Origin of the sequence: Dactylosporangium sp. NPDC051484 (assembly GCF_040689395.1) — a bacterium.
GTDB lineage: Bacteria > Actinomycetota > Actinomycetes > Mycobacteriales > Micromonosporaceae > Dactylosporangium.
On the sequence record NZ_JBFAZX010000027.1, the window covers coordinates 1 to 101,095 of the forward strand.

The following is a 101,095-nucleotide window of genomic DNA, read 5'->3' on the forward strand; positions in this document are numbered from 1 at the left end:
TCAAGTTGCTCGACACAAGTTGATCTACCAGAAGTCCCGTTCGCATCTGCAGGCCCCCTTGACACCGCCGCCAATCACCAAACGCAACGGCGTTGTCGGCACGTTCACTCCGTGATCATGCAGGACCCCGCGCATCGTGGACGCCAGGCGCATGATCACGGAAACGTTGCTCGCGGGCGGCCGCTACCAGCCATTTGACGGTCGCTCTTGGTCAGGCCGAGGCCTGGCTGCGGCACAAACCCAGGTCAGACCGAGGCCGGGCCGCGGCCACGCACCCAGCTCGGTGGACCGAGACCGGCTTGGGGCGCGAACCCCTGCCAGACCAAGACCAAGGCCGCGACCACGCACCCAGGCCGGCAGACCAAGGCCCGCTAGAGGCACGAACCCCGGACCAGACCGAGGCCACGGCCACGGCCACGGCCACGCACCCAGCTCGGCAGACCAAGGCCCGCCAGGGGCGCGAACCCAGGTCAGACCGAGACCCGAGGCCAGGCCTGGCCGGGGGACACGAGTCCGGGTCAGGAGCGCGGTGGTTCGGGCTGATGTGAAGATGCGGGCGCGACCGGCGGGAAGGACGAGCCGGGCCCCGGCCAGGACGGGGCGTCGGGCCGCGGAGCCTCGGGCGATGGAGGCGCCCCAGGGTCGGCCCAGCTGGCTCCCGGCGGCGGCAACGCGGGCACCGACAGGTCCGGCGAGTCCGCGAGCTGACCGGACGAGGCCGGAGAGGACCCGGGCAAGCCGAACGAGGCCGGCGCGGGTGGACCGAACGAGCCCGGTGAAGGCGAACCCGGATGGGCCGGCCCCGGCTGGTCGCCGACACCCGGCTGAGGCTGATCCGGATGGCTCGCGGTCGGGTAGGGCCCGGCGGGCTGGTCCAGGTATTCGACGGGCATGTTGTCGTAGCGCAGCGTCGGGGAGGCATGGAAGCCGGCCAGGCCCGTATACACCGCGCCGGCCGCCAGGGCCTGGACGAGCAGCGTGCCACGCACCCACGGGATGAAGCCGAACAGCAGGCTCGACGTGCCCGTGCGCAGCTTCACCGGGCGGAACATGTGGGTGCCGACCGGGGCGCTCTCGGCCAGGTCGATGTAGTGCGCCCAGCCGACCTTGTTGCCGAGCCACGCGCCCAGGACCGAGGCGCCGGCCGAGCCCACCACCAGGGCGGCCAGGACGATCGGGCCCCGGTAGCGGCGCAGCAGCAGCCAGGCGACGACGGCGATCAGGGCGCCCATCGCCAGCGACATCAGGATGAACCATCCGTCGTCGGCCCAGTAGCCCTCGGGCTCGCCCTCGACGGGATACGGACCGTATTGGGTCTGCACGAGCTCCACGTTCGGCGCGAGCATCGCCCACAGCAGGCCGAACGGCGCACCCAGGCCGGCGATCACCACGGCGACGACGAGGGCGGACAACACCTCCCGCCCGATCGGCTCGCGCGCCGGCCCGGAGGCCTCCGGCTCTTCGACGGGCGAAATCGGCGCGACGCTCACGATCCCATCCTGCCAGGCGCGAGGCCCGACCCGGCAAGCGAGTCCGCCGCACCCCCAGAACCCGGCGAACCGGTGGAATCGGGCAAACCTGCCGAGCCAGCGGAATATCCAGGATGCCCGGAAGGCTGGGTGTCGCCGACCGGCGGGGGCAGGGTCAGGTCGGGCAGCGTCAGGTCCATGGCCATCAGCCGCGGCGCCTCCTCCCGCCGGTCCACCCGCCCCTTCACCGCCACGACGGCGTCCTCGGCCACCCACTGGTCGACGAGCTCATACGTGTCGGGGAAGAACATCACCTCGACGCTGCCGTCCAGGTCCTCCAGCACCGCCGACGCCCACGGCCGCCCTTGCCGGGTGACCCTGCGCTGCACGCCGGAGAGGATGCCGGCGAGGCGGACGACGGCGCCGTCGGGAACGGCGCCCTCCTCGGCGAGCACGGCGATCGGCCGGTCGGCGGAGCGCCGCAGCACGTGCTCCAGGCCGCGCAGCGGGTGGTCGGAGACGTAGAGGCCGAGCATCTCGCGCTCGAAGGCGAGCCGCTCCGGCTTGTCCCACTCCATGGCCGGGACCGGTGGGGCGCTCATGAACGGGGCGCCGAACAGGTCGAACTGCCCCATGGCCTCGTTGCGCTTGATGTCCATGACCGCGTCGAGGGCGTCGGCGTGGACGCTGAGCAGGCCGCGGCGGGAGTGGCCGAAGGAGTCGAACGCGCCCGCCTTGATGAGCGACTCGATGGTCTTGCGGTTGCAGACCACCTGGTCGACCTTGGCCAGGAAGTCGTAGAAGTCGGCATACGCCCCCTTCTCCCGGCGAGCCCGGATGATCGCCGCGACCGCGGCGGGGCCGACGTTGCGGATCGCGCCGAGGCCGAAGCGGATGTCGGCGCCGTCGGCGGCGAAGCGGCCCTGCGAGGAGTTGACGTCGGGCGGCAGGACCCGGATGCCCATGTGCCGGCACTCGGCGAGGTAGACGGCGGAGCGGTCCTTGTCGCCACCGACCGAGGTGAGCAGGGCGCTCATGTACTCGGCCGGGTAGTTGGCCTTGAGATACGCCGTCCAGTACGCCACCAGCCCATAGGCCACGCTGTGCGCCTTGTTGAACGCGTAGTCGGAGAACGGCACGAGGATGTCCCACAGGGTGCGGATCGCGCCCTCGGAATAGCCCCGCTCGCGCATGGCCGGCGCGAACAGGGTGAACTCCTCGTCCAGGATCTCCTTCTTCTTCTTGCCCATCGCCCGCCGCAGCCGGTCGGCGGCGCCGAGGGTGTAGCCGGCGACCCGCTGGGCGATCGCCATGACCTGCTCCTGGTAGACGATCAGGCCATAGGTGTCGCCGAGGATGTCCGCGAGGGGCTCGGCCAGCTCGGGGTGGATGGGTGTGACCGGGCGGCGGCCGTTCTTGCGGTCGGCATACTCGTTGTGCGCGTTGGCGGCGATCGGCCCGGGCCGGTAGAGCGCGCCGACCGCGGAGATGTCCGCGAAGCTGTCGGGCGCCATCGCGCGCAGCAGCTGGCGGACCGGCGTGGCGTCGAACTGGAAGACGCCGAGCGTGTCGCCGTGCGACAGCAGCGCATACGTCGGCGTGTCGTCCAGCGGCGCGTCCTCGATGACGACGTCGACCCCCCGGTTGTGGCGGATCGCCTCGATCGCGTCGTCGAGGATCGTGAGGTTGCGCAGGCCGAGGAAGTCCATCTTGAGCAGGCCCATCGCCTCGCAGGCGCCCATGTCCCACTGGGTGATGATCGCGCCGTCCTGCTCGCGCCGCTGGATCGGCAGCACGTCGAGGAGCGGCTCGCGGGACAGAATGACCCCGGCGGCGTGCACGCCCCACTGGCGCTTGAGCCCCTCCAGCCCGCGGGCGGTGTCGACGACGGTGCGCACCTCGGGCTCGGACTCGTAGAGCCGGCGCAGCTCGCCGCCCTCCTTGTGCCGCGAGTGGGCCGGATCGAACACCCCGGACAGCGGCATGTCGCGCCCGAGCACCGGCGGCGGCACGGCCTTGCTGATCCGCTCGCCGAGGGAGAACGGGAAGCCCAGCACGCGCGCGGCGTCCTTGACGGCGGCCTTCGCCTTGATCGTGCCGTAGGTGATGATCTGCGAGACGTGGTCGGCGCCATACTGTTCGGTCGCGTAGCGGATCATCTCGCCGCGTCGGCGCTCGTCGAAGTCCATGTCGATGTCGGGCATGCTCGGGCGCTCCGGGTTGAGGAAGCGCTCGAAGAGCAGCCCGTGCGCGATCGGGTCGAGCTCGGTGATGCCCAGCGCGAAGGCGACCAGTGAGCCGGCCGCCGAGCCGCGGCCGGGGCCGACCCGGATGCCCTCGCGGTGGGCGTGCGCCACGAGGTCGGCCACGACGAGGAAATAGCCCGCGAGGCTGGCGCCGGTGATCACGGAGAGCTCATAGTCGGCCTGCCGGGCGTGCGGCTCGGGCACCCCACCCGGGAACCGCCGGGCGAGGCCGCGGCCGACCTCGGCGCGCAGGTGGGAGTCCTCGGTCTCGCCGGGTGGCACCGGGAAGCTCGGCATGAGGCTGCGTGCCGCGAAGACCTCGGCGTAGTCGCCGATCCGCTCGGCGATGGCCAGCGTCGCGTCGCAGGCGCCGGGGACCTCGGCGTCCCAGATCCGGCGCATCTCCTGCGCGGACTTGAGGTAGAAGTCGCGGGCGTCGAACTTGAAGCGCTTCGGGTCGGCGAGCGTGGTCGCCGACTGCACGGCGAGCAGCGCTTCGTGGGCGTCGGCGTCGCCGGCGAAGGTGTAGTGCAGGTCGTTGGTGGCCACGGGGGTGAGCCCGAGCCGCTTGCCGAGGCGCAGCAGGTCGGCGCGGACCCGGGTCTCGATGCCGAGGCCGTGATCCATGAGCTCCAGGTAGAGGTTGCCGGCGCCGAAGATGTCGCGCAGCTCGCCGGCGGCCGCGCAGGCGCGCTCGAAGTCGCCGATGCGCAGCCAGGTCTGAATCTCCCCCGACGGGCAGCCGGTCGTGGCGATCACCCCCGGCGCGTGCCGTTGCAGCAGTTCCCGGTCGGCGCGCGGCTTGTAGAAATACCCCTCGAGGCTGGCCAGCGACGACAGCCGGAACAGGTTGCGCAGCCCGGTGGCGTCGGCGGCCAGGAGTGTCAGGTGGGTGTAGGCGCCGCCGCCTGAGACGTCGTTCTCCCCGCCGTCGGCCCACCGCACCCTGGTCCGGTCGCGCCGATGGGTGCCGGGCGTCAGGTAGGCCTCCACGCCGAGGATCGGCCGGATCCCGGCCCGGACGGCCTGGTGGTAAAAGTCGTGGGCGCCGAACATGTTGCCGTGGTCGGTCATGGCCAGCGCCGGCTGGCCGAGCCGGGCCGCCTCGGCGAACAGCGGGCCTAGGCGCGCCGCACCGTCGAGCATCGAATACTCGGTGTGCACGTGCAGATGTACGAAGGACTCCCCCACGGCCCCGAACCTATCGCCGGGGTACGACATTTTCGAGAAACTCCACGACATGATCCGCCCGGCACGAAGAGGTCTTCGCGCGGGCGATCGGCGAGCTCACCGGGCGTAGGGGTCCATCATGACCGCGGTCGCCCGCAGCCAGGCGCGCTTGGTCGCCGGCGCGAGCATCGGATATTCGATGTTGGAGCCGCTCTCCAGCGCCGGGTCGTAGGGCACCACCACGACGGCCCTGGTCCGGGTGCGGAAGTGCCCGGCCAGGTCGTCGATGAGCGAGGTCGGGTTGGGCGTCGGGCAGGACAGCAGGGTCACCGCGTTGGCGACGAGATCCTCCATGCCCGCCTCGTCGAGCAGGTCGAGCATCCAGTCGGCGGTGAACGCGGCGTCCTCGCGCGGCACGCTCGTGACCACCAGCTGGTCCGCGGCATGCAGCACGGTCTGCCAGTTGGGGCTCTCCACGTTGTTGCCGGTGTCGACGCAGATCACGTCATGGGTGCGGCGCAGCAGCTCGAGCACGCGACGCACCGTGTGCGGGTCGAGACGCTGCGCGAAGCGGGGGTTCTCCTCACCGGCGAGCACGTCGTAGGAGCCGTCGGAGGCGTGCCGCAGGTAGTCGTCGAGCATGTCGTAGAGGTCGTAGCCGGTCGCGTGCTCGACCCGGACCAGGTCGGCGATCAGGTGCCGGATGGTGCGGGCGTGCCGCGCGCTGCCGGCCCGCAGGCCGAGCGTGCCGCGCAGCTCGTTGTCGTCCCACGCGATGACACCCTTGCCGCGGACGCTGCCGATGGTGGCGGCGGTCAGCACCGTCGCGGTCGTCTTGTGCACGCCGCCCTTGGGGTTGGCGAAGGCCAGCACCTTCGGGGTGGGGATCTCCTGGCGGAGCACCTGCACCATCTGCTCGGTCGGGTCGGCCGGGCGGGCTTGATACTCGACCATGGGGCCGCGCCGCACGGGCCCGCCGGGGCGGGGCGCCGCGTCGTAGGGCCGGGTGCCGTTGCTAGTTCGCATTGGCTCGTCATCGTAGGGCCGCGAGGGCGGATACGGGTCCGCGGGTTGTTCGAACCGGCCGTCGTAATCCAGATCACTCGGGCTCGCCCGGCCCAGCAGGGCCCGGTCGAGCAGCGAGCGCCATCGGGGAGCCGGCTCCGCCGACCTGTCCCAACCGGCATCGCGCTCAGCCACGCTTGGCCCTCCCTCACACCCGCGCGCCAAAAAGTCGTACCCCAGGCTACGGACCGAACACTATTCGGACCACACCTGCGCGCCCATCCCCCGCATCAACTGCACGACAGGCCGAAGGGATATCGCCTCAGGACGGACCGGAGGACGCGGCCGCCGGCTCGGCCACCTCGCGCACCGGTTCCGCGATCGTGGTCTGCTCGGGCAACGGGGGCAGGAACACTGTGCGATCGAGGCGTTGCAGATCGGTGATCGGGTCGACGACGCGGGTCTCGGGCCGGGCGGCGACGGCGCGCAGGGCGGCCGGTGGGGCGTACACGACGGCGGCATACACGCATGAGCAGTGCTCGCTGTAGGCGGTGGCCTCCTTGTCGGCGACGCTCGCGCCGGAAACGTACATGTCGCGCGTCTCGCTGGACGCGTCGCCGGCTCGGGCGAGCAGCTCGCGATAGCGGCCCGCTTCCTCGCGCTTGCGCCGGGCCGTCTCGTCCATGGCCGCGATCACGTCGTCGGGCAGCCGGTACGCGCCGAGCCGGACGAGCTCGGTCTGCGTTCTCGGCAGCGGCAGCCGGGCGAAGACGCTCGACACCGCGACGTCCGCGAGCACCGGGGCGAGCCGCTCGGGCGCCAGGTAGGTGGCGAAGGACACGAGCGCGTAGACCGGCGCGTCGCCCGGCAGCGCGGTCAGCTCGTCGCGGCCGGCCTGCACATACGCCGGGATCGACGCGCCCTGCGCGACCCCGACGCGCAGCACGTCGCCCAGCGACGGGTCGCTGCGGGGGCGATCCGACCGGTGCACCGCGAGCAGCGCCACGGTCACCGCGAGTACGCCGATGACGACGGTGAACGCCCGCAGGCGCTGGGCGCCGCGGAAGATCCGGGCGAGGACGTCGCCGACCGGCGAGAGAGCGCGCTGGTCGAGTTGCTGGAGCCGCTTCATCGCCACGTCAGCCTCGCACGCGCTTCCTTAAGGGCGACTCACGGGGTCTTGACATCAAGGCATGGAAGGATTTCTATCAGGAAGGTTTACTAACAGATCCTCCCCCGACCGAAACCCGCCCGAGAAGAGGTCCCATGCGCAGATCGACCACGATCCGTGCGACCACAGCCGCCGCGGTAGCGCTCACCGCTGCCGGGATCGCCCTTGCCGTCACGCCGTCCGCCCAGGCGGCGGCCGCGATCCCCGCCCACGTCTTCGCCCCGTACTTCCAGGCGTACAACGGCGACAGCCTCAACGGCCTGTCCCAGCAGTCCGGCGCCAAGTACCTCACGATGGCGTTCATCCAGACCGCCAGCCAGGGCTCATGCACCGTGTACTGGAACGGCGACACCGGCATGCCGATCGCCAACGCCACGTTCGGCAGCGACATCGCCGCCGTCCGCGCCCGCGGCGGCGACGTGATCCCCTCGTTCGGCGGCTACGCGGCCGACAACGGCGGCACCGAGATCGCCGACAGCTGCACCGACGTCAACCAGATCGCGGCGCAGTTCGAGAAGGTCATCACCACCTACGACGTCACGCGGATCGACCTGGACGTCGAGGACAACTCGCTGACCAACACCGCCGGCATCGACCGGCGGAACAAGGCGATCAAGATCGTCGAGGACTGGGCGGCGGCCAACGGCCGGAGCATCCAGTTCGTGTACACCCTGCCGACCACCACGAGCGGACTCGCCGAGAGCGGCCTCGCGGTGCTGCGCAACGCGGTGGCCAACAACGCCCGGGTCGACATCGTCAACCAGATGACGTTCGACTACTACGACAACCAGCCGCAGCACCAGATGGCCAACGACACCAAGACGGCGTCGAACGGGCTGCGCGCTCAACTGCAGCAGCTGTACCCCGGCAAGACCAACGCGCAGCTGTGGAGCATGATCGGCGTCACCGAGATGATCGGCGTCGACGACTTCGGCCCGGGTGAGACCTTCACCCTCGCCGACGCGGGCGCCGTGTACAGCTGGGCGACCCAGCAGGGCATCGCCGAGCTGTCGTTCTGGGCCCTGCAGCGCGACAACGGCGGCTGCCCGGGCGGTGCGGCCGCGGACAACTGCTCCGGCATCTCCCAGAAAACCTGGGACTTCTCGCACGTCTTCGCCCCGTTCACCAGCGGCGGCGGGGCAACGAGCTCGCCGAGCCCCTCCCGCAGCACCTCGCCGATCCCGAGCCAGAGCGCCCCGCCCGCGGGCGGCCTGGTCAACGGCAACTTCGAGACCGGCGGCCTCGCCCCGTGGTCCGGCAGCCTGTGCGGCATCGTCACCACGCCCGTGCACGGCGGCACGAAGGCCCTCAAGGCCGCCGCGTCGAGCTCGGACACCGCGCAGTGCGGCCAGACGGTCGCCGTCCAGGCCAACCGCACGTACACGCTGAGCGCCTGGGTGCAGGGCAGCTACGCGTTCCTGGGCGCCACCACGGCGTCCGGCGACGTGAGCACCTGGACGCAGGGCGGCTCGTCCTGGACCAAGCTGACCGTCACCGTCAGCACCGGCAGCTCCACCTCGATCAAGGTGTGGGTGCACGGCTGGTACGGCACCGGAACGATCTACGTCGACGACGTGACGCTGGTCTGAACCTGTTACGCGGCGGCGCTCAGCACATCGAGCGCCGCCGCCAGGTCGGCGGGATACTCGCTGACGAACGACACCTGCTCACCGGTGCTCGGATGCTCGAATCCCAGCTGCCGGGCGTGCAGCCACTGCCTGGACAGCCCCAGCCGGCCGGCGAGCGTGGGGTCCGCGCCGTAGGTCAGGTCGCCCACGCAGGGGTGGCGCAGCGCCGAGAAGTGCACCCGGATCTGGTGTGTGCGCCCGGTCTCCAGCCTGATGTCGAGCAGGCTGGCCGCGGGGAACGCCTCGATCGTGTCGTAATGGGTGATGCTCGGCCGCCCGCCGGAGACCACGGCGAACTTGTAGTCGTGGCTCGGGTGCCGGTCGATCGGCGCGTCGATCGTGCCGCGCAGCGGGTCCGGGTGGCCCTGGACGATGGCGTGATACCGCTTCTCCACCTCGCGAGCCTTGAAGGCGCGCTTGAGGACGCTGTATGCGAGCTCGCTCTTGGCCACCACCATGAGCCCGGTCGTGCCGACGTCGAGCCGGTGCACGACCCCCTGTCGCTCCGCCGCGCCGCTGGTGGCGACCGTCTGCCCCATCGCCGCCAGCCCGCCGATCACGGTCGGGCCGGTCCAGCCGGGACTGGGGTGCGCCGCCACGCCGACCGGCTTGTCGACCACCACGATGTCGTCGTCGCTGTAAACGATGACCAGCCCGGCGACCGGCACCGCCTCGATCACTACCGCGCTCGGCGGGGGCGGCAGGGTGACCTCCAGCCAGGCCCCGGCGCGCACCTTGTCCGACTTCGAGCGGACCTCACCGTCGACGCAGACGTCGCCCGCCTCGACCAGGTCTGCCGCCGCGGTGCGGCTGAACCCGAAGAGCCTGGTGAGCGCCTGGTCGAGCCGCGTGCCGTCCAGCCCGTCGGGCACCGGCAGCGAGCGGACCTCACGCATCGCGCCTGGCCCTCGTTCCGTCGCGGCGGCGCCCCGTGAACTCCAGCAGGATCGCCAGGATCACCCCGACCGTCAGCGCCGAGTCCGCGATGTTGAACACCGGGAAGTGCCCCGCGTGGTCGTCCAGGAAGCTGAACATGTCGACCACGTGCCCACGGAACGGCCCGGGCGCCCGGAACAACCGGTCGCCGAGGTTGCCGGCCGCGCCGCCGAGGACGAAGCCCAGCGCCACCGCCCATGCGGCCGACGCGGTGCCCTTGATCATCCAGAACAGCCACGCGATCACGCCGAACGCGATGAGCGGGAAGATCCACGTCTGGTTGGGCAGCATGCTGAACGCCGCCCCGCTGTTACGCGTGTAGATGACGTAGATCAGGCCGCCGAAGAGCTTCACCGGCTCGCCGTGGGCGATGGTCGAGGTGGTCCACTGCTTGACGGCCACGTCGATCGCGATGACCGCGACCGCGATGAAGCCGAAGACGGCCCAGGCTTGGGCTCGCGACCGAGCCTGGCGCTCGGGCTCGGGCTCGGTCCGATCCTGGGTGGGATCCTGGGTGGTCAGCGCCGCTCCTCCAACTGCTTGCAGGTGACGCAGAGCGTAGCGGACGGGAACGCGGCCAGGCGCTCGACCGGGATGGGGTTGCCGCACTTCTCACACCAGCCGTAGCCGCCCTCGTCGAGCCGCTCCAGCGCCCGCTCGACCTGCGAGATGCGCTCGGCCAGGTTGTTGGCGATGGTGATCTCCTGCTCGCGCTCCCCGGTCTTCGTGCCGGTGTCGGCCTGGTCGTCCCCGGCGGAGTCGGTCAGGCGGTGCTGCTGCAACTCGTGGATCTCAAGCAGCGTCTGGTCGTGCTCCGACTTGAGCTCGTCGCGGCGCTCGATCAGCGCGACGCGGATCTTCTCGGTCTCGGCTGCGGTGCGCGTGCCATGGGAGAGCTTCGCCCCAGCGGTCTTGGCCGCGGTGGTCTTCGGTTCTGCGGTCTTGGCCATCGTGGCTCCCTCGGCCGCACGGGCGGCGATTGACGTGGTCGGCGCTTTCCTGGTGCTGGTGGTGCTGTCGTTCGCGGCGTTGCGGCCGGAAGTCCTCTCGGCCGGCGCCGCCGTCCGCTTGGTGGCCTTTCTGGCCGATGTGGCTTTCGTGACGTTGCCGCTCTTGGCCCGGGACGACGTTGCGGTGGTGGTCCCGGCTTGCCGAGCAGCGGCTTTCTGTGTTCTTGTCACAGTGGTAGCTCCCGTCACATCGGTGGCACTGCCCCGCCCGGCACCGCTCGCTGACCGGCCTTTCGGCACGGCATCAGCCCGCTCGGCCATGGCTCCCCCAGATGCAAAATGGGCGCGCGACACGCGTCGCGCACTCCAGTGGCTGGCAAGAATACGGAATGTACACGCGTCCGACAAACGCGACACACGCATTCAGGCCAATTGGGTCAGTTATTGGCGCCGATCCTCGCCATGTTCGGCAAACCAGCGGGCGAGTCTTCCGCGCCTGCTCACGGCCCGCAGCCGTTGCTCCGCAGCGTCGCGCACCTGCTCGGTGGTGACGATCAGGAGGCTGTCGCGGGTCTTCAGACGAGTCTCGGGCGCCGGCACGAACGCACCGCCGTCGCGCAACACGAGCGTCACGACCGCACCGACAGGCAATCGTAACTCGTCCACGTGCACCCCGTTGAGCTTCGAGCCCGCAGGCACCTCGACCTGTAGCAGATCGGCTCGCATGCGCTCCAGCGGTGCCGCCTCGACCTGCAGGTCCGTCGGTTCGGCCGGCGCGGTGACGCCCAGCCGGCGCGCCACCGGGGGCAGCGTCATGCCCTGCGCCGCCGTGTAGATCACCACCAGCACGAACACCACGTTGAACAGGTTCTGCGCCCCGGGCATGCCGGCCGAGAGCGGGATCGTGGCGAGCACGACCGGCACCGCCCCGCGCAGGCCGGCCCAGGACAGGAAGGCCTGGTCGCGCCAGCCGAAACCGGAGCGGGTGAACGCGAACGGAGCAGCGCTCAGCAGTACCGACAGGGGGCGGGCCAGCAGCACCAGCACCAGGCCGACGACCAGCGCGGTGACCACAGCGCCGCCCAGTTCGCTCGGCGAGGCGAGCAGGCCCAGCAGCACGAACAGCCCGATCTGGGCCAGCCAGGCCAGGCCGTCGGCGAAGCCGAGCATGGCCCGCCGGTGCGGGAGGCGGGCGTTGCCGAGCACGACGCCGGTGACGTACACGGCGAGGAACCCCGAGGCGTGCGCGACCGCCCCGGCGGCGTAGGCGAGCACGGTCAGCCCGATCGCGGCGAGCGGATACAGGCCCGCCGAGGGCAGCGCCGCGCGGCGCAGTGCCCAGGCACCGCCGAACCCGGCCAGCAGCCCGATCGCGGCGCCGGCCACGAGCTCGTAGCCGACCAGGGCGAGCTCTTCGTACCAGGGCGCCTGGCTGGCCAGCGGCGTGGACAGCAGCACGACCAGGATGACCACCGGTGCGTCGTTGATCCCGGACTCCGCCTCCAGCAGCGCGGCCAGGCGCGGGCGCACCGGCACCCGGCGCAGCGTGGAGAACACGGCCGCGGCGTCGGTCGAGGACAGCACCGCGCCGTAGAGCAGCGCCTGCTGCCAGCCCACCCCGAGCGCCGCGTGGACGACCGCGCCGACCACCGCGACGCTGACGAGCACGCCGAGCGTGGAGAGCACCAGCGCCGGCCCGAGCACCGGCCGCAGCGTCGACCAGCGGGCCGTCAGCCCGCCCTCGGCGATGATCACGACGAGCGCGCAGATGCCGAGCGTGCGGGTCAGCTCGGCGTCGGCGAACCGGATGCCGAGGCCGGCGTCGCCGATCACGAGGCCGAGCAGCAGGTACACCAGGAGGCTGGGCAGCCCCAGCCGGACCGACAGCCGCACCGCACCGACGCACACCAGCAGGACGGCCGCGCTGACGAGCAGCGCGATGTTGAGCTCGTGACTCAACGGCGTCCCGCCAGCAGCTCGGCGACCCGCTCCGGCAGGTCTTCGGGCGGATCGGCGAGCTCGACCAGCTTGTCACGGCTCGCGGCGCCGGCCTTGAGCCGCAGCGCGGACCGGCGCACCCCGATCGCGCCGGCGAGGGCCCGCAGTGCCGCCTCGGTCGCCTGCCCCTCCACCGGCCGGGCGCCCACCGCGACGATCACCGCCGGCCCGTAGGGCCCGGGGTGGCTGCCGCCGACCGCGGTGCGCGACGCACCCGGCCTGACACGGATCGCGATGGTGGCCATGCCTCATTGTGAGGCTTCAGTCGAACGAGGTCGATCCTCCGCCCGGCGAAATTGGTCCGGCCGGGCCGGTCAGCGGCGGGCGGCGAGCAGGACGTCGTTGGGGGCGCAGGCGCTGCACGGGGTGAAGCCCAGCTCAACCGCCTCGTGCGCCGGCAACGGCTCGTGCTCGCGGCCCAGCAGGTGCGGGCAGGTGGGCACGTGGTAGCGCGGGCGGCCGTCGATCACCAGGACCTCGGCGTCCAGCGTGGCGATCCGGGCCAGGTCTGCCGCCGAGGAGTGCTGGATCGGCGGCTCGTCCGCCGGGTCCTCGTCGTCGAACTCGTCATCGTCACCGTCGTCGTACGCGAGGGCTCCGTTGACACGTCCGTAGCCGGACGGGTACTCCTCGTATCGGCCCTGCTCGTCGTCGCCCGGCGATGCGATGGCGGGCTCCTGTGCCATCGTCGCGGTCTCGTGCGCGGCGGACAGGCCGCCGGCGATGGTGCCGTAGGTGGTCCCCGTGCGGACGCCCGCGCCGACCGCCTGCCGCTCGGCGCGCCGGCCGAACTCGCTGGAGCCCGACAGGTCGAGATCCTCGACGCCCAGGTGGGAGGCGAGCGGGTCGTAGCGCTCCTCGGGCACCTGCCGCCCGGTGCGGGTGGTGCCGGCCGAGCGCTCCGCCGCGGCCTGACGGCCACCGACGATCAGCGCCACCGCGGCCAGCAGGCTCGCGCCGATCGACGCCACCAGCAGTGCGTCCGACCCCTGCACCAATCCCAGCACCAGCAGGCCGACGGCCACCACGATCAGCAGCACGCTTCCGACGATCACGGACCTGTCCCTCCACAAAAGGCGATCCCGGTGCGAGTGCGGAGCCTCCCCGGGCGAGTGTCTCTCAGCCGGTACAACGACCGAGCCCGCCGGAAGTCTCCGGCAAACGACCGGCGCCCCAGTCGAAATTCGACTGGGGCGCCGTGTGTCGCGTCGACCGGCCGCGCGTGCCGGCCGGCCGTATGCTGTGTGTGCCGTGTGCTGTTCGGTTCACTCGTGCGGGTGATGTGCCGCGTCGCCTCGGACCTGGCTCGCGGCGATCAGCGACCGGCGCCCTCGTAGCCGCTGGCGAGGCCGGCCGCGGCCAGGCCGCCGCCGACTGCCGGACGCGCCGCGCTTTCGTTGCGCGCGGCCATCTCGGCCTCGAGGCTCTGCTCACGGCCGGTGAGGTCGCGCAGCTGGCTCTCCAGGTAGGCCTTGAGGCGCGTGCGGTACTCCCGCTCGAACTGCTTGAGCTCCTCGATGTGCTTCTGCAGCGCGGTGCGCTTCGCGTCGAGGCCGCCCATGGCCTCCTGGTGACGCTGGCGGGCGTCGCGCTCGAGCGCGTCGGCCTTCGCCCGCGCGTCGCGGGTGACCTCCTCGGCCTTGGTGCGGGCCTCGGAGAGGAGTTTGTCAGCCTCACGGCGGGCGTCGGACACGTGGTCGTCCGCGGTGCGCTGGGCCATCATGAGGACGCGCAGCGCCTGCTGCTCGCCGTCGCCGCCACTGCCCGTGGCGCCGCCCTGCGCACGGATCTGGTCGAGCTCCTGCTGCATGCCGCGGGCGGCCGCCTCGGCGGACGACTTCTCCCGCTGAACGCGCTCGAACTGCGTCTTGAGATCGGCGAGCTCCGCGGCGAGGCGGGGATCGCCACCGCCACCGGGCGCGACACGCGCCGGGCCGCCACCGCGCTCGAGCTGCGCGCGCAGCTCGTTGTTCTCTTCGATCAGCCGGGCGAGCTCGCGCTCGACCTCGTCGAGGAAGGCGTCGACCTCCTCCTCGTCGTAACCCCGTTTGCCGATGGGGGGCTTCTTGAAGGCGACGTTGTGAACGTCGGCCGGGGTCAGCGGCATCGAAACTCCTCGGGTCAGTTGCGGCCGCGAAGCCGCCGAGCGGTGCGTGTCACGAGAACGCCTCGATCAGCCGCCCTAACACGACGTACATCAGCACGAACAGGATAACCAGCAGCACAAGCGAGGACAGGTCCACGGCCACGGTACCAATACGCAACGGCCGAATCACCCGCCTCAACGCTTTGAGCGGCGGATCGGTGACGCTCCACACCACTTCCAGCGCCGCCGCCGCGCCCCGGCCGGGCTGCCAGCGACGTCCGAACTGGATGACGTAGCCCATCACGAAGCGTGCGAGGAGCACCACCAGGAAGAGGTAAAGCAGCAGATGCAGGATCTGCAAGGTGATGGACACCACGGCCGTTGAAGTCCTCGCATCAGCTCTGGTTGAAGAACCCGCCCTCGGCGATCTTGGCTTTGTCCTCCGCAGTGACCTGGACGTTTGCCGGAGAGAGCAGGAAGACTCGGTTGGTCACCCGCTCGAAGTTACCACGCAGCCCGAACACCAGGCCCGCCGCGAAGTCCACCAAACGTTTGGCGTCCGCCTCGTCCATTTCGGTGAGGTTCATGATCACCGGAACGCCGTCCCGGAAGTGCTCACCGATCGTGCGTGCCTCGTTGTAGGTCGTGGGGTGCAGCGTGGTGATCGCGTAACGGCGGTCGTCGTTGTCTTCCTCCACCGAAGGACGCTCCCGGAGTGAGCTCGACGGGGTGAGCGCGAGATTGTCGCGAGTCGGATAGCTGACCGACGCGCTCGGGCGCGTGATCGAGCGCACGGTGCTCGTCCGGCTCGCGGCGCTCGCCTCGAGCCGCTCCGACGCCGACAGCCGTTCGGACGAGAGGCGCTCGGACGCGCTCAAACGATCAGATGCGCTCAGGCGATCAGATGCGCTCAAGCGCTCGGAGACCGACAGGCGCTCCGAGGCCGCGAGCCGCTCCGACGCCGTCCGGGCGCGCGGCGCGGGCACCTCATCGACCTCCTCGTCGTCGTCGAGGAGGTCGTCGCCGTATCGGTAGTGACGGTCGTCGTAGCCACGATCATCCTCGTCCTCGACGAGGCCGAGCCAGACGCCCGCCCTGCGCAGAGCACCCATACGCGCTCCTCCGTCCACCGCCATGCGGCACTTCCCCCCGGTCGTCCGTGCCACCGATCACGTCGTGCGACATCGCCCCGCCGGCGCAGAACCACACCCGTGTAGTTTTTCCGTTACCGCGGTCAGGCTACCCCAGCGGGGTGCGTTTTCCGAGCAATGCGCTACCGACACGGACATGTGTCGAGCCATGCAGAATCGCGGATTCAAGGTCGTTGCTCATACCCGCGGAAATCCAGTCCGGCACGCCGTCGGGCCCGCAAAAGCGCTGCTGAATCCGGGAGGAGATCGCGGCGAGGCGCGCGAATGCCTCGCCGGGCTCCCAGCCCAGCGGCGCCACCGCCATGACCCCGTGCAGTCGCAGCGCCGGGCTGGCTGCGATCGCCTCGGCCACCTTCTCCACCGCGCCCGTGACCGCGCCGCCGCGCCGCTCGTCGTCGTCCAGGCTGACCTGCACCAGCGCGCCGAGCGGGGTCTCCCGCCCGGCCCGCACGGCGGCGTCGGTCAGCGCGTCGGCCAGGCGCAGGCTGTCCACCGAGTGCACGACGTCGGCGTAGCTCACCACCGACCGCGCCTTGTTGCGCTGCAACTGCCCGACGAAGTGCCAGCGCACCCCGGAAACGGCCGCCGCCTTCGGGGCGGCCTCCTGGTCGCGGTTCTCGCCCACGTCGAGCACGCCCAGGCCGGCAAGGCGCGCCACGTCCTCGGCGGGATAGGTCTTCGTGATCGCCACGAGCGTGACCGAATCCGGCTCACGCCCGGCGGCCCGGCAGGCCGCCGTGATCCGCTCCCGCACCGCCGCGAGATTGGCCGCGATCTCCGACGTGCGCGCGTCCACGGGAACCCTCCGAATATGCCGATTAGGTAGGCCGCCGGGGCGGCCTACCTAATTCAAGCAGAGATCAATCAGGCGCCGTTCTTGAGGAAGTCCGGCACGTCGACGTCGTCGAAGAGCACCCGCCGGGGCGGCGGTGGGGCCTGACGCTCCGGCGCCGGAGCCTCCTTGGGCTGGCCGTGCTGGCCGCCGTGCGTCGGGCGCGGTGCACGCGCCTCGACCGGCCGGTACGCCGGGGCACCCCCGTCGAACCCCGCCGCGATGACCGTGACGCGCACCTCGTCGCCGAGCGCGTCGTCGATGACCGCGCCGAAGATGATGTTCGCGTCCGGGTGTGCGGCGTCGGTGACCAGCTGCGCCGCGTCGTTGATCTCGAACAGGCCCAGGTCGGACCCGCCGGCGATGGACAGCAGCACGCCGCGCGCGCCGTCCATGCTCTGCTCCAGCAGCGGGCTGGAGATCGCCGACTCGGCGGCCTCGACCGCGCGGTTGTCCCCGCGGGCGCTGCCGATGCCCATGAGCGCGCTCCCGGCGCCGCTCATGACGCTCTTGACGTCGGCGAAATCGAGGTTGATCAGGCCCGGCGTGGTGATCAGGTCGGTGATGCCCTGAACACCGGAGAGCAGGACCTGGTCGGCCTGGCGGAAGGCGTCCATCATGCTGATGCCGCGGTCCCCCAGCGCCAGGAGCCGGTCGTTGGGGATCACGATGAGCGTGTCGCACTGATTGCGCAGCTCCTCGATGCCCGCCTCGGCCTGCACCTGCCGGCGCTTGCCCTCGAACGAGAACGGCCGGGTTACCACGCCGATGGTCAGCGCGCCGAGCTTTCGCGCGATGTTGGCCACGACGGGCGCCCCGCCGGTGCCGGTGCCGCCGCCCTCGCCGCAGGTGACGAAGACCATGTCGGCGCCCTTGAGCACCTCTTCGATCTCGTCCCGGTGGTCTTCGGCCGCATTCTTGCCGACATCGGGATTGGCGCCCGCACCCAGCCCGCGGGTCAGTTCCCGGCCGACGTCGAGCTTGACGTCGGCGTCGCTCATCAGCAGGGCCTGGGCGTCGGTGTTGATCGCGATGAACTCGACGCCCTTCAGGCCAACCTCGATCATGCGATTGACGGCGTTGACCCCGCCGCCGCCGATGCCGACGACCTTGATGACCGCGAGATAGTTGTGCGGATGTGTCATCGGACCACCTTTCCTTTCGAGGTTGGCGAGCGCCGTTCCTGTCCGGAGTCGTCGAACTGGTAACCCGGTCCGGCCCCGCGGTGGGACCTGTCCCGAGCCCGACCCCGCGACGGGCGGCGTCCGCCAAATGCGAACGCACCGGATGGGGGTCCCGCAAACCCTCACCCTTTACTAGAGGCTTATAGTTATGTCAACTAATGCCTTATCGCAAGGTAAAGGCATGACTGTCGTGATCCAAGGACCGTGCCTCGGCGTGTCGGCTAATCGCCACGACGCTGTCGACGATTTCCCTAACGGTATCGAGGGGCCCCTTGTGACGGGCAGTCTCCTTGATCATCCGCGGAAGCACCCACGAGACCGGCACGACCTGGTCCTGGCGGCGCCCCCCACGCGAGGGCCTCGAGGGCTCATTTCTCCAGGACCACGCCGGGCGCGCTCACGTCGAGGGTGTGGCCCGGCTCGATCTTCGTGAGCCCCAGCACGCGCACCTTCGCCGCGTTCTGCGTCGCGTCGCCCCACACCACCAGCCGGCCGTCGGTCAGCTCCAGCCGGATCCGGGTCGGCGACTCGGCGACGAGCGCGACCATCTGCTCACGCACCACCGGCGGCAGCGCGGCGAGCACGGTCAGCGCGCCGGCCGTGGTGGCGTCGCCGGGCTCGGGCTGGGCGACGCGGATCACCGGCAGCCCGGGCGGGGACACGTCGACCGGATGGAACGCCACGCCTTCGGCGTCCAGCAGCGTGTACCCGCCGGCCTTGGGCACCACCGCCACCGCCGTGCGCTCCTGCACGGTGATGGCGAGCGTGTGCGGGTAACGGGCCGAGACGGTCGCCGCGCGCACCGGTTTGAGCTGCCGGACCCGCCGCCCCACGGCGCCCAGGTCGAGCCGGGCGAGCGGGGTGCCGTCGGGGACGGCCGCCGCCCGGCGTACGGCATCGGGGTCGAGGACGGACACGCCGGTGACCTCGATCCGCTCGACGCCGAGCGCCGGGGTGAGGTAGACGATCGCCGCCGCCCCGCCGAGCAGCGCGGCCACGCCCAGCGCCACCAGCCAGGGCAGCGCCGCGCGGAGGCGGTGCCGCCTGGCCCGCTTGGCGAAGCGCCGCACCGACTGCGGGGCGTCGCGAGGGGCCAGGACGAGCCGCCATCCGCGCGTCTGGGTCACAGGCGATCAGTCCTCAGTCGTCGACCCGGGAGTGCCGGCCAACGTACCCATCGGGTTCGCCCTCACCCTTGAGCGCGGCGAGCAGTTCGTCGCCCATGAGCGAGATCGGCGGTGCGCCCATCGTGACGACCACGTCGCCCTCGCGGACCCGGGCGACGACCTCACCGGGCACGTCCTCCCAGGAGGGCACGAACACCTTGCGGTCCGCGGGCAGGTCGACGGCGGCGGTGAGCGCCACCCCGCCCTCCCCCGGCTCGCGGACCTCGCCGGGGCCGAAGACCTCCATGATCACGGCCTCGTCGGCGAGCGACAGGCCCGCGGCGATCTCGGCCTGGAAGTCCCGGGTGCGGTACACCCGGTAGGGCTGGAAGACCACGACGAGGCGCCCCTCGCCGGCCACCTCGCGCAGCGTGCGCAGCGCCGCCGCGATCGGCACCGGGTGATACGCGTACTCGTCGTAGACCCGCACCCCCGCCTCGGCGCCCTTGAACTCGAACCGGCGGCGCACGCCCGGGAAGGTCGCGAGCGTCTCGATCGCGGTCTGCGCGGGCACGCCCAGCCGCAGTGCGGTGAGGATCGCGCCGGCCGAGTTGAGCCCGAGGTGGGCGCCCGGCACCGGCAGGAACACCTCGCCGAGCGGCACGCCGTCGTGGTGTGCCACGTAGCGCACGCCGTTGGCCGACGAGTGGACCTCGCTGATGCGCAGGTCGGCGTCGGGCGCGGTGCCGTAGGTGACCACGTCCGCGCCGGCCGCGCGGGCGCGCACCGCCATCCGCATCGCCCCGGCGTCGTCGGCGCAGGTCACCACGAACCCGCCCGGCTCGACCCGGCCGCAGAACTCGACGAACGCATCCTCGAGGCCCTGCAGGTCGCCGTAGGTGTTGAGGTGGTCGGCGTCGATGTTCGTGACGACCGCGACGTGCGGGTCGTACAGCAGGAAGGACCGGTCGCTCTCGTCGGCCTCGGCCACGAAGAGCTCGCCGCTGCCGTGGTGGGCGTTGGAGCCGACCTCGGAGATCTCCCCGCCGATGACGAACGACGGGTCCAGCCCGGCGTGCTGGAGGATCAGCGTGATCATCGACGTGGTGGTGGTCTTGCCGTGCGTGCCGGCCACGGCGACGCTGCGCCGGCCGTTCATCGTCGCGGCGAGCGCCTCCGAGCGGTGCAACAGCCGCAGTCCCCGCTCGCGCGCGGTGACGAGCTCGATGTGGTCCTTCGGGATGGCCGTCGAATACACCACGGTGTCCACGCCGTCGAGGTTGGACGGCTCGTGGACGCGGTAGATCGTGCCGCCGAGCGCCTTGAGGGCGGCCAGATGGGGCCACTCCTTGAGCTCGCTGCCCGACAGCGGGATGCCGCGGGTCAGCAGCAGCCGGGCCAGGCCGCTCATGCCGACCCCACCGACCCCCACGAGGTGGACCTTGCCAAGTTCCTCAGCAGTGAGCTTGCTCATGCCTCCCCGACCACCTTCAGCACGTACCGACGAAGGACCTCATCGCCGTCGCGGCGGCCGTAGCCGGCGGCCGCGCGGCTCATCGCGGCGAGCCGGGCGCCGTCGCGCACCAGCGGCACCACGGTCTCCGAGATGAGCTCGGGCGACAGGTCGCCGTCCTCGACGATCAGGCCTCCCCCGGCCTCGACCACCGGCAACGCATTGCGCCGTTGCTCGCCGTTGCCCCACGGCAGCGGCACGTAAACCGCCGGCATGCCGATCGCCGCGGTCTCCGCGCAGGTCATCGCGCCACCGCGGCACAGCGCCAGGTCGCCGGCGGCGTAGCCGAGCTCCATCTCGGAGAGGAACTTGATCCGCACGTACGGCGCGGCGAGGCCGGCCGGCACCTCGAAGTCCTCGTTGCGAGCGCCGATGATGTGCAGCACCTGCACCCCGGCCGACGTGATCGCCTTCGCGGCGCCGGCCACCGCTTGGTTGATCGAGCGGGCGCCCGAGGAGGCGCCGAACACGAACAGCGTCGGCAGGTTGGGGTCGAGCCCGAAGCGGGCCCGCGCCTCGGCGCGCCGGGCGGCGCGGTCCAGCCTGGTGATGCTCTGCCGCAACGGCACGCCGACGACCTCGGCGTGCGCCACCGCCGGCATCTGCTGCCGCTGGTGCGGGAAGCCGAGCACGATGTGCTTGGTGAAGCGCATGCCCATCTTGTTGGCCACGCCGATGGGCACGTTGACCTCGTGGATCACGCTCGGCGTCTTGCGCCGCCAGGCCGCCAGGTAGGCCGGGACCGACACATAACCGCCGAAGCCGACCACGACGTCGGCGTTGACCTCGTCGAGGATCTCGCGGGTGGCCCGCGCCGCCTTCCACATCCGGTCCGGGGTGCGGACCAGGTTCATGTTGACCGAGCGGGGCAGTTGGTAAGCCGGAACGTGCCGCAGGTCGTAGCCGCGCTGCGGAATGAGGTCGTTCTCCATCCCGCTGGGCGACCCGATGCAGGTGATGCGGACGCCGGGGTCGTGCCTGCGCAGGCAGTCGGCGAAGGCGAGCAGCGGGTAGATGTGCCCGCCCGTGCCTCCACCGGCCAGCACCACCGAGCGCAGCGCTGCCATCAGGTGCTCCTTCCGCGGGGCGACCCGTCCGGCGATTGACTCACCGAAGGCCGGCCCGTCGCGCGTGTCGAGGGGTCCACAACGTCGCCGTCCTCGCGGGGGCGCGGAAGCGGCGGCAACGGCGCCCAGAGTAGTCGCACCCATTTCCGGGGTGGACGGGCATGCATGGCTCGCGCGCAGTCCGGCTCGGCCCGGGCGGCGGAGGTGAGGATACCGGCCGCGGCGAGCACTACCACGAGGGCGCTGCCGCCGTAGGAGATGAACGGCAGCGGCAGGCCGGTGATCGGCATCAGCCCGACCACCCCGCCGATGTTGATGATCGCCTGGCCGACGAACCAGATCGTGATCGACGCGGCGACGAGCCGGCGGAACGGGTCCTCGACCCGCTGGGCGATACGCAGCCCGGTGTACGTAAGCATGCCGAACAGCAGCAGCACGACCATGCAGCCGACCACGCCGAGCTCCTCGGCGACGATGGCGAAGATGAAGTCGTTGTGCGCGTTGGGCAGCCGGCCCCACTTCAGGTGGCCCTGGCCGAGCCCGACGCCGAACCAGCCGCCGTCGGCGACCGCCCACAGGCCACGCAGGTACTGGTAGCGCCCGTGCTCGCCCTTCGGGTCGATGCTCGGGTCGAAGAAGACCTTGAGCCGCTCCAACCGATAGACCTTGTCCGCCGGCAGCAGGATGAGGGCCACCACGCCGGCGGCGAAGAAGCCGCCGAGCCAGCCGAAGAGCGGCAGCCGGGCGCCGGCCGCCCAGAGCAGGCCGGTGAAGAGCACGACCATGCAGATCATCGAGCCGAGGTCGTTGTAGCCGACGAGCAGCAGCAGGGTGAACGTCACCGGGAACAGCGGGATGAGCAGCTGGCGCCAGGACAGGATGGCGCGGCCCTTGCGCACCAGCAGGTCGGCACCCCAGACCACCAGCGCGATCTTGGCCAGCTCGGCCGGCTGCAGCTGCAGGCTGCCGACACCCAGCCAGAGGTCGTAGACCCAGATCGGCCCGAGATGGATCGTCGACACCTCCTCACCGGGCGGCGTATGCCGCGCGGCGAGCCACGCCATCACGTCCACGAAGGACATGAGCAGGAACGACGCGAGCAGCAGCGGGATCGCCAGGGCGCGGAAGGTGCGCACCGGCAGCCGCTGGCAGACCCAGAAGGCGAGCAGTCCGATCACCGCCCAGAGCCCCTGCTTGGCGATCGAGGTGAACGGGCTGCCCGTGGTCGCGTAGTTGTCGACGCTGGTCACCGAGAAGACCATGACCAGGCCGATGAACACGAGCAGCCCGACGCTGGACAGCAGCAGATAGTACGACGCCAGCGGACGGTCGAGCAGTCCGCGCAGCGTGCCGACGAAGTTGCCGGCCCAGCCGCTGTCCGGAACTTCCTCCCCGTCGCTCCTCATACCGCCATCATTCCGTCCGTACCACGCCTAAGCGTGGTACGACGCGCTGTCAGCACCCGGCGCTCGCTTACGACGCGCCGCTCATGACCCTCAGGAAGTCTGCGGCGAAGAGGCCCAGGGCGGCCGCCACGCCGAGGCCGGCGATGATCCAGAACCGGACGACGATGTTGACCTCGCTCCAGCCGGCCAGCTCGAAATGGTGCTGCAGCGGGACCATCCGGAAGATGCGCTTGCCCGTCGTACGGTACGAACCGATCTGCATCACCCAGGTCACCACGATGATGACGAAGAGCAGGCCGAGCAGCGGCAGCAGCAGGATCGTCTTGGTCGCCACGGCCAGGCCGGCGATGAGCGAGCCGAGCGCCATCGAGCCGGTGTCACCCATGAAGATCCGGGCCGGGGAGGTGTTCCACCACAGGAAACCGACCAGCGCGCCGACGGCGGCGCCGGCGATCAGCGCCATCTCCAGCGGGTCACGCACGTCATAGCAGTAGTCGGCGTTGTACGACGGGTCGGCGCACCAGTGGCGATACTGCCAGAACGCGATCGCCATGTAGCTGATGAGCACCAGGATCGAGGTGCCCGTCGCCAGGCCGTCGAGGCCGTCGGTCAGGTTCACCGCGTTGGACATCGACATGACGACGAAGACGAAGAAGATGACCGCGGCGATCTTGCCGATGTTCAGCCAGTCGATGTCGTGCACCCACGACAGGTTCGGGCTGGCCACCGTCGTGACGACCTGGCGGCCGGTCTCGGTGGCCGGCACGTAGAGCGCGATCGCGCCGAAGATGGCGCCGATGAGCGCCTGGCCGATGAGCTTGCCGCGCTTGTTGAGCCCGTCGCTGTTGCGCTTGGCCACCTTGAGGTAGTCGTCGAGGAAGCCCAGCAGACCGGTGAAGACGAACAGGCCGAGCAGCACCACGGCGGTGGCGGTCGGGCCGCTCGGGCGCAGCTGCTTGTCGGGCAGCGTGGTGAGCGCGATGTGGCCGCCCGTGTAGGCGACCAGCGTGGCGAAGATGAACACGACGCCGCCCATCGTGGGCGTGCCCTTCTTGCCGAGGTGCGTCTGCGGGCCCTCGGTGCGGATGGGCTGGTCGGCCTTCAGCCGGGTGAAGTACTTGATCGCTATCGGCGTACCGAACAGCGAGATGAGAAATGCCACGAACGCCGCGACGAATACGGCCCTCACTTGCGGACGCCTTCCGACCGCAGGGCGTCGGCGACGTCCCAGGTCCGGTATCGCGATCCCTTGACCAGGACCACGTCGCGATGAAGCAGCTCGGCGCGCAGCAGCGCCACGGCGGCCTCCTGATCGGTCACGAGCACCGAGTCTCCTCCCCAACTCGCCACGGCGGCCGCCCCGTCCAGGATCGGCGCGGCCTGCTCGCTGACGGCCACGAGACGGTCAACGCCGAGCTCCGCGGCGAGGCGCCCGACCTCCTCGTGCCCGGGTCGCTCATACTCGCCGAGCTCGGCCATGAAGCCGAGCACCGCGATCTTGCGCCGCCCGCCGGCCACCGCGACGAGCGCGCGCAGCGCCGCCGCCATGGACGCCGGGTTGGCGTTGAACGAGTCGTCGATGACCGTGACACCGTCGGCACGGTCGAAGACATCCATCCTTCGGGTCGACAAGCCCTCTAAATCGCCGAGTCCCGCGGCGATCGCGGCCGGCTGCATGCCGGCGTGCGACGCGACGGCGGCGGCGAGCAGCGCGTTGCCGACGGAATGGCGCCCCGCCACGTCGAGGCGCACCGGCACCGCCTCGGCGCCGGGGATGTGCAGGGCGAAACCGAACCGCCCGCGCTCCAGCGCGACGATGTCGGTGGCCCGCACCTCGGCGTCGCTCGCCTCGCCGGTGAGCACGACGCGGCCGCTCGTGCGGGCGGCCATCGCCCGCACCCGCTCGTCGTCGGCGTTGAGCACGGCCACGCCGTCCGGCCCGAGGGCCTCGACCAGCTCACCCTTGGCCCGCGCGATGCCCTCGACGGAGCCGAACTCGGCGATGTGGGCGACGCCCACGTTGAGCACGACGGCGACGTCCGGAGGGGCGATCTCGCACAGATACCGTAGATGCCCGGCCCCCCGCGCGCCCATCTCGAGCACCAGGAAGCGGGTCCGGGCGTCGACCTTGAGCACCGTGTACGGCGTGCCGAGCTCGTTGTTCTCCGACCCGACCGTGGCCACCGTCGGCCCGTGCTGCGCGAGCAGCCGGGCGACGAGGTCCTTCGTGCTGGTCTTGCCCGACGAGCCGGTGAGCGCGATGACGGTCAGCCCGGGCAGCCGGTCGATGACCTCGCGGGCCAGCAGCCCCATCGCGTGCCGCGGGTCCTCGACCACGATCGTGGGCACGCCCGGGACGGGGCGGCTGCCGAGCACCCCGGTGGCGCCGTCGGCCATCGCCTTGGGCGCGAACTCGTGCGCGTCGACCTTGGCGCCGGCGAAGGCGACGAAGAGGCTGCCGGGCCCGACCTTGCGCGAGTCGTACTCCACCGGGCCGTCGACGAGCGCGTCCGCGTCGCCGTCGTGCAGTTCGCCGTCGACGATCCGGGCTATCTCTCCCAGCGACATCTCGATCATGCCGTCACCCCCGCCCAGTCCGGCTCGATGAGGCTTCGCGCTGACCGACCCGGACCAGGCGCCCCAGTGCCGTGGCCAGCTCGACCCGGTCGTCGAACGGCAGCACCTCGCCGTTGATCTCCTGGCCGCGCTCGTGGCCCTTGCCCAGCAGCGCGATCACGTCGCCGGGCTTGGCGTGCTTCACCGCATAGCCGATCGCCGCCCGGCGCCCGTCGACCTCGACCACGCTCGCCGGCCCGCCCGCGGCGCCGGCAAGGACCTCGGCGCGGATCGCGGCCGGGTCCTCGGTGCGCGGGTTGTCGTCGGTGACGATCACCAGATCGGCGCCCTGCGCGGCGGCCCGGCCCATGAGCGGGCGCTTGCCGCGGTCGCGGTCGCCGCCGGCCCCGACCACGCAGATCACCCGGCCGCCGCGGGAGGCCGCGAGCGACCGCAGCGCCTTGAGCACCTCGATCATGGCGTCGGGCTTGTGCGCGTAGTCCACGACACCGACCACGTCGCCGGGGGCCCCGGGGGCCCCGGGGGCGCTGACGCGCTCCATGCGGCCGGGCGAGCCGGGCGCGGCGGCGACGGCCCCGGCCGCGACGTCGAGGTCGACGCCGACCGCGACCAGGGACGCGATGGCCAGCAGGGCGTTGGCGACGTTGTGCCGCCCTGGCAGCTGTACTCCGGAGCGGACGGTCCGGCCGCGCCAGTGCACGTCGAACGCCTGCCCGTAGCCGGCGACGGTCACGTTCGACACGCCGAAGTCCGCGGGGGCGTCGGTGGATGTGCCGGCAGGGGATTCACCCGCTACGGAATAGGTCCACGAGCCAGGCTTGCGCAGTCGCATTACCGACACGTCGTCGAGATTGAGGATCTCGACCGCGGCGCGGCCGTCGAACAGGCGGGCCTTCGCCGCGAAGTACGCCTCGACCGACGGGTGAAAGTCCAGGTGATCCAGGCCGAAGTTGGTGTATCCGGCCGCGGCGAAGCGCACCCCGCCCACCCGGCCGACCTCCAGCGCGTGGCTGGACACCTCCATCGCGACCGACTGCACGCCGCGCTCGAGCGCCGCGGCGAACAGGGCGTGCAGGTCGGTCGCCTCGGGCGTCGTGCGGATGCTGTCCACGCTCAGGTCACCCAGCCTGGTCTCGACGGTGCCGATCAGCCCAGTGACCTGGCCAGCGGCGCGCAGGCCGGCCTCGATGAGGTACGCCGTGGAGGTCTTGCCCGCGGTGCCGGTGATCCCGATCGTGGTCAGCCGGCGGGTGGGCTCGCCGTACACCTTGGAGGCGACGTCACCGAGCACGTCCCGCGGCCGGTCCACCACGATGAACGGCACGCCGGTGTCCGCGCGGACTGCGGCCTCAAACCCGGCACGGTCGGTGAGCACCGCGACCGCGCCGCGCCGCAGCGCCTCGGGGATGAAATCGGCCCCGTGTACCCGGGATCCGGGCAGCGCCGCGTAGAGGTCGCCGGGAAGTACTGAGGAACTACTGTGCGTAACCCCGGTGACCGCAACCTCTCCAGAGCCGCCCAGCTCAGCGATGAGCACGGGTCGGACATTCCGCGGACGGGGATAGCCGGGCACGGGGTCAGACCCTACCCGCACGCTCACGCGGCCCCGGAGCCGGTGTCACGGGTAGATCGTGAGCTTCGGTGGTTCGGTGCCCGTCGGCAGAACACCGTAACTGGACAGCGTCAGCGCCATCATCTCCCTGAATACCGGCGCCGCCACCGAGCCGCCCGCTCCGCTGCCGGGCACGTGCGCGATCACGGCGACCACGTAGCGGGGTGCATCGGCCGGCGCCATGCCGACGAACGACACCACGTCGCCCTCAGCGTACCCACCATTCTGCGGCATCTTCGACGTTCCGGTCTTCCCCGCGATCCGGTACCCCGGGATCGCCGCCTTGTGCCCGGTGGCGTCGTCCAGCGTGGTCACGCCCTCCAGCATGGTCCGCAACTCCTGGGCCACCTGCGGGTCGAGCACCCGCCGGGTCTGCTGCACCGGCAGCTTCTGCGCGGTGCCGTCCGGCGCGATGATCTTGCGGACCAGCGTCGGCTGCACCCACAGGCCGTCGTTGGCGATGGCGCCGTACGCCGCCGCCATCTGCATCGTCGTGGTCGCCACGCCGTTGCCGAGCGGGATCGAGCCCGAGCTGGAGCCGCTCCACTTGTCCGGCGGCAGCAGCTGCCCGGGCGACTCGTTGAACAGCCCGACGCCGGTGCGCTCGCCCAGACCGAACTTCCTCTGGTACTCGTACAGCTTGTCCTTGCCCAGCCGGTCCGCGACCGCGATGGTGCCGACGTTGGACGACAGCGCCAGGATGCCCGGGATGGTCATCTGGGTGCCGTCCTTCTGCGGCCGGCTGTCGGTGTAGGTGGTGTCGCCCCTCTTCACCTTCGAGTTCACCGTGATCGCGCTGCTCGGGGTGATGACCCCCTCCTGCAGTGCGGCACCCATGACGATCGCCTTGTGGATCGAGCCGGGGTCGAACACGGTCGCCGTGCACTGATCCTTCCACTGGCTACTATCCGGCGTCCGGCTGAGGTCGGCGGGGGCGAACGAGGGGTAGCTCGCCATCGCCATGACCTCCATCGTGTGCGCGTCGAGCACAACGGCGGTGGCGAACTTGGCGTTGAGCGGCTTCATCCGCTCGGCGAGGGCGCCCTGCGCGGAGTACTGCAGGTCCGCGTCGATGGTCAGCTCAACGGAGCTGCCCGGGCGGGCCGGCTCCAGCTCCTCGTAGCCGGTAGGCAGCGGCTTGTCGAGCTCGCCCACGCCGTGCTCGTAGACGTGCAGCCCGTCGACGCCGTGCAGCACCGAGTCGTACTGCTTCTCGATGCCCAGCTGCCCGGACAGATCGGGGCGGGAGGTGTACCCGATGACGTTGGACGCCAGGTCGTAGCCGGGGATCTCGCGGCGCTCGTCGCGGGCCACCTTGAGCGCGCCGATGCGCAGCGCCGCGATGCGGTCGCCGTCGGCCACGTCGATCTGGTGCACGAGGTACTCGAAGCGTACGTCGGTCTTGCCGTCCGCGGTCTTGTGCGGCGTCAGCTTGCGGACCAGGTCGGAGCGCAGCACGCCGTACTTGTCCAGGATCGAGAACAGCTTGTCGGCCAGGTCCTCGGGGTCCTTCACGGCCATCGGGTCCGCGGCGACATACCGGGTCTCGATCGAGTGCACGAGAATCCTGCCGTTGCGGTCGAGGATGGCGCCGCGGGAGGCGGGCAGCACGACCCGCGCCAGGCGGTCCTTGAGCCCCGCGGCGGCATACGCGCTGGCGTCGGTGAGCTGCAACTGCACCAGGCGGACCCCGATGGTCGCGAACATGACCAGCGCCAGAACGGTGGCCACCCGCAGCCGGCGACGGGGCTCGGCGAGTTTGCGCGTCCGCGGGCGGCGCGCGAGCCGCGGCAACCTGACCCGGCTCTGCCGCCGCGGCTTGCGGACGGGTGTCGCGGCTTCGCCGCCCCCTTCACGCGCGCCCGTGGCGCGGGCGCCTCCCTTCGGCGGTAGCCCGGCCCTGCTCCTGACGCCCGTGCGGACCGGAGTGCTCCGTTCCCCGCCGCTCGTCCGCCCGCTGACCGAACGGAGCGAGGCGTTGCGTTGCGTGGTGCTCCGGGGATCGCCGCCAGCACGACCCACGCCCGCACGACCGCCATCCGTGCGGACCGAAGGCTTGCGTTGCGTATCGCTCGCACGACCGCCGCCGGCAAGGCCCTCTTCCGGGCGGATCGGGGCGGTCCGTGCCGTACCGTTGCCACGAGCGCCGCCGGCACGCTTGGGATCGGTGCGGCGCGGCTGCTCGCTGCGGCCGCCCTGGATCACTTCCAGGGCCGGACGGAACGGGTCCTTGCGCCCGCCCGCCTCGACCGAGGCGTCGCGGACCGAGCGCCCGCGCGGGGTGTACCGCCTGGCCTCGGACATTGTGCCGCGCACCGGCGACTCCGCGGTACCGTTGCCGCGCTCTTCGGCTTTTCCGCCCCCCGTGCGGGATCGGGCGGAAGCACCGGCACCCCCCGCGCCGGCGCGACCACCCGTCCGCTGCCGGCCGGCGTCACCCCCGCGACCGGCGGTATCCCTGCGCTCGGCGCCCCCACGCCGCTCGGTCCCGCTCCGCCGATCAGAAGTGTCGCCAGCCATCGTTCCGACTTCCGTTCGTTCGTCCGCTATGGACTTCGATGGTTCCCTGCGTTACTTGCTCGGTCCGGGCATCTCCAGCCTGGTGCCGTCGGGCAGCACCAGGAGCATCGGCGTGCGCGAGGGCACGAGGCCCAGCTGCTTCGCCCGCGACGCGAGCGTCACCGGCGACTCCTTGTTGGCCAGGTCGCTGCGCACCCGCTCCTCGTCGCGGTCGAGGGTGCTCTGCTTGCTCTTCAACGCGTCGAGCTTGAACGCGTTCTCGGCGATCCGCGTGTTGAGCACCAGAATGCCGACGACTCCGGTGAGCACCAGCACGAGCACGAGTGCCACGAAGGGCGCCCGCGGCGCACTGACCGGTACCGGCGGCGCCACCCGCAGCCGCGCGGATGTCTGCTTCGTCTCGGGCGCGTGCCGTTGCGGTTCGGCATCCGGATTCGTGGTCTCGTGCTCCGGCTGCAGTGCCGTCGCACCGTTGATCGGGTAGTCCCGTCGCTGCTGCTCGATCTCCTCAGCGGCGCGCGCCGTGGTCCGGCCCCCCGACCGCGGTGCGCCTTGCTGAGCCCTGCTCTGCCGGCTGGCCGGCAGTGTCGTCACGTTCATCACACCTCCCCCAATGTGTCTGTCCGGTCTCCCGTTGGATTCGGACGTTGCTTGCGTTCCACGGCGCGTAGTCGCACGGACGCCGCGCGCGGGTTGGCCGCTGTTTCGGCCGCGCCGGGAAGCTCGGCCCCCCGGGTGAGCGCCCGCAGCTCCGGTTCGCTGCCGGGCGGCTCGAACGGCAGCTCGACCGGCACGGTCGAGCGGGTCCGCTCCGCGATCGCCTGTTTGACCAGGCGGTCCTCGAGCGATTGGTACGACAGCACAACCAGCCGGCCCCCGGGCCGCAGCACGTCCAGCGCCGCGGGGATCGCCCGCTCGAGGACCGCGAGCTCGCGGTTTACCTCGATGCGCAGCGCCTGGAAGGTCCGTTTGGCCGGGTGCCCGCCGGTGCGCCGGGCCGGCGCCGGGATCGCCTCGCGGACCAGTTCGGCTAGGCGGGCCGAGCTGGTCAGCGGGGACTTCGCCCGCTCCCGGACGATCGACGCGGCGATGCGGGAGGCGAACTTCTCCTCCCCGTACACACGCAGGACCCTGGCGAGCTCGCCGTGGCTGTAGGTGTTGAGCACCTCGGCCGCGGTCATGCCACTCGTCTGGTCCATGCGCATGTCCAGCGGTGCGTCCTGGGCATAGGCGAACCCACGCTCGGCGTCGTCGAGCTGCATCGACGACACGCCCAGGTCGAACAGGCCGGCGTCGATCCGCTCCCCGGCGAGCACCTCGGGCAGCTCGTCGTAGACGGCGTGCACGAGGCGGATCCGGTCGGCGAAGGGCGCCAGCCGCCGGCCCGCCAGGCCCAGGGCCTGCGGGTCGCGGTCCAGGCCCAGCAGCCGGGCCTGCGGGTGGGCGCGCAGCACCGCCTCGGCATGACCGCCGAGGCCGAGCGTGGCGTCCAGATACAGCGCTCCGGGGCGGGTCAAGGCCGGGGCGAGCAGCTCGAGGCAGCGCTCGAGCAGCACGGGCACGTGAACGTCCCGCTCCCCCATCGTCGACCCCCCTGCCGACGGCGGGTCCGCGGCCCGCCGTGATGCTGAACCCTGCTGAGTGCGAAAGCGCCGTACCGCCAGCTCCCCATCCGCTCCTCCGCCCTGGCGCCGGGGAAGTGGCGTCAGGACTTCGAGAGACTCTGAGCGGCTGGAGAGCTGCCGATACGGCGGCCTCAAAGTCGGTTACTGCAGTTGGACCTCACAGCCCTCCCGGCAGCACCCCCTCCTCGATGCCCGCGAAGTCCTCCTCGCTTTCGGCGAGGTAGCTGTCCCAGGCCTGGCGATCCCAGATCTCCACCCGGGTGCTCGCCCCGATCACGACGAGTTCGCGCTCCAGCCCGGCATACTCGCGAAGATGCTGCGGGATGGTGACCCGGCCCTGCCGGTCAGGAACCTCGTCGTGAGCGCTGGCGAAGAACACCCGGCTGTAGGCGCGGGCCGCCTTGTTCGTCATCGGCGTGGCGCGAAGCTGTTCGGCGATCCGGGCGAATTCGGGGCCGGGAAACACGTAGAGGCAGCGCTCCTGTCCCTTGGTGATCACGACACCTCCCGCCAGTTCGTCCCGAAACTTGGCCGGCAGGATCAACCGGCCCTTTTCGTCCAGGCGAGGAGTGTGGGTGCCCAAGAACATGCGGCATCCACCCCTTCCCACCGCGAACGGTTCCCCCTGGGGCCGGCCGAGCCCCCCGGCTCCGCCATCGCGCTCCACTGTACTCCACTTCCCTCCACCGTCAACGGAAAACCACCCGGTCCGCCCGGGGCGCGGGTGAAGAATTCCCACGTCAGAAGGGGTGACGCCGGGTGGAGGACCTCGGGCGTGCCCGTTCGGTGGAGGGCGTTGCCAAGGGCCAAAATTCGGGCTAAACGCCCAGGGATTCCACGTTCTCCGCCCGCGGCGGCGTTTCCGCGGCCGCGGTGGAGGAAAGTGGTGGGTCACGGAGAGCCCGTAGTCCCGTTGGGAGTGTCGCGCCGTCCGGGTAGGGTCAGCGCATCGCCGAACACCGTGGAAGCGAGATGACGGACAACAAGCTGCCGATGCGGGCGAAGCTCGCCACCTCACTGTCGCGCGGCGCCGCCGCGCTGTCACGCGCCACCGGCCGGGGCGACGGTTCGGTCATCGGCGGCCGGATCGGCCTCATGATCGATCCGAACCTGCTCGCGGAGCTCGCCGCGGGCCGCCAGATCGCCCTGGTCTCCGGCACCAACGGCAAGACGACCACCACCCGGCTCACCGCTGCGGCCATGGGCGTGCTCGGCCCGGTCGCGACCAACAGCCTCGGCGCCAACATGCCGACCGGGCACACCTCGGCCCTGGCCAAGGCCGGCGCCACGCCGTATGCGGTGCTCGAGGTTGACGAGCACTACCTCAAGCAGGTGCTGGACCAGACCCAGCCGAAGGTCGTCGCGCTGCTCAACCTGAGCCGCGACCAGCTCGACCGGGCCAAGGAGGTCGCGATGATGGCGGCCCTGTGGCGCGACGCGCTGCCCGGCCGCGGCCTGCACATCGTCGCCAACGCCGACGACCCGATGGTGGTCTGGGCGGTGGGCAAGGCGATCGCCGACGGCACCGGGGTCACCTGGGTCGCCGCCGGCCAGCGCTTCCACGACGACTCCTGGGTGTGCCCGGAGTGCGGCGGCTCGATCGAGCGCAACGGCGAGCAGTGGGCGTGCGTGGAGGGCAACCTGAGCCGTCCGGCGCCGCACTGGACGATCAGCGGCGAGGGCGTGGTCGACGACACCGGCACGTATCACCACGTCCTGCTGCAACTGCCCGGCCGGGTGAACCGCGCGAACGCGGCGACCGCGCTCGCCGTGGCGGCACAGTTCGGCGTAGCGCCGGCGAAGGCGGTGCCGGAGCTGGCGAAGGTCGCCTCGGTCGCCGGCCGCTACGCGGTCGTGGTCCGCGACGGGCGCACCATCCGGCTGCTGCTGGCCAAGAACCCAGCCGGCTGGCTGGAGTCCTTCGACATGGCCGAGGACGTGCCGACGCTGCTGTCCATCAACGCCCGGGACCCCGACGGCCTCGACACGTCGTGGCTCTACGACGTCGACTTCTCGCCGCTGCGCGGCCGCCGCGTGCTGATCACCGGCGACCGGGCCATGGACCTGGCCGTGCGCCTCGAGGTCAACGAGGTCCGCTTCGAGCACGTACGCTCGTTCGGCCAGGCCCTTTCGCTGGTACCGCCGGGCCGGCTCGAGGTCATCGCCAACTACACCGCGTTCCAGGACATCCGAGCGGAGCTCGACCGTGTCAACTGAGTCCCATCTGCGCCTGATCTGGCTGTATCCGGACCTGCTGTCCACGTACGGCGACCGTGGCAACCTGCTCATCCTGGCCCGCCGTGCCGACCTTCGTGGCCTGCCGGTCGAGTGCACCGAGGTGCGCGCCGACCAACCGGTCCCGACCAACGGCGACGTGTACCTGATCGGCGGCGGCGAGGACGGCCCGCAGGCCCTCGCGGCACAGCGTCTGGCCAACGACGGCGGCCTGCGCCGCGCGGTCGAGCGCGGCGCGACGGTCTTCGCCGTGTGCGCGGGCTACCAGTTGCTCGGCCGCTCGTTCTTCGCGAAGGGCGCGAAGTATCCGGGCCTGGGCCTGCTCGACATCGACTCGGACCGCGGCGAGACCCGGGCGGTCGGCGAGCTGACCGGCGAGATGCACCCGGCGCTGGGCCTGCCGACGCTGACGGGCTTCGAGAACCACGGCGGGCGCACCCACCTCGGCCCGGGCGTGAAGCCCCTGGCGCGGGTGACGACGGGCATCGGCAACGACGGCCAGTCGGAGGGCGCCTGGAACGGCCGGATCCTGGGCACGTATTCGCACGGCCCGGCGCTGGCCCGCAACCCCGCCATCGCCGACCTGCTGCTGCGCTGGTCGACCGGCCAGACGATGGAGCCGATCGACGACCGCTGGCCCACGGCGCTGCGCAACGAGCGCCTGTCCGCGGCCTCGAAGTAGCCCCGAGCCCGTCCGTTTCGCAGCGCGGAAATCTCGCAGGGAAGCAACACGAAGAAGAAGGCCGGTCCGAAGAGATACGGACCGGCCTTCTCTCGTCAGTGCGTCAGACCACGACCGAGACCATGCGGCCCGCGACCACGATGACCTTCTTCGGGGTCTTGCCGGCCAACTGCTCCGCGACCGCGTCCAGCGCCGCCGCGCGCACCGTGTCCTCGTCCGCGTCGGCGGCGATCTCGATCTTGCCGCGGACCTTGCCGTTGACCTGGACCGGATACGTCACGGACTCGGCGACCAGGTAGGCGGGGTCGGCGGCCGGGAAGCCGGCGTAGGCGATCGAGGACTCGTTGCCCAGCCGCTGCCACAGCTCCTCGGCCAGGTGCGGCGCGAACGGGGCGATCATGCGGATCAGCGGGTCGGCCACCTCGCGCGGAGTCCCGGCCGCGGAGACCTGCGTGACCCGGTTGGTCAGCTCGATCAACTTGGCGATGGCGGTGTTGAAGCGCATCTCCTCGATGTCGACTCGCACGCCGTCGGTGACGCGGTGCAGCAGGCGGCGGGTCTCGTCGTCCAGCGCGTCGTCGGTCACCCGCAGCGCGTCGGTCTGCTCGTCGACGACCAGCCGCCAGACTCGCTGCAGGAAGCGCTGCGCGCCCACGACCGCTCGGGTCTCCCACGGGCGTGAGACGTCCAGCGGGCCCATCGACATCTCGTAGACACGGAAGGTGTCCGCGCCGTAACGCTCGCACATCTCGTCGGGCGTCACCACGTTCTTCAGCGACTTGCCCATCTTGCCGTACTCGCGCTGGACGGGAGCGTTGCCGAAGTAGTACTTGCCGGGCTCGCGCTCCTCCACCTTCTCGGCCTCGACGTACACGCCGCGGGCGTCCTTGTACGCGTACGCCTGGATGTAGCCCTGGTTGAACAGCTTGCGGAACGGCTCCTCCGACGAGACGAAGCCGCGGTCGAACAGCACCTTGTGCCAGAAGCGCGCATACAGCAGGTGCAGCACCGCGTGCTCGACGCCGCCCACATACAGGTCCACGCCGCCGACGTCGCCGGGGCGCTGCGGGCCCATCCAGTAGCCCTCGTTGGCCGGGTCGACCAGCTTCGAGCCGTTGGCGGGGTCCAGATAGCGCAGCTCATACCACGACGAGCCGGCCCACTGCGGCATCACGTTCGTCTCGCGGGTGTACGTCTTCGGCCCGTCGCCCAGGTCCAGCGTGACCTCGACCCAGTCCTTGGCGCGCGACAGCGGCGTCTCCGGCATGCTCTCGGCGTCGTCGACGTCGAACGTGCGCGGCGAGAAGTCGTCCACCTCGGGCAGCACGACCGGCAGCATCGACTCGGGCAGCGCGATCGGCAGGCCGGTCTGGTCGTAGACGATCGGGAACGGCTCGCCCCAGTACCGCTGCCGGCTGAACAGCCAGTCCCGCAGCCGGTACGTGATGGCCCCGACGCCGTGGCCGTTGGCCTCCAGCCACTCGATGATCTTCGCCTTGGCCTCGGCGACGCCCAGCCCGTCCAGGCTCAGTCCATGAGGTGCGGTCGAGTTGATCGCCGGCCCGTCGCCCAGGTAGGCCTTGCCGTCGAAGCCCTCGCTCGGCTGCACCGTGCGGATGATCGGCAGGTGGTGGACCTCGGCGAACTCCCAGTCGCGCTCGTCCTGGCCGGGCACCGCCATGATCGCGCCGGTGCCGTAGCCGGCCAGCACGTAGTCGGCGATGAAGACCGGGATCTTGCGGCCGTCGACGGGGTTGGTCGCATACGCACCGGTGAAGACGCCGGTCTTCTCCTTGGCGTCGGCCTGCCGCTCGACGTCGGTCTTGCTCGCGGCGAAGGCGCGGTAGGCCGCGACCGCCTCGGCGGGGGTGGCGTGCCCGCCCGTCCAGCGCTGCGCGTCGGTGTCGTCGGGCCAGGCCGCCGGCACGATCTCGTCGACCAGCTCGTGCTCCGGGGCCAGCACCATGTATGTCGCGCCGAACACGGTGTCGGGGCGGGTGGTGAAGACCCGGATCGGCGTCTCGGACCCCGTCGTGGTCGTCGCCTGGAAGTCGATGTGCGCGCCGCGGGACCGCCCGATCCAGTTGCGCTGCATCGACTTGACCTTCTCCGGCCAGTCCAGCCGCTCCAGGTCGTCCAGCAGCCGGTCGCCATACGCGGTGATCCGCATCATCCACTGGCGCAGGTTGCGCTTGAAGACCGGGAAGTTGCCCCGCTCGCTGCGCCCGTCCGGGGTGACCTCCTCGTTGGCCAGCACCGTGCCCAGGCCGGGGCACCAGTTCACCGGCGCCTCGGTGATGTATGCCAGCCGGTGCTCGTCGACCAGCCGGCGGCGCTCGACCGCGGACAGCTCACCCCACGGGCGGCCGTCCGGCGCCGGGCGGTCGCCGCTTTCGAACTCCGCGATCAGCTCCTCGATCGGCCGCGCCTTCTGCCGGTCGGCGTCGAACCAGGAGTTGAAGATCTGCCGGAAGATCCACTGGGTCCAGTGGTAGAACTCGGTGTCCGTCGTGGCGACGCTGCGCCGGTCGTCGTAGGCCAGGCCCAGGCGGCGCAGCTGGGTGCGATACCGCTCGACGTTGGCCTCGGTCGTGGTGCGCGGGTGGGTGCCGGTCTGCACCGCGTACTGCTCGGCCGGCAGGCCGAACGCGTCGAAGCCCATCGGGTGCAGCACGTTGTAGCCGGCCATGCGGAAATACCGGGTGTAGCAGTCCGTGCCGATATACCCCAGCGGGTGCCCGACGTGCAGGCCGGCGCCCGACGGGTAGGGGAACATGTCCATCACGTACAGCTTGGGCGCGCCGGCGCGCGGGTGGCCGGGGTCGCTGAGCGGGCCGGTCGGGTTTGGCGCGTAGAAGGTGCCGTTCTCGGACCAGTAGTCCTGCCAGCACGCCTCGATCTCCGCTGCCATCGCCGCGGTGTACCGGTACGGCGGGATGTCGACCGCTCCGTCGGTCACTGCCTCGCTCATGACTGTCCCCACCTCAGGTCTCGGGTTTCCTCGGATTGTCCGGGCATGAAAAAACCCCTCGCGCAGGAGGGGTCGCCGTGCCGTCGCAGCTAGTGCGTCAGCACGGCTCGCTAAGAAGCCGGACCACCCGGGTCATACCCGCAGTGTACCGCAGGCACCGAGGCGTTTTCCCGCCTGTCGATCCCGGCGGTCACACAGCGCTACGCCACCATGACGATCGGCGCCCCGTCCGAACAGGCCACGACGTAGCGCAGCCGCTGCCCGCCCCGGTCGAACTCGACGCGCGCCTTGGCGTGCCGCCCGAGGTCGGCCGAGACGAGCGCGATGCCGTCGGCCGGCACGACCTGCCGCACGCTGACCTTGCCCCCGTTCCGGCCGCACGCCGCGACGATCACCCCGCCCTCGGTCGGCAGGTTGGCGCTCCATCCCGGACTGCCCTGGCTGTCCTGCCCGCCCTGGTCGTTCCGGCCGCCCTCGTCCTCCTGCCGACCGCGGCGCTGCCCGCCCTGGTTTCGCGCCGCGGTCGTCGCGGTGGGTGACACGGCCGGTGCGGGTCCGGTCGCGTCACCGGAGGCCGTCGCGGGGGCCGCCGCCTGCGGTGCGGTGCGCGCGAGACCGGCCTCCAGCCGCGGGTCGCCGCCCGAACGGCTCACCGCGAACGCCACCAGCGACGCCGCGACCGCGACCAGCGCGCCAGCGCCGACCAGCACACGCCCGCGCCCCCTGCGGGGCCCGCCCGGCTCGGCGCCCGACTCGGGCCCGCCCTGCTCGCGCCCGGCCGACCCGGAACCGGCCGACCCGGAACCGACCGGCTCGGAACCGACCGGCTCGAAACGGGTCGGCCCGGAATCGACCGGCTCAGGACCGACCGGCCCGGAACCGACCGGCCCGGAACCGACCGGCCCGGAACCGACCGGCTCAGGACCGACCGAGTCGGAACTGGCCGGCTCGAAACGGGTCGGCCAAGGAGTGACCGGCCCGGGACGGACCGGCTCGGCGTCGGCTGCGGACGTCCTCATCGGCGCGGGCGACGGCGGGAGCGACGCCCCGGATGACGGCGTCAGCGGGTCGGTGGCGAGGTCGAGCGGGACGGGGGCGCCGGGCGCCGGCTCCTGCCGTACCACCGAAAAACGCGGAACGATGCCCGCGGCCCGGGCCAGGCGGGCGGCGACCACGACGGCGGCCGGACGGTCCGCCGGATCCTTGGCGAGGCAGCTCATGCACAGCTCGCGCACCTCGGGCGCCACCCCGGGCAGGTCGGGCAGCGGCTCGGGCGGGACCGACAGGTGGGCCGCCACCATCCGCGTGTTGGACTCGGCGTCCCAGGGCAGCCGGCCGGTAAGGCAGCGGTAGAGCACCAGGCCGAACGCATAGACGTCGCTGGCGGGCGTGACCTCTTCCGAGAGCAGACGCTCGGGCGCCAGATAGGCGGCGGTGCCGAAAACGCGCACCGAGCCGGTCGGCTGGTCGGGGATGCCCACGAAGCCGACGATCCCGAAATCGAGGACTTTCGCCGCATCCGGGGTGAGGATGACATTGGCGGGCTTCACGTCGCGGTGTACGAGATCCTCGGCGTGCGCGGCGGCCAGACCGGCGGCGACCTCGGCGCAGATGCGCACCGCGGCGGAGGGCGGCAGCGGGCCGTCACGGAGGCACTCGGCAAGCGTCGGGCCGCGCAGCAACTCCATGACGACGAACGGGGTGTCGTCCGCCGCCTCGCCGTAGTCGTAGACATTGGTGATGTTTGGATGCGAAAGACACGCGGCCGCGCGGGCCTCCAGCCAGATGCGCCGCCGCCAGTCCGCGTCGGCGGCGAGCCGGGCGGCGAGCACCTTGACCGCGACCTCGCGGCCCAGCACCCGGTCGTGCGCGCGCCACACGACCGACATGCCGCCCTCGCCCAGCCGTTCGGCGAGCAGGTATCGGCCGTTGAGTGATTGCCCGGCTTCCACGCGCCCAGTCTGCCCGCAATCGACGGCGGCCGACACCCTCATGGACCGTTTACCAGTGATTTGGGTGGGTACGACCGGGCGTTCGAGAAAGTCGCCGACGAGCCGGGCGGGATGTCCGCAATGACGGAATCCCGTCCGGCGCCGTGTCAATTCCCCGGCTAGCCTGAGGGGAAACGACGGCTCGGTGCGATCCGATGACAACGTTTTCGCGCAACCGAGCGGTTCACCTGTGGGTCTTACACCTAACGGTGGCCACGGCACGATCATGAGGAGGCCAGTTGACCAGGCACCGCACGTTCGAGGAACTCGGAGCGCCGCTACCCGCTCCCGAGTTCCGCGCCGCGACCGATGCGATCGTCGCCAACATCGAACAGGTCATCGAGGGCAAGACCGCCACCGTGCGGCTGGCCCTGGCCGTCCTGCTCGCCGAGGGTCACCTCCTCATCGAAGACGTTCCCGGCGTGGGCAAGACCAAGCTCGCCAAGGCCCTCGCGCGGTCGATCGACTGCTCGGTGCGGCGCATCCAGTTCACGCCCGACCTGCTGCCCAGCGACGTCACCGGCGTCAGCGTCTACAACCAGGAGACGCGCGACTTCGAGTTCAAGCCGGGCGCGGTGTTCGCCAACGTCGTCGTCGGCGACGAGATCAACCGGGCCTCACCGAAGACCCAGTCGGCGCTGCTGGAGAGCATGGAGGAGCGGCAGGTCACCGTCGACGGCGCGACCTACCCGCTCCAGGTTCCGTTCATCGTCATCGCCACGCAGAACCCGATCGAGATGGAGGGCACCTACCCGCTGCCCGAGGCACAGCGCGACCGGTTCACCGCCCGGATCGCGATGGGCTATCCGGACATGGGTGCGGAACTCGCGATGCTCGACGTGCACGGCCGTCACGACGCCCTCGACGACCTCGCCCCGGTCTCTGACGCGATCACGATCCGCCGGATGATCGCCACGGTCCGCGACGTGCACGTCGCCGACGCGGTGAAGCAGTATGCGGTCAACATCGTCACCGCCACGCGCGAGTCCGGCGAGCTGCGCCTCGGTGCCTCGCCCCGCGCCACGCTGCAGCTGCTTCGCACCGCCCGCGCCGTCGCCGCCATCGAGGGCCGCGAGTTCGTGCTCCCCGACGACCTGCAGGCGCTCGCCGTTCCGGTGCTCGCGCACCGGGTCATCCCCACGGCCGAGGCGCAGCTGTCCCGCCGGACCACCGACGCGATCATCGCCGAGCTCGTGCACCGCCTGCCGCTGCCGGCCGACCGCCAGCAGCGCTCGCCGTTCGACACGCGGCCGCAGCAGTACGGGGGCCGCTGAACATGCGAGAGGCGCTGCGGGGGCTCACCACCCGGGGTCGTAGCTTCCTGGCCGCCGCCGCAGCGGCCCTCCTCGCCGCCCTGATCCTCGGCGAGCGCGACCTGCTCCGCGTGGCGATCCTGCTCGCCGCGCTGCCGTTGCTGTCCGCGGCGTATGTCGGGCGGACCCGCTACCGCCTGTCGTGCAGCCGCACCCTCGACCCGCACCGCGTCCAGGTCGGCGCGAGCGCGCGGGTCATCCTGCGCCTGCAGAACCTGTCCCGGCTGCCCACCGGCACGATGCTGCTGGAGGACCGGCTGCCCTACGCGCTGGGCAGCCGGCCACGCCTGGTGCTGGAGAAGCTGGGCGCTCAGCAGGCCAGCTCGGTCGCCTACACGGTGCGCGCCGACGTGCGCGGCCGCTATGAGGTCGGCCCGCTGGTCGTGCGGCTGACCGACCCGTTCGGCCTGTGCGAGCTGACCCGGGCGTTCCCGTCGGTCGACCGGCTCACCGTCATCCCGCAGGTCGTGCCGCTGCCCTCGGTGCGCCTGGCCGGCGAGTTCGCCGGGTCGGGCGAGAGCCGCGCCCGGTCGGTTGCCGTGCACGGCGAGGACGACGCCGCCACCCGGGAGTATCGCTACGGCGACGACCTGCGCCGGGTGCACTGGCGCTCCACCGCCCGCACCGGCGAGCTGATGGTCCGCCGCGAGGAGCAGCCCTGGGAGAGCAAGGCCACGGTCGTGCTCGACACCCGCGCCGCCGCCCACCGCGGCGAGGGCCCCACGGCGAGCTTCGAGTGGGCCGTCTCCGCGGCCGCGAGCATCGCGGTGCACCTGCGCCACGCCGGATACAAGATGCGCCTCGTGACCGACGCCGGCGTGGACGTCGACGCGACCGAGATCGACGGCGACGGCCCGCTGCTCGACCAGCTCGCCGACGTGCGGCTGGCCCAGCGCGGCGACATCGGCAGGCTCATCGAGCGGGTCCGCCGGCGCAGCGACGGCGGCCTGATCATCGGGATCTTCGGCCTGCTGTCCTCGGCCGAGGCCGAGCTGCTCGCCTCGTTCCGCTCCAACAACGCGACCTGCGTCGCGCTGTTCATCGACTCCTCGACGTGGCTCAATCTGCCGACGGCCGCGCGCGAGGAGGCCGACCGGGCGCACAGCGTCGCCGCGCTCGCGCTGCTGCGCAGCGGGTGGCGGGTCGTGGAGGTGCCGCACGGGGCCAAGCTGTCCGCGCTGTGGCCGCAGACCGGGCGGGGTTCGCAGGGTTTCGCCTGGCGGGCCGCGTCCGCGGAGAGCGTCGCTGGAGGAGTCCGGTGAACCAACGCAAGCACCTGACGCTGATCGCGGCCGGTTCGGCATTCCTGGCGTCGCTGCCGCTGGTCAACGTCTTCGAGCAGTACACGTGGGCGTTTCGGGCGTTGCTGGTCGTCGCCGTCATGTGCGGCGTCGGGCTGCTGGTGCGCAGCCTCCGGGCTCCGGTGTGGGCGCCGACCGCGGCGATGGCCGCGTCCGCGCTGCTCGCCCTGACCTGGCTGTACCGCAGCCACGAGGAGTATCTCGGCATCCTGCCCTCGCCGGGCACGTTCGTGCACTTCGGGCAGCTGCTGCGCACGGCGTCGGCGGAGATGAGCGAATACGCCACCCCGGTCGGCGACCGGGACGGGTTCCTCTTCCTGGCCACGCTCGGCGTCGCCGCCGTCGCGCTGGTCGTCGACCTGTTCGCCGTCGTCGTGCGCAAGCCCGCGCTGGCCGGCCTGCCGATGCTGGCCATCTACTCGGTGCCGGTCACGGTCGACACCGAGAGCACCAGCTGGCTGCCGTTCGCGCTCGGCGCCATCGGCTTCCTGTGGCTGCTCGTCACCGACAACGTCGACCGGGTGCGCCGCTTCGGCCGCCGCTTCACCGGCGACGGGCGCGACGTGGACCAGTGGGAGCCGTCCCCGCTCGCCGCGGCCGGCCAGCGGCTCGGCGCGCTGAGCGTCCTCGCCGCGGTGCTCGTGCCGCTGGTGCCGTTCGCGATGCCGGGCGGGCTCCTCAGCAGCCTCGGCGCGGGCGCGGGCGGCGGCGGCGCCGGGGTCGGCAACGGCCACAACGGCAAGTCGGTGAGCATGTTCGCGCTGCTGTCCGGGCAGCTCAACCGCACCAAGTCCTTCGAGATGCTCAAGGTCACCGACATCGACGACGAGCACCCGTTCTACCTGCGCTTCAACGTGCTCGAGGAGCTCTCCGCCAAGGGCTTCAGCGCCAAGCCGATCGCCGGCGGCGCGCCCGTGGGCAACGGCTTCGGCCGGCCCGAGTGGGACCCGGGTGTGAAGGCTTCCGTGCACCAGGCCCGCATCGAGGTCACCAACGAGCTCGCGATCAACTACCTGCCGATCTACACCTGGCCCACCAAGATCGACAAGGTCAGCAACAGCTGGGCGTTCGACCCCAGGACCGCCGTCGTGTACTCCGGCAAGGAGACGACGGCCAAGAAGTCCTACAACGTCACCTACCTGCGGCCCGAGATCACCCCCGAACAGCTGCGCAACGCCGCCCCGGTCAACGCCAACGACCCGCAGCTCAAGGACCTCGCCATCGCGCCGGCCAACGCCGTGGTCAAGACGAAGGTCGAGGAGCTCATCAAGGGCAAGACGAACCAGTACGACCGGGTCAAGGCGATCTACGACTCCTTCTCGCCGAGCCACGGGTTCACCTACGACACGACCACCGGCGCAGACACCAGCGGCACGAAGATCGCCGACTTCCTGCTGAACAAGCGGGGGTACTGCGCGCAGTACGCCGCGGCCTTCGGCTGGCTGCTGCGGGAGGCGAAGATCCCGGCGCGGGTCGCGTTCGGCTTCGCCCGAGGCGGCAACAGGTCGGGCAAGACGATGACGATGACCAACTTCAACCTGCACGCGTGGACCGAGGTGTACTTCCCAGGCTTCGGCTGGCTGCCGTTCGACGCGACCCCGTCGACGGCGATCGGTGGCTCGGTGCAGACCTCATACCTGCCGACGGCGGACACCGCGGCCGGCAACGACGACCCCGACCGGCCCGGCAACAACCCGCGCGCGCCCTCGTCGTCGGAGTCCGCGGCGCCGGCGACCGCCGACACGCACGACAACCCGGGCGACACCGGCGGCCAGACCGAGGGCGGGGACCTCAGCCTCACGGCGCGCGTGCTCGGCGCCGTGACCAGCCCCCTGGGCATCACCCTCTTCAGCGTCGCCCTGCTGGCCCTGGTCCTGGCCACGCCGGCCGTCGCCCGCGCGCGCACCCGCCGGCGCCGGCTGACGCTCGGCCCGGCCGGCACGCCCGTGCCGGGCGACGGCCCGGCGATGGTCGTCGTGCCGAGCGACGAACGCTCGTCCGTCGCCGCCCGCGCCGACGCACACCGCGCCTGGGACGAGCTCATCGACACGATGATCGACTACCGCGTCCCGATCGTCGACGCCGAGACCCCACGCGCCACGATCGACCGCCTCGTCACGAAGGCGCGTCTGCGCGACAAGGCCGAGGCCGGCGCGCGGCTGCTCGGCACCGTCGAGGAGCACGCCCGGTATGCTCGCGAGCCGCTCACGGGCCGCGAGCTGCGCTCGGCGCTCTCCGCGGTCGAGTCGTCGTTCGCCGCGAGCGCGACCCGCAAGGTCCAGCTCCTGGCGAAGTTCCTGCCGCCGTCGGTCATGCGCCGCTGGCGCACGGGCCTCAGTGCGCGCTCGAACGCCCTGTCGCTGGCCCTGGGCCGTGGCTGGGACTCGCTGATGCGCGCCCTGAGCCTGCGCCGCATCGTGACTCGCCGCGCCGGCCGCTGATTCGCTCCGCCAACACTGGGGGACGCTCCGTGCGGAGCGTCCCCCAGCTTTTACCACTCGCTTTCTCACCACTGCGCCTCCTGCGACGTCCGGGCGAGGCCGCCGGCCGGGCGTCGACCCATGACGGCCGAGACCTGACGGGCCGCCCGGACCTCGATCGCGCCAAGATCGCCGTGCCTCGGATCGGTCGTGTTCCGGGCGATGCGCCGCATGTCAGCCGCGCTCCATCGACCGCGTCGCGAACCCGGCGTTCGGACGCACGGCAGGCCCAGGAACCTGGCCGGGGCAAGACGCTGCGGCACAATGCGAGGACGCCGAAGGACAAGCCACGGCAGAACCCGGCGACGCTACAGAACGAGCCGCGCGGCGGAACGCGGCATGGCCGGGCGGTGAAGCCGCAGAACGAGACACCGCAGAACCAGCGACACGGTGCAGAGCGAGGCGTGCGGCGGGAGCAGCGACGCCGCGGGCGAGGCATGCGGCGGGGCATTCCGGCGAGTGCGCTGCGGGAAGGGTGCCACGGTCAGGGATCAGCGGCGTGCGGCTGGACCCGGGCTCGCGGGCAGGCTGTACCCACTCGTCGGCCACCCCGCACCGGGTGGCCGACGGGATCGGAGGCCTAGAGGTCGCCCTCCGGGCGGCGGCGCCAACGCTCCTCAAGTCGGTCCACCAGGCCGCCGCGGCGCTGGCGGGTGCGGCGCGAGGCCGTGCCGCCGACGGCGTGCAGGTCGACGCTCTGGCCGCGGCGATATGCCTGGACGCCGAACGCGAGGGCGCACAGCATGACCAGGAAACCGCCCACGCCCAGGAGTGGGATGCGAATTGCCACGCCGTAGACGAGCAGCGCCATGCCGGCCAGCAGCAGGATCCCTGCGGCGATCATCCGGCGCTTGGCATGGAACCGCGGGTCGGTGGCGCGCACCGCCGAAGCGAACTTTGGATCCTCGGCTAGCGACCGCTCGATCTGCTCGAACAGCCGCTGCTCGTGTTCCGAGAGCGGCACGGCACTCCTCCCCGGTCGCGAAGGCCGGCCCTGGAGGGACCGGCGGTCCGGCACAGCCGGACGGCTGCGTACTGGCAAGTTTACGAGGGGGTCAACCAGTCGGAAAGCGGGACGTTGGTCCGGCCGTGGCGATTTTCCGACGAGTGTCACTCGTATGTCCTTCCATTGTGTCGCCTCCGAGACTCTCCTGCCCGTTCCCCCGCCGGTGTGGCTCCGTTTCCGTCAGTGCGCATTCCGTCACCGCGCAGCAGGCTGGCGGGCTTGACGAGGCCGGTGCCGAACCGCGCGGCGACGGCGTCGGCGGCCCGCTCGGCATCGCGCCAGCCGTGATCACGCTCACCCAGTGTCATCTGCCGGGGCGTGCCGTCGGCGTGGACGAGGCCCTCGACACGCACGCCGATCAGCCGGATGCGCTCGCCCAGGCGCGCCGCCTGGAACAGCGCCCAGCCGATCTCGAAGATCTCGCGACTGACGTCGGTGGGCACGTCTACGGTGCGTGACCGGCTGAGCGTCTGGAAGTCGGCCAGCCTGATCTTCACCGAGACGGTGCGCCCGGCCTGGCCGGCGGCGCGGAGGCGCCGGGCGACCTTGCCCGACAGCGCCAGCATCGTCCGTCGGATGGTGGACAGGTCGCTCACGTCGACGTCGAACGTCGTCTCGGCGCCGATCGACTTCTCGACGTGGTCGGGAATCACCCGTCGGGGGTCGCGCGCCCAGGACAGCTCGTGCAGGTGGTGGGCGGCGGCGGCGCCCACCGCGGCGCGCAGCATGCCCACCGGCGCGCATGCCAGGTCGCCGATGCTTCTGAGCCCGAGCCGCTGGAGGGTCTCGGCGGTGCGCTCGCCGACGCCCCACAGCGCCTCGACGGGCAGCGGGTGCAGGTATTCCAGCTCGCGCTCGCGCGGGATCACCACCATCCCGTCGGGCTTGGCCCGGGTCGAGCCGAGCTTCGCCAGGAACTTGGTCGTGGCCACCCCGACCGAGCAGGTGAGCCGCTGTTCCCCCGCGACCCGCCGGCGGATCAGCGCGGCGATCTCGGCTGGGCGCCCGAGCAGCCTGCGCGCGCCGGCCACGTCGAGGAACGCCTCGTCGAGCGAGAGCGGCTCGACGAGCGGCGTCACGTCCCGGAAGATCGACATCACGGCGCGGGACGCCTCGGTGTAAGCGGCGAAGTCCGGCGGCAGGAAGACCGCGTGCGGGCACAGCCGCTGCGCACGCGTGCCCGGCATCGCGCTGCGCACGCCATACTCGCGCGCCTCGTAGCTGGCCGCCGACACCACGCCGCGCGGCCCGGCCCCGCCGACGATGACCGGCTTGCCGCGCAGCTCGGGCCGGCGCCGGATCTCCACCGACGCGTAGAACGCGTCCATGTCGACGTGCAGCACCGTGCAGCCGGTGTCGTCGGCGTCGGGCCCGAACTCCCCGGCGCCTCCACGTGGTACAACCTGACTTCGCCCCACACCGCGAACCTTAGCGGGACCCTCTGACAAAAACCGTCGCGATGAGACGGGCGGGCCGATCAGCGGCGGACGATCAGCAGCGGGATCTCCATCTCCGCGGCGGTGTTCGAGCCGTGGTACGCGATCATGTCGCTCAGGATGGGCGGCTCGTGCGCGCTCGCCAGCACCACCCACCGCTCCCGGCACACCACGACCACGTCGCCGATGCGGGAGAGGTGGGAGTCCGGAACCGGGCCGAACCAGCCCGTGGCCACGGCCTCGTCGCGGGTCGCCACCCAGGCGCCGTCGCCCAGGAGCCCGCGCCACGCGGACAGGACGTCCTGCTGCGCGCCGGGGACGGTGTGCAGGTAGCGCACACGCGGCTCGCCGGCGACGATCGCCACACCGTCGGTGAGGCGCGGGTCGCGGTCCAGGTCGATGCGGCGGTCGACGGGGATGTCCAGCTGGCCGTGGTCGGCGGTGACGATGAGGGCCGCATCCGGCGGCAGGCCGCCGATCAGGCGGGCGAGCAGGCGGTCCGCGTCGGCGGCGGCCGTGCTCCACTGCGCGCTGCCGATGCCGAAATAGTGACCGGCGCGGTCCACGTCCGGCAGATAGCCGTAGACCAGACGCGAGTCCGGCAGGGCGGCCAGCATCTCGGCGGCGATGGCGTCGGCGGCCACGCCGGGGCCGAAGCGCGCGCCGCGATAGGCCGAGCGGGTCAGGCCGCTGCCGTTGAAGGCCGGGTTGGTGACCACCATCGGGTCGAGGCCGGCCTCCTGGGCGCGGGTGAACGCGGTCGGCAGCGGCTGCCAGTCGGCCGGGTCGGGCTCGTCGGTCCAGGAGAGGTGGTTGACGACGCGGTCGGTGCCGGGCCGGTTGAGCGTGAAGCCGACGATCCCGTGACGTCCTGGAGCGGCACCGGTGCCGAGGGTGACCAGACTGACCGGGGTGGTCGACGGGAAGCCGGCGGTGATCGCCCGGGCGGTGCCGAGGCGGCCGCCCGCGATGTCGGCGATCGTCGGGGCGTGCGGCGCGGCCGTGGCCAGCTGGTGCCAGCCCAGGCCGTCGATCAGGACGACGGCGATCCTGCGCACGCCGTCGAGGAGCGGCGCGAGGCCGAGCGGGTCGGGCTCGCCGGGCACGCCGAGCGCGTGCAGCACGCTGGGCATGACGTCGGCGAGGCTGCCGCGGCCGTACCGCGGCCGCACGCTCGACAGCGGGTCCATCAGCGGCCCGTCACGAACGGCGGGCCAGCAGGTGCAACTGGGTGGCGATGTCACGGTATGGCGGCGTGCCCGCCAGGACCAGCTCGAACGCGGCCAGCGCCTCCGGCTCGCTCTCGGCCACGGTGCCGGGGACGAGGTCGGCGACGACGCGCACGCCGTGGACCTGCTCGACCGCGAGACCGCACTCGTCGAGCAGCGCGGTGGCGGTCTCGGCGCTGTAGCGCCGGCGGAGCCGGTCGCGGGCGTCGCCCCCGCCGTCGGGGCTGGCCACCAGCAACGCGGCGGCCGCGATGTGGCCGCTGATGGCCCGGGCGAGCACGGCCGCGGCCAGGCTGGCCACGACCACGCTGGCCGCGCCGCCGGGACGCAGGGTCCCGGCGAGCGCGGCGACGACCTTGTGCGGGTCGTCCACGACCTCGAGCAGGCTGTGGCAGAGCACCAGGTCGACGCTCTCCGGCGCGATCAGGTCGGCCAGCCCGTCGCCGTCGCCCTGCACGGCCCGCACCCGCTCGCCCACGCCGGCCTCGGCGGCCCGCCGGATCAGCGCGGCGAGCGCGTCGGGGCTCGCGTCCACGACCGTCACGATGTGGCCGGCCTGCGCCAGCGGTACGGCGAACCCGCCCGTGCCGCCGCCGACGTCGAGGATGTTCAGCGACCGGTCGGCCCGGGCAAGCTCGTGACGCAACACCTGCCAGATCACCGCGGTGCGGGGCGCAGAAGACTCCACGAACTAGACCTTAGACTCCGCCCCGGTCTGCGCCGACTCCACCGTCGCGACGAGTGGCAGGTACACCTGGCTACCCGCCGCCGTGAACTCATCCGATTTCTGGCGCATGCCCAGCTCCGCGTACTCGCGCAGGTCCTGGCTGATCCGCATGGAACAGAACTTCGGGCCGCACATCGAGCAGAAGTGCGCGGTCTTGGCCGGGGCGGCCGGCAGCGTCTCGTCGTGATACGCCCGCGCCGTGTCGGGGTCCATGGCGAGGTTGAACTGGTCCTCCCAGCGGAACTCGAAGCGGGCCTTGGACAGCGCGTCGTCCCACGCCTGCGCGCCCGGATGGCCCTTGGCGAGGTCGGCCGCGTGGGCCGCGATCTTGTACGCGATGACGCCGGCCTTCACGTCGTCGCGGTCGGGCAGGCCGAGGTGCTCCTTCGGGGTGACGTAGCACAGCATCGCGGTGCCGTACATGGCGATCATCGCCGCGCCGATGGCGGACGTGATGTGGTCGTAGGCGGGCGCGACGTCGGTGGTCAGCGGGCCGAGCGTGTAGAAGGGCGCCTCGTGGCACCACTCCTTCTGCAGGTCCACGTTCTCCTTGATCTTGTGCATGGGCACGTGGCCGGGGCCCTCGATCATGACCTGGACGTCGTGCTCCCAGGCGATCCGCGTCAGCTCGCCGAGGGTGCGCAGCTCGGCCAGCTGAGCTTCGTCGTTGGCGTCGGCGATGGAGCCGGGGCGCAGGCCGTCGCCGAGGGAGAAGGCCACGTCGTAGCGGGCGAGGATCTCGCAGAGCTCGGCGAAGTTGGTGTACAGGAAGTTCTCCTCGTGGTGCGCCAGGCACCAGGCGGCCATGATCGATCCGCCGCGCGACACGATGCCGGTGACCCGCTTGACGGTCAGCGGCACGTACTGCAGCAGCACGCCCGCGTGCACCGTCATGTAGTCGACGCCCTGCTCGGCCTGCTCGATGATCGTGTCGCGGTAGGCCTCCCAGGTCAGCCGCACCGGGTCGCCGCCGACCTTCTCCAGCGCCTGGTAGAGCGGCACGGTGCCGATCGGGACCGGGGAGTTGCGGATGATCGCCTCACGGGTGGCGTGGATGTGCTTGCCGGTCGAGAGGTCCATGACGGTGTCGGCGCCCCAGCGGGTCGCCCAGGTGAGCTTGGCGACCTCCTCCGCCACGCTGGAGGACACGGCGCTGGTACCGATGTTGGCGTTGACCTTCACCAGGAACCGCGACCCGATGATCATCGGCTCGCTCTCCGGGTGGTTGACGTTGTTGGGCAGGATGGCCCGGCCGGCCGCGATCTCGTCGCGCACCAGCTCCGGCTCGACGCCCTCGCGGATCGCCACGAACTCCATCTCCGGGGTGACGACGCCCCGGCGGGCGTAGTACAGCTGGGTCCGCTCGGTGGGCCCGCGCTCGGCGATCCACGGCGCGCGCAGCGCCGGCAGCCCGGACGGCGGGTCGTTGAGCGGGCCCGACGTGTCGTAGAGGCGGACCGGCGGGTTGTCCCCGGTCAGCTCGACCTCGGCGAACGGCACGCGAAGGTCGGGGCGGGAACCGGCGACATGCACCTTGCGTTTCATGGGCGCTCCTCCTGGAAAAGGGCACGGCGGGGCGGACCCCTGGGAACGCAGGGGTCCGAAATGCTCGGAATATTAGGAAAATTGGCCCCATGCGAGCGGGCCGTGGCCCGCCCCGAGGGACCAGCCCGCGGAGCGGACCAGCGCGTCGTGGACGTAGGACTTGGCGCCCGCCAGCGCGTCGGCGAGCGAGTCGCCGCGGGAGAGCCGGGCGGCGGTGGCGGCGGCGAAGGTGCAGCCGGTGCCGTGGTTGTTCGTGGTGGCGATCCAGGGCGCGGTCAGCAGCGACACCTGGCCGTCGAGCCACACCGCGTCGACGGCCTCCGCACTACCGCGCAGGTGACCGCCCTTGACCACGACGCAGCGCGGCCCGTAGGCAGCCAGGTCGGCGGCCGCCTTGACCGCGTCGTCGGCGTCGAGCACCTCCCGGCCGAGCAGCACCGACGCCTCGCGCAGGTTGGGCGTGACGACGGCGGCGTGCGGGAAGAGCAGATCGAGGTACGCGCGCTCGGCGTCGGCGGTAAACAGCCGGTCGCCCGAGGACGCCACCAGGACCGGGTCGACGACCAGGGCGGGCAGGCGCGGGGCAAACCGCGCGACGAGGGCGACCGTCTCCGGCGTGGCGAGCATGCCGGTCTTGACGGCCGCGACGGGCAGGTCGTCGAGCACGGCCTCCAGCTGGGCGGCGACGAAGCCGGAGTCCACCGCGGAGATGCCCCGCACCCCGACGGTGTTCTGGGCGGTCAGCGCGGTGATCACGCTGGTGCCGAACACCCCGTGCGCGGCGAACGTCTTGAGATCGGCCTGGATGCCGGCCCCGCCGCCCGAGTCCGAGCCGGCGATGGTCAGCGCGACGGACGGGTTCGTGTCCGGCCGCGTGAACGAATGCTGAGCCACTCCACTCATGCGTACAGCAGCTCCTTCACGAGCCGGGCCGGGTCCTCGGCGCGCATGACCGCGCCCATCACCGCGACGCCCGCCGCGCCCTCGTCGAGGCAGTCACGCACCCGCGCGGGGGTGTCCACGCCGCCCAGCGCGTACACCGGGATCGGCACGGCGAGGGCCATGCGCGCGAGGGCGGCCAGGCCCAGTGGCGGGCCGTATCCAGGCTTGGAGCGGGTCGGGAAGATCGGCGAGAGCGTGGCGTAGGCGACGGTGTCGTCCGCGGCGGCGGCGCAGAGCGAGTCGAGGTCGTGGCACTTGCGCAGGGCCGGGTCCTCCTCCAGCAGCAGCCTTCCGCCGACCGCGTCGAGCGCGGCGCGCAGGTCGGCGGCGAGCTTGAGGCGCCGCCGCCGCGGGAGGTCGTGCTCGCGCAGGACCACGACCCGCGCCCCGCCGTCGGCGGCCATCGCGATCAGCTCCGGCAGCGGGCGCCGGGCCTGCTGGCGGTCGGTGAAGACGATGAGGCCGGGCTCCGCTGCGGCCTCATCGGGCGCTACCACGGCATACCTCCGGTCGGGCTGGACGCGGTCGCGTGCAGGCGGCGGGGGATCCGGCCGGCGAGATGCGCCAGCCGCCCGGCCCGCACCGCCAGGCGCATCGCCTCGGCCATGCGCGCCGGGTGCTCGGCCCGGGTGACCGCGGTGGCGAGCAGCACGCCGTCGCAGCCGAGCTCCATGGCCAGCGCGGCGTCGGAGGCGGTGCCGATGCCGGCGTCGAGGATCACCGGGACGGTGACCTTCTGCCGGATCAGCGCGATGTTGTGCGGGTTGCGGATGCCCATCCCGGAGCCGATCGGCGCGCCGAGGGGCATGACCACGGCGCACCCGGCGTCGGCCAGGCGCTGGGCCAGGATCGGGTCGTCCGAGGTGTACGGCAGGACGACGAACCCGTCGGCGACCAGCTCCGCGGCCGCGGCGACCAGCTCGACCCCGTCCGGCAGCAGGGTGTCCTCGTCGCCGATGACCTCGAGTTTGACCCACGCGGTGCCGAACGCCTCCCGCGCCAGGTGGGCGAGCTTCACCGCCTCGGTCGCCGTGTAGCACCCGGCGGTGTTGGGCAGGACCCGCACGCCGCAGCGCTCGATGACGCCGAGCAGCGACGGCGCGGCCGGGTCGAGCCGGCGCAGGGCGACGGTGACCATGGCGGTGCCGCTGGCGCGGATCGCGGCCTCGAGCGCGGCGTGGCTGGTGGCTCCCCCGGTGCCGAGGACCAGCCGCGAGGGCAGCTCGATGCCGTCGATGACTAGGACGTCGAGGTCGTCAGCCACCCTGCACCGCCGTCAGCACCTCGATGTGGTCGCCGTCGGCGGGGCGGGTGTCCGCCCAGCGCGACCTCGGCACCACGTCACCGTTGAGGGCGACGGCGATCCCGCGCGGATCGTCTCCGGCGAGCGCACGCACGACGTCGGCGACAGTGGTGTCGTCGTCGACGGTCGATGCGACGGCATTGACCACAAGATGCATAAGGCTCACTCCTGCCTCCCTGCGCCGGCATGATCCGGATCAGGTTCGACGGTCGGGGGCTGACAGCCCCCCTCTCAGCCCGGTCGCACCGGACTCCCGTGGGGTACGCCTCGACCATAACGCCGACGCCGGGTCAGGTAAAGCGCGCCACCCCGAACGCGTCGACATCAACAGTGGTAGAGCCGTCGAGGACCAGGTCGGCGAGCACCGCGGCGGTGACCGGCGCCAGGAGCACGCCGTGGCGGTAGTGCCCGGTGGCCACCAGGGTCCGCGCGCCGGGCGGGCCGCCGGGGAGTGGGCCAAGGACCGGGGCGTTGTCCGGCGTGCCGGGACGCAGTCCGGCCAGGGTCTCGGCCAGGGCCAGCTCGGCCACGCCGGGCAGCAGGTCGGCGGCCGGGCGGAGCAGGTCGAGCACGCCGCCGGCAGTGACCGTGGTGTCCGTGCCGCGCTCCTCCTCGGTCGCGCCGACGACCAGTTCACCGTCGGCGCGCGGCACGAGATACACGTGCCGGCCCGCCGCCACGCCGCGAATCACGTGCCGGACCAGGGGCTCCGCGCCGCGCAGCCGCAGCATCTGACCCTTCACCGGGCGCACGGGCAGGCCGGTCAGCGACGCCGACCCGACGCCGTTCGCGACGATGATCACATCGTCCCGTACTGTGGAAAGGTCATCGATCTTCTGCGATGCGAACCGCAGCGGCAGGCCCCGCAGGGCGCCCAGCAGCAACCGCGGGTCGGCCTGGTGGTCGCCGGGAGCGAACGCGCCGCCGCGCACCCGCGGGGACAGCAGCGGCTCCCGCTCGCGCAGCTGGCGGCCGGTGAGCGGCTCGATCGGCGTCCCGGCGCGCCGGTAGTAGCCGACGAGCCGGTCGATCTCGGCCTGGTCGTCCGCGGTGAGCGCGACCAGCAGCGTGCCCTCCGTGCGGTAGCCGATCGGCCGCCCGGTGCGCTCCCGCAGCCGGGCGGCGAAGGCGGGCCAGCGGCGCATCGACTCGAGCATCAGCGCCTGCAGGGCCTCCTCGCCGAAGACCGCCTCGGCGGCGGGGGCGAGCATGCCGGCCGCGACCAGCCCGGCGCCGCGCGTGGGGTCGGGGTCGTAGACGGTGATGTCGTGCTCGCCCCGCTCGAGCAGCTCGAAGGCGATGGCGAGCCCGATGACCCCGCCCCCGATGATGCCGATGGTCGGGCGACCGGTTGTGCGGCGGCTGGTTGTGCGATGCATGCTCACGCGACGAACTCCGCGGCGGCGGCGAACGGGTCCGGCGCGCCGCTGACCGCGCCCACCACGGCGACCGCGTGCGCGCCCGCCGCGAACAGGTCGGCGGCCCGCGCCGCGGTGACCCCGCCGATCGCGACGACCGGCACCTCGACCGCCTCGGCGACCGCGCGTATCCCGGCCGGGCCGATCGCCGCCGGCAGCCCGGACTTCGTCACGGTCGCGAACGCCGGCCCGACCCCGAGGTAGGAGGCCCCGTCGGCGACCGCGCGCCGGGCCGAGCGCGGGTCGCGAGCGGTCGCGCCGAGGATCGCGGCGGGCCCGAGGATCCGCCGGGCCGCGGCCACGGGCAGGTCGTCGGCGCCGACGTGCCCGCCATCGGCGCCCGCGGCGAGCGCGATGTGCAGCCGGTCGTTGACCAGGCAGGTGCGGCCGAGCTCGCGGCACATGGCCAGCACGCGCACGGTCAGCTCGTAGGCCTCCCGGTCGGTGACGGCGTCTTCGGGCCGCACCTGTATGACGTCGAAGCCCGCCCGCAGCGCCGCGGCCACCACGTCCAAGGTGTTGCGGCCGGGCCGGGTGTCGGTGACAAGATGGAGTCGTCCGAGGCTGTGCACCGCGATAGCTTTTCAGAATGAAGCAGGTACGACTGGGCCGGACTGGCCTTCAGGTCTCCGAAATCTGTCTCGGCATGATGAGCTACGGCTCGTCCGCCTGGCGCGACTGGGTGCTCGACGAGGACGCCGCTGACCCGTTCGTGCGGCGCGCGGTCGAGGCCGGAATCACGTTCTTCGACACCGCCGACGTGTATTCGCTCGGCGAGAGTGAGCGGGTCACCGGGCGGCTGCTGGCGCGGTATTTCGCCCGCCGCGACGACTACGTGCTGGCCACGAAGGTGCACGGCCGGATGAGCGACGCGCCCAACGACGGCGGCCTGTCCCGCAAGCACATCCTCGCCGGCATCGACGAGTCGCTGCGCCGGCTGGGCACCGACCACGTGGACCTCTACCAGATCCACCGCTGGGACCCGCACACCCCGATCGAGGAGACGATGGAGGCCCTGCACGACGTCGTGCGGGCGGGCAAGGCCCGTTACATCGGGGCGTCGAGCATGTATGCCTGGCAGTTCTCCAAGGCGCAGCACGTGGCCCGCACGCACGGCTGGACCCCGTTCTCGTCGATGCAGAACCATTACAACCTGATCTACCGCGAGGAGGAGCGCGAGATGCTTCCGCTGTGCGAGGACCAGGGCGTCGGCGTCATCCCGTGGAGCCCCCTGGCCCGCGGCCTGCTGGCCGGCAATCGCGGCCGCGGCGGCGAGCGACGCACCACCCGCGCCAACAACGACCCGTTCAGCGACATGTACACCGACGACGACTTCGCGGTCGTGGACGTCAACGCCGAGGTGGCCGCCGAGCGCGGTGTCTCCCCGGCTCAGGTCGCGCTGGCCTGGCTGCTCTCCCGCCCTGCGGTGACCGCCCCGATCATCGGCGCGACGAAGCTGCCCCACCTGCAGGACGCGATCGCCGCCACCGAGCTGGCCCTGGACGAGAAGGAGATCGAGCGCCTGGAGGCCCCGTACGTGCCCCACTCCATCCTGGGCCACTGACCCGCGGCATGCGAAAGGGCCCGGCCGAGCGGCCGGGCCCTGCGTGGTTCGTGCGGGGTGTCAGTTGGAGGCGACGCCGAGGTGGCCCTCGCCACCCTGGAAGTGGGTGCCCTCGGCGAAGGCGGTGTCGAAGCGCTGCTGCAGGGCTTCGATCTCACCGAAGTTCGCCTGGTGGGCGTGCTCGCTACCCTCGGCGCCGGCGACGTGGTCGTCGACCTCGGCGCTGTGGCTGTAGTTGGTGAAGTCGTCCGCCTGGTAGTGCACCGAGGCCGGCTGGTCGAACTCGACGTGGTGGCCCGTCGAGAAGTTGGTCGACTCCGCCGCGTGGTGGTCCTGCTCGTACTGACCGAACTGGCTGTTGTGGTCGGCCTCCGAGCCCTGGGCCTGGTGCAGCTGGTCGAGGCCGGCGTGCTCCTGACCCGCCGCGTAGTGGCCGTAGTCGACGTTGCTGTCGTGGCCGCCGTCGTAGCTGTCGTGGCCGCCGTCGTAGCCGCTGTCGCCGGCGTCGAAGTCGTCGCTCATGTTGTCCCCTTGGTCGTCGGTGCGTTGCGAAAAACGGTAAGGCCACCGTCGCGCCGAAGAATCCCGGAATCATGCCAGTGGCGGGTAGCCGACAGAAGCGCACCGATCTCGCGGCGGCGAGCGCGTCACCTGGGTAGGCACGACGAGCGGTCCGGGGCCGGCCGGATACGCTGTCGGCCGTGATCGGGCCGCTGGCAGTCGCCATCCACGTGCTGTCGCTCGCGCTCGCCGCCTGGGCGTTCGCCGAGTTCTTCCGGCACCGGGAGCCGACCCGGCCGCTCTTCGCCGGCCTCGGCGTGGTCGAGGTGCTCGTGCTCGTTCAGGTCGTCGTCCTCGTGGTCCATCTCGCCGGTGGCCAGGGCCCGTCGGCCGGCGGCGACCAGGTCACGCTCGTCGGGTACCTGCTCACCGCGGCCCTGCTCCCCCCGGCCGGCGCGGTGCTCGCCCGCATGGAGCCCACGCGGTGGGGCTCCCTGCTCATCGGCGCGGCCGCGCTCATCGTGCCGGTGCTCATCCTGCGACTCGGACAGATCTGGAATGGCTGAATCGACCCCGCAAGCCCCGAAGGGCGCACAAGGCTCGCAAGCACGGCCCCTCAACAAGGGCCCCGGGCGCGTCCTGGTGGCCGTCTACGGGGTCTTCGCCCTCTCCGCCGGCGCCCGCGCGAGCGTGCAGATCGCCACGAAGTTCCACGAGGCGCCGCTGGCCTACACCCTGTCCGCCCTGGCCGCGCTCGTGTACCTCGTGGCGACCGTCGCGCTGGCCCGCTCCGGCGCGCGCTCCCGGCGCATCGCACTGGCGGCGGTCGGGTTCGAGCTCGTCGGCGTGCTCGCCGTGGGCATGGCCAGCCTGCTGGACAAGCACGCGTTCCCGGAGGCCACCGTCTGGTCGGACTTCGGCCAGGGGTACGGATACGTGCCGCTGGTCCTGCCATTCGTCGGACTGTTCTGGCTTTGGCACACCTCCCGACGCGAACCCGTCGCCGAGGCGACTGCGCCGAGGGATTGATCTGCCCCACTATGCACGGCATGACCACTTCCCGCGGCCCCGCCAACATGATGTTCCTCGTGGCCGCCGTCGAGTTCCTGGTCGGCGCCGGCTTGCTCATCGCGGGGCTGGCGGTGGGCGCAGCGCTGATGCTCGGCAGCCTCCTGCTGTTCTGGCTCGGCATGAAGTTCAACTACCGGGCCGCGCGGGCCCGCGCCCTGCGCGAGCGGGGCGTGCCGGGCACCGCGCAGGTGCTCGGCGCCCGGCAGACGGGTATGACCCTCAACGACCAGCCGCAGGTGGCGCTGGACCTGCGGGTCACCGCGCCCGGCCACGGCACGTACGACGCGAGTATCAAGGACTTCGTGCCGTTCATCGCCCTGGGCATGCTGGGCAGCGGCCGGCCTCTGACGGTGCGGGTCGACCCGCACGACCGGCAGCGGATCCTCATCGACTGGGAGTTCACACCGCCGGCCGGCGCCGCCGAGGTCCAGCGGGCGGTCGCCGGGCCGGACCCGGTGGACCCCGCCGAGGCGGCGCTGGTCATGGCGCACATCCTGGCCACGGGCGTGCCTGGCACGGTCCGGGTGCTGTCCGCCGAGTTCGCCGGCAGCCTCGACGAGCAGGGCCGTCCGGTGTACTCCGCGCAGTTGCACATCCAGGTGGAGGGGCGCAATCCGGTCGCCGGGCCGGCCGTGTTCGCGGTGCCGCTGGAGCGCGTCTCGGTCATGCGGCCCGGCGGCATGATCCCGATCAAGGCCGACCCGTACGACCCGCGGAAGTTCGCCGCCGACTGGGACCGGCTGACGACCTCGTGACGCGGGCGCCTAACGGAAGTCCCGGGAGGGGGAGCGGATCGGCAGGGTCAGCGCCGCCAGGTGGTCGGCCCGCAGGTTGAGCACCCCATCCGCCTTCTCCAGCACCCCGCGCACGATCATGGCGTTCGCCGTCCGGGCGACCCGGCGGTACCGCTGCCAGAGCCCCGGCGTGCAGGTCACGTTGAGCATGCCGGTCTCGTCCTCCAGGTTGATGAACGTCACCCCGCCGGCCGTCGCCGGGCGCTGCCGGTGGGTCACGATCCCGCCGACCGACACCCGCCGGCCGTGCCCGACGCCGTGCAGGGCCTCGATCGACAGGGCGCCGATCGTGTCCAGGTAGGGCCGGGCGAACTGCGCCGGGTGCGCGTCCGGCGCCAGGCCGGTCGCCCACACGTCGGCGACCATGCGCTCGACGGCGTCCATCCCGGGCAGCATCGGCGAGCGGGTGCCGCCGGTCGTGCCGGGCAGCCGCCCCGCCGTCTCCTGCGCCGCCGCGCCGGCCGCCCACAGCGCCTCGCGGCGGGTCAGCCCGAGGCAGGCGAACGCGCCGGCGGTCGCGAGCGCCTCCAGGTGCGTCGCGCTCAGCCCGGCGCGGCGGGCGAGATCGCTCATTGAGGTATACGGCCCGCCCTCGCGCCGGACCTCCTCGATGCGCTTGGCGACGGCCTCGCCGAGTGAGCGCACCGACCGCAGCCCGAGCCGGACCACCGGCCCGCCGCGCCCCCAGTCGCCCGGCTTTTCGGATACCTCCGAGTCATCGCCGTCTTCCGGTGGCTCCAGCTTCGCTGCGGCGGCGCTCGCGTTGACGTCCGGGCGGCGGACCGTCACCCCGTGCCGGCGGGCGTCGTCGACCAGGGTCTGCGGCGAGTAGAAGCCCATCGGCTGGGCGTTGAGCAGCGCGGCGCAGAACGCGGCCGGGTGGTAGCGCTTGAGCCAGGCGCTGGCGTACACCAGATAGGCGAAGCTCATCGCGTGGCTCTCCGGGAAGCCGTAGTTGGCGAACGCGGCCAGCTTGTCGAACAGCTCGTCGGCCAGCGCCCCGGTGATGCCGTTGCGCGCCATGCCGGCGAAGAGCCGTTCACGGATCGCGGCCATCCGCTCCATCGAGCGCTTCGAGCCCATGGCCCGGCGCAGCTCGTCGGACTCGGCCGGGGTGAACCCGGCGACGTCGATGGCCATCTGCATGAGCTGCTCCTGGAACAGCGGCACGCCCAGGGTCTTCGCAAGCGACGGCTTCAGCAGCGGATGCGGGTAGGTGACCTCCTCCAGCCCGTTCCTGCGCCGGATGTACGGATGGACCGAACCGCCCTGAATCGGGCCCGGCCGGATCAGCGCCACCTCCACCACGAGGTCGTAGAACTCGCGCGGCTTGAGCCGCGGCAGCGTGGCCATCTGGGCCCGGCTCTCCACCTGGAACACGCCGACCGAGTCGGCGCGGCACAGCATGTCGTACACCTCGGGGTCATCCAGCGGCATGTGCGCGATGTCCAGCTCGGAGTCGATCATCTCGAACGCGTATCGCAGCGCCGAGAGCATGCCGAGCCCGAGCAGGTCGAACTTCACCAGCCCGACCGACGCGCAGTCGTCCTTGTCCCACTGCAGGACGGTGCGGTCGCGCATCCGGGCGTGCTCGACCGGACACACCTCGATCACCGGCCGGTCGCAGATGACCATGCCGCCGGAGTGGATGCCCAGGTGCCGCGGGAACGTGAGCAGCTCGTTGGCGAAGTCGATCACCGGCGCCGGGATCTCGCCGAGCTCCGCGCTCGCCATGGGCCCCCAGCGCTCGACCTGCTTGCTCCAGGCGTCCTGCTGCCCCGGCGAGTGCCCGAACGCCTTGGCCATGTCGCGGATCGCGGACTTCGGACGGTACGAGATGACGTTGGCCACCTGGGCGGTGAACGTGCGCCCGTACTTGCCGTAGACGTGCTGGATGACCTCCTCGCGCCGGTCCGACTCGATGTCGATGTCGATGTCCGGCGGGCCGTCGCGCTCCGGGGACAGGAACCGCTCGAACAGCAGCCCCCACCGCACCGCGTCGACGTTGGTGATCTTCAACGCGTAGCACACCGCGGAGTTGGCCGCCGAGCCGCGCCCCTGGCAGTAGATGCCGTTGCGCTCGCAGAACGTGACGATGTCGTGCACCACCAGGAAGTACCCCGGAAAATTCAGCTTCTCGATCAGCGCCAGCTCGTGTTCGAGCTGCTCATAGGCCTTCTGATCGCCGCGGTACCGCTCGGCGGCGCCCCGCATCGTCAGGTGCCGCAGCCACGACATCTCCGACACGCCCGCGACGGGCACCGGGTACGCCGGCAGGTTCGGCGCCACCAGCTTGAGGTCGAAGGACAGCTCCTCGCCGAGGGCGGCGGCCCGGGGTACCGCATCCGGGAAGGCCGCGAACCGGGCGGCCATCTCCGCGCCGCTGCGCAGGTGCGCGGTCCCGGCCGCGGGCAACCAGCCGTCGATCTCGTCGAGGCTGCGCCGGGCCCGCACGGCGGCGAGCGCGGTGGCCAGCCGGCGGCGCCCCGGCGCGGCGTAGTGCACGTTGTTCGTCGCGACGACCGGAAGCTTATTCTGAAATGCGAGGTCGGCGAGCGCGTCGTTGCGCTCGTCGTCGAGCGGGTCGCCGTGCGAGGTCAGCTCGACGGCCACCGAGTCCGGCCCGAACAGGGCGACCAGCCGGTCCAGCTCGGCGCGCGCCGCGTCCGGGCCGGCCGAGAGCAGCGCGGCCGGCACGTGCCCCTTGCGGCACCCGGTCAGCAGCATGACGTGGTCGCGCAGCGCCGCCGCGGCCTCCTCCAGGTCGTACACCGGGCGGCCCTTCTCCCCACCGCGCAGGTGCGCCTCGCTGATCGTGCGGGACAGCCGGGCGTATCCCTCGGGCCCCCGGGCGAGCAGCAGCAGGTGCCGCCCGAGCGGGTCCGGCTCGCCATTGGCGGGCCCCGGCAGCCCGAGCGACAGCTCCGCGCCGAACACGGTGCGCATCCGCAGGGCCCGTGCCGCCTCGGCGAAGCGCACCACGCCGTAGAAGCCGTCGTGGTCGGTGATCGCGATCGCGGACAGCCCCGTCCGGGCCGCCGCCTCGGCCAGTTCCTCGGGGTGGCTCGCCCCGTCGAGGAAGCTGAAGTTGCTGTGGCAGTGCAGTTCCGCGTACGGGACCGGGTCGACGGGCCGGGCGAGCGGCGGCGCCTCGTACTCGGCGCGCTTGCGCGTCCAGGCCGGCGAGTCACCGCCGTCGCCGTGGTCGGCGCAGAGCACGTCGGGGTGATACCCGGGACCGGGCGGCTCCCAGCTCTTGGCGTCCCGCTTGCGGCCGGTGAGCCGCCGCTCCAGCTCCGACCACGGTATGTCGGGGTTGTTGAATCCCATCAGTCGTACAGTGCTTCCACGAACCAGGCTCCGCCCCGCAGTACCGCGAGGACGGCCCGGTCGTCGGCCAGCTGCAGCTGGAACCGCGCCACGCGCCGCGACTCGCCGTCGGCCCACCAGCGCTCGTCCACGGGCCAGGGCCCGGCCCACCCGACGATCCCGGCGGCGCGCTCCTGCGCGCCGATCCGAGCCTGCGCCGGTACCCCGCTGAGCTCCAGCCGCCCGCCGACACGCACCGGCCGCCCGTCCGCGTCGAGCACCTCGGCGGGGATCGGCTCGACGTACACGGTGGCGGGGCTCGGTCCCGGCAGCCGCCCGGGCCAGGGCGCCTCGACCCCCTGCGCGATCCGCTCGTCGCCCCAGGCCACGAGCCGGATGCGACTACGGTCGGCCCGCCCGCCGTCGAGCACCGCGGTCAGCACGGCGTCGGGCCCGAGCAGCCCCTGGACGCGGGTCAGCGCGCGGTGCGCCCGGTCGCGCTCCTCGCCGGCCTCGCCCCACAGCCCCGGCTGCAGCCCGAGGTGCTCGACCACGCCCTCGGGTATCAGCCGCAGTCGCGCGATCCCTCCGTTCCGGCTCCCCGTCGCCTGGTTGCCTTTGCCCCGCAGCCAGCCGTCCAACTGCCATCGCAGCCGGTCGGCGATGGCGTTCACGCTCAGCAGGCCGTCGTGGCGCCAGGTGCGCACCAGTTCCTCGCCGGTCTCGGTGACCGCCTCGATCGCCAGGCGGGTGCAGGCCAGGCCGTGCGACCCGAGCCGGTCGTGCAGCCGCTCGGCCAGTGCCCGGGCCGCGAACGCCGCAGCGTCGACGCGGTCGACCGGCTCGTCGAACGTCTCGGCGACGTCGAGGTCGGCCGGCGGCCGGCGCGGGGCCAGCGGCCGCTCGTCGCGGCCCCCCGCGAGCCGGTGCGCGAGCGCCGCGTCGAACCCGAACCGGTCGAGCACGTCGGCCCCCGGCAGCGCCGCGAACTCCCCGAGCGTGTGGATTCCGAGCCGCCGCAGCAGGTCGGCCAGCCCCGGCCGCCCGAGCGCCGTGATGCTCAGCCCCGACAGGAACCGCGCGGTCTCCCCGTCCGGCACGATGACCCCGGCCCGCGCCGCCAGCCCCGCCGCGAACGTCCCCTCGGCGATGCCGGCCTGCGCCTCGACGTCGCACTGCTGGGCGATCTGCTCGACGATGCGCTCGGCCGCCGCCGCTTCGCCACCGTGATACCGGGCCGGGCCGCGCGCCGCCAGCGCACACGCCCCCGGCCGCAGCATCTGCACCCCGGCCGCGATCGCCTCGACGGCCGCGAGCACCGGCTCGAACGCCCGCATGTCCCGCCCCGGGTCGTGCTCGAGCACGATGAGGTGCGGGCACCGCCCCTGCGCCTCCCGCTTGCGCAGCCCCCGCCGCACCCCCTCCGCCCGCGCCGCCGGCGACGCGACCAGCACCCGGTTGGCGTGCATGACGGCCACCGCCTCGTGCGCCGGATACCCGTCGACGATCTCGGCCGCGATCACCGGCCAATCCGGGCACCACACCACGATCGTGCGCACCGCCGCCTCACCCCACCCTTCGCAGCCGGACGGGTTCCTCATGGACATCCGGCAGTGCCCCGATCGCGGGCCCCGAATCGGCGGCGGCCGGCAGAGCGCGAGTGACCGGCGGCAGGACGCCCTCCAGGGCCGGCAGCCACAACGTCACCTCGCGCGGTGCGGCGGCCGACCCCCGGCCCCGGGCCTGGATGGTCATCTCCCGGCAGCGCAGCCGTCCCCGCCCGGCGCCGAGGCCACCCCAGGCCCCACGCACCGGCGCCACGGTCAGGTCGGCCCCCGTCCAGGCCCCGGTCCAGGCCCCCGCCGGCATGAGCACGCTCCCCCGCTGCCGGGCCCGGGCCGCCAGCCGCCCGGCCACCACCGGCGCGACCGGCCCGGGCGGCGCCGCCACGACGATGTCGACCCCGTCGAGCAGTGCGGCCACGATGGTGGTCCACTCGGTGCCCGGATTCGGTACCAGCGCCAGCCGCTCCAGCGCGATCCCCATCTCGGCCGCGGCGATCGGGCTGAGCGCCGGCAGCCCCACGACCGCACACCACGACCCGGCCCGCGACGCCGCCGCCAGCAGCGCGAGCAGGACCGACGAGGTGTGTACCGCGATCGTCGCCCCGCGCCGCAGCCCACCCCCCGGCAGCAGCGCCCGCAGCCCCGACAGCACCGGCAGCGTCCGGATACTCCCCGTCTCCGCGGCGCCGTGCCCGCTGGCCGTGCGCACCACACCGCCCAGCCCCGCGGCCCGCACCACCTGCAGCCCCGCACCGCCACCCGCCGAGGAGCGCGCCGACCCGACCGCCGGACCGCGCAGCGAGCCAAGCGCCGGACCGAGCACGGGGCCGAGCGCCGGGCCGAGCGGAGACGGACGCGGCGGTTCGCTTCCGGTGCGGCCGGGTAGGTCGCCACCGAAGGGGCGGGCACCCTCGACGCCGAGCCCATCGAGCTGGTCGCGGTGGTGCGCCTGGTGACCATCCACCGGCTCGGCCCCTGTCAGCCGCTCAAGCCACCGGGGCGCGGCCCGCCCTCCGACGACGGCAACCGACGCCCAGTCGTCGTCCTCGCAACGCACATCGTCGTACGCCTCGTCATAGAACTCGGCGGCCGCCGAAGCCGACATGCCAGCCACGGCACCTACTCCCCCACTATCGTGCTCAATCCATATAAATACGGGCAAATCGCCCATAGGCAGAATGCCTGCTGTCACTCCTCGCCCGCCGGGAACCGCTGCCTTCCCGACCTCAGCGGCGGCGCCAACACCCAGAGGCCGAATCACGCATAAGAGCGACCGCCAATTGGATGCTCGGCATCGCGAGCCGAGTTCACGCGGCGCTGGCCGCGCCTGCGATCCGCGTTCTCCATGATCACGGAGTGAAAATGCACAAAAAGCAGCACGTTCACTCCGTGATCATGGAGAACCCCGCGGCGGATCACGGACCACGTCCACCAGCAGCTCGACCGGGCCCCGACGGACGGAACACGACTGAAGTCGGCGACGAATCGGCCGTCCACGAACCGTCGACCGCGGCCAGACGGACCGGGACCGAACCCGGGCGACGAGGGGACCGAACCCCGGCGACGAAGCGGCCACCCGCGAACGGGCGGCCTCGACGAATCGGCCGCCGGCAAGCGAACTGGCACGACTGACAAGCCAGTCGCCGGCCGATCGCCGGGCAATGACCGACCGGTGCGGGGCTGGCGGGGTCGGTCGTGGTTGCCGCCGAACGGGCGAGCAGGGCCGCGGCCGGCAGCTCGGCGAATGGGCCATGGGCCATGGGCCGGCCGCCCGGCGAGCCGGCTGGTCCGGTGGGCCGGCCACCCAATGAGCGAGCAGGGCCGTGAGCCGGACGCTCGGTGACGGGCGATGGGGCCGATCGCCCGGCGAGCCGGATGGCTGCCGAGCCAACTGCCCGCAGGCCCGGCGGCCCAGTGGGCACGGGGCCGCCTGGGCGGCGGGCGACTCGGGCTTGGCGGATGGTTGGCACCGGTGCGCAGGGGACGCGGCGTCAGCTTGCCAAGCCCTCGAGCCTCGGCTGATACGAGTAGCCGAGGGCGACCTCGACGACGGCGATGAACTGCTCGGCGGCGCGCATCAGGTCGTCGGCCTCACGGGCGCTGACCACGCGGGGGATGCCGGCCTCGGCGGCCGAGCGCTTGCTGGCGCCCGCCGCGAAGAACGATGCCCACTCGGACAGCTCCGGGGCAACGAGCACGAGCAGCGACCAGACGCTGGTCACGCGATTGCGCCGGCTGGGTGCTGCGGGCACCGCACGGGCGGCGAGCACCGCGGCGGCCGCGCGCAGGGCCGCCAGGTGGGCGGTGGCGTAGCGCATGCCGTCGGTGCGGATCTCCGCCGCCTCCTCGAGGCCGTGGCGGGCCAGGGTCAGCAGCTCCCGCGGGGTGCGATGGGGAAGCGCGTGCGCGGGCACCGGAAGCTGCTGGCGAGACGCACCGCCAGCCGGCACAGGGGCCGGAAATCGACTGACGTTGGACGCGTTGGACGAGCTGGTCGAACGGTTCGTCGGCATCGGTGCTCTCCCTCTGTGGTGCGTCGGCAGGTCTTTGCCTGTGGTGCGCATGCATGCGCGTGCCGTGCCGCCGTGGGGGGAGTCACAGCGCCACGCGGGTCGAACGGGTGCCGTTGCCCGCGATGGGCGACGACGCGCCGGCCGGGCGTGGAGCTTCCCCACACCACACCCGGCCGGCTGGGTCGCCGCCCGCCGCCCGGGGGTCGTGGGCGGCGAGCGGCGGCCCCGCCTGAGGCCAGACCCGCGAAAATCTGGCCTCCGCGGTGTCGCGGACCGCGCTCGGGATCAGCGCCGCGAATCGCCCTCCCGAAGCAGTTCGAACACTCGTTCGATGGGTTAAGACTACACCGGGAAGGGCGGTGGGTGGCAATGGTTGGGGGAGAATTTCGAACACTCGTTCGGATGATTCGCGCCCCGGCCGTCGTCAGGAACTCACCGAGGAAGCGGGCCACGTCCACCTCCCCGCCCATCAACAGCGTCGCCGACACCCCCGGCGCCGACCGCGAGGCACCGCCCGCCGGCTCCCGGGCGAGGGACTGTCGTCATACTCGGCACCCTAACCATGGGGTGCGACAAAAACCGCCGCCCGTAAGGAGCGGAATAACCACTACCCCTGATCGATACGCTCATCGGGTGAATCACCGGCCCCGCCCCGCCGTCGGCGTCGCGATGGTGCTCGCCGGCAGCATCCTGTTCGCCGTCAACGGGACCGTCTCGAAGCTGGCCTCCGCCACCGGCATCGACTCGCCGCAGCTGACCACCCTGCGCGCCAGCGGGGCCGCGCTCGGGCTGTTCGCGCTGGTGCTGGCGGTGCGCCCGAGCCGGCTGCGGATCACCCGGCGCGAGCTGCCGATGCTCGTCGCGTACGGCCTGGCGGGCTTCTTCGCAGTCCCGATGCTCTACTTCGTCGCGATCAACCGCATGCCCGTCGGCATCGGCCTGCTGTTCGAGTACACCGCACCCGTCCTGGTCGCGCTCTGGGCCCGGTTCGTGCAGGGCCACGCCGTGCGGCCGCGTCTCTGGGCCGGTCTGGCCGCCTGCCTGGCCGGCCTCGCCTGCGTCGCCGAGATCTGGGGCCGGCTGCGCCTGGACACGCTCGGTGTGCTCGCCGCGCTGGCCTCCGCCGTGCTGCTCGCCGCCTACTACCTGCTCAGCGCCCGCGGCGTGGTGAGCCGGGACACGCTGTCGCTGACCGCGTACGCGTTCGGGGTCTCCGCGCTCGCCGGTGCCGTGCTCCGCCCGTGGTGGCGCTTCGACCCGTCCGTGCTCTTCAGGCTCACCGACAACAGCCAGACCGGGCACCTGCCGGTGTGGCTGCTGCTGACGTACATCGTGATCGGCGGCTCCATCGCCCCCTACCTGCTGATCGCCGGGGCCATGCGGCACCTGCCCCCGACCAGCGTCGGCATCATCGGCATGGCGGAGCCGGTGGTCGCCACCGCGGTCGCCTGGCTGGTGCTGCACGAGCACCTCAACGCGGCCCAGATCGCCGGCGGCGCGCTGATCCTCGCCGGCGTCGCGCTGGCCGAGACCGCCCGGGTCAAGGCCGAGCCGTCGGACCCGAGCTGTGTCCCGCCCAACTGAGTCCACACCCAACCGAGTCCACGCCGAACTGACCCTCCGAGCGAAAGGCAAGATGGAGCACATGCAGCCTCATCCCAACGTCCAGGCGATCCAGGACGCGCTGGACGCCGCCGGCGCGCGCGACGCGTCCGGCGGGCCGTGCCGGGTCAAGGTGCTCACCGAGGCGGTGCACACCGCCGCCGCGGCCGCCGCGGCGATCGGCATCGAGGTCGGCCAGATCGCCAACTCGCTGATCTTCGACGCCGGCGGGGAGCCGCTGCTCGTGCTCACCTCGGGCGCGCACCGGGTCGACACGGCCAAGGTCGCCGCGCTGCTGGGCCTGGCGAAGCTCAAGCGCGCCGACGCCGGCTTCGTGCGCGAGCACACCGGGCAGGTCATCGGCGGGGTCTCCCCGCTCGGGCACCCCAAGCCGGTGCGGACCCTGGTCGATGTGGACCTCGCGCGCTTCGACGAGGTGTGGGCGGCCGGCGGGATCCCGCAGGCGGTCTTCCCGATCACATACGCCGAGCTGGTGCGCGTCACCAGCGGCAGCGCCGCCGAAGTGGCGTGATCACGCGCCTTCACGTCTGGCGGGTGCCGCCGCGCGCGGTACCCGCGATGTTCTGGTCCATGGCGGTCGACAGGCGAAAAATCCGGAAGAATTCGTACTTCGCCAAGCTCCTCGGCACCGCCCGGAGCAGCGAGTTCGGGGTCGGCGCCGCCGACCTGACGCGGTGGGCGGCGCTCGTCGTGTCGGACGGGGAAACCCGCCCGCCGATGCGGGGCGCGGTGAGCAGCTGCACCATCACGCTGGAGCCGATCGCCAGCCGCGGCACCTGGTCAGGCCGCTCCCCCTTCACGCCGGAGCCGGCGGCGGGGCGTGACGGGCCGATCGCGGTGCTGACGCGGGCGCGGCTGCGGCCGTTGCGGGCGGCGGCGTTCTGGCGGGCCATCGATCCCGTCGCGCGCAGCCTGCGCACGGCCGAGGGGCTGCACTGCGCCTTCGGGGTCGGCGAGGCCCCCGTAGGATTCCAGGGCACGGTGAGCCTCTGGCGCTGCGCGGCGGACGTCACGCGGTTCGCGTACCGTCGACCCGAGCATGCCGCGGTCGTGGAGCGCACGGCTCGCCAGGGCTGGTATGCGGAGGAGCTGTTCGCCCGGTTCCGCGTGCTCGACATCGACGGCGACCGAGAGGTGATCGGGTGGAGGGACGGCCAGTGAGGCTGGTGCGGTGGCACGGGGAGGACCTGGTCGAACGCCTCGACGACGTCATCGCCGTGTATGGCGAGGCCATGGGCTACTCCGTGCAGCTGCTGCAGACCCGCCGCGGCTACGTCGCCGGGCACACCCGCCGCGAGGCGTTCCAGGCGGTCGCCACCCTCGACGACGACGACAACCTGCTCGGCTTCGGATACGGCTACCGCGGCGCCTCCGGCCAGTGGTGGCACGACCAGGTGCGCAGCGCGCTCAAGCGCGACGCCCGCAAGTACTGGCTGACCGACTGCTTCGAGCTGGTCGAGCTGCACGTCCGCCCGCTCGCGCAGGGGCACGGCATCGGCGCGCGCCAGCTGCACGAACTGCTCACCAGCGCCGCGCAACGCACGGTGCTGCTGTCCACGCCCGAGGCGCCCGAGGCGACGTCGAGGGCCTGGCGGCTGTACCGCCGGTTCGGCTTCGTCGACGTCCTGCGCCACTTCAACTTCCCGGGCGACGACCGCCCGTTCGCCGTGCTGGGCCGGGCCCTCCCCCTGTGAGGATCTGGTTCGGCCTCGGTGCGGTGGTGCTCGCCGAGATCGGGTATCCGCTCACCGAGGGCCGCGCCCGCGCGGCCCTCGTCGTCGTGACCGTCTGCCTCGGCTTCGCGCTGTCGGTCTGGCACGCGTATTCCACCCGGGGCGCACGGGCGGCCGGCGCGCTGGTGCTGGTCACGACCGGCGGCGGCCTCCTGGTCGAGGCCATCGGGCGCTCGACCGGCCACCCGTTCGGCGCCTACGACTACACCGGCGCGCTCGGCCCGCGGCTGCTCGGCGTGCCGGTGGTGATCCCGCTCGCCTGGACCTGGATGGCCTGGCCGGCGTGGGTGGCGGCGGGGCGCCTGACCGCGCGGCCGCTCGCCCGCGTCGGGGTAGCCGGGCTCGGGCTCGCCGCGTGGGACCTGTTCCTCGATCCGCAGATGGTTTCGCAGCGGTACTGGCTGTGGCACACGAGCACCCCCGCGCTCCCCGGCGTGCCGGGCATCCCGCTGACCAACTACCTGGGCTGGCTCGGGGTGGCCGTCGCGCTGATGGCCCTGCTGCGCCTCGCGCTCGGGGACGACCCGGTCCGGCCGGGGGCCGATGCGCCGATGTACGCGATGTACCTCTGGACGTACACCTCGAGCATCGTGGCTCATGGGCTCTTCCTGGGCCTGCCCGCCTCGGCCGCCTGGGGCGCGGTGGGCATGGGCCTCGTCGCGGTCCCGCTGGCGGTGCGGCTGTGGCGATCCTCCTGATCGGCTGCGCGGCGCTGCTCGCGCTGCTGGTCCACACGCTGGCCAACGCGCGCCTGCTGCGCCGCCCGCCGGCCGCCGGGGCCGCCGGGGTCGCGCCCGGGCAGGTCGCGGTCCTGCTGCCGCTGCGCGACGAGGCCGCCCGCGTCGAGCCGTGCCTGCGCGCGCTGCTGGAGCTGCCGCCCGCGATACGCGTGCTGGTGCTCGACGACGGATCCACCGACGGCACCGCCGAGCTGGTGCGGCGCGTCGCCGGCGACCGGGTCACGCTGCTGACCGGCCGGCCGCTGCCCGCCGGCTGGCTGGGCAAGCCGCACGCCTGCCAGCAGCTCGCCGACGCGGCCGGCGACGCCGAGGTCCTCGTGTTCCTCGACGCGGACGTGGTGCTCGCCCCGGACGCGGTCGAGCGCGCCACCGTCCTGTTGCGACGCTGCGGTGTGGACCTGCTCAGCCCGTACCCGCGCATCGAGGCGGTGGGCGCCGGCGAGCGGCTCGTCCAGCCCCTGCTGCAGTGGTCGTGGCTGACGTTCCTGCCGCTGCGGGCGATGGAGCGCTCGGCGCGCCCGTCGCTGGCCGCGGCGGGCGGGCAGTTCCTGGTCGTGCGCCGGGAGGCGTACGAGCGGGCCGGAGGGCACGCGGCGGTGCGCGACCGGGTGCTCGAGGACATCGAGCTGGCCCGGGCGGTGAAGCGCTCGGGCGGGCGGATCGCGCTCGCGGACGGCTCGGCGCTGGCGCGCTGCCGGATGTACGCCTCGTGGCGGGAGCTCTCCGACGGGTACGCCAAGTCGCTGTGGGCGTCCTTCGGCTCGCCGCTGGGCGCCGCGGCCGTGCTCGCCATGCTGCTGGCGCTCTACGTCGTGCTCCCCCTCACCGTCCTGTTCGGGCAGTGGGCGGGGCTGCTCGCCTACGCCCTGGGGGTCGCCGGCCGGGTCGCCACCGCGCGCGCGAGCGGCGGCCGGGCCTTCCCCGACGCGCTGGCGCATCCGGTCTGCGTGCTGCTGTTCGCCTGGCTGGTCGCCCGCTCGTACGCGCGCCGCGGCCGCACCACCTGGAAGGGGCGCCCGACATGGCGACCGTGACCGTCGTCGGCGCCGGCGTGGGCGGGCTGTCGGCCGCCGCCCGGCTCGCCGCGGCCGGGCACCGGGTGAGCGTGTTCGAGCAGGCGGCCACCGTCGGCGGCAAGCTCGGCCGGCACGAGCGGGAGACCGCGGCCGGTACGTTCCGGTTCGACACCGGCCCGAGCCTGTTCACGCTGCCGCAGGTCGCCGCGGAGCTGTTCGCGTCCACCGGCGGGGGCGGGCTGGACCTCGTGCCGCTCGACCCGATCGTGCGCCACCGCTTCCCCGACGGCTCCACCCTGGACTCGACCGGCGGCGACGCGTTCGCCGAGCGGATCGCGGCGGCCTTCGGCGCGGAGGCGGCCGCGGACTGGCGCCGGCTGTGGCGGCGGGCCGGGCGGGTCTGGGCAGCGTCCTGGCGGCACGTGCTGACGTCGCCCGTCGACCCGCTGCGGATGGCCGGGCTCGCGTGGCGGCTGGGCGACCTGGCCGCCATCGCGCCGGGCCGGACGCTGCGCGGCCTGGGCCGCACGCACCTGCGTGACCCGCGGCTGCGCATGCTGCTGGAGCGCTACGCCACCTACACCGGCGCCGACCCGCGCCGCGCGCCGGCCGCGCTGCTGGCGATCCCGTACGCGGAGCTGGCCTTCGGCGGCTGGTACCTGCGCGGCGGCCTCGGCACGCTCGCCGACGCGCTGCTGGAGCGCTGCGAGTCGCTGGGCGTGCGCGTGCACACCGGCACCGCGGTGCGCTCGATCGCCGTGGCCGGCTCGCGCGCCGCCGGCGTGGTGCTCGACGACGGCGCCGAGATCGCCGCGGACGTCGTGGTGGCCAACGCCGATGCCCTGCACGTGTACCGCGACCTGCTGCCGTCCCCGCGGCCTGCCCGCCGGCTCGCGGCGCGCAGCCTGGGCGGGTTCGTGCTGCTGCTCGGCGTGCGCGGGCGCACGCCCGGGATCGCGCACCACACGGTCCTGTTCCCGCGCGACTACGACGCCGAGTTCGATGCCGTCTTCGGCACGGCTCGCGGTGCCGGGCCCGTGCCCGTCGCCGACCCGGCCGTGTTCGTCACCGTCGCCGACGATCCGCTGGTCCGCCCGGACGGGTACGAGGCCTGGTTCGTCCTGGTGAACGCGGCCCCGCAGGGCCCCGTCGACTGGCGCTCGGCCGGCCCCGGCCACGCCGACCGGGTGCTGGAGGTGCTCGCCGAGCGGGGCTTCGACGTCCGCGACCGCCTGCTCTTCCGCCACGTGCTGACCCCGGCCGACCTGGAGGCCGCGACCCGCTCCCCCGGTGGCGCCATCTACGGCACCGCCAGCCACGGCCTCGGCGGGATGCTCCGCCCGCCCAACCGTGCCCCGGTCCCCGGCCTGTTCCTGGTCGGCGGCTCCGTGCACCCCGGCGGCGGGCTGCCCCTCGTGATGCTCTCCGCCAAGATCGTCGCGGATCTCATCGGAGCTGGTTGAGCAGCGCTACCAGGGCCGGCACCTCGTGCCGGTCATCGCAGGGACTTACGCACCGCCATCCACAGCTGCGCGAAGCCGACGACCGACACCGCCAGCGCGATCGCGAGGGTCACGGTCGCGGCGCGCGGGTCGAGCAGCGCCGCCAGCAGGCCGAGGATCGTGATCAGGATCCGGGTCGGACGCTCCGCGATCGTGACGGTGCCGATGCCGCTCATGCCGGCCACGGCGGCGCGGGCCCGGACGTATTCGTGCAGCCACATGACCGCGCCGCTTGCCACGGCCAGCCACGCGGGGGCGCCCAGCAGCGTGAACGCGATCAGCCAGGCGGCCTCGGCGAGGCGATCGGCGACCGCGTCGTACACCTGGCCCAGGCGCGTGGCGCGCGCCGCGACCACGGCGAGGACGCCGTCGACGGTGTCCGCGAACGCCGAGAGCAGGACCAGCATCGCGGCCACCAGCGGGCCGGCGGGCACGGTGACGGCGGCCAGGGGTACCGCCGCGGAGGAGAGCAGCCCGATCGACGTGATCGCGTCGGGGCTGCGCACGCCGAGGCGGACCAGGCCGGCACCCAGCCGATGGCAGAGCCGCAGCCAGCACCGGACCGGGGCCGCGGCCTCCCGCGGGTCGTAGCCGCCGTGGGTTTCGGACCAGCGCTCGCAGTACCCGTCCCAGCCGATCGGCTCAGGTCCGCGCACCGACGCCGAGCTGCTGCCACACCTCGCGGGTCGCGGTGGACCGGTTGAAGGTGATGAAGTGGATGCCGGGCACGCCCTCCTCGAGCAGGCGCTGGCTCATCTCGGTGGCGTGGTCGATGCCGAGGCGGCGCACCGCCTGCGGGTCGTCGGCGATCCGCTCGAAGCGCGCGGCCAGCTCCGGCGGGAACGGGGCGCCGGTGAGCTGTTGCGAGCGGGCGATGGTGCCGATGGCGGTGACCGGCATGAGGCCCGCGACGATCGGCGTGTCGCAGCCGGCTGCGGCGACCCGGTCACGCAGCCGCAGGTAGTCGTCGACGTCGAAGAACATCTGGGTGATCGCGAAGTCGGCGCCGGCCCGGCACTTGCGGACGAAGTTGGCGGTGTCGGACTCCACGTCGGGCGAGCGCGGATGCTTGTAAGGAAACGCCGCGACCCCGATGCTGAAGTCCCCGGCCTCGTGGACGAGGCGGACCAGGTCCTCCGCATACAGCACGCCATCGGGGTGGGCGACCCACTCCCCGGTCGGGTCGCCCGGCGGGTCACCGCGCACGAGCAGGAAGTTGCGAATGCCTGCCCCGGCGAGCTGCCCGATCACGTTGCGCAGCTCCGCGATCGAGTGGTTGACGGCCGTCAGGTGCGCCATCGGCAGCAGCGTGGTCTCGGTCGCGACGCGCTCGGTCACCGCCACGGTCGTGTCCCGGGTGCTGCCGCCGGCACCATACGTGATCGACACGAACGACGGCTGCAGCGACTCGAGCTCCCGGATCGCCTGCCACAGCTGCTGCTCCCCCTCGGGCGTCTTCGGCGGCGAGAACTCGAACGAGAACGTGGGCCCATGATGCGCGATCAGGTCGCCGATCGATGCCGGTCCACCGGTCATGACAGAGGGAAGTCCGAGAGCCACGCCCTGACTCTAGTGCCGAATGGCTGGTGATAGGCACTCCGGAACGGGCCCGGATCCTGTCGTACCTCTGGGGTAGAAAGGCGGGGTGGACATTGCTTCGGCTGGGGCCGCCCGCGACGGCCGCAGGTCGGGGCCTGTGTCCCTGGTGCCGCGAGCGGACGGGGGTCGCTGGTTCCAGGAGGTGAGGAATGCCTGGCAGACCGGGCGAGATCCCGGCCGCCGACGAGACGTTCGGCGCCCTGCTCACACGCCTGCGCCTGGCGCGGGGCCGGTCGCAGCTGCGCCTGGCCGAGATGCTGTGCGCGGCCGCCGACGTGCCCACGATCACACGGCACGAGGTGTCGCGATGGGAGCGTGGCGAACGGATACCGGGCGCGCCCTGGCTGGCGTGGCTGGCGTTCGTCCTGCAGGCACCGCTGGACGACCTCCAACGCGCGGCCGCGTGCTCGCGCCGCCTCCGCGCACCTGACCGGCCGCACCGCGCGACGGGCGGTCAGCCGCGAGCCGGGACGGGCACACCGCCGACGCCGCCGGCCCTGCCGCCGCCCGCTTCGCCGGCCACAGCGCCGGCCGGGGCCTCGTCCGCCGCGCCGACCGTTTCACCGTCCGCTTCGCCGGCCCTCGCACAGCCCACTTCGCCAACCACGGCACCGGCCGGGGCGCCAGCCGTCGCGCCGCGTCCTTCGCCAGCCACGGCACCGGCCGGGGCGCCGCCCGCTTCGCCCGCCGGTTCCCAGCCCGCTTCGCCAGCCACGACGCCGACCTGGGCGCCGGCCGTTTCACCGCCCGCTTCGCCGGCCGGTTCCCAGCCCGCTTCGGCAGCCGCGGCGCCGACCTGGGTGCCGCTTGTTTCGCCGGCCGTGGCCGTGGCGGCGGCCGGGTCGCCGGCTGAGGCCGGGCCGGGGCGGACCGGGGCCGGCACGCCGCGGGCTCCGGCCGGGGCCGCGCGAGCCGTGGCACCGGCGAAACCGGCCGCGACACGGACAGCGAAAGCCGCGCACACGGGCGTTCCGGCGGCTCTCGCGGCGGGACCGGACGAAGGGCTCAACGTGGACGCCGAGCGACGGATCGCCGAGCTGCGGCGGATGGACGACCTCGTCTGCGGGCCGGAGCTGGTGCGCCGCGTCCGCGACGAGTTCGCGGCGGCGGTGCGGGGCCGCGGGGAGCCGGCCGCGGCGCCGGCGCTGGGGCTGATCGCGCAGCTGGCGCAGCTCGCGATCTGGGCGGGCGTGGACGCCGGAGCGCCGGTCCGCGGGCGGACGGTCGCCGGGCTCGCCCGGCGCGGCGTGCGGGCCGCGATCGACGGCGGGCACGGGGCGCTCGCGGGGCACCTTCTCGGCTGCCTCGCGCAACTGCGTGCGGAAGAAGGCGACGGGGCGGCCGCGCTGCGGCTGGCGCGAGCGGCCCGGCGGGTGGCGGCGCCCGCCGACGCCGGCACGATCGCGCTGCTCTGGCTGCGGGAGGCGGCCGCCGCGGCGGCGTGCGGCGAGCGGAGCCACTGCGACGCGGCGCTGGCCGCGGCGGAGCGGGCGCACCGGGTGCGCACCGAGGAGCACGATCCGCCCTGGCTGTACTGGCTCGACGACGCCCACCTCGCCGCCGCGGCCGGGCGATGCCAGGCGGAGCTGGGGCGGCACCGGCTCGCGCTGCCACTGCTGGCCGTCGCCCTGGCCCCCACGCCCAGCGCGACCTGCGAGCCCACACGGCTCACGTCCATGAACACCGCCGACCTGCGGCGGGCCGCCACCTTCACCAACACCACCGGGCCACACCGTCACGCCGCGTTCACGAATGCCTCCGGACCGCACCGGCCGGGGACGGGCGCGAACAGCGCCGGGCCGCCCCGAGCCGGCACCTCCACCGGCACCGCCGAGCCGCATCGGGGCGGCAGGGCCGCGGGCGGCGAGGCGCCGAGCTGGTCGGCACAGGGGCGGGGCGTGCCGGGTGGACCGGGTGGACGGGGTGGTCCAGGTAGGCCACGAACGGCGGAAACGCCGTCCCGGCCTGAGGGCGTGCGGTTCCGCGCGGCCGGGCTCGTGCACGTCGCCCGAGCCCGGGCGCTCGTCGCGGCCGGGGAGCTGGACGAGGCCTGCGCCGCGGCCTGCGCGGCGTTGGCGGGTTGCGTGTCCAGCGGGTCGGTCCGGGTGCTCCGAGAGCTCGAACGGGTCCGGCCGGGGTTGCGGCGCGGCGCTCCCTATCGCGATTTTTCCGAAATGTACGAATCCATGCGACGACTGCTACCCGGTGTGACGGACACCGCCGAGCCGGCGGGGCGAGCTTCGAGCTAGCGTCTCTGCCGTGACGCACCCCTTCCTCGACCGAGCCGACCTTCGCATTCGGGTCCAGCGGGCCCTCGACCGGTTCCTGCGCCTGCGGCGCGACCGGCTCACCGAGATCGAGCCCGAGGCGCTACGGCCCGTAGCCGACGCCATCGACGCGCTGGTGCTGGGGGGCGGCAAACGGCTGCGGCCGGCGTTCGCGTACTGGGGGTATCGCGGGGCCGGGGGCGCCGACGCCGACGAGATCGTCGCGGCCGTGGCGGCGCTCGAGCTGGTGCAGGCCAGTGCGCTCATCCACGACGACGTGATGGACGGCTCGGAGACGCGGCGCGGAGAGCCGGCGGTGCACCGGCGGTTCGCGAACCTGCACCGGGCGAGCGGCTGGCGCGGCGACGGCGACGGGTTCGGCACGGCGGCGGCGATCCTGCTCGGGGACCTGTGCCTGGTCTGGTCGGACGAGATGCTGCACGCCAGCGGGCTCGACCCGGTGACACTCGCCCGGTCGCGGCCGGTGTTCGACGATATGCGCAGCGAGGTGACCATCGGGCAGTACCTCGACGTGCAGACGCAGGCCACAGGTGACACGTCGACGGCGCGGGCGAGCCTGGTGGCGCGGTTCAAGTCGGCGAAGTACACGATCGAGCAGCCGCTGGTGTTCGGCGCGGCGCTGGCCGGGGACTCGCCGCGGCTGGCCAAGGCGCTCTCGGCGTTCGGGCTGCCGCTGGGCGAGGCGTTCCAGCTGCGCGACGACGTGCTCGGCGTGTTCGGCGACCCGGCGGTGACCGGCAAGCCGGCCGGGGACGACCTGCGCGAGGGCAAGCGCACCTACCTGATCGCGGCCGCCATCGAGAGCGCCGGGCACGGCGTGTTCGACAACCGCCTGGGCGACCCGGGCCTGGACGCGCAGGGGGTGGCCCTGCTACGCAGGACGATCGTGGACAGCGGGGCGCTGCACCGCACCGAGGAGCGGATCGCGGAGCTGACCGGAGCGGCGCTGCGGGCGCTGGACACCGCGGAGATCACGGACGAGGCCCGGGAGGTCCTGACGGGCCTGGCCCAGGCGGCGACCCAGCGCGCGGTCTGAGGCGGGTCCACAGCGACAGCGTGCTGAGCACCAGGGCGAACCCGAAGGCGAGGTCCTCGACCGGGGCGTGCACCAGGCGCGGCCCGAGGATGGCCGACGGACTGTAGAGCACGACGCCGCGGCCGGTGAGGATCCCGTTGGAGAGCAGCTGGAAGGCGAGCACGATCGGGTACGCGAGCCAGAACACGCGGCCGAGCACCAGGCGCGTGCGCAGCAGCGCCACATCGAGTACCACCGCCGAAACGACCCCGATGGCGGCGGCTGCCGTGTAGGTCATCGGCGGGACCAGCGCCGCAGCGTCTGCCGGGTCGCCTCGAAACCCAGGATCGCGCACACCGGCACGACCAGGAAGAACAGCAGCTCCTCCAGGGGCAGGCCGCCGGGCAGGACGAGCCCGGCGATCTGCCGCGGGTCGAAGGTCCAGTGCCCGGCGCGGATCGCCAGCAGATCCCAGGCCACGAAGACGGCCGCGACCGGCGCGACGGTCAGCACGAGCCGCCGCACCTGCCGCAGTACACCCACCTTGAGCACCGGCTCGAGCCAGAGCGCACTGGCCAGACAGCCGGCGAGCACCAGCAGGTAGGTCCAGCGCACCGTCAGAAGCCCAGCGCCTGGGCGCGCCGCTTGACCTCGGTGGCCCGGTTGCCGTGCAGCGCCTCGGCGGGGGTCCCGGGCAGCGACTTGTCGACGGTGTAGAGCCACCGCAGGGCCTCGTCGTCGTTGTACCCAGCGTCGTACAACAACGTCAGCACGCCAGGAAGGTGCTTGAGCACGCCCGTTTCGGTGACGAAGTCCGCGGGGACGCGCAGCACGCCGCTCTCCCGGACGGCGATGAGGGCACGGTCACGGACCAGCTGGTGCACCCGGTTGACCGGGATCCCCAGGCGCTCCGCCACTTCGGGCATGGTCAGCCACTCGGCCGGGACGGCAGGTTGTTCGCTCACATCTGCAGATTAATGCGCACCCGTCGCGAGAGAGGAACGGGCAGCGAGGCTGTAGCTCCGCCGGCACGCGAGCCCCAGCGAGACCCGCCAGCCCATCACCCTACGTGTCGGGTCCGTGGCCCTGATGGTCATGGACAAGTCACTCGAAACGGTGACAAAGCACCAACGAGGGCGCCGGTTCGGGACAATCCGGCGACGGGCGCTGACCTTCGGCCCCGCCAGCCGTACACTCGCAGCCAATGGATACCACGGTCGCCGATCCACTGCTCGGTGCGCTTGTCGACGGGCGCTACCGCGTTCGCTCGCGTGTCGCCAGGGGCGGCATGGCGACGGTCTACACCGCGCTCGACGAGCGGCTTGAGCGCACCGTCGCGCTGAAGATCATTCATCCCGCGCAGTCGCGCGACCCGCAGTTCTTGGACCGGTTCACCGATGAGGCCAAGACGATCGCCCGGCTGACCCACCCCAACGTCGTCGCCGTGTATGACCAGGGCACGCACCAGGGCCTGCCGTATCTGGTGATGGAGTTCGTGCGCGGCCGGACCCTGCGCGAATTGCTCGCCGAGCGGCGCCGCCTGCAGCCGCAGGACGCTCTCGCGATCATGGAGCAGATGCTCGCCGCGATCGCCGCCGCGCACCGGGCGGGCCTCGTGCACCGCGACGTCAAGCCGGAAAACGTGCTGGTCGCCGAGTCGCCGGGCGAGACGCACAACCTCGTCGACGGCGTCGTCAAGGTCGCCGACTTCGGCCTCGCCCGCGCCGTCGAGGCGAGCGCCGACGAGACCGGCTCGCACCTGATGGCCACCGTCGCCTACGTGGCCCCCGAGCTGGTCACCGACGGGCACGCGGACCCGCGCACCGACGTCTACTCGGCCGGCATCGTGCTGTTCGAGATGCTCACCGGCCGGGTGCCCTATGAGGCCGGCAGCCCCGTCGAGGTGGCCTGGCAGCACGTGGACCGCGACGTGCCGTTCCCGTCGCGATACGTGCCCGGGCTGCCCCCGCAGATCGACGACCTGGTGGCCCGCGCGACCCGCCGCGACCCGGGCGGCCGCCCGACCGACGCGGGCGCGATGCTCGCCGAGGTGCAGTCGGTCCGCGAGGACATCGGCACGGCGCTGGCCACCCGGGCCCGCCCGGTCTCGCCGCCGACCGTGGTGGTGCCACGGGTCGAGTCGGTGCCGCAGACGTATCAGACCGCTCAGGCCACCCAGCGCCCCTCGTGGGCCCGGCTGCCCGCCACCGCTCCCGCGCAACCGGTGAACCGCCGGCACCGCACCGAATCGGGCCCCGGCGGCGATCCGCAGGGGCTGCTCGATCAGATCAACGCCAACCCGCGGACCCGGCTCGCCGTGATCGCGGCGATGCTGACGTTCGGCCTGCTCGTCGCGATCGGCGGCTACTGGTTCGGCGTGGGGCGCTACACCGAAGCCCCCGACCTGAGAACGAAGCCCAAGGACCAGGCCGCACAGCTGGCCACCGCCGCCGGCTTCAAGGTGAAGTTCGCCGACCCGAAGTTCGACAAGAAGATCCCGAGGGACCAGGTCCTCTCCCAGGATCCGGCGCCCGGCGGGCGCATCCTCGACGGCGGCATGATCACGCTGACGCTGTCGCTGGGCCCCGAGGTGTACAAGGTGCCCGACATCGCCGGCAAGGAGTGGGACCTCGCGCAGGTCGACCTGCAGGCGATGAAGCTGGTCGGCAACCGGGCCGAGCGGTTCGACGACGCTGTGCCGGTCGGCTACGTCGTCGACACCGAGCCGCCGATCGGCACCGAGGTCAAGCAGGGGCAGACGATCACCGTTCACGTCAGCAAGGGCCCCAACCCGGTCAAGGTACCGAAGCTCGTCGGCAAGCAACTCGACCAGGCCAAGCAGGATCTCGCCAAGGTGAAGATCAAGCTCGGCAAGGTCGAGGAGGTCGACAGCGACAAGCCCAAGGGCGAGATCGTCGCGCAGAGCATCGGCGACGGCAACAGCGTCGCCGACGGCATGGAGATGGACCTGCAGATCTCCAAGGGCCCCGCGCAGATCCCGATGCCCGAGGTGCGCAACATGCCACTCGACCAGGCACGTTCCCAGCTCGAGGGCCTCGGCCTGGCCGTCGACGCGCAGGGCTTCGGCACCGTCCGCCAGCAGAACCCGCCGCCCGGCACGCCGGTCGTCCCCGGCCAGCACGTATCCCTGTTCGCCTTCTTCTGATGCCTGACACCGTCATCGCCCCGGTCGGCGGGCACGCGCCCGCCGCCGGGGGCCTGGCCAAGGCCGCGCTGCGCTACGTCGGGCAGACGAAGGCGACGGCGGTCCAGGTGTATGTCTCCAATCCTCGCGGCTGGGCGCTGACCCCGGGCGACGCGAAGCAGGACGAAGCGTTCGTCAATGGCTGCGAGGACCACGGCGTGACGGCGTACATCCACGCGGCGCTGCTGGTCAACCTGGGCTCGCCGACCGAGGCGACCGTGGAGCGCTCGCTGGCCACGCTCGAACACGCGCTGCGCCGGGGCCGGGACATCGGGGCCCGGGGCGTGGTGTTCCACGCCGGATCCGCGGTGGACGCCGACCACGCCGAAAAAGCCTTCGCAACGATACGCCGTGTGCTGCCCCCGCTCCTCGACCAGGCCGAACGGGAGGGCTGGCCGCCGCTACTGGTCGAGCCGAGCGCGGGCGGCGGGCGGTCGCTGGCGTCGCGGGTGGAGCACCTGGCCGAGTATCTGGCGGCTGTCGACCACCATCCCCTCCTCGGCGTCTGCTTCGACACCTGCCACGCCTGGGCCGCGGGCCACGACGTGGCCACGCCGGGCGGCATGACCGAGACGCTCGACGCGCTGGTCACCGCCGTCGGCCCTGACCGGCTGCGACTGATCCACGCCAACGACTCGAAGGACGCGTGCGGCTCGGCCCGGGACCGCCACGAGTCGCTGGGCAAGGGCACGATCGGCGCGGACGCGTTCGCGGAGCTGCTCAGGCATCCGGCGGTCCGGGGTGTACCGCTCATCGTGGAGACCCCGAGCGGCACGGACGCCGCGGACCATGCGGCGGACATCGCGCTCCTGCGCGCCGCGGCGCAAGAAGAGGACTGACGCCCAGACCGCGCGGAAGCCCAGATGGCCCCCGGGCAGGCCCCGATGAGGCTCGGGCACGGCACAGCGCAGGCACGGCGCAGCGCAGGCACGGCGCAGCACAGCCTCGGCGCGGACGGCAGCCGCACGGTCTCGGCGCGGGGGCGCGCTGCGGGCGGGGGCCAGCACGGATAAGAGGACTGTCAATTGGGTGCTTGGCATGGCGGCCGCGCCTGCGATCTGCGTCGACCGGCCATCATGTTCGCCATGATCACGGAGTGAAAATGTACAAGAATCAGCACGTTCGCTCCGTGATCATGGAGAACCCCACGCACCATGGACGCCGGGCGCATGACCACGGAGACTTGGCTCGCGGGCTGCCGCTACCAGCCAATGAACGGTTGCTCTAAACTCAATAAAGACGCTGTGCGTCACGCTTTATCATTCATCGCCATCTTGCTTGACATCGGCGTTCGTAACTAGAAGTCTTGCACCGTGAATCCGTGCCGGCGCCCACCCACGCCGGGTGCGGTCCTCGTCCCCAACGCCCGTGCGGTGCCCGTCTGATGCGCCGCGACCTCGCGATCCTCGGCGCCGGCCTCGCGGTGTCGACCGCTGGTGACGCGGCCGCACTCGTCGCGCTGCTGCTGCGGCTGGAGCCGCACGGAAGCGGCTGGGTGGCCGGGCTGCTGGCGGCCGAGCTGGTGCCGTATGTCGTGCTGGCCCCGATCACCGGACGGATCGTGGACCGGTTCGAGACCCGGGCGGTGCTGCTCGCCGCGCTGGCCGGGCAGGCGCTGCTGTGCGTGCCGCTCGCGTTCGCCACGCCGCTGTGGGCGATCCTCGCGCTTTTCGCCGGCGTCACGGCGCTCTCCGCGTTTGTGCGCCCGGCCACGGCCGCGCTGGTGCCTGCCATCACGGGCGAGGAGGGTGCCGCCCGGGGGTACTCCGTCCTGGCCACCGGCACCGGGCTGGGCTGGATCGCCGGGCCGGCCACCGGCGGCTTGCTCACGGGGGTGTTCGGCTCGACGACCGCCGTGTTGGTGGACGCCGCCACCTTCGCCGTGCTCACGCTGGCGTGCTCCGCCCTCGCCGCCCGCCGCCGCCCGGCTGGCGCGACCGCCGCAAGTGCCTCGCCGCCGACGGTCGGGTCACGCACGCCGACCGACGCGGACGCCGCGGACGCGCGGGGCGACGCGGACGCCACGGACGCGCCGGGCGACTCGGACGCCGTAAGCGCGCCGCGGGCAAAGCCGGTGGCCGAGGGTGGGCTTCGACTGATCTTCGCCGACCGGCTCCTGCGCACGGCACTGGTCGGCAGCGCGATCGCCATCAGCAGCGGGGTGATCGACAACGTGGCCGCGCCGTTCCGGTTCGTGGGGCAGCTGGGGGCGAGCCAGTCGGGCTACGGCCTGTACCTGACGCTGTGGGGCGTCGGCGCGCTCCTCGGGGCGCAGATCCTGCCGCGTATCCGGATGAGCGACCACGCGGGCCTAGCGCTGGGCAACCTGCTGACCGGGGCCGGGATCGCGGGCATCGGGCTGGCCCCGAACCTGACGCTCGCGTTCGTCGCGTCCACGCTCGGCGGGCTGGGCAACGGCCTGGCGAACGTCGCGCAGAGCGCGCTGATCAGCGGGCGTACCCCGGCGGCCCAGCACGGCCGGGCCTTCGCGGCGACCGGCGCCGTGATCCAGACCGCGATCGGCGTCGGTACCGCGGCGGCATCGCCCCTCGTCGCCCTCCTGCACGCCGACGGCGCGATGATCGTCGCAGGCGCGCTGACCTGCGCCACCTCGGGCATAGCGCTGGCTATTTCCGGCAATATCGCGAAACATGCGACCGTTCGTAACGTGTCACGGAAAGGCAGCCAGCGCGGCGGTGAGGCAGGCGGTCATCCAGGCGCGACGGGAAACGCGTTGGCCGATTGAACTCCGAGGTCCGCAAAAGCCGGCGAACCGGAGAACCCGGTCGCAGGGACCGGGCTTCGGGGGGACAACCGCGTTCAGTGAGACAGCAGCGTCGGCAGGACCTTCACCGCGTGGTCGATACCGTCCTCGGTCTGGTCCAGGTGCGTGACCAGGCGGACCAGGCGAAGGCCGAGCACCGACACCAGGATGCCGTGCTCGCGCGCCGCCGTGGCGAACGCCGGGCCGTCCACCCGGGCGCCGGTCAGGTCGAGCGGGACGATGTTGGTGCGGATGCGGGCCGGGTCGACGACGCCGGACGGGGCCAGGGCCTCGGCGAGGCGGCGGGCGCGGTCGTGGTCCTCGGCGAGCCGCGCGATGTTGTTGTGCAGCGCGTAGAGCCCCGCGGCGGCCAGAATGCCCGCCTGGCGCATGCCGCCGCCCATCCGCTTGCGCAGCTTGCGCGCCGCGGCGATGCGCTCCGCCGAGCCGACGATCAGCGAGCCGACGGGGGCGCCCAGGCCCTTGGAGAGACAGACGGAGAGCGAGTCGAAGAGCCGGCCATAGGTGGCCAGGGGTACGCCGTCGGCCACGTGGGCGTGCCAGATGCGGGCGCCGTCGCAGTGCAGGTGGACGCCCGCGTCGTCGGCGATCGCGCGGAGGGCCTGGAGGGTCGCCAGCGGCAGGACCGCGCCGCCCTGGCGGTTGTGGGTCTGCTCGACGGCGATCGCACGGGTCGGGATGGCGACGAAGCCGTCGGGGCGGATCATCTCGGCGACCACGGCCGGGTCGAGGTCGGCGCCGGCGGACGGCCAGGTGCGCGTCGACACGCCGCCGATCGCCGCGGCCGCGCCGATCTCGTCGGTGACCACGTGCGCGGCCGCGTCGCAGAGCAGCTCCTCGCCGCGCGGCACGGCGAGCTGCAGGGCGATCTGGTTGGCCATCGTGCCGCTGGGCGCGAACAGGGCGGCCTCGTGGCCGAAGAGCCCGGCGACGTGCTCCTGCAGCTCGTGCAGCGTCGGGTCCTCGTCGAAGACGTCATCGCCGACCGCGGCCCCGGCCATCGCCTCGCGCATGGCGGGCGACGGCCGGGTGAGCGTGTCGGACCTGAAGTCGATGACGACGTCAGCCACGCAGCATCTCCGCGACCAGGAACGCCAGCTCCAGCGACTGCTGGGTGTTGAGGCGCGGGTCGCAGGCGGTCTCGTAGCGGTCCGGCAGGTCCTCGTCGACGATGGCCTGCGCGCCACCGAGGCACTCGGTGACGTCCTCGCCGGTCAGCTCCACGTGCAGGCCGCCCGGGTGGGTCTCCAGCTCGCGGTGGACCTCGAAGTAGCCGAGGACCTCGTCGACGATGCGGTCGAAGTGGCGGGTCTTGTATCCGTTGGACGACTCGTGCGTGTTGCCGTGCATCGGGTCGCACTGCCAGACGACCCGGCAGCCGGCGGCGGTGACCTTCTCCACGATCGGCGGCAGTGCGTCGCGGACCTTGGTGCTGCCCATCCGGGCCACGAACGTGAGGCGGCCGGGGATGTTCTGCGGGTTGAGCCGCTCGAACAGCTCCAGCGCCTGCTCCGGCGAGGTGGTCGGGCCGAGCTTGACGCCGATCGGGTTGGCGATGCGCGACATGAAGTCGACGTGCGCGCCGTCGAGCTGGCGGGTGCGTTCGCCGATCCACAGGAAGTGCCCGGACAGCCCATACGGCCGGCCGCCCGCGATGCGCACCAGCGGCCGCTCGTACTCCAGAGCGAGGGCCTCGTGCGAGCAGTACAGCGTGACGCTGCGCAGCGCCTCGTCGTCGTTGACGCCGCAGGCCTGCATGAAGCGCAGCGCCCGGTCGATCTCGCGGGCGATCGCCTCGTAGCGCTGCCCGGCCGGCGAGGTCACCACGAAGCCCTTGTTCCAGTCGTGCACGGCGTGCAGGTCGGCCATGCCGCCGCCAAGGTAGGCGCGCAGCATGTTCATCGCGCTCGAGGAGTTGGCGTAGGCCCGGACCATGCGCTGCGGGTCGGCGACGCGCGCCTCCGGGTCCTGGTCGAGCGAGTTGATCATGTCGCCGCGGTAGGCGGGCAGGCCCAGCGAGTCGAGCGCGGCCGAGCGCGGCTTGGTGAACTGGCCGGCGACGCGGCCGATCTTCACGACCGGCAGCGAGGCGCCGTAGGTCAGCACGACCGCCATCTGCAGCAGCGTGCGGGCGTTGCCCAGGACGTGGGCCTCGGTGTTGTCGGCGAAAGTCTCGGCGCAGTCGCCACCCTGCAGCATGAACGCCTTGCCGTCGGCGACGAGGGCGAGGCGCTCGCGCAGCTGGTCGACCTCGTAGGGGGCGACGATCGGCGGCACGGACGTCAGCAGCTGCCCTACCTCGTCGACGGCGGCCTGGTCGGGCCACGGCGGGGTCTGGGCCCGGGGCAGCGTGCGCCACCGGTCGAGGCCGAACTCGTCGTCATCCTGGTTGCCCGGGACGGCGACGCGGGAGATCTCCGGACCGGGGTAAGTGAAGTGGTGCCACTCCTGCCGCATGAGGCAAAGCGTACCGATCGGGATCGGCGGGCGGCGCGTCGCCGTCCCGCCGATCCCGCGTGCTGGACTACATGTTGATCATGTGTCCGGACAGCCCGTGGACAGCCTCCTTGACCGCCTCGCCCAGGGTCGGGTGGGCGTGCACGTTGCGCGCCACCTCGTGGACCGTGAGGTCCCATTGCTGCGCCAGCGTCAGTTCGGGCAGCAGCTCGGTGACCTCCGGCCCGATGAGGTGGCCGCCCAGCAGCTCGCCATACTTCGCGTCGCTGATCAGCTTCACGAACCCGGTCGCGTCGCCGAGGCCGTGCGCCTTGCCGTTGGCGGTGAACGGAAACTTCGCGACCTTGACGTCGAAGCCCTTCGCGCGGGCCTGCTCCTCGGTCCAGCCGAAGCTCGCGATCTGCGGCTGGCAGTACGTCGCCCGGGGGATCATGACGTAGTCGAGCTCCATCGTCTCGGCCCCGGCGATCGTCTCGGCGGCGACGATGCCCATCGACTCCGCCGCGTGCGCGAGCATGAGCTTGGCGGTGACGTCGCCGATCGCGTAGATGTGCGCGACGTTGGTGCGCAGCCGCCCGTCGACGTCGATCGCGCCGCGGTCGGTCAGCTTGACACCGGTCTTCTCGAGGCCGTAGCCGTCCACCCGCGGCGCGAAGCCGATGGCCTGCAGCAGCTTGCCCGCCTCCAGCGTCTGCGACTGGCCCTTCGAGGACACGGTCACCCGCACGCCGTCGCCGGTCTCCTCGACCGACTCGACGCGGGTCGAGGTCAAGACCGAAATACCCAGCCTCTTGTACCGCTTGAGCAGCTCCGCCGACACCTCGGCGTCCTCCAGCGGCACGATCCGGTCCAGGAACTCGACGATGGTGACCTTCACCCCGTAGTTGTGCAGCACGTAGGCGAACTCCACGCCGATGGCGCCCGCCCCGGCGATGATGATCGAGGACGGCAGCTCCTCGGTGAGAATCTGCTCCTCGTACGTCACGACCCGCTCCGACAGCGTGGTGCCGGGCAGCAGCCGGGTCGTCGCACCGGTGGCGATGATGCAGTTGGCGAAGGTGATGGTCTCGTCGCCGACCTGCAGCGTGTGGTCGTCGAGGAACGTGCCCTTGGTGGAGTACTGCCGGATCTCGTTCTTCTTCATCAGGTAGTGCACGCCCTTGACCCGCCCGTCGGCCACCTTGCGGCTGCGCTGGAAGGCGGCGGAGTAGTCGAACGTGACCTCGCCCTGGATGCCGAACGTCTTGGCCTCGGCGGTGAAGATGTGCGCCAGCTCGGCGTTGCGCAGCAGCGCCTTCGAGGGGATGCAGCCGACGTTGAGACAGACGCCACCCCAGTACTTGTCCTCGACGATGGCGGTACGCAGGCCGAGCTGCGCCGATCGCACGGCGGCGGTGTAGCCACCCGGGCCGGCACCCAGGACGACGACGTCGAAGTGTTCAGTCATAGCCAATCCTTGCGTTTGAAGGTGACGTACAGCCCCACTGACAGAAGCACGATGAGCACCGCCGAGATCAGGAACCCCCACTGCTTCTCATAACCCGGAAACGGCAGGTTCTGCCCGTAGTAACCGGTAACAGCCGTCGGTACCGCGATGATGGCTGCCCAGCTGGTGACCTTCTTCATGATGCTGTTCTGCCGGTTGCCCTGCACCGCCAGGTTGGACTCCAGGATCGTGGCGGTGAAGTCGCGCAGGGACTCGGTGAACTCCGCCACCCGCAGGACGTGGTCGTAGAGGTCGTGGTAATACGGCAGCATCTCGTCGTCCACGAGGTGCTCGCGGGCGCGCATGAGGCCGTTGACCAGCTCGCGCATCGGCAGGACCACCTTGCGCAGCCGGCCGAGGCTCTTGCGTAGCCGGAAGCTGCGCCGCTGCACCCTGCGGATCGCCTGCGGCGTCTCCTCGAACAGGTGCTCCTCCAGCGCCTCCAGCGCCTCGTCGAGCTGCCGCACCGCGTCGAACTGCCCGTCGACGACGACGTCGAGCAGCCCGTGCGCCAGGTAGGCGACCCCGTGCCCGGCCAGGTCCGCGGTGGCGTCCCAACGCTCGAGCACGGCGTCCATGTCGAAGTCGGCGGCGTGCACGGTGATCAGGGCCCGTTCGGTGGCGAACACCGACACCTTGTGGAGGTCCAGGTCGCCGGCCGACCGGTCGAAGCCGACGGCGTAGGCGTTGAAGAACACGTGCGCCGCGTAGTGGCTGAGCTTGGGCCGCTCGTGCGGCGAGGAGGCGTCCTCGATCGCCAGCCGGTGCAGCCCGAACTCCTCCTGCACCCGCTCGTAGTCCTTCCGGTCCGGGTCCGTCAGGTCCAGCCACACCACCGTGCCCTGTTCCTTGAGGTGCTCCGATATGTCGTCGAGCGGGAAGTCCTCGGCTTCCAGCCGCCCGTCCCGGTAGAGCCGCGTGCGCGCCATAGCGCCCATCAAAGCAGAAGGAGGCCCTGGCGGCCGGTTTCTCGCAGGCGAGGACGGTGGAGGGCGGGGAGGCGCAGCAGAATCCACAGTGGACTGTCGCCGGCCGCCCCCGGCGGCGGCTACCGCCCGGCGCCCGCAGCGACCGCGGCGCGCCTGAGGAAATCGGCGGGCCACCGGGTCAGACTGGCCGTATGGAACCGCTCATCATCGTCGACGGCGCGAACGTGGTCGGCTCGGTGCCGGACGGCTGGTGGCGCGATCGCGCGGGGGCGGCGGCCCGGCTGCGCGACGCCCTGGCCGATCGCGACCGATCCGCCCTCCCCGGGGACGTCACCCTGGTGGTGGAGGGCGCCGCTCGCGGGGTGCCGCCGGTCGACGCGGTGCCCGTCGAGGCGGCCCCGCAATCCGGCGACGATCACATTGTGGCGCTCGTGCGCGACAATGTGGATCATCGGCCCGTCATCGTGGCGACATCCGACCGACTCCTACGGCAGCGAGTGACGCGGCTGGGGGCGAGTATTGTCAGCGCGGGAGAGCTTCGCGCCGCCATCTCATATGGTGGAAGAGACGACTCTATCTAGCAGATAGGATTTACGGGCGATGTCTGCGCAGGATGCGCTGGAAGTGATGTAACAGGATAAGACGATCTTCCACATTATGGGAAGCCGTTGACCGCGACGACAGACTCACCGAAAGTTATCGGGGTACCCGTCTCGTGAATTGCCGGTGAATACCACCCCAAAACGTCTGACGAATTAGTCACGATCTATTCTGTGCGGCATGTAACACGACTGTCGCTTCATGTGACGTTCCTGGTAAGGTCGATGCCATGTGCCATGAGGTGCTGCTAGATCCAATGTGGATATCCCGCCGCGAGCACCATTTCGACGGCCTTTGTCGAGTGACCCCCGGTTGAAATCGGCGTTCATTCAGAAGGTTTTCGAGAGGATTAGAAATGGCCGTTTCGGTCGTCGGCGCGCCAGACGTCGCAAGCTCCGTGGTCACCATCACCGTCCACATCACGCTCAACGGCGAGGAACTCCCACCGGAGGCATCTCGCCTGCTCAGCGACCTTGAGGCCCTCGCCGCCAGCCAGGCCACCCAGCAGATCCAACGCAACGCACCGCTTCCGCGCACCGGCTCCACACCGGCGTCTCAGGGCCGCGCCCTGCGCCTCGTGGAGACCGCGGCGGAGACGGCGCCCGCTCCGGCCGGCGGCGACGCGAAGGCCAGGCGCATCGGCCGCGCCACGCCCGACGCGCCCTCGCTCTACCTGTGCACCGGCTCCCGCCTGGTCCTGCAGGACGGCGCGCCGGTGCCGCTGACCCGCCGGGAGTATGACCTCTTCCTCTTCCTGTGCGAGCACCCGCGCCGCGTGTTCAGCCGGGCGCAGCTGCTGCGCCAGGTGTGGGGCTACGACATGGTCGGCACCGAGCGCACGGTCGACGTCCACGTCCGACGCCTGCGGGTGAAGCTGGGCGACGCCGCACGCATCATCGCCACCGTGCGCGGCGTCGGCTATCGTCTCGACGATGACGCCGCCGTCCAGGTCGTGGTCCGCGAGGACTGACCGCGCGAGCACCATCGCGACAGCGGCAGGCATCCTGCTGCTCGTCGATCTCCTGCGAGTCTGGCTCCCGTCGATCATCACCATCTTCGGGCAGGCGGCGTCTACCCCGCCTGAGCTGATGGGCGCCTTCGCGCTGGTCTGGTTCGTCGCCGGAGTGGCCGGTGTACCGCTGGCCGCGCGCATCGGCGTCCGGCGCGTGGCCCTCGCCGGCGCCCTCGGCCTCGCCGCCGCACGGCTCGCACTGGTCTTCGTGCACGGCGGCCAGCCGCAGCTGTACACCGCCTCGGCCGGCCTGCTCGCCGGTCTCGCCTGGCTCACCGCGACCGCCGCGGCCGGCGCCCCGACCGGCGTCGGCGTCCCGGCCGGCCTGGCCGCCGCCGCGATCGAGCACGCCGCGCTGTCGACCGTGGACCTGTCCTGGCGGTCGTGGTGGTGGGCGGCCCCGATCGCCCTCGCCGAGTGCGCCCTGTTCGTCTGGGCCTGCCTCGGCCTGCGCCGCGAGCCACCCAGCGCCACGGCCGCCGGCGGCGGCTGGTTCCTCGTCGGGCCGGGGCTGCTGCTCGCCGGGATGTATGCCCTCTCGCCCGCCGTCGCCGGCGTCGCCGCGTCCTACCGCACCGCCGGATACGCCGAGACGTCGCCGGTCGCGTTACCTCAGCTCGCCACGGGCCTGGTGGTGCTCGCGTTCCTGGCCGTCGCACTGGCCCCGCGCGTGCCGTCCGGCCGGCCCGCCCGCGCCGCCGCGGCCGTGCTGCTGGTCGCCTCGGCCGCGCTCTTCGCCTGGGACTTCGGCTCACCGGTGCGGCTGTGGCTCGCGCTGGTGCTCGGGGCACCCTCCCTCGCGCTCGCGCTGCGCCTGGCCTCATCGAGCCCAGCCGGCCCGGCGCACCGGCGCGGGTACGCGGCCGCCGGCGGCATGCTGGTCTTCGTCGTCGCGGCGATCGCGTACTACGCGGCGTACGACGTCGGGTATCCGAACCGCTGGGTCCCGCCCGTGGTCGCGCTGCTGCCGGCGGCCTCGCTGCTGCGGTCCGTCCACCCGGCCGCGGCCCCGCTCCCCCGCGCGTCGTCGCGCGCCGTCACGGCCGGCTGGACCGCGCTCGGCGTCGTCTGCCTGCTCGTGCCGCTGGCGGGCGCGTCGGTGCCGCCGAGGGTCGCCGAGGGGTCGGGCGCGTCGATCAGGCTCGTGGCGTACAACATCCGGATGGGTTTCGGTCTTGACGGGACCTACCGTCCGGCCGATGCCGCGCGGGCGATCGCGGCGCAGCACCCCGACGTCGTGGTGCTCTCCGAGGTCGACCGGGCCTGGCTGCTCAACGGCGGCCACGACGACCTCGCGGTGCTGGCGAGGGCGTTGCGGATGCGGTACGTCTTCGGGCCCGCCGCCGACGCCGTATGGGGCGACGCGATCCTGACCAACCTGCCCATCGGCGCCGTGGAGTCGCTGCCACTCACCGCCGCCGGCGCCCCGACGGGCGCCCAGGCCCTCGGTGCCGTGCTGACCTTCGGCGGCCGCGAGATCGCCGTGGTGTCGACCCACATCCAGCCGCCGCCGGACGGCGAGCCGCTGGTGCAGGTCGGGGAGATCGCGGCGTTCGCGACCCGCTTCGGCGGCTCACGCCCGACCCTGATCGCGGGCGACCTCAACATCGCGCCGGGCAGTCGGTCACTCGGGGCGTTCGCGGAGGCGGGGTACTCGGACGGTTTCGCGCCGTTCCGCCCGGTGCGCACCTTCCCCGCCGACCGCCCGGCGCAGGAGATCGACCACGTGCTGGTACGCGGCCTGACCTGCACCTCGGTGACGGTCGGCACGGCGGTCACGTCGGACCACTCCCTGGTGGCGGCGACGCTCGCACTGCCCGCCTGAACATCGCGCGGTGACCTCCTCGCCGCCTCACAGGGCGGCGAGGTACGCGAGCATCGCCTGGTTGGCCTCCCAGCCGTCGGGGAAGCGCACCGGCACGTTGAGATGGACCGGCTCGGCCGACGGGTGCGTGTCCAGCAGCTCCGCGATCCCGGCCCGAGCCACGACCACGCACGCGTGGCGGTGCCGCGACGCGAGCACGCACAGGCGGCCGGCCTCCAGGTGGAACGCGCTCGCGTCGCGGCGGCCGGAGAGCGGGTGCAGGATCACCGTCACGTCGTACTCGCGGCCCTGCAGGCGGTTCGCGGTGTCGACGGTGACATCGGCGGCGACGGTGTCGGCCAGCGCCTGACGGATCGCGGCGACCTGGTCTCGGTGCGCCGCACCCACCGCGACCCGGTCGGCGGTCACCGGGCGGCCCTCGGGGGCGTGCTCGGAGTACGCGATCGGGCCGCGCCGCAGCAGGCTCACCACGATGGCGGCGATCGCGGCCACGGCCTCCCGGTCGGTGCGCACGGTGTGCCGGGCCGGCAGCTCGTGCAGCGCCCAGCCGGTGCGCCGGGCGGTCTCGAGCGTGGCCTCGACGTGCGAGTCGCCGCCGATGGCGCGCACGGAGTACTCGAGGCTGCGGTCGGCCGGCCGGGTCCCGGCCTCGAACGGGGTGAACGGGTAGAAGGCGGCGGAGACCACGGACGCGGCCGAAGGCGGCAGCCGCCAGGACACCGGCAGGCGGTGCACACGCAGGTCGGGGTTGTGTCGCAGCAGCACCGCCACGGCGCTCTGCATCGGGTCCCAGGACAGGCCGGCCCAGCGCTCGACGGCGACGACGGAGAACGGATCGAGCTGCCCGGGGTCGCCGACGAACAGGCCGCGGGAGAAGCGCCCGGCCACCCGCAGGAGCATGTCGGAGCGCATCTGGTACGCCTCGTCGACGATCGCCCGCTCCCACGTGCCGTCGGTGACGGTCGCCCACTTCGCGGCGGTGCCGATCACGACGGCGCTGTTCTGCACGTCCGAGACGGCGCCGCTGACGGTGACCGAGCCGTGCTTGACGACGCGCTGCGCCGGGACGTAGGTCGAGGCCGACAGGCGCCCGATCTCCAGCCCGGGCGCGGCCCCGGCGAGGCGGTCGATGAGGTCGTCCACCTGCTCGTTGGTCTGCGCGACCACCATGAGCCGCTCGCCGGCCTCGGCCATGGTGCGGGCCGCGCGCACCACGAGGGTCGACTTGCCGGCGCCGGGCGGCGAGTCGACCACCACCCCGCGTCCGGCGGAAGACCCGAAGTCATCAAGGATCTCCTCAATGATGGTCACGACCAGTCCTCCGCGGCGTCGGAGTCGGTGGGCTGCGGGTCCGGCGGCGGGCCGCCGTGGGTCCAGGGCGTGTCCTCGCGGCTCGGGAACCGGCCCGGCGGCTGGTAGGCGTCGCTGACCGGGCCGTACGTCACCAGCTCCCCCACCTGCGGAACCGAGCCCGGCGCCGGCTGCTTCGTCGAGCGGCCCATGCCCTTGCTGAGCTCGAGGACGACGTCGACGGATGAGACCGAGACCACCGTCGCCTGCTGGGCCAGCCGGGCCGGCGAGACGAGCAGCGCGCCGGGTTCCAGGCGCACCGGGTCGTCGGTCTGCACGGTGATGTGCGGGCGCAGCGCGGCCTTCTTGCCCGACGTGTCGACCCGGTTCGGCGAGGCCGCCACGACGGTGCCGGTGAATGCCTCGCCGGACAGCCGGAACTCGGCCATGATCAGCGGATCGTCGAGGGCCCGCTGTGCCTCGTAGCGGGCCTGCTCGCGCTCGAGCCGGTCGAGGCGCCCGGCCGCGGCGACGGCACTGTCGCGCCGCGGCTGGGGCAGCGCGGTGCCTTCGGCCAGTGACATGTGGTACACCGTGAACACATCGCGATCGACCGCCCACCGCCCCTCGACGGACGCGCCCGGCGGCCGGGCCCGCAGCAGGTCCACGGCCCGCCACATGAGGCCCCACGTCGGCTCCACCTGCTCCTGCAGGGCGGCGGTGAGCGCGGACAGGGCACGGCTGCGCCCCTGCGGGTCGGCGGCACGCGCATAGGCGGCCAGCGCCGGGGTCAGCACCTCGTTGTCGAACGTCGGGTCGGTGCTCGGCCCGGCCGGCGGCCAGCGCAGCGGGTCCTCGGCCAGCGCCGCCGCGGCCGCACCGTCGAGGCCGGCGGGCGGGTCGAGCCAGCCGAGCAGCGCGGCGAGATTGGCGTCCTCGAGGCCGCTCTGCCCGGTCGCCCAGTGCTCGCCGAGCACCTCGGTCATCGCCAGCAGCATCGCCGAGCCGGGGTGGTCGGCGCGCTCGCGCAGAAACGTGAGCCACTGGCCGAGCAGCGGGACACTGCGGTGCACCGGGTGCGGCCCGTACGTGCGGCGGAAGCGCGTCGAGCGGCCGAGCAGCCGGACGAAGTCGATCCCGCCGCCGTTGGGCACCAGCACCTGCGGGGCGTCGGCGTAGCGGACCTTCGAGGTGTGGCCCGCGTCCAGCGAGCGGGAGAAGCCGTCGAGGTACTTCACGACGACCCGCGCCAGCTCCGCTACGAACTCGAAGCGCTGGGTGCGGTCGCGCGGGTTGGCCACCACGAGCAGACGGCCGGCGTCGCGGTCGGTGCCGACCATGGCGGCCAGGGGTGCGGCGGCCTCGCCGGCCAGCGCCAGCGGTACCAGCACCAGGGGCGCCTGCGCGATGTGCGTGTGCCGCACCGTGGTCAGCGGCTGCGCGCGCCCCGACTCGACGGCCTCCGCCCGCGCCAGCGCGGTGAGGACGCTCACTCAGAACGTCCCGAGCCGAGGCACTCGGTGCGCAGCCGGTGCGCCAGGCGCAGCAGGCCGGCGATCTCCTCCTGGCCGGCGCCGGGGGTGAGCGTGCCGCGGGCCAGGCCGAGCACGGTGGAGACGCTCTCGACGCCGCCGAGGTCGTCACGGATGGAGCGGCCCAGCGCCGAGGTGGAGCCGGTGGCCTCGTCACGGCAGAAGAACGCCATCTCGCAGGAGCCGAGGCAGTCCGGGGTGTACCGCGCGTCGATGGTGCCGACGGCCTTGCGCAGCTCGTCCGGCGGGCGGGTGGCCAGTTGGTCGGCGTCGTAGGCGAGGTCGAACGAGAGCCCGGCGGGCAGCGCGTCGACGATCTGGTCGAGCCGGGTGAGCCGGGACAGCTGCCGCTGCAGCACGCTCAGCTGCTTGCGCACGTCGACGAGGGTGGCGGTCGGCCGGTTGGCGAAGTTCTCCGGGCAGACCAGCACCACGTCGTGCGACACGGTCTCCGGCGGGTGGCCGAGCTCGCCGAGCAGCTCGCGCATCGCCAGCACGTAGACGGCCGACTGCTTGGCCGCCGCGGCCGCCTTGCCCGGGTCGGCCTGCCCGTCGATCACGGCGAACGACTTGATCTCGACCACGTGGAAGCGGCCGCCGACCCGGAACGCGATGAGGTCGGGCTCGAGGTACGCGTAGTAGCCGGCGATGTCCAGCCGAAGCATCGGATGGTCGAACAGCGTGCCGGCGTCGTCCCGCTCCGCGGCGGCGCGCGCGAGCAGGTTGCGGGTGCGGGCGTAGCGCACCTCGCGGCTGGCGTTGCCGCCGACGCTGGACAGGTCGTCGTACGCCACCTCGGGGATCGCCAGGCCGAGCCGCTCACGCAGCAGCTGCAGCAGCTCCGCCGCGCCGTCGGCCTTGACCTGCGCCTCGAACGCGTTGCCGCGCGCGATCGCGAACCGCGACTGGCCGAAGGCGGCGGGGAAACCCAGCTGCCCGGCGACGGCGCCCTTGTTCACCCCGGCCGCGTCCATCAGTCCCCGCCGGCCGCAGCCGGGGTTGTTGGTGAGCGCGGCGATGGTGCGGGCGTTGTGGTTGCGCGGCGCCACGGTGCCGCGGATGCGGTCCAGCCGGTCTACCAGTGCGTCCATGGAGTTCGTCATCTCTGGGAAATCGTTTCGGGGAAGTGGTGGTTCTAGGTCGCGGTTCTGCGGAGTCGCTGTAGCCGGGCGCCGAAGAGCGTCTCGGCGCCGTCGAGCCGATCGTGCGCGCGGGCGGCCGCCGCGGCGCGGTCCGCGGCGTCGGCCTCGATGTGCACGTCGAGCTCGGCCTGGGCCCGGCCGGCCACGGTCGCGGGGTCAACCGGGCCCGGGCCGCCCCCGCCGGCCGGCGCGGCGCCCGGGATGCCGGCGGCGAAGCGCCACAGCAGCCGGCGGGCGTCGTGCGCGTCGTCGGGCAGCTGCGCCACCCGCTCGGCCACCTTGATCGCGCCGACGAGGAAGTCGACCCGGGCGCTGAGCGGCCCCACCACGCGGGTCTCCAGCGGCCAGGTGGAGATCGCCAGGAGGCCGCGCGCCGGGGAGAGCAGGTCTGCGGTGAGCGCCGGGCACAGGTAGTACGGCCGGCCGTACGGGGCGACCTTGAAGGAGCGCTCCTCGTCGCGGCGCAGGCTGGTCAGCCGGGCGGCCACGAGCTCACCCGGGAAGAAGGCGTCGTGTACGGCGATGATGAGCTTCGGCGCCGCCGGCACGCTCAGCAGCGTCAGCGCGTGGTGCACCTGCTCGCGGATGGAGAGTATCGGCGGCGCGGGATGCTGCCGCGCCGCCGGCGTCCGATCCTCGAGCTCAGCGAGCGCAGCGTCCCATGCGTGCTCGACCCGGCGCAGCTCCGCGCGCAGCGTCCTGGCCTGTGCCCGGTCCCCCGTGGTGGCCGCGCGGCGCAGGTCGCCGCGCAGCCGGTCGATCCGCCGCTCGAGCAGCTCGATCCTCGTGCCCGGTCCGGCTCGGCCGGGCTCCGCGGATGCCGACCCGGACCAGGCATCGTGAGGGGCCGAGATCGATTCGGACACGAACGGCACGGTATCCGGTTCCAGCAAGTTCCAGCAAAGACCAGTGTCGGCGTGTCGCGCTTGCTTTTGCTTCTCCGCCGGTTATACCGGCACGGGCTGGGACCGCTCCTCCAGTCGCGCCGTCGCCGGTGCCCGTGCGGGCATGGGTATCAGCTGCGGCCTGCGCCGCGCGGCGAGGTCCTCGACCCAGCCGAGGCCGAGCACCGACACCGCGACCAGGACGGCGACCAGGGCGAACTGGATGAGATCGTGGTAGCCGCCGATGAGGGTGATACCGAACCAGACGCCGACCATGCGCACGAACGTGATGGCCGCCTCGTGCCAGAGGTAGATCGTCAGCGCCCGCCGGTTGACCGCCTCGACCACGGGCTCGGCCGCGCCGAGCGACATCGCCGCGGGCGCGGCGTTCAGGATGATCAGCAGGAAGGCGGTCGACCACAGCGTGTCGGCGACCGGGACGTCGTTCATGTCATACCCGCGGGGTCCGGGCTCGTGGATCAGCAGGGCGAGCCCGATGCCGCCCATCACCAGGCACAGCGGCCAGAGGACCTTCTTGGAGATGCGCTGCAGGGTGCCGTCGTGGTGGGCGAAGCCGAGCATCCAGGCGGGGGCGTACAAGAAGAAGTCCCGGATGGTACCGCCGCTGCCGTAACCGGTCTCCCAGAGCACGACGAGCACGCTGAACGGCACCAGCAGGCTGGGGAGCGGCCAGCGGCGGAACAGCCACAGCAGGGCCGGCGAGGCGATGATGAACCACAGGTACGACCGGACATACCAGATCTGGCTGAACCAGAACCCGCCGCGCTCGGTGGTCGGCGGGTCGTCGAGCGGGACGAACCACAACAGCGTCCGCCAGCCGAGTTGCATGCCGTCCCACAGCGACATGAACACCACGGCGAAGACCCCGAGGACCCAGAACGGGATGATGATACGTCGTATCCGCCGGCCTATCGCCTTGACGCCCGAGCGGTCGAGCGAGGCGGCCATCAGCGAGCCGCCGAGCGCGAACATCAGCCCCATGGCAGGGAAGACGATGGTCAGCCACGCGAATCCGAGCGTGTGGTAGGTGACCACGCGGATGATCGCGACGGCTCGCAGGAGGTCTACGTATCGGTTCCGCATCCCCTACAGGTTGCCCTGTGACCCTTAGGGGGAACCGTCCTCCGCCTGAAAATTCGCTGTGTTTATTCTCAAAAATCCTAGGGTGCCCGGCCCGCGAGGAACTCGGCAATCGAGATGGTTCACCCGTTTATCACCCTGTGTCAGCACCTCGTAGCGCAGCACCCAGGGCCTCGAAGCCGCACTCACCCTCGTGCAGGGCCCCGTTGATGAAGAACGCCGGGGTGCCCGCGACCCCGCTGGCCCGCCCGCTGTCCATGTCGCGCTCCACCCGGTGGTGGTGCGCGCGGGTCCCGCCCGTGTCCAGCAGGCCGAACTGGTTGGCGTACCGCGCCAGGTCGACGTCCTCGAGTCTTTCCTGGTGGGTAAGCAGCAGCGCGTGCATGCCCCAGAACGCTCCGGCGTCGGCGGCGGCCTCGGCCAGCAGCGCGGCCGGCATCGCCCGGGGATAGACGTCCACCAGCGGGAAGTGCCGGAAGGCGAAGCGCAAGGTGTCGCCGAAGTGCAGCTGGAGGCGCTCCACCACGCCGAACGCCTGGCCGGTGTCCGGGCAGGCGTAATCGCCGTACTCCACGAGCGTGAGCGGCGCGCCGGGCGTCCCCTGGACGTGGTCCTCGCCGGTGAGCTGGCGACTGAGAAGGGCGCTCATGCGGGGCATGGTGCCCATTCCGCACCGGATGACGCATGCGCGGCCCAGCACCCCTCGGGGCCGGATGACGCATGCGGCCCTCAGGGTTTCCCCTAAGGGCCGCACGGCCTTTCGCGATCAGGCCGGTCAGGTCGGTCGGGCCGATCAGTCTCCGATCAGTCCAGCAGCTCCGTCACCGTGCCGGCGCCGACGGTGCGGCCACCCTCACGGATCGCGAAGCCGAGCCCGACGTCCATCGCGATCGGCTTGCCGAGCTCGACGGTCAGGTCGACCGTGTCGCCGGGCATCACCATCGTGACGTCGCCGAGGTCCACCGACCCCATCACGTCCGTGGTACGGAAGTAGAACTGCGGCCGGTAGTTGGCGAAGAACGGCGTGTGCCGGCCGCCCTCCTTCGTCGTCAGCGCGTACACGTGGGCCTTGAACCGCCGGTGCGGCGCGACCGAGCCGGGCAGCGCGACCACCTGGCCCCGCTGCACCTCGCCCCGGCGAATGCCGCGCAGCAGCAGGGCCGCGTTGTCGCCCGCCTGAGCGGTGTCGAGCTGCCTGCCGAACATCTCCATCCCGGTGACCACGCTGGACTGGGTGGGACCCAGCCCGATCACCTCGACGGGCGTGTTGAGCACGAGCGTGCCGCGCTCGACCGACCCGGTGACGACGGTCCCACGCCCGGTGATCGTGAGCACGCTCTCGATGGGCATCAGGAACGGCTCGCCGGTCACCCGCTCGGGCAGCGGCACGTACTCGTCGACGGCGTCGAGCAGGTCGGCGATCGAGCGCACCCAGGCCGGCTCGCCGGCGAGAGCCCTGAGCGCGGAGACCCGCACGACGGGAATCTCGTCACCGGGAAACCCGTACTCGCTCAGCAACTCCCGCACCTCGAGCTCGACCAGGTCCAGCAGCTCGGCGTCGTCGACCGCGTCGGCCTTGTTCATGGCCACGACGAGGTACGGGACCCCGATTCGCCGCGCCAGCAGGACGTGCTCGCGCGTCTGCGGCATGACCCCGTCCACGGCGCTGACGACGAGGATCGCCCCGTCCACCTGCGCCGCCCCGGTGATCATGTTCTTGACGTAGTCCGCGTGCCCGGGCATGTCGACGTGCGCGTAGTGCCGCGCCGCCGTCTCGTACTCGACGTGCGCGATGTTGATGGTGATGCCCCGGGTGATCTCCTCCGGCGCCCGGTCGATCCCCTCGAACGAGGTGTACCGGTTGACCGTCGGGTACCGCTCCGCGAGCACCTTGGTGATGGCGGCGGTCAGGGTCGTCTTGCCGTGGTCGACGTGACCCATCGTGCCGATGTTGAGATGAGGCTTGTTCCTCGTGAACGCCTGCTTGGCCATCTGACACTCCACAGTGGATTTGTGGCTGAATGCGCAGAACCCTCAGGCGAGCCGGGCCTTGATCGTGGTGTGCACGGGTGGGCGTCCGGCTCGGCCGGCTCACCCTCCTCCGTCGGTTCCGCAGGATGCTGCGGGAGGAGGGTCAGCGTCGCAGGCCGGCCTCTAGCGCCGCGTCTAGCGCTGAAGGCGCCCAGGCGACCGCCGAGCCGGCCAGGTGGCCGTGCTCCAGAAGGGCGGTCGTCGCGATCACGATGGCAAGGTATCGCGCTCCGGTACCGCCGGCAACGCATTTACCAGTGACGTTGCTGACATACCCGCCGGGGGTATGTCAGCAACCGCCTTCGAGATGGACAACGGCGATCAGCGAGGCGGCGGAAGGCGCAGCGCCATCGTCGGGGCGTCGGCCATCACCGAGTTGGGGGCGCCGCCCTTGGGAGCATCCGCCGGCGGCCGGTCGGCGCGGCCCACCGTGATCTCCGGGTAGATCTCGACCTCGTCCCACTCGCCCAGCGCTTTGGGCTCGCCGCGGTTGAGCTCGATCTCCCGCGGCGCGGCCGTCGGGCCGGTGCGGGCCAGCACCGCGGCGCCGTTCGTGCTCACGTCGGTGACCAGCAGCATGCCGTCGCGCAGTTCGAAGCGCAGATGGTTGCGGCTCACCCGGCGGCTCGACTCTTCGTTCAGCCAGTTGCCGATCGTCACGCCGTTCGGGTCCTCGGGGGCTCGGCCCACCACGACCGGGCGCACGGCGCTCACCGGAAACCGGGTGCGGACTCCGCCGTTGATGCGCACCGCGAGCATCGTGGCCATCGGGCGCGGGCCGGCGTCGAGCAGGCGGTCGCCGTGCCGCGGGCAGATCGGGGCGCCGCTGGGCAGCGCGGGCGGGGCCTGGCCGGCACCGGCGGCCGGTGGGCGGCCGAGCACCGGGCAGTCGGGCGCAGGACACCGCCAGTACCGCGCAAGCACCGGATGCGGCCGAGGCGACGCGCCGATCGCGGGGGCCAGGATGAGCTCCATGCCGCCCGGGGCACTGGCCGTGAGGTACACCAGGCCTGGGTGCCCGGGCAGCGGCGAGCGAGTGATCACCGGCACACCGGTGAGGTGCGCGACCTCACGGACCCGGGCGTTGACGCGGGCGCCCGGGGGCAGCATCTCGATCAGCCCGTCGTCGGACCAGCGACGCAGGACCATGCGCTCGTTGGAGGTGAAGTCGGTGTCCGACATCGCACCACGCTCGGCGATCGCGTAGAGACCCACGTTGCCGTCGCCGAGCCGGCGGCTCAGCGCGTCGACGAACTGACCGAGGCGCAGCAACGCGGCCGGGCGGCCGCCGTCGAGGTCGACGCTGCGCGCCGCCTCCACCAGGTCGATGACGCCGCCCACGGCGAGGGGGTCGACCGTCAGTCGCTGTTCGATCGCGTCCAGTGCTCGGCTCGTTTCGAATCGCACCGGAACATTCTGCATCAGTTCCGGCCGTGTGCCGCAAAGCCGCCGCCGACCACCTAAGCGGTCGACGGCGGGCCTTACGTCGCGCCCTTGGCGGACCTCGGGGGGAGGCTGGGAACCACCGGGCGCGGTACACACGACGGGGGGCACGGGGGGTTGCCGGATTCGTCGTGCGTATCCATCAGCTGACTGTTGGTAATTAAGGTAGATCATTGCTGGAAAGGTCAACAGCAGTGAATGCCTGAATGAACGCGGCTTCACCCGCCGCGCACCTTGGCGACCCCGAGGCGATGCGCGTCGATGCCATCGCACCGTTCGACGGCGAGGGGTGGGCCGGTCGGGCCAGCCAGACAGGTGGCCGATGGCCTGGTTCCCGAGTATGCACCCAGGACTTGAGCCGAAGCGTGCCGGGGTCCACAGGAACGGCGTCGGACAGCCGCCCGCGCCGATGCAGCACCGGCGCCCACAGCAAGCAGCACCCAGGGCGCGCAGCACGACGAAAAGGCGGCAGGCCAGGCACGCCGGTGCCGGCGTGAGCTTCCGGGACGTCGAGTACGCGGCGTTCGACACCGTCGTCGAACTCGACGGCCACGCGTACCACCCCGGGGAGCATCGCCGCCGTGACCGGCTGCGCGACAACGAGTCGGCCACGGAGGGGTGCCGGACGCTTCGGTACGGCTGGACGGACGTGGCCGCGCCGTGCTCCACGGCGGTGCAGGTCGCCCGGGCGCTGCGAGCGGGTGGCTGG

The 101,095-nt window shown here is 72.3% G+C and carries 87 protein-coding genes, 4 pseudogenes and 1 riboswitch; of the genes and pseudogenes, 26 read left to right on the forward strand and 65 right to left on the reverse strand.

The features are described 5' to 3' along the window. Positions 1–518 precede the first annotated feature (518 nt). From AB0367_RS30715 to AB0367_RS30730, 4 genes and pseudogenes are all read right to left on the reverse strand, one after another. The gene (locus AB0367_RS30715; RefSeq protein WP_366229964.1) at positions 519–1,490 is read right to left on the reverse strand and encodes a DUF2567 domain-containing protein; all 972 of its coding nucleotides are present in this window, start codon (positions 1,488–1,490) and stop codon (positions 519–521) included. Between the two features lie 152 nt (positions 1,491–1,642). Continuing rightward, positions 1,643–4,906: pseudogene (gene dnaE / locus AB0367_RS30720) on the reverse strand (DNA polymerase III subunit alpha); the annotation flags it as partial. Positions 4,907–5,002: 96 nt separating this feature from the next. After that, positions 5,003–6,085: an AAA family ATPase gene (locus AB0367_RS30725; protein ID WP_366229965.1), complete on the reverse strand. Its 1,083-nt coding sequence runs from the start codon at positions 6,083–6,085 to the stop codon at positions 5,003–5,005. A gap of 127 nt (positions 6,086–6,212) precedes the next feature. Further along, positions 6,213–7,022, reverse strand: a complete 810-nt coding sequence (locus tag AB0367_RS30730) for a hypothetical protein (protein ID WP_366229966.1) — start codon at positions 7,020–7,022, stop codon at positions 6,213–6,215. 134 nt (positions 7,023–7,156) lie between these two features. Between AB0367_RS30730 and AB0367_RS30735 the strand changes: the two genes are divergently transcribed. Then, complete coding sequence (locus AB0367_RS30735; RefSeq protein WP_366229967.1) at positions 7,157–8,650, forward strand: carbohydrate binding domain-containing protein; 1,494 nt, start codon at positions 7,157–7,159, stop codon at positions 8,648–8,650. Positions 8,651–8,655: 5 nt separating this feature from the next. On the opposite strand, the gene AB0367_RS30740 is transcribed toward AB0367_RS30735, so the two are convergent. The 23 genes and pseudogenes from AB0367_RS30740 to mraZ form a co-directional block, all read right to left on the reverse strand. Further along, positions 8,656–9,585 (reverse strand): RluA family pseudouridine synthase, encoded by a 930-nt coding sequence (locus AB0367_RS30740; protein ID WP_366229968.1) that lies wholly within the window; start codon positions 9,583–9,585, stop codon positions 8,656–8,658. Further along, a pseudogene (gene lspA, locus AB0367_RS30745) lies at positions 9,578–10,081 on the reverse strand (signal peptidase II); the annotation flags it as partial. The pseudogene lspA and the gene AB0367_RS30740, both read right to left, overlap by 8 nt. 62 nt (positions 10,082–10,143) lie before the next feature. Then, positions 10,144–10,575: a TraR/DksA family transcriptional regulator gene (locus AB0367_RS30750; RefSeq protein ID WP_366229969.1), complete on the reverse strand. Its 432-nt coding sequence runs from the start codon at positions 10,573–10,575 to the stop codon at positions 10,144–10,146. A 441-nt stretch (positions 10,576–11,016) separates the two neighbouring features. Next, complete coding sequence (locus AB0367_RS30755) at positions 11,017–12,534, reverse strand: potassium/proton antiporter (protein ID WP_366229970.1); 1,518 nt, start codon at positions 12,532–12,534, stop codon at positions 11,017–11,019. Beyond that, positions 12,531–12,818 carry a DUF167 domain-containing protein gene (locus tag AB0367_RS30760; protein ID WP_366229971.1) on the reverse strand — a complete coding sequence of 96 codons (288 nt, stop codon included), beginning with the start codon at positions 12,816–12,818 and terminating at the stop codon, positions 12,531–12,533. The genes AB0367_RS30755 and AB0367_RS30760 overlap by 4 nt, the downstream gene beginning before the upstream one ends. A 69-nt stretch (positions 12,819–12,887) precedes the next feature. Then, positions 12,888–13,628 carry a hypothetical protein gene (locus AB0367_RS30765; RefSeq protein WP_366229972.1) on the reverse strand — a complete coding sequence of 247 codons (741 nt, stop codon included), beginning with the start codon at positions 13,626–13,628 and terminating at the stop codon, positions 12,888–12,890. 260 nt (positions 13,629–13,888) lie between these two features. Next, positions 13,889–14,680 (reverse strand): DivIVA domain-containing protein, encoded by a 792-nt coding sequence (locus tag AB0367_RS30770; protein ID WP_366229973.1) that lies wholly within the window; start codon positions 14,678–14,680, stop codon positions 13,889–13,891. A 49-nt stretch (positions 14,681–14,729) separates the two neighbouring features. After that, complete coding sequence (locus AB0367_RS30775; RefSeq protein WP_366229974.1) at positions 14,730–15,035, reverse strand: YggT family protein; 306 nt, start codon at positions 15,033–15,035, stop codon at positions 14,730–14,732. A 19-nt stretch (positions 15,036–15,054) separates the two neighbouring features. Beyond that, entirely contained in the window at positions 15,055–15,771 is a 717-nt protein-coding gene (gene sepF / locus AB0367_RS30780) for a cell division protein SepF (RefSeq protein ID WP_366229975.1), read from the reverse strand. Between the two features lie 127 nt (positions 15,772–15,898). Next, positions 15,899–16,606: a YggS family pyridoxal phosphate-dependent enzyme gene (locus AB0367_RS30785; protein WP_366229976.1), complete on the reverse strand. Its 708-nt coding sequence runs from the start codon at positions 16,604–16,606 to the stop codon at positions 15,899–15,901. 68 nt (positions 16,607–16,674) lie between these two features. Next, complete coding sequence (gene ftsZ, locus AB0367_RS30790; RefSeq protein WP_366229977.1) at positions 16,675–17,787, reverse strand: cell division protein FtsZ; 1,113 nt, start codon at positions 17,785–17,787, stop codon at positions 16,675–16,677. A 202-nt stretch (positions 17,788–17,989) separates the two neighbouring features. Continuing rightward, a pseudogene (locus tag AB0367_RS30795) lies at positions 17,990–18,157 on the reverse strand (DUF664 domain-containing protein); the annotation flags it as partial. 37 nt (positions 18,158–18,194) lie between these two features. Continuing rightward, positions 18,195–18,953, reverse strand: a complete 759-nt coding sequence (locus AB0367_RS30800) for an FtsQ-type POTRA domain-containing protein (RefSeq protein WP_366229978.1) — start codon at positions 18,951–18,953, stop codon at positions 18,195–18,197. Between the two features lie 13 nt (positions 18,954–18,966). After that, positions 18,967–20,406 (reverse strand): UDP-N-acetylmuramate--L-alanine ligase, encoded by a 1,440-nt coding sequence (gene murC / locus AB0367_RS30805; protein ID WP_366229979.1) that lies wholly within the window; start codon positions 20,404–20,406, stop codon positions 18,967–18,969. Continuing rightward, the gene (gene murG, locus AB0367_RS30810) at positions 20,403–21,512 is read right to left on the reverse strand and encodes an undecaprenyldiphospho-muramoylpentapeptide beta-N-acetylglucosaminyltransferase (protein WP_366229980.1); all 1,110 of its coding nucleotides are present in this window, start codon (positions 21,510–21,512) and stop codon (positions 20,403–20,405) included. The genes murC and murG overlap by 4 nt, the downstream gene beginning before the upstream one ends. Beyond that, on the reverse strand, positions 21,512–22,918 hold the full coding sequence (locus AB0367_RS30815) for a putative peptidoglycan glycosyltransferase FtsW (protein WP_366229981.1): 1,407 nt from the start codon (positions 22,916–22,918) through the stop codon (positions 21,512–21,514). Before AB0367_RS30815 ends, murG begins: the two co-directional genes overlap by 1 nt. A 67-nt stretch (positions 22,919–22,985) precedes the next feature. After that, positions 22,986–24,107, reverse strand: a complete 1,122-nt coding sequence (gene mraY, locus AB0367_RS30820; RefSeq protein ID WP_366229982.1) for a phospho-N-acetylmuramoyl-pentapeptide-transferase — start codon at positions 24,105–24,107, stop codon at positions 22,986–22,988. Further along, complete coding sequence (gene murF / locus AB0367_RS30825) at positions 24,104–25,495, reverse strand: UDP-N-acetylmuramoyl-tripeptide--D-alanyl-D-alanine ligase (protein WP_366229983.1); 1,392 nt, start codon at positions 25,493–25,495, stop codon at positions 24,104–24,106. The genes mraY and murF overlap by 4 nt, the downstream gene beginning before the upstream one ends. A gap of 4 nt (positions 25,496–25,499) precedes the next feature. Continuing rightward, a complete protein-coding gene (locus tag AB0367_RS30830) occupies positions 25,500–27,068 on the reverse strand; it encodes a UDP-N-acetylmuramoyl-L-alanyl-D-glutamate--2,6-diaminopimelate ligase (RefSeq protein ID WP_366229984.1) in 1,569 nt (522 codons plus the stop codon). Between the two features lie 45 nt (positions 27,069–27,113). Then, entirely contained in the window at positions 27,114–28,901 is a 1,788-nt protein-coding gene (locus tag AB0367_RS30835; protein WP_366229985.1) for a penicillin-binding protein 2, read from the reverse strand. Positions 28,902–29,678: 777 nt separating this feature from the next. Next, positions 29,679–30,227: a hypothetical protein gene (locus AB0367_RS30840; protein WP_366229986.1), complete on the reverse strand. Its 549-nt coding sequence runs from the start codon at positions 30,225–30,227 to the stop codon at positions 29,679–29,681. 53 nt (positions 30,228–30,280) lie between these two features. Then, positions 30,281–31,210 (reverse strand): annotated as a pseudogene (gene rsmH / locus AB0367_RS30845) (16S rRNA (cytosine(1402)-N(4))-methyltransferase RsmH); the annotation flags it as partial. A gap of 199 nt (positions 31,211–31,409) precedes the next feature. After that, complete coding sequence (gene mraZ / locus AB0367_RS30850; RefSeq protein ID WP_366229987.1) at positions 31,410–31,841, reverse strand: division/cell wall cluster transcriptional repressor MraZ; 432 nt, start codon at positions 31,839–31,841, stop codon at positions 31,410–31,412. A gap of 383 nt (positions 31,842–32,224) precedes the next feature. On the opposite strand from mraZ, the gene AB0367_RS30855 reads away from it, so the two are divergent. After that, on the forward strand, positions 32,225–33,469 hold the full coding sequence (locus AB0367_RS30855; RefSeq protein WP_366229988.1) for a MurT ligase domain-containing protein: 1,245 nt from the start codon (positions 32,225–32,227) through the stop codon (positions 33,467–33,469). Then, the gene (locus AB0367_RS30860) at positions 33,459–34,169 is read left to right on the forward strand and encodes a glutamine amidotransferase (RefSeq protein WP_366229989.1); all 711 of its coding nucleotides are present in this window, start codon (positions 33,459–33,461) and stop codon (positions 34,167–34,169) included. Before AB0367_RS30855 ends, AB0367_RS30860 begins: the two co-directional genes overlap by 11 nt. Before the next feature lie 103 nt (positions 34,170–34,272). Here AB0367_RS30860 and leuS read toward each other — a convergent pair whose 3' ends face one another. Then, positions 34,273–37,140 (reverse strand): leucine--tRNA ligase, encoded by a 2,868-nt coding sequence (leuS, locus tag AB0367_RS30865; RefSeq protein WP_366229990.1) that lies wholly within the window; start codon positions 37,138–37,140, stop codon positions 34,273–34,275. Positions 37,141–37,340: 200 nt separating this feature from the next. Beyond that, positions 37,341–39,092 (reverse strand): protein kinase, encoded by a 1,752-nt coding sequence (locus AB0367_RS30870; RefSeq protein ID WP_366229991.1) that lies wholly within the window; start codon positions 39,090–39,092, stop codon positions 37,341–37,343. A gap of 278 nt (positions 39,093–39,370) precedes the next feature. Between AB0367_RS30870 and AB0367_RS30875 the strand changes: the two genes are divergently transcribed. From AB0367_RS30875 to AB0367_RS30885, 3 genes are read left to right on the forward strand one after another with little or no spacing between them, the layout of a single operon-like run. After that, positions 39,371–40,405 (forward strand): MoxR family ATPase, encoded by a 1,035-nt coding sequence (locus tag AB0367_RS30875; RefSeq protein ID WP_366229992.1) that lies wholly within the window; start codon positions 39,371–39,373, stop codon positions 40,403–40,405. Positions 40,406–40,407: 2 nt separating this feature from the next. Beyond that, positions 40,408–41,706: a DUF58 domain-containing protein gene (locus tag AB0367_RS30880; protein ID WP_366229993.1), complete on the forward strand. Its 1,299-nt coding sequence runs from the start codon at positions 40,408–40,410 to the stop codon at positions 41,704–41,706. After that, positions 41,703–44,186 (forward strand): DUF3488 and transglutaminase-like domain-containing protein, encoded by a 2,484-nt coding sequence (locus AB0367_RS30885; protein WP_366229994.1) that lies wholly within the window; start codon positions 41,703–41,705, stop codon positions 44,184–44,186. Before AB0367_RS30880 ends, AB0367_RS30885 begins: the two co-directional genes overlap by 4 nt. A 65-nt stretch (positions 44,187–44,251) precedes the next feature. On the opposite strand, the gene AB0367_RS30890 is transcribed toward AB0367_RS30885, so the two are convergent. The 12 genes from AB0367_RS30890 to thiE form a co-directional block, all read right to left on the reverse strand. Further along, positions 44,252–44,398, reverse strand: coding sequence for a hypothetical protein (locus AB0367_RS30890; RefSeq protein WP_366229995.1), 147 nt, complete (start codon positions 44,396–44,398; stop codon positions 44,252–44,254). Between the two features lie 407 nt (positions 44,399–44,805). Further along, positions 44,806–45,189 carry a DUF3040 domain-containing protein gene (locus tag AB0367_RS30895; RefSeq protein ID WP_366229996.1) on the reverse strand — a complete coding sequence of 128 codons (384 nt, stop codon included), beginning with the start codon at positions 45,187–45,189 and terminating at the stop codon, positions 44,806–44,808. A 146-nt stretch (positions 45,190–45,335) separates the two neighbouring features. Continuing rightward, entirely contained in the window at positions 45,336–46,649 is a 1,314-nt protein-coding gene (locus tag AB0367_RS30900) for a DNA polymerase IV (protein WP_366229997.1), read from the reverse strand. Positions 46,650–46,708: 59 nt separating this feature from the next. Next, a complete protein-coding gene (locus AB0367_RS30905) occupies positions 46,709–47,857 on the reverse strand; it encodes a nucleotide pyrophosphatase/phosphodiesterase family protein (RefSeq protein ID WP_366229998.1) in 1,149 nt (382 codons plus the stop codon). Positions 47,858–47,867: 10 nt separating this feature from the next. Then, positions 47,868–48,584 (reverse strand): methyltransferase domain-containing protein, encoded by a 717-nt coding sequence (locus AB0367_RS30910; protein ID WP_366229999.1) that lies wholly within the window; start codon positions 48,582–48,584, stop codon positions 47,868–47,870. Positions 48,585–48,587: 3 nt separating this feature from the next. After that, positions 48,588–50,168, reverse strand: coding sequence for a phosphomethylpyrimidine synthase ThiC (thiC, locus tag AB0367_RS30915; RefSeq protein ID WP_366230000.1), 1,581 nt, complete (start codon positions 50,166–50,168; stop codon positions 48,588–48,590). Between the two features lie 72 nt (positions 50,169–50,240). After that, on the reverse strand, positions 50,241–51,071 hold the full coding sequence (gene thiD, locus AB0367_RS30920; protein ID WP_366230001.1) for a bifunctional hydroxymethylpyrimidine kinase/phosphomethylpyrimidine kinase: 831 nt from the start codon (positions 51,069–51,071) through the stop codon (positions 50,241–50,243). Continuing rightward, entirely contained in the window at positions 51,068–51,607 is a 540-nt protein-coding gene (locus tag AB0367_RS30925) for a thiamine phosphate synthase (RefSeq protein ID WP_366230002.1), read from the reverse strand. The genes thiD and AB0367_RS30925 overlap by 4 nt, the downstream gene beginning before the upstream one ends. After that, positions 51,601–52,374, reverse strand: a complete 774-nt coding sequence (locus tag AB0367_RS30930) for a thiazole synthase (protein ID WP_366230003.1) — start codon at positions 52,372–52,374, stop codon at positions 51,601–51,603. The genes AB0367_RS30925 and AB0367_RS30930 overlap by 7 nt, the downstream gene beginning before the upstream one ends. Next, positions 52,367–52,570 carry a sulfur carrier protein ThiS gene (gene thiS, locus AB0367_RS30935; RefSeq protein WP_366230047.1) on the reverse strand — a complete coding sequence of 68 codons (204 nt, stop codon included), beginning with the start codon at positions 52,568–52,570 and terminating at the stop codon, positions 52,367–52,369. The genes AB0367_RS30930 and thiS overlap by 8 nt, the downstream gene beginning before the upstream one ends. Next, a riboswitch (TPP riboswitch) is annotated at positions 52,569–52,679 on the reverse strand. It overlaps the preceding gene by 2 nt. A 24-nt stretch (positions 52,680–52,703) precedes the next feature. Further along, the gene (thiO, locus tag AB0367_RS30940) at positions 52,704–53,792 is read right to left on the reverse strand and encodes a glycine oxidase ThiO (protein ID WP_366230048.1); all 1,089 of its coding nucleotides are present in this window, start codon (positions 53,790–53,792) and stop codon (positions 52,704–52,706) included. Between the two features lie 2 nt (positions 53,793–53,794). Beyond that, positions 53,795–54,403, reverse strand: a complete 609-nt coding sequence (gene thiE / locus AB0367_RS30945) for a thiamine phosphate synthase (protein ID WP_366230004.1) — start codon at positions 54,401–54,403, stop codon at positions 53,795–53,797. Positions 54,404–54,420: 17 nt separating this feature from the next. Between thiE and AB0367_RS30950 the strand changes: the two genes are divergently transcribed. After that, a complete protein-coding gene (locus AB0367_RS30950; RefSeq protein WP_366230005.1) occupies positions 54,421–55,395 on the forward strand; it encodes an aldo/keto reductase in 975 nt (324 codons plus the stop codon). 60 nt (positions 55,396–55,455) lie between these two features. Here the strand turns inward: AB0367_RS30950 and AB0367_RS30955 are convergent, their stop codons facing one another. After that, positions 55,456–55,917 carry a hypothetical protein gene (locus AB0367_RS30955; protein WP_366230006.1) on the reverse strand — a complete coding sequence of 154 codons (462 nt, stop codon included), beginning with the start codon at positions 55,915–55,917 and terminating at the stop codon, positions 55,456–55,458. Positions 55,918–56,096: 179 nt separating this feature from the next. Here AB0367_RS30955 and AB0367_RS30960 point away from each other — a divergent pair, with 179 nt between their 5' ends. Genes AB0367_RS30960 through AB0367_RS30970 form a run of 3 tightly spaced genes read left to right on the forward strand, consistent with a single transcriptional unit; the run spans position 56,097 to position 57,722 of the window. Then, positions 56,097–56,462, forward strand: coding sequence for a hypothetical protein (locus tag AB0367_RS30960; RefSeq protein ID WP_366230007.1), 366 nt, complete (start codon positions 56,097–56,099; stop codon positions 56,460–56,462). Then, on the forward strand, positions 56,455–56,925 hold the full coding sequence (locus AB0367_RS30965; protein ID WP_366230008.1) for a hypothetical protein: 471 nt from the start codon (positions 56,455–56,457) through the stop codon (positions 56,923–56,925). The genes AB0367_RS30960 and AB0367_RS30965 overlap by 8 nt, the downstream gene beginning before the upstream one ends. A gap of 20 nt (positions 56,926–56,945) precedes the next feature. After that, the gene (locus tag AB0367_RS30970; protein ID WP_366230009.1) at positions 56,946–57,722 is read left to right on the forward strand and encodes a hypothetical protein; all 777 of its coding nucleotides are present in this window, start codon (positions 56,946–56,948) and stop codon (positions 57,720–57,722) included. Between the two features lie 9 nt (positions 57,723–57,731). Here the strand turns inward: AB0367_RS30970 and AB0367_RS30975 are convergent, their stop codons facing one another. The 5 genes from AB0367_RS30975 to AB0367_RS30995 all read right to left on the reverse strand — a co-directional run bounded on the left by AB0367_RS30975 (position 57,732) and on the right by AB0367_RS30995 (position 65,049). Beyond that, positions 57,732–61,091 carry an error-prone DNA polymerase gene (locus AB0367_RS30975; protein ID WP_366230010.1) on the reverse strand — a complete coding sequence of 1,120 codons (3,360 nt, stop codon included), beginning with the start codon at positions 61,089–61,091 and terminating at the stop codon, positions 57,732–57,734. Further along, complete coding sequence (locus AB0367_RS30980) at positions 61,091–62,671, reverse strand: DNA polymerase Y family protein (RefSeq protein ID WP_366230011.1); 1,581 nt, start codon at positions 62,669–62,671, stop codon at positions 61,091–61,093. Before AB0367_RS30980 ends, AB0367_RS30975 begins: the two co-directional genes overlap by 1 nt. After that, complete coding sequence (locus AB0367_RS30985; protein ID WP_366230049.1) at positions 62,637–63,434, reverse strand: hypothetical protein; 798 nt, start codon at positions 63,432–63,434, stop codon at positions 62,637–62,639. The genes AB0367_RS30980 and AB0367_RS30985 overlap by 35 nt, the downstream gene beginning before the upstream one ends. Positions 63,435–63,892: 458 nt before the next feature. Beyond that, complete coding sequence (locus AB0367_RS30990; RefSeq protein ID WP_366230012.1) at positions 63,893–64,021, reverse strand: hypothetical protein; 129 nt, start codon at positions 64,019–64,021, stop codon at positions 63,893–63,895. A 605-nt stretch (positions 64,022–64,626) separates the two neighbouring features. Further along, positions 64,627–65,049 carry an SAV_6107 family HEPN domain-containing protein gene (locus AB0367_RS30995; RefSeq protein WP_366230013.1) on the reverse strand — a complete coding sequence of 141 codons (423 nt, stop codon included), beginning with the start codon at positions 65,047–65,049 and terminating at the stop codon, positions 64,627–64,629. A 732-nt stretch (positions 65,050–65,781) separates the two neighbouring features. Between AB0367_RS30995 and AB0367_RS31000 the strand changes: the two genes are divergently transcribed. The 7 genes from AB0367_RS31000 to crtI all read left to right on the forward strand — a co-directional run bounded on the left by AB0367_RS31000 (position 65,782) and on the right by crtI (position 71,723). Further along, a complete protein-coding gene (locus AB0367_RS31000) occupies positions 65,782–66,732 on the forward strand; it encodes an EamA family transporter (protein WP_366230014.1) in 951 nt (316 codons plus the stop codon). A 61-nt stretch (positions 66,733–66,793) separates the two neighbouring features. Continuing rightward, the gene (locus tag AB0367_RS31005) at positions 66,794–67,282 is read left to right on the forward strand and encodes a YbaK/EbsC family protein (protein WP_366230015.1); all 489 of its coding nucleotides are present in this window, start codon (positions 66,794–66,796) and stop codon (positions 67,280–67,282) included. 59 nt (positions 67,283–67,341) lie between these two features. Beyond that, on the forward strand, positions 67,342–67,932 hold the full coding sequence (locus tag AB0367_RS31010; protein ID WP_366230016.1) for a monooxygenase: 591 nt from the start codon (positions 67,342–67,344) through the stop codon (positions 67,930–67,932). Further along, a complete protein-coding gene (locus AB0367_RS31015) occupies positions 67,929–68,465 on the forward strand; it encodes a GNAT family N-acetyltransferase (RefSeq protein WP_366230017.1) in 537 nt (178 codons plus the stop codon). The genes AB0367_RS31010 and AB0367_RS31015 overlap by 4 nt, the downstream gene beginning before the upstream one ends. After that, positions 68,462–69,202, forward strand: a complete 741-nt coding sequence (locus tag AB0367_RS31020) for a carotenoid biosynthesis protein (protein WP_366230018.1) — start codon at positions 68,462–68,464, stop codon at positions 69,200–69,202. Before AB0367_RS31015 ends, AB0367_RS31020 begins: the two co-directional genes overlap by 4 nt. Beyond that, on the forward strand, positions 69,187–70,278 hold the full coding sequence (locus AB0367_RS31025; RefSeq protein WP_366230019.1) for a glycosyltransferase: 1,092 nt from the start codon (positions 69,187–69,189) through the stop codon (positions 70,276–70,278). The genes AB0367_RS31020 and AB0367_RS31025 overlap by 16 nt, the downstream gene beginning before the upstream one ends. Next, positions 70,266–71,723 (forward strand): phytoene desaturase family protein, encoded by a 1,458-nt coding sequence (gene crtI / locus AB0367_RS31030; RefSeq protein WP_366230020.1) that lies wholly within the window; start codon positions 70,266–70,268, stop codon positions 71,721–71,723. The genes AB0367_RS31025 and crtI overlap by 13 nt, the downstream gene beginning before the upstream one ends. A gap of 32 nt (positions 71,724–71,755) precedes the next feature. Here crtI and AB0367_RS31035 read toward each other — a convergent pair whose 3' ends face one another. The 3 genes from AB0367_RS31035 to AB0367_RS31045 all read right to left on the reverse strand — a co-directional run bounded on the left by AB0367_RS31035 (position 71,756) and on the right by AB0367_RS31045 (position 74,244). After that, positions 71,756–72,418, reverse strand: coding sequence for a CDP-alcohol phosphatidyltransferase family protein (locus tag AB0367_RS31035; protein WP_366230021.1), 663 nt, complete (start codon positions 72,416–72,418; stop codon positions 71,756–71,758). Next, complete coding sequence (gene metF, locus AB0367_RS31040) at positions 72,405–73,322, reverse strand: methylenetetrahydrofolate reductase [NAD(P)H] (RefSeq protein ID WP_366230022.1); 918 nt, start codon at positions 73,320–73,322, stop codon at positions 72,405–72,407. The genes AB0367_RS31035 and metF overlap by 14 nt, the downstream gene beginning before the upstream one ends. 493 nt (positions 73,323–73,815) lie before the next feature. After that, positions 73,816–74,244: a hypothetical protein gene (locus AB0367_RS31045; protein WP_366230023.1), complete on the reverse strand. Its 429-nt coding sequence runs from the start codon at positions 74,242–74,244 to the stop codon at positions 73,816–73,818. A gap of 127 nt (positions 74,245–74,371) precedes the next feature. Here AB0367_RS31045 and AB0367_RS31050 point away from each other — a divergent pair, with 127 nt between their 5' ends. After that, positions 74,372–75,610 (forward strand): hypothetical protein, encoded by a 1,239-nt coding sequence (locus AB0367_RS31050; RefSeq protein WP_366230024.1) that lies wholly within the window; start codon positions 74,372–74,374, stop codon positions 75,608–75,610. Between the two features lie 10 nt (positions 75,611–75,620). Further along, positions 75,621–76,685, forward strand: a complete 1,065-nt coding sequence (locus AB0367_RS31055) for a polyprenyl synthetase family protein (protein ID WP_366230025.1) — start codon at positions 75,621–75,623, stop codon at positions 76,683–76,685. On the opposite strand, the gene AB0367_RS31060 is transcribed toward AB0367_RS31055, so the two are convergent. From AB0367_RS31060 to AB0367_RS31070, 3 genes are read right to left on the reverse strand one after another with little or no spacing between them, the layout of a single operon-like run. After that, the gene (locus AB0367_RS31060) at positions 76,621–76,962 is read right to left on the reverse strand and encodes a lycopene cyclase domain-containing protein (RefSeq protein ID WP_366230026.1); all 342 of its coding nucleotides are present in this window, start codon (positions 76,960–76,962) and stop codon (positions 76,621–76,623) included. The genes AB0367_RS31055 and AB0367_RS31060 overlap by 65 nt on opposite strands. Then, positions 76,959–77,279: a lycopene cyclase domain-containing protein gene (locus tag AB0367_RS31065; RefSeq protein WP_366230027.1), complete on the reverse strand. Its 321-nt coding sequence runs from the start codon at positions 77,277–77,279 to the stop codon at positions 76,959–76,961. The genes AB0367_RS31060 and AB0367_RS31065 overlap by 4 nt, the downstream gene beginning before the upstream one ends. 2 nt (positions 77,280–77,281) lie before the next feature. After that, positions 77,282–77,590, reverse strand: a complete 309-nt coding sequence (locus AB0367_RS31070) for an Rv2175c family DNA-binding protein (protein WP_366230050.1) — start codon at positions 77,588–77,590, stop codon at positions 77,282–77,284. Between the two features lie 278 nt (positions 77,591–77,868). On the opposite strand from AB0367_RS31070, the gene AB0367_RS31075 reads away from it, so the two are divergent. The 3 genes from AB0367_RS31075 (at position 77,869) to AB0367_RS31085 (ending at position 82,615) form a co-directional block, all read left to right on the forward strand. After that, complete coding sequence (locus AB0367_RS31075; RefSeq protein ID WP_366230028.1) at positions 77,869–79,830, forward strand: PASTA domain-containing protein; 1,962 nt, start codon at positions 77,869–77,871, stop codon at positions 79,828–79,830. Then, positions 79,830–80,708: a deoxyribonuclease IV gene (locus AB0367_RS31080; RefSeq protein WP_366230029.1), complete on the forward strand. Its 879-nt coding sequence runs from the start codon at positions 79,830–79,832 to the stop codon at positions 80,706–80,708. Before AB0367_RS31075 ends, AB0367_RS31080 begins: the two co-directional genes overlap by 1 nt. Positions 80,709–81,253: 545 nt before the next feature. Beyond that, on the forward strand, positions 81,254–82,615 hold the full coding sequence (locus tag AB0367_RS31085) for an MFS transporter (RefSeq protein WP_366230030.1): 1,362 nt from the start codon (positions 81,254–81,256) through the stop codon (positions 82,613–82,615). 74 nt (positions 82,616–82,689) lie between these two features. Here the strand turns inward: AB0367_RS31085 and AB0367_RS31090 are convergent, their stop codons facing one another. The 4 genes from AB0367_RS31090 to AB0367_RS31105 form a co-directional block, all read right to left on the reverse strand. Next, positions 82,690–83,724: a GntG family PLP-dependent aldolase gene (locus tag AB0367_RS31090; RefSeq protein ID WP_366230031.1), complete on the reverse strand. Its 1,035-nt coding sequence runs from the start codon at positions 83,722–83,724 to the stop codon at positions 82,690–82,692. Continuing rightward, positions 83,717–85,111: a class II 3-deoxy-7-phosphoheptulonate synthase gene (locus AB0367_RS31095; RefSeq protein WP_366230032.1), complete on the reverse strand. Its 1,395-nt coding sequence runs from the start codon at positions 85,109–85,111 to the stop codon at positions 83,717–83,719. The genes AB0367_RS31090 and AB0367_RS31095 overlap by 8 nt, the downstream gene beginning before the upstream one ends. 67 nt (positions 85,112–85,178) lie before the next feature. Beyond that, a complete protein-coding gene (lpdA, locus tag AB0367_RS31100; RefSeq protein ID WP_366230033.1) occupies positions 85,179–86,558 on the reverse strand; it encodes a dihydrolipoyl dehydrogenase in 1,380 nt (459 codons plus the stop codon). Then, the gene (locus AB0367_RS31105) at positions 86,555–87,526 is read right to left on the reverse strand and encodes a magnesium transporter CorA family protein (protein ID WP_366230034.1); all 972 of its coding nucleotides are present in this window, start codon (positions 87,524–87,526) and stop codon (positions 86,555–86,557) included. The genes lpdA and AB0367_RS31105 overlap by 4 nt, the downstream gene beginning before the upstream one ends. 191 nt (positions 87,527–87,717) lie before the next feature. On the opposite strand from AB0367_RS31105, the gene AB0367_RS31110 reads away from it, so the two are divergent. The 3 genes from AB0367_RS31110 to AB0367_RS31120 all read left to right on the forward strand — a co-directional run bounded on the left by AB0367_RS31110 (position 87,718) and on the right by AB0367_RS31120 (position 90,963). Next, positions 87,718–88,107, forward strand: a complete 390-nt coding sequence (locus AB0367_RS31110) for an NYN domain-containing protein (protein WP_366230035.1) — start codon at positions 87,718–87,720, stop codon at positions 88,105–88,107. A 374-nt stretch (positions 88,108–88,481) separates the two neighbouring features. After that, positions 88,482–89,096, forward strand: a complete 615-nt coding sequence (locus tag AB0367_RS31115; protein WP_366230036.1) for a winged helix-turn-helix domain-containing protein — start codon at positions 88,482–88,484, stop codon at positions 89,094–89,096. Further along, a complete protein-coding gene (locus tag AB0367_RS31120) occupies positions 89,059–90,963 on the forward strand; it encodes an endonuclease/exonuclease/phosphatase family protein (RefSeq protein WP_366230037.1) in 1,905 nt (634 codons plus the stop codon). The genes AB0367_RS31115 and AB0367_RS31120 overlap by 38 nt, the downstream gene beginning before the upstream one ends. 27 nt (positions 90,964–90,990) lie before the next feature. On the opposite strand, the gene AB0367_RS31125 is transcribed toward AB0367_RS31120, so the two are convergent. The 8 genes from AB0367_RS31125 to AB0367_RS31160 all read right to left on the reverse strand — a co-directional run bounded on the left by AB0367_RS31125 (position 90,991) and on the right by AB0367_RS31160 (position 100,350). Continuing rightward, complete coding sequence (locus AB0367_RS31125) at positions 90,991–92,274, reverse strand: AAA domain-containing protein (RefSeq protein ID WP_366230038.1); 1,284 nt, start codon at positions 92,272–92,274, stop codon at positions 90,991–90,993. After that, a complete protein-coding gene (locus tag AB0367_RS31130; RefSeq protein ID WP_366230039.1) occupies positions 92,271–93,746 on the reverse strand; it encodes a hypothetical protein in 1,476 nt (491 codons plus the stop codon). The genes AB0367_RS31125 and AB0367_RS31130 overlap by 4 nt, the downstream gene beginning before the upstream one ends. Continuing rightward, positions 93,743–94,876 (reverse strand): hypothetical protein, encoded by a 1,134-nt coding sequence (locus AB0367_RS31135; RefSeq protein WP_366230040.1) that lies wholly within the window; start codon positions 94,874–94,876, stop codon positions 93,743–93,745. Before AB0367_RS31135 ends, AB0367_RS31130 begins: the two co-directional genes overlap by 4 nt. Before the next feature lie 44 nt (positions 94,877–94,920). After that, entirely contained in the window at positions 94,921–95,793 is an 873-nt protein-coding gene (locus AB0367_RS31140) for a hypothetical protein (protein ID WP_366230041.1), read from the reverse strand. Between the two features lie 81 nt (positions 95,794–95,874). Continuing rightward, the gene (locus AB0367_RS31145) at positions 95,875–96,915 is read right to left on the reverse strand and encodes an acyltransferase (RefSeq protein WP_366230042.1); all 1,041 of its coding nucleotides are present in this window, start codon (positions 96,913–96,915) and stop codon (positions 95,875–95,877) included. A gap of 130 nt (positions 96,916–97,045) precedes the next feature. After that, on the reverse strand, positions 97,046–97,561 hold the full coding sequence (locus AB0367_RS31150) for a thioredoxin domain-containing protein (protein ID WP_366230043.1): 516 nt from the start codon (positions 97,559–97,561) through the stop codon (positions 97,046–97,048). Positions 97,562–97,716: 155 nt separating this feature from the next. After that, positions 97,717–98,904 carry an elongation factor Tu gene (gene tuf / locus AB0367_RS31155; RefSeq protein WP_366230044.1) on the reverse strand — a complete coding sequence of 396 codons (1,188 nt, stop codon included), beginning with the start codon at positions 98,902–98,904 and terminating at the stop codon, positions 97,717–97,719. Positions 98,905–99,264: 360 nt separating this feature from the next. Continuing rightward, entirely contained in the window at positions 99,265–100,350 is a 1,086-nt protein-coding gene (locus AB0367_RS31160) for an FHA domain-containing protein (RefSeq protein WP_366230045.1), read from the reverse strand. A gap of 529 nt (positions 100,351–100,879) precedes the next feature. Here AB0367_RS31160 and AB0367_RS31165 point away from each other — a divergent pair. Then, positions 100,880–101,095: hypothetical protein (locus AB0367_RS31165; protein WP_366230046.1), on the forward strand; the 216-nt coding region annotated here is incomplete at its 3' end.

Excerpts from the sequence above, each read along its gene's own strand:
- AB0367_RS31145 (WP_366230042.1), bottom strand. The coding sequence starts at position 96,915 with ATGCGGAACCGATACGTAGACCTCCTGCGAGCCGTCGCGATCATCCGC.
- AB0367_RS30760 (WP_366229971.1), bottom strand. The coding sequence starts at position 12,818 with ATGGCCACCATCGCGATCCGTGTCAGGCCGGGTGCGTCGCGCACCGCG.
- AB0367_RS30735 (WP_366229967.1), top strand. The coding sequence starts at position 7,157 with ATGCGCAGATCGACCACGATCCGTGCGACCACAGCCGCCGCGGTAGCG.
- thiD (WP_366230001.1), bottom strand. The coding sequence starts at position 51,071 with ATGAGTGGAGTGGCTCAGCATTCGTTCACGCGGCCGGACACGAACCCG.
- AB0367_RS30815 (WP_366229981.1), bottom strand. The coding sequence starts at position 22,918 with ATGAGGAGCGACGGGGAGGAAGTTCCGGACAGCGGCTGGGCCGGCAAC.
- ftsZ (WP_366229977.1), bottom strand. The coding sequence starts at position 17,787 with ATGACACATCCGCACAACTATCTCGCGGTCATCAAGGTCGTCGGCATC.
- lpdA (WP_366230033.1), bottom strand. The coding sequence starts at position 86,558 with ATGACTGAACACTTCGACGTCGTCGTCCTGGGTGCCGGCCCGGGTGGC.
- AB0367_RS31060 (WP_366230026.1), bottom strand. The coding sequence starts at position 76,962 with ATGACCTACACGGCAGCCGCCGCCATCGGGGTCGTTTCGGCGGTGGTA.
- AB0367_RS30880 (WP_366229993.1), top strand. The coding sequence starts at position 40,408 with ATGCGAGAGGCGCTGCGGGGGCTCACCACCCGGGGTCGTAGCTTCCTG.
- AB0367_RS31095 (WP_366230032.1), bottom strand. The coding sequence starts at position 85,111 with ATGCGGCAGGAGTGGCACCACTTCACTTACCCCGGTCCGGAGATCTCC.
- AB0367_RS30855 (WP_366229988.1), top strand. The coding sequence starts at position 32,225 with ATGACGGACAACAAGCTGCCGATGCGGGCGAAGCTCGCCACCTCACTG.
- AB0367_RS31135 (WP_366230040.1), bottom strand. The coding sequence starts at position 94,876 with ATGGACGCACTGGTAGACCGGCTGGACCGCATCCGCGGCACCGTGGCG.
- AB0367_RS31005 (WP_366230015.1), top strand. The coding sequence starts at position 66,794 with ATGCAGCCTCATCCCAACGTCCAGGCGATCCAGGACGCGCTGGACGCC.
- AB0367_RS30740 (WP_366229968.1), bottom strand. The coding sequence starts at position 9,585 with ATGCGTGAGGTCCGCTCGCTGCCGGTGCCCGACGGGCTGGACGGCACG.
- AB0367_RS30750 (WP_366229969.1), bottom strand. The coding sequence starts at position 10,575 with ATGGCCAAGACCGCAGAACCGAAGACCACCGCGGCCAAGACCGCTGGG.
- mraZ (WP_366229987.1), bottom strand. The coding sequence starts at position 31,841 with ATGTTCTTGGGCACCCACACTCCTCGCCTGGACGAAAAGGGCCGGTTG.
- AB0367_RS30980 (WP_366230011.1), bottom strand. The coding sequence starts at position 62,671 with ATGAGGAACCCGTCCGGCTGCGAAGGGTGGGGTGAGGCGGCGGTGCGC.
- AB0367_RS30730 (WP_366229966.1), bottom strand. The coding sequence starts at position 7,022 with ATGAAGCGGCTCCAGCAACTCGACCAGCGCGCTCTCTCGCCGGTCGGC.
- thiC (WP_366230000.1), bottom strand. The coding sequence starts at position 50,168 with ATGAAACGCAAGGTGCATGTCGCCGGTTCCCGCCCCGACCTTCGCGTG.
- AB0367_RS31110 (WP_366230035.1), top strand. The coding sequence starts at position 87,718 with ATGGAACCGCTCATCATCGTCGACGGCGCGAACGTGGTCGGCTCGGTG.
- AB0367_RS30890 (WP_366229995.1), bottom strand. The coding sequence starts at position 44,398 with ATGCGGCGCATCGCCCGGAACACGACCGATCCGAGGCACGGCGATCTT.
- AB0367_RS30770 (WP_366229973.1), bottom strand. The coding sequence starts at position 14,680 with ATGCCGCTGACCCCGGCCGACGTTCACAACGTCGCCTTCAAGAAGCCC.
- AB0367_RS30975 (WP_366230010.1), bottom strand. The coding sequence starts at position 61,091 with ATGGGATTCAACAACCCCGACATACCGTGGTCGGAGCTGGAGCGGCGG.
- AB0367_RS30840 (WP_366229986.1), bottom strand. The coding sequence starts at position 30,227 with ATGAACGTGACGACACTGCCGGCCAGCCGGCAGAGCAGGGCTCAGCAA.
- crtI (WP_366230020.1), top strand. The coding sequence starts at position 70,266 with ATGGCGACCGTGACCGTCGTCGGCGCCGGCGTGGGCGGGCTGTCGGCC.
- thiS (WP_366230047.1), bottom strand. The coding sequence starts at position 52,570 with ATGCATCTTGTGGTCAATGCCGTCGCATCGACCGTCGACGACGACACC.
- AB0367_RS31080 (WP_366230029.1), top strand. The coding sequence starts at position 79,830 with ATGCCTGACACCGTCATCGCCCCGGTCGGCGGGCACGCGCCCGCCGCC.
- AB0367_RS30970 (WP_366230009.1), top strand. The coding sequence starts at position 56,946 with ATGACCACTTCCCGCGGCCCCGCCAACATGATGTTCCTCGTGGCCGCC.
- AB0367_RS31010 (WP_366230016.1), top strand. The coding sequence starts at position 67,342 with ATGGCGGTCGACAGGCGAAAAATCCGGAAGAATTCGTACTTCGCCAAG.
- AB0367_RS30965 (WP_366230008.1), top strand. The coding sequence starts at position 56,455 with ATGGCTGAATCGACCCCGCAAGCCCCGAAGGGCGCACAAGGCTCGCAA.
- AB0367_RS30950 (WP_366230005.1), top strand. The coding sequence starts at position 54,421 with ATGAAGCAGGTACGACTGGGCCGGACTGGCCTTCAGGTCTCCGAAATC.
- AB0367_RS31120 (WP_366230037.1), top strand. The coding sequence starts at position 89,059 with ATGACGCCGCCGTCCAGGTCGTGGTCCGCGAGGACTGACCGCGCGAGC.
- AB0367_RS31075 (WP_366230028.1), top strand. The coding sequence starts at position 77,869 with ATGGATACCACGGTCGCCGATCCACTGCTCGGTGCGCTTGTCGACGGG.
- AB0367_RS31150 (WP_366230043.1), bottom strand. The coding sequence starts at position 97,561 with ATGAGCGCCCTTCTCAGTCGCCAGCTCACCGGCGAGGACCACGTCCAG.
- leuS (WP_366229990.1), bottom strand. The coding sequence starts at position 37,140 with ATGAGCGAGGCAGTGACCGACGGAGCGGTCGACATCCCGCCGTACCGG.
- murG (WP_366229980.1), bottom strand. The coding sequence starts at position 21,512 with ATGGCAGCGCTGCGCTCGGTGGTGCTGGCCGGTGGAGGCACGGGCGGG.
- tuf (WP_366230044.1), bottom strand. The coding sequence starts at position 98,904 with ATGGCCAAGCAGGCGTTCACGAGGAACAAGCCTCATCTCAACATCGGC.
- AB0367_RS30905 (WP_366229998.1), bottom strand. The coding sequence starts at position 47,857 with ATGGACCCGCTGTCGAGCGTGCGGCCGCGGTACGGCCGCGGCAGCCTC.
- AB0367_RS31115 (WP_366230036.1), top strand. The coding sequence starts at position 88,482 with ATGGCCGTTTCGGTCGTCGGCGCGCCAGACGTCGCAAGCTCCGTGGTC.
- AB0367_RS30955 (WP_366230006.1), bottom strand. The coding sequence starts at position 55,917 with ATGAGCGACGACTTCGACGCCGGCGACAGCGGCTACGACGGCGGCCAC.
- murC (WP_366229979.1), bottom strand. The coding sequence starts at position 20,406 with ATGAGCAAGCTCACTGCTGAGGAACTTGGCAAGGTCCACCTCGTGGGG.
- thiO (WP_366230048.1), bottom strand. The coding sequence starts at position 53,792 with ATGCATCGCACAACCAGCCGCCGCACAACCGGTCGCCCGACCATCGGC.
- murF (WP_366229983.1), bottom strand. The coding sequence starts at position 25,495 with ATGATCGAGATGTCGCTGGGAGAGATAGCCCGGATCGTCGACGGCGAA.
- AB0367_RS31085 (WP_366230030.1), top strand. The coding sequence starts at position 81,254 with ATGCGCCGCGACCTCGCGATCCTCGGCGCCGGCCTCGCGGTGTCGACC.
- sepF (WP_366229975.1), bottom strand. The coding sequence starts at position 15,771 with ATGGGTGCTCTGCGCAGGGCGGGCGTCTGGCTCGGCCTCGTCGAGGAC.
- AB0367_RS31105 (WP_366230034.1), bottom strand. The coding sequence starts at position 87,526 with ATGGCGCGCACGCGGCTCTACCGGGACGGGCGGCTGGAAGCCGAGGAC.
- AB0367_RS31070 (WP_366230050.1), bottom strand. The coding sequence starts at position 77,590 with ATGCCCGAAGTGGCGGAGCGCCTGGGGATCCCGGTCAACCGGGTGCAC.